Here is a 99,212-nt window from a genome sequence, read left to right as displayed (position 1 = left end):
ACAAAAAGGGCGTTAATGTGCAGATACGGAAGAGAAAAGAGCTAGTATCTGAACAAAGAGGCGATTAATGTGCAGATATGGAAGAGAAAAGAGCTAGTATCTGAACAAAAAGGGTGCTAATGTGCAGATGCGGAAGAAAAAGTAGTCAGTATCTGAACAAAGAGGCGATTAATGTGCAGATACGGAAGAGAAAAGAGCTAGTATCTAAACAAAAAGGGTGCTAATGTGCAGATGTGGAAGAGAAAAGAGCTAGTATCTGAATAAAGAAAAATGTATTGTTCTGCTGGCACTTTGTTCAATTGAATTTTGCTTCTTTACTTGGTGGCTCTTCATTCACTTTGTTCTTGTTCTTTTTAATATTTGTTGTAAGAATGATTTTGAACTAGAGAATCAGCAGTAACCCAACGGGCGAGTTATGCTCCCATGGGACATAGTGGCAGAGCTGAAATCCGCTGGCTGCACCGATTAGCTCAGCGCCACGCGATTGTCTCGGAGCATGATTTTCGGTAGCGGCAATTAACGCTCTGCACATGAGCTTTAGCCAACTTTCATACAAAACAAACACACCATACGCATCGCATAAACATCAAGTATGATTTTGAGTACATGTTACTTGTTTAGTTATCACCAGAAAAGGGAATATTAATGTTAAATTTATCTAATTTTTTGTTGGGAGGTTGGTGGCTGGATGAGAGGTCAGTGGGGAATTATAATCGGTCTTATTGTGGCACTTATTATATCTGTTTTTGCTGTCATTAATGTTGATTCTGTTCGCGTGAATTATTTATTTGGAGAAGCAAATTGGCCGCTGATTTTGATTATTTTAGGTTCCGTCTTAATGGGAGCATTAATAGTTGGAGCATTTGGGATGGTTAAGATTTATCAGTTGCAAACAGAAATTAAGAAGCTTAAAAAATCAGGTGCTAGTATACAAGAAAATATTCAACACCCTAACGTGCATAAGCCACAAATGGATGAGAATAAAGACCATGCACCTAAGCAACAAGAAAACAATATAAATAAGTAAATATCAACATTGTCACCCCTCGAACACTCCTGTATAATGGGTAGGTCGAGGGGTGTTTGCATGTTAAATTCAAAGGCAAGATGGAAAGTGCAAGACCAGGAACAGGCAATGGTAGACCTTTTAGTAACCGAATTACAGGTCGCTCCATTAGTAGCAAAGTTACTCATTAATCGTGGGTTAACAACTCCTGAGATTGCATCAACTTTTTTAAATAAAAACCAAATTCATTATCATGATCCTTATGCTATGCATGGGATGAAAGAAACTGTAGATAGAATTCAATTAGCCGTTGAAAAGAAGGAAAAGATATTAATCTTTGGCGATTATGATGCTGATGGTGTTAGCAGTACATCGGTGATGATATATACGTTGCAAATGCTAGGTGCACAATTTGATTATTATATTCCAAACCGTTTTACGGAAGGTTATGGACCGAACGAGCCGGCATTAAGATGGGCTAAGGAAGAGGGATTTAGTCTCGTTGTTACGGTAGATACAGGGATATCTGCCGTTCATGAAGCTAAAGTGGCAAAAGATATCGGTTTAGATTTTATCGTGACCGATCACCATGAGGCGCCTCCTGTCTTACCTGATGCGTATGCGATTGTTAATCCGAAGCAGCCTGGCTGTTCCTATCCGTTTAAGGGACTTGCTGGTGTCGGTGTAGCTTTTAAAGTGTCACAGGCATTGCTTGGTAGAGTACCTAAAGAATTATTAGACATTGTTGTCATTGGAACGATTGCTGATTTAGTACCGCTAGTGGACGAAAATCGCCTCTTAGCCATGGAAGGTTTACACGCTTTGCAGTCTACCTCAAAGCCAGGTTTAATAGCTATAAAAAAAATCGCAGGCATTGATAAAGAAATGTTGGAAGCCGATCACGTAGGTTTTGCAATTGGACCTCGTATGAATGCAGCTGGCCGACTAGGTTCAGCAAATCCTGCCGTTGAACTATTAACGACAGACAAAAGTGAGGATGCAGGCTTTCTTGCTGAAGAAATTGACCAATTAAACAAAGAGCGCCAACAAATTGTTAGTACGATTGCTAAGGAAGCTGTGGAGCTCGTTGAAACGCAATATCCACCTGATGAACATGCCGTTTTAGTTATAGCTAAGGAAGATTGGAACGCAGGTGTCATTGGTATTGTTGCCTCCCGATTAGTTGAAAAGTTTTATCGTCCTACGATTGTGTTAAGTATTGACCATGAAAAAGGGGTTGCCAAAGGTTCGGCAAGAAGTATCGAAGGATTTGATATGTTTGCTGAGTTGTCAAAAAGTCGTGATATTCTTCCTCACTTTGGTGGACATCCGATGGCAGCGGGATTAACCATTTCATTGGAACATCTAGATGAACTAAGGGATCGTTTGCAAAAGCAAGCGAGTGAAGTACTAAGTGAAGATGATTTCATTCCTGTAAAACAAATTGATCTAGTAGCCTCGGTTGATGAGATTAGCTTAGATATTATTAAGCAAATGAAATCGCTTGCTCCTTTTGGTGTTAGTAACCCAACACCAAAAATTATGCTGGAAAAGGCTCATATTAGTGAAATGAAAAAAATAGGTAGTGAATCTAATCATTTAAAGCTTCAATTTAACCAAAATGGAACTAGCCTGGACGGGATAGGTTTTCATTTTGGTTATGCTTATGATCAGATTTCCGTACAGGACCAAGTTTCTGCTGTGGGTACTTTAAGTATTAATGAGTGGAATGGGCATATTAAACCTCAACTGATGATTGAGGATATTGCTGTGACCGAATGGCAGTTGTTTGACTGGCGCAGCGTACAAATGAATTATTTGCACAAGAAATTGTTACAAATTACAGTGCCTCATCAATATTTAGTTGCATTTCAAGAGGATACACAGGTAAAATTGGGACTGGAGTCTGAAAAAGTCTGGTCATTTGATCAACTTAAAGAAGAAGCGATCTCTTTTGAGCAGGCAGCCGTTATTTTGCTTGATCTGCCAATTAGTGAACAAGATCTCACACATTTGTTTGCTGAAAAAGGCCAACCTAGTCAATTGTATTGTTTGTTCTATCAAGAGGGTGATTCGTTTTTTTCAATGAGTCCAAACAGAGAGTCTTTTAAGTGGTTCTATGCATTTTTACGAAAGCAAAAGCAATTTTCTCTACAACAACAAGGTATGAAGCTTGTAAAATATAAAGGCTGGACAAAGGATACTATATCGTTTATGGTACAAGTGTTTGTGGAACTTGGTTTTATTCGTTATGAAAATGGATGGATTACAGTGGAAGAGAACCCAGAGAAGAAAAGTTTATCAGACTCGATAACGTTCCAAAAGCAGGAGCAACAAAGAAAACTCGAGAATGACTTTGTTTATTCATCATTTGAGCATTTGAAATATTGGTTTAGTCAAGTGTTTGAAAAGGATCAAAGAGAAAGTACAATCAAGGAGACGGTATAGACATGGATTTTAAAGAGCATTTAACGATTGTAGAGGATTACCCAAAAGAAGGAATTCGCTTTATTGATATTACGACTTTAATGCAAAACGGTGAGGCTTATCGTCACGCTGTTGATCAAATGGCGGAGTATGCGAAGAGTAAACAAGCTGATGTAGTCATTGGTCCAGAGGCACGCGGTTTTGTAGTCGGCTGTCCAATTGCTTATTCTTTACAAAAAGGATTTGTACCTGTACGTAAAAAAGGAAAGCTTCCTCGAGAAGTTATTGAGGTTGATTATGGTCTTGAGTATGGGAAGGATTGTTTAACAATTCATAAAGATTCTATCCAAAAGGGTCAACGAGTTTTAATTGCTGATGATCTGCTAGCAACAGGTGGTACGATTGAAGCGACAATTAAAATGGTCGAAGAGCTTGGTGGGGAAGTAGTTGGAATTGCTTTCTTAATTGAACTTGGCTTCTTATCTGGAAGAGAGCGTTTGAAAGGTTATGATATATTTTCACTAACGACCTATGATGAGGAATAAATAAATCGAAGACAAGCGGTGTTAATTGCTGCTTGTCTTTTTTTATATTCTAGCGAAATGAGCGAGCATTTGTATGTAGTTACTCATCTATAAAAAAATCTTTGCCTATCATTATTGTCTGTCGACTATTGTTTACGCGGTTATGTTCGTGCGTGTCAAGTATACAAGTATCCACCTGAATAGAATTTCATTCAGCTGGTAAATATTTTTTTAGTTATTCCGACAAAATTCTTTTCTTTCTCTTTACATAGCTGTTAAACTTAATGATAATAGAAATAATATGAACCTAACAGGTGATTCCATGACAATCGATCAAGTATTACAAAAGGCGAGTCAGTATTTAAATAAAGAGGACGTCGCTTTTTTAGAAAAAGCATATTTGTATGCAGAGAATGCTCATAGTGGCCAATATAGAAAATCAGGTGAACCGTATATTTTACACCCAATTCAAGTGGCGGGTATTATTATTGAGCTTCAACTTGACCCTAATACGGTGGCGGCTGCATTTTTACATGATGTTGTTGAAGATACAGATGTCTCAATTGAAGATATAGAAGAAGCATTTAATCAAGAAGTCGCCATGCTTGTTGATGGTGTAACGAAATTAAAGAAGTTTAAATATAAATCCAAAGAAGAGCAGCAGGCTGAAAATCATCGCAAAATGTTAATCGCCATGGCAAAGGATATTCGTGTCATTATGATTAAATTAGCCGATCGTCTTCATAACATGCGTACTTTAAAGTACATGCCCCCAGAAAAGCAGCGTGTGACTTCTAATGAGACGTTAGAAATATTTGCACCACTTGCTCATCGATTAGGGATTTCCACAATCAAATGGGAACTAGAAGATACCGCCCTTCGTTATCTAGACCCGCAGCAGTATTATCGAATTGTGAACCTAATGAAGAAAAAGCGTGCCGAACGTGAAGAATATTTATCTGATGTGATGGAACGGGTAGATGATGATTTAAAGACGGTCTTTATCGAAGCGGAAATTTCTGGGCGTCCTAAGCATATCTATAGTATTTATCGTAAAATGGTCTTGCAAAACAAACAGTTTAATGAAATCTATGATTTATTAGCAGTCCGTATTATCGTGAAGAACATTAAGGATTGTTATGCCGTTTTAGGGGTTATTCACACGCTTTGGAAACCAATGCCAGGAAGATTTAAAGATTATATTGCGATGCCTAAAGCCAATATGTATCAATCCTTACACACAACGGTTGTTGGACCTCATGGAGATCCTTTAGAAGTGCAAATTCGTACAGAAGATATGCACCGTGTAGCGGAGTTTGGGGTTGCTGCCCATTGGGCTTATAAAGAAGGAAAAGCTAATATTACGACTTCTGGTTCATTTGAGGACAAGCTAAGTTGGTTTAGAGATGTCATTGAGTCACAGAATGAGACAAACGATGCACAAGAATTTATGGAATCACTCAAAATGGACCTTTTTTCTGATATGGTTTTCGTTTTTACACCTAAGGGTGATGTGATTGAACTTCCTCGAGGTTCAGTTCCATTAGATTTTGCTTATCGCATTCATAGTGAAATTGGTAATCGTTGCATTGGTGCAAAAGTGAATGGAAAAATGGTAACATTGGACCATGAGCTGAAAACGGGCGATATTGTGGATGTGATGACATCTAAGCATTCTTATGGACCAAGTCAAGATTGGATAAAAATTGCCCAGTCTTCCCATGCTAAAAATAAAATTAAGCAATGGTTTAAGAAAGAACGTCGTGAGGACAATATCGTCAAAGGAAAAGAGACGATTGAGCGTGAAATAAAAGCAATGGACTTCGAGCCTAAAGAAGTGCTCACACATGAGAATTTAGTAGAAGTAGCCAATAAATTCAGTTTTACTGGTGAAGAGGACATGTATGCAGCTGTAGGTTATGGCGGTATTAGTGCCAAACAAATTGTGAATCGTTTAACAGAGAAATTACGTAAGCAATTAGACCAAGAACAAGAAGAGCAATCTTTGGCGGATGCTTTATCAGATGTTCCTTCGTTTACGCCAAAGAAAAAGACAAACACAGGAGTGCGTGTAAAAGGTGTCGATAATTTATTAATTCGATTATCAAGATGCTGTAATCCGGTTCCTGGGGATGAGATCGTTGGTTATATTACGAAAGGTCGGGGTGTATCTATACATCGGGCCGATTGTTCGAATATGCAAGAAGAAGGGCTTGAGGCTCGTCTACTTCCTGTTGAATGGGAAGGGAATTCTAATCAAGCTAAGTCCTATAATGTCGATATTGAGATTACCGGTTTTGATCGAAATGGCATGCTTAATGAAGTATTACATGCCGTTACAGAATCAAGAACGTCTATTAATGCCGTTTCAGGACGTTCTGATCATCGCAATAAAGTAGCAACAATTCATATGACGATTTTGATTCGCAATGTTGATCACTTACAAAAAGTAGTGGATAAAATCAAACAAATAAAAGATATTTATTCGGTTAGAAGAATCATGCATTAAGTAGAGTTTGTCAGCGTCTCTTATCGAACGCTGACTTTTTTCTTGAAAATTAATAGATAATTGAGGTGTACATAGTGAGAATCGTATTACAACGTGTCAAACAATCATCTGTAACAGTTAATAATGAGGTTGTAGGAGAAATTGGTCATGGTTTCATGCTTTTAGTAGGTATCACCCATGAAGATAGCGAAGCAGATGTAGATTATTTAGCAGAAAAGCTAGTGAATACACGAATCTTTGAAGATGAAGATGGAAAGATGAATTTATCGTTATTACAGGTCGGAGGGGCGATTTTATCCGTTTCGCAATTCACCTTATATGGTGATATCCGTAAAGGAAGACGACCTAATTTTATGGCAGCGGCGAAACCAGACCGTGCCAAGGAACTTTATGAACAATTTAACCGAAAGCTTCGAGAAAAAGGCGTTCAAGTCGAAACAGGAATTTTTGGAGCGATGATGGATGTCTCCCTCATTAACGACGGACCCGTAACCTTAATTCTGGAAAGTCCTATAGAGAACAAGTAAAAATTAAACAGTCAAAAAAAGACCATCAACGAGTATGAAAGAATAATTTTACCTGGTGGATTTACGGTCACTTTAATTTTTATACAAAACCCATGGCTGTGCCCCATTCACTTCGCCACCAACAAATATGAAAGTCATCTATCGCCAACTTAACGATATATTAAGCTTTGTACAGATACTGACTCAAACCTTGGAGTAATTACACGAAAAAGGCTGAACGCGACAGTTACTCGAGTGGAGAGGGTGAGTAACTGCACAAAGAGAGGGTTAATGTGAAGATACGGAGGCAATTCCTTGTAGTAACTGCACAAAGGCCACTCATGGATAGTGACGACTTCTTAACCTGTTGATACGTTTACAACTAGTCCTCTCCAAATATATAAGTAGGGTTTCAATCTTTAACTGGTGGCTTTTCATTCATAAACGGTTTTGAGGATTCTACACTTTGCCGTAGCCCCGCCCATGTAACTTTCATACAAAAACAATTTATTAACGTGTGAAATCCCTCTTTTTTGGTCATGCTATAAAAAAAGCAAAAAAAGGGGAGCTTTTCATGCGGGCAAGTCACAAACAACAAATGCATACACAACAGGTACAGCCAATCTTCCATGTTGATTATCATAACTTTATGGAAAAAGAATCGCTACAAACAAATTTTGAACTAGCACAGGAATTTGGCTTATCATTACGTGAAATAAAAACGCTAAAACAAAAGCTCATGCGCAATTAACCTATTGACAAGAGAATCATTCATTTCGTATGATAGATATCAATATTAACAAATGACCATTCCGGTGAAGAGGAATAGTAATCAAGACTCCAAATTTGTTAGAGAGGAGAGGCCGTGGCTGTAAGCCCTCCAAATTTGCCTTGATGAATGAACACCTTGGAGGAGTTTTTCTGAAAAGTTTCGAACTGAGTAGGAAAAGACGTTTCGTAGGCGTTAACTACTTGAAAAGTGGAGTTTTATTTAAAACTCAATGAGGGTGGCACCACGGGAATATAAATCTCGTCCCTGATGATTTAGGATAATCATCAGAGACGGGATTTTTTTAATTGTCAGATGAAATAAAGGAAAGCATCTCATGTTCATGATGATAAGAAGAATACGCGGGGTGCGAGCAGAAAAAGCAGAAGGAAGCCTGAGCAATTAGAAATACACAATCGAGAAAAAAGAACCGAGCAAGTAGGAGGAAAAGTAATGAACATTCAAATTCCACGTGGGACGCAGGATATTTTGCCAGGAGATGTGGAGATCTGGCAGTACATTGAAGAAACAGCAAAGAAGGTATGTGAGCGCTATAACTATCAAGAAATACGCACGCCTATCTTTGAGCATACAGAATTATTTCAACGTGGTGTTGGTGATACAACGGATATCGTTCAAAAAGAGATGTATACTTTTACGGATCGAGGTGAACGAAGCCTGACACTACGCCCTGAAGGAACGGCTGGTGTCGTTAGGGCATTCGTTGAGCATAAGCTTTTTGGACAACCGAGCCAACCAACGAAATTATTTTATACAGGCCCGATGTTTCGTTATGAAAGACCACAAGCAGGAAGAATGCGTCAGTTCGTTCAATTTGGCGTTGAAGCTTTAGGTAGTGCTGATCCGGCGATTGATGCAGAAGTATTAAGTTTGGTTATGCGGATTTATAAGGAGTTAGGTGTTTCAAACTTGAAGCTTGTCATTAATAGCTTAGGAGATACAGAAAGTCGTACAGCACATCGTGATGCGTTAATGAATCACTTTAAGCCAAGAATTGATGAGTTCTGTACAGATTGCCAAAGTCGTCTAGAGAAGAATCCACTCAGGATTTTAGATTGTAAAAAAGACGCCAAACACCCATTAATGGGAACAGCACCATCAATTCTAGAATATTTAAATGAGGAGTCAAGTCAATATTTTGAGCAAGTGAAAGCTTACTTAGATGCGATTGAATTACCGTACGAAGTAGACCCAACTCTTGTTCGTGGTCTTGATTATTATAATCACACGGCTTTTGAGCTCATGGCTGAAGGTGACGGATTTGGTGCAATTACAACGCTTTGCGGTGGTGGGAGGTACAATGGATTGGTAGAAAGTCTTGGTGGTCCATCAACACCAGGAATTGGTTTTGCTTTTTCAATTGAGCGTCTCATTATGGCACTAAAAGGACAAAATCAATTACCTAATGTAACGAATCAAATTGATTGTTATTTAGTGGCATTAGGAGAGTCTGCTAAACCAAAAACGTTCGCATTACTTGACCAGTTACGTGCTAATGGTCTAAAAGCTGAAAAAGACTATCTAGATAGAAAAATGAAAGCTCAGTTTAAGGCAGCTGACAGGTTGAAGGCTCGTTTTACAGCGATATTAGGTGAAGAAGAGTTAGAAAAAAAAGTGATTAATGTAAAAGATATGGAAACAGGAGAGCAAAAACAAGTAGAACTAGACAGCTTTGTTACTTATATAGAGAATCAGATAAAGGGAGGAAACTAGGATGACTGTACGCACACATTGTGGCACCATCGTGGAAGGAAAAGTAGGAGAGCAAGTATTAATTAGAGGTTGGGTACAAAAGCGCCGTGATTTAGGTCAAGTTATCTTTTTGGATGTTCGTGACCGTTCTGGTATTGTTCAAGTTGTATTTAGCCAAGAAACAAGTCAGGAAGCATTGGCTATTGCAGAAAAGATTCGTAATGAATATGTGTTAGAGATTGAAGGAACGGTTGTTGCTCGAAATGAGCATACGATTAACGAGAAATTAGCTACAGGTAAAATTGAAATTCATGCTAACCGAGTTGAAATTCTTAATGCATCAAAATCACTACCTTTTCAAATTGAGGCAAATACGGATGCTTCCGAAGATATTCGTTTGAAATACCGTTATTTAGACCTTCGACGTCCTGATATGCAAGAAACGTTTAAGCTTCGCCATCAAACAACCAAAACGGTACGTGAGTTTTTAGATAATCAAAGCTTTATGGAAATTGAAACGCCAATGTTAACAAAAAGTACACCTGAAGGCGCCAGAGATTATTTAGTACCAAGTCGAGTTCATCCAGGCGAATTTTATGCATTACCGCAGTCACCACAAATTTTTAAACAGTTATTAATGGTTTCGGGCTTTGAGCGTTATTATCAAATTGTTCGTTGCTTCCGTGATGAGGATTTACGAGCTGACCGTCAGCCAGAATTCACACAAATTGATATAGAGACATCTTTTATGGATAAAGAAGAGCTTTTAGCAATGACAGAACAAATGATGGCAAAGCTCATGAAGGAAGTTCGTGGGATCGAAATCACCGTACCATTTGCTCGCCTAACGTATGATGAAGCTATGAATCGTTATGGGTCAGACAAACCTGATACACGTTTTGGAATGGAGCTTATTGATTTAACTGAGGCTTTACATGATACAGATTTTAAAGTATTTAAATCGGCTTTAACTACAGGTGGTACAGTAAAAGGTTTGAACCTAGAAGGTGGTGCTGATCAATTATCACGTAAAGAAATTGATGCATTAGCTGACTTTGTTAAGCAATACGGTGCCAAAGGACTTGCTTGGTTAAAGGTGGAGGAAGAAGGCCTAAAAGGACCAATCGCCAAATTTTTCACGGATGAGCAGGCGAAGAGACTTATAGAAACCATGTCTGCTAAAACAGGGGATTTATTATTCTTTGCCGCAGATAAAAAACAAGTTGTCTGGGATAGCTTAGGTGCACTTCGCCTGAAATTTGGCAAGCAGTTTGGCTTAATTGATGAATCCAAATATAACTTCCTATGGGTTGTCGACTTCCCGTTAGTTGAATACGATGAAGAGGCGAAACGATTTGTTGCCTTACACCATCCGTTTACAAGCCCATTAAAAGAAGATATGAGCTTACTTGCGACAGATCCTGGAAGTGTTCGTGCAAATGCGTATGACCTTGTTTTAAATGGTTACGAATTAGGTGGAGGCTCACAACGGATTTACCAGCGTGACATTCAAGAGCAAATGTTTGCAGCACTTGGGTTCACACCAGAAGCTGCAAAAGAAGAATTCGGCTTTTTATTAGAGGCATTTGAATATGGTACACCGCCACACGGTGGAATCGCACTAGGGCTGGACCGAATGGTGATGTTATTTGCTGGACGTACGAACTTACGTGATACGATTGCTTTCCCTAAAACAGCAAGTGCAAGTGATTTATTAACCAATGCACCGAGTGACGTAAGTTTAGAGCAACTACTTGATTTAAATTTGTCAGTGATTAGAAAGAAAAGCGAATAAGAGTGTAGAAAACTCCATTGACAAATCTAACAACTTAACGATATAATCTGAATAACTTAAAAATGACATGTGAACTTATCTAGAGTGGTGGAGGGAACTGACCCGTCGAAGCCCGGCAACCTATTTGTTAGCCAAACAAATAAAGGTGCTACGTTCAGCAGAGTAAAGCTCTGAGAGATAAGAAAAGGCAGATGAAACCTTTCCTTATTGGAAAGGTTTTTTTACATAATGAAGCATATAAAGGGGTGCTGTTAAATGAAAGTAGGTTTAATGGGTTTTGGGACGGTCGGTCTAGGTGTTGCAGAGCGATTAGCTACGGTTGCACACACATTGCAAGGCCAGTTTGGGGAGGCCTTGACGATTGAAGGCATATTAATACGCGATAAAGATAAATATCAACAATCATTACAAGGAACAAGTTTTGTATCCGTTATTACGAGTGATTGGAATGAATTTTCGAAAAAGTGCGATTATGATTTGGTATTTGAAGCGATTGGTGGGCTAGAGCCTGCCTACCAATATACAGAATTTTTCTTGGAAAAAGGTACACCCGTTATTACGGCAAATAAAAAGCTAGTGGCCGAGTATGGAGAAACTTTAGAGGACTTAGCTGAACAGAGGCAGACTTATTATGGTTACGAAGCCGCGGTTGCAGGTGGGATTCCGATTATTAATGTGTTGCGTGGGATTATCCCGACGACTGAAATATTTCGGGTAAGTGGCATCTTAAATGGAACAACGAACTATATTTTAACTGAAATGAAGGAAAGGAATCTTTCATTTGATGAAGCTCTAGCACAAGCACAGCAATTAGGGTATGCCGAGAATGATCCGACTGATGATATTGATGGATTTGATGCTTGGTATAAAATTAGGATTTTGACTAAATGTTGTTTCGGAATTTGGCCAAAAAAGGAGCAAGTAACAAGAGAAGGAATTCGGTATGTTGAGGGTTGGCAACTAGAATTAGCCCAACAACTTGGTTTACAGTTGAAGTTAATCGGGACATCTGAGTGTCATCAAGGACAAATCAAGGCCAAGGTAGAGCCTGTGTTTTTAGCAAAAGAGGAGTCATATACAGCCGTTAATGGAGTGACGAATGCGATTCAAATTGAAGGACCAATGATTGGCGAGCTTTTATTTACAGGTCCCGGTGCTGGCAAGGAAGCAACTGCAAATAGTATGGTCGAGGATTTTCTGTTTTTGAGTAGGTTCGGAACGGGTAATTCTTATAATACGTATAAAACGAAAAAACAAGGTGAGGTAAGTAATGGTAAGTGGCAACCAGAAAAAGCTGAAAGGTATTATCTGGCCTTTAGTAAAGCTGCAAGCGTAGATATTCATCATTACCTCCATCCAGAAGCAATCGTTGTTCATAAACAACATGGTCTGGATGGGGACGCTTATTTAGTGAAAGGGGAGTTCAATGACGTAACAACGGGACTTGAGATTTTTTCGATTCAGGGCGAGCTAACTGAAAAGAGCTGGCAAGAATCACTCGTACTCGGTCGTCTCACTTCTTAATTTCTTGAAGACATTAATAAATTCAATCGGATTATGGCGAATATGAAAAGTACGAATACCTTTTGTTGTATGAATATATAAGTAACCTATTGCTTTTTCTTCTTTTAACCGAAAGGATATGTCTAAAATTGATTTAATAGAAAACCGTTCTGTTTTTGCATGTATGTATTCATGATCGATTTTTAAATCAAAAGAGGTTTCGACAATTTTCTTTTCAATTAAACCAATTTCTTGTTTGACTTCTATGCAACGTTGAATGGCTAGTGGTTCCATTTATACACATCCTTTTAAAACTAATAATAGAAATTGCTCGTTCTAATTTGTATATCTAATGTACCATAGTGATAAAAAGGGTGGCAAATAGGATAATAGTCTGAAAATTATAACAAAAGGTTGAAATAGATGGTCAGTCATCGTATAATAACGTTAATTATTAGAAATCCTGTGATGTGCGTTATCATTAAACGTTTTGAGCCAACGTTTTTTGAACGGGAGCCAAAGGTTGCCTTTTGGATTACATGCCTAGTGAGAGCTTGGACTTAAAAAGAAGGGCACGGGGCACCCACCTGCTTGAGCAGGTTCAAAGCTTTAGTCGAACACGGCATTTACGGGATTTCTTCACGTCTTAAATAGGCTAGCTATCTTTATGGATAGTTAGCCTTTATTTTATATGAAAGTTACTTATGGGCGATAGTTTGTGCCGTGAAGTTAGCTGGTCATCTATCTCGCGATCAATGACCTTAGTAGGACAGTGCTCCCAGTTTAGTCAGGCCGACTCCTAATGGTGATCGAGTTGTAAACGCTCCAACAGTTTGAACAGTCGCCACTACTTTCATCTTTGTTGGTGGCGAAGTGAATCGGGCTTCGCCATGTGCGATTGAAATCAGCTTTTAGAACAGGCTATATAAATAGCAATCTGAGTCTGTGGGTGGAGCCGTTTTTCAATGAGGCCATTATACTCTAAATAATCAAGGTGACCAATGACCTCAGACATGACAAGTGGAAATTGGCTTTGATAACGGTGTGCATACATCTCAAGTGCAATTGCATTACCTGTTTGAAAGCCTTGGCGAATTAACTTTAGAATACGCTCTGCTTTTTGATTAATTTGTTCAATTCGTTTTTGAATTAACTCCTGAGGAGAATCGATTACTTGGCCATGACCGGCATACACTCTGGATAAAGGGAGTTTCAAACATTTTTCTAATGAGTGCTTATGTTCAATTAACGTTAAGAGGCGATTCCCTTGTTGGTCTGGTTCAACAAGGGCATTGCTAGAAATGTGCTCAATCAATAAATCTCCTCCAAATAAGATTTGCTGTTCTCTTAAATAAAAACCAACTTGATCCGGTGCGTGTCCCGGGAAAGTGACTACTTCAAAATCTTCATATTGTGTAGGTATTGTTTGTAAGTCTACGTCAATTTTTTGCTTCGCATTATCCATTATCGCTTTCTGTAAATACTTAATTTGCCTCTGTCCAGCTTCATTACAGTCCATTTCCCGATAAAGTTTTTCAAAAAAATCAATACGTGTTTGTAAAAAATCTAGGTCCCTTTTTAAACGGGGGAAGGCGATAGGGTGTACATAGACAGGCAGTGAATGCTGCTTCGTTATGTAGTTAACTAAACCAACATGATCAATATGGTGGTGAGTTAGTAAAATAGCAGTTAGATCATTTAATGAAAAGCCAAATTGTTGTAAAGCGGAATCAAAGGCTTTTTCGTATTTAGGATGGTGATAACCGGCATCAATTAACAAGAGTTTTTGATTCATTTTTACAAGATACATGTTAATTGAATGTAAGCCCGATGTTTCTTCATTAATCATGATTGGAAAAATTTGTTGTTCATCCATTGGTTACCTCCGACCTTAGATAAGGGGCATTTTGAGTATATTACTTTTATTCTAATTGTACAAAAAGAGTAAAGTCTAGTAAAACCGTTGCTCAAGTATGATGTAATGTTGTAAGTAAGAAAGCGAGTGAGGAGTACCCTATATGAACTGTGTTAGGTTTTTTACGTATAGTTACTCACTACATTGTCTTAAATTACTTACAATGGAAAGCCGTTTAATTGTAGTTACTCAGCGACTTGTAAATGTTTTAGACTTTTCTAAGTGGCTATGATATAGTCAAAAACGTACACATATCGATTGTTTGGAAGGGGTTATTGAAAGAATGCTACATCAATTTTCACGAAATGAATTAGCGATCGGACATGATGGTTTGGATCGTTTAAAAAATAGCACCGTAGCAGTACTCGGAATTGGAGGCGTTGGTTCTTTTTCAGCAGAAGCACTAGCACGTTCTGGAGTCGGAAGATTAGTGCTAGTCGATAAAGACGACGTTGATATTACTAATGTTAATCGTCAAATTCATGCTTTAGTTTCAACGGTAGGTCGTCAAAAAGTGGAGCTTATGAAAGAAAGAATCGCCGATATTAACCCTAACTGTGAAGTGATTGCTTTAAAAATGTTTTACACAGAAGACACGTATGAGCAATTTTTCTCTTATGGGTTAGATTATGTTATTGATGCAAGTGATACGATCTCATATAAAATCCATCTCATTAAAGAATGTCTTTCACGAAAAATCCCGATTATTTCTAGTATGGGAGCAGCGAACAAAATGGATCCAACTCGTTTGCGTGTGACGGATATTTCTAAAACAAGTTACGATCCCATTGCTAAAGTCATTCGCACAAAATTACGAAAAGAGGGCATTCATAAAGGTGTCGAAGTTGTCTTTTCAGATGAACGTCCGATCAAAATTCGTGAAGATATACGAAAAGAAATCGTCTCAGAAGCGGCTGAAGAAGGGAAAATTCGTAAAGCCAAAATGCCACCTTCATCGAATGCATTTGTACCTTCCGTTGCTGGACTGATTATGGCTGGCCATGTCATTACAAATTTACTAAACGGAATTGAAATATCAAGAGCATAATGAAGATATCAGCAGCTTTGTCTAGAGTTAAATCTAGATAAAGCTGTTTTTTCTTTGTATCCGTATAGCTCAAGTTGTTCTATTCTAAAAATGATCGGATATTTATAACAGGTAGGTGTAACCTTTGCCTTTGAATTTATAAGAAAACGATAACTTCTGTAGAAGCATTTTATGATAAAAGGTTGAAATATTTTGATTACTTCATTATACTGAGAGCAATTACATGAAGTGATCAGATCACCTTATCAATAATGAGAGAGAGGGAATCAGAATGAAAGTCTCGCTATTTATCACTTGTTTGAGTGATATCTTCTATACAGAAGTAGGAAAGGATGTTGTTGACGTATTAGAACGGCTTGGGTGTGAGATCGATTTCCCTAAGCAACAAACTTGCTGTGGTCAGCCTGCTTATAATAGTGGCTATCAAAAAGAAACAAGGGTTGTTGCTAAAAATATGATTCAAGCATTTGAACATGCTGAATATGTCGTATCACCATCTGGCTCGTGTGCAGCCATGTTTCATGAATACCCCCATCTTTTTAAAGATGATCAGGAGTGGAAAGAAAGAGCGAAAGCGTTAGCTAATAAAACGTTTGAATTCACGCAATTTATTGTTGATGTATTAAAAGTGAAAGATGTGGGAGCAAAGCTTTCAGTAAAGGCTACATATCATACCTCCTGTCATATGACACGTTTATTAGGAGTGAAGGAAGCACCGCTGATTTTATTAGAAAACGTGGAAGGGTTAGAATTTACAAACTTACCTAATAAGGAGAATTGCTGTGGATTTGGCGGAACTTTCTCTGTGAAAATGGTGCCTATTTCTGAACAGATGGTCAACGAAAAAGTTGCCCATGTAGAATCTACCAACGCAGAAGTTCTCATTGGGGCTGACTGTGGTTGCTTAATGAATATTGGTGGAAGGATCGATCGTCAAGGAAAACCGATAAAAACAATGCACATTGCACAAGTCTTAAATTCTAGATAAATAGGGAGCGAATGTAGTATGGCCATGAAGATTGGAAATCAGGATTTTAATCGTCGGGTTGATATAGGTGTTAAAGACACTTTTATGCGGAACGCGGTCGTTTCTGCACAAGAACGTTTAAAGAACGGAAGAATTCATGCAGCTGAAGAGTTAGGGAATTGGGAGGACTGGCGTGATTTGGCAGAAGAGATACGTCAGCATACTTTAGAAAATTTGGATTTTTATTTAGAACAGCTAGCCGAAAATGTGACGAAACAAGGTGGTCATGTCTTTTTTGCGGAAACGGCAGAGGAAGCCAATGAGTATATAAGGCATGTAGCAAAAGAGAAAGAAGCTAAAAAGATTATTAAATCAAAATCAATGGTAACTGAGGAAATTTCGATGAATGAAGCATTAGAAGAACTTGGCTGTGAAGTGATTGAAACAGATCTAGGTGAATACATCTTACAAATTGACGATCATGATCCACCATCACATATTGTCGCACCAGCCCTTCACAAAAATAAGGAGCAAATTCGTGAAACATTTCAAGTGAAAAAGGGCTATACAAAGTCTTCCAAGCCTGAAGAGCTCGCTTTATTTGCCCGTGAACAGTTACGTGGTGAATTTTTAACAGCAGACTTAGGTATCACAGGTTGTAACTTTGCTGTTGCGGAAACGGGGAGTATTTCTCTTGTTACAAATGAAGGAAATGCACGCTTAGCTTCATCATTACCTAAAACGCAAATAACGGTGATGGGGATGGAACGAATTGTTCCCACTTATCAAGAGCTGGATATTTTAGTGAGTATGCTTTGTCGAAGTGCGGTTGGGCAAAAGTTAACCAGTTATGTAACAGGATTAACAGGACCCAAAGGTGACGATGAAGTTGACGGACCGGAAGAATTTCATCTAGTTATCGTCGATAATGGACGATCAAACATTTTAGGGACAGAGTTTCAGTCTGCCTTACAATGTATTCGTTGTGCAGCCTGTATAAATGTATGTCCTATTTATCGTCATATTGGTGGTCATGCCTATGGTTCAATTTATCCTGGACCAATCGGTGCGGTTTTATCACCATTATTAGGTGGATATGATGATTATAAAGAGCTTCCATATGCATCAAGCTTATGTGCCGCCTGTACAGATGCGTGCCCGGTTAAAATCCCTTTACATGATCTCTTAATTCAACATCGTCGTCAAATTGTTGAGGAACAAGGTAGGGCGTCTGTTGGTGAGAAGTTGGCAATGAAAGGGTTTGGTATCGCAGCAAGCTCACCGAAGTTTTTTAGTAGTGCTAGTAAGTTTGCACCAACCGTGATGGGACCATTTTCGAAAGATGGAAAAATTTCAAAAGGGCCAGGTCCTGTGAAGCCTTGGACAGATATTCGTGATTTCCCTGAACCGGCGAAACAATCTTTCCGAAATTGGTTTGAAAAACGAGACAAAAAGGGTGAAAATTCATGACGAAAGGGACTATTTATAATCAGGATACTTTTTTAGCTACTATAGCTTCTCGTTTAGGGAGAGAGCGTAAGCGTGATGGAGTTGTGCGTCCGCAATGGACAAAGGAACCGCAGCGTCAAGTGTTTGCCGATGAAACACCGGTTCAATTAGTGGAACGCCTGCAGGAACAATGTTCAAGAATTCATACGACTTTTGAGCGCGTTACACAAGCTGGTTTAGCCAAGAAATTACATGAGGTTCTATCCCGTTATGATGGAAAAGAAGTCGTTTATTGGGATGATGAGCGTTTTGAAACTTTCGGTGTGAAATCAGCCTTTGCAAGTTATCCGGTTGAGGGAGCCATATTTCATGAATGGGACCCTGCTAAGAGAGAAGAGAATATAAAAATAGCCGAGAGAGCCGACGTCGGGATTACTTTTTCTGATATGACCTTAGCAGAATCAGGGACGGTCGTGTTAATAAGTAATGATAGAAAAGGGCGCTCTGTGAGTTTATTACCGACAAGTTATATCGCTATTATTCCAAAAAGCACAATTGTACCTCGTATGACACAAGCCACGGATATGTTACATGAGCTTGCTCAAGAGAAAGAGCGCTTTCCAAGCTGTGTGAACTTTATTTCTGGACCGAGTAATAGTGCAGATATAGAGATGAATTTAGTTGTGGGTGTGCATGGGCCAATTCGGGCGACGTATATAATCATTGATGATCAGTAAAAACCAAGCAACGTTGCTTGGTTTTTATTATTGGATACTATTTATTTAGCAACTCGTTCAAGGTTACCGTTCTTATCCATCTTAAAAGTTGGATGAGCTGTCTCTTCGTCATCCTCAAGAACAGCCATACGGCGAGCTCGATTCATAATTTGAATAAGAGATTGGTAATCTTCTTCAATAATCGTAGAATCCTGTTTTAATTTTTGTAATTCCTTTTGTAGTTGAGAAACTTCCATTTTTAAACTCTCATTTTCCTTTTCAAGCACATCAGCCTTCACCTGCCACATAGAAGTCGATTGCTTGTTCTGAGCGAGTGATTGTAGATATTGAATAACATTTTGAATATCCATTTCTTCTGCCATTTCCGTTTGTAGTGGAGGTGTAAACTTCTTTGCCCACGTAGGGTTAGCAGGTGGTGCTGCATAATAATAGTTATAGCTGGAAGCTCTTTTACGTTCTTTCCTCTCTTTTTTAGCTTGCTCAATTTGATTTAAATATTTCGCCCGGACGACGGCGTTCCAACGAAATCCACATGCTGCCGAAGTACGGTTAAGTTCATCTCCAACTTCATCAAAAGCCCTTAATTGAGTACTTCCCTCGGTAATATGGCGAAGCACAGTTTCCGCTAATAAAACATCGTCCTCGTGGGACCAAGCATCTTGTCTAACTTTCATTATTTTCATCTCCTTCAGTCTTTCTATCGTTTGTCTTTGATTTATAAGAGTTTTGACAAATTCACGTTTTTTATTTCTACTAGTCTCTACTATGTCCAGATTCAGCTAGGAATATACGAGTCACTTAAAGAATTGTAGAAGTCGGGTAAGGATCATTTGTGATAACATCTCAATGGCCCTTAGTATTCAAAGAATTCAGAAGCAAACAAATTGTATTTTGCTTCTTTTTTTATTGAAGGAGAACGTGTAGAATAAACGAGTAAGGGATAAAATTTGATTCCTTTCGACATTATTCGAGGGGAGATGCGGATGTTTAAATCATTAAGAATGAAATTGCTTTTGTTTTTTATCGGTACAACATTTTTACCGTTACTTTTTATTTCATATATTTCCTTTCAATCTCAAAAGCAAGATATAGAAAATCAACATAAGCAGCTCCTATACACATTAGGTGAAAGTGCTGCTGTTAATTTAGATGATTTTATACAAGAACGATTTAGCGATGTGTATGCATTAAGTGAGAATCCGCTCATTATGGAGCGAGACGCGAATATAGAAGAGATTTCAGCAGAACTAAATAAATTTGTGCAAATTCATTCTCTGTATTATGGGGCCATTTTCCTTAATGAAGAGGGAGTTGTTATCGCTGATACCGATCAGACAATGGTTGGTACAGACCTGTCTTCTAGAGAATGGGTGCAAAATACATTAAATGGTGGTTTTTTCCTTTCAGATATTTATCAATCAGATATGATCCAAGGACCTATTCTTATATTATCTGCATCGGTAGAAGATGAATTAGGGAATGTAATCGGTGCTGTTTCGCCTTCTTTTAATTTAATTGAACTTTGGGAAAGAATTGAATTAATTACGCGACAGCAACAAAGCATTGGTTTAGGTGGCTTTGCTTTTTTAATGAACGGTGATGGGCACTTAATTGCTCACCCGGAGATTGATCGAATGACTGATTTTAATTATTTCCAAGCGAATAACCTCTCTCAAGAACAATTGAACCATATGGTTAGGAACAATTTGTATTTTGAAAATGAAGAGAGAGAGCATCATCAATATTTTGTGCAACTAGATAAAACAAATGGTTTTGAGCATGACTGGTATATAGGAATATCGGTGCCAAAAAGTCATGTGGCAGAGCCGTTACAACAGCTAATCGGTAAGTATATATTTCTCTTTAGCTGTGTATTTGTTATTGTTATTTTTGCGATTGTGAAATTATCCAATTATATTGTTAAGCCATTACAGAAACTAGTCTATGCCACGTCTGACTTTGCCTTTGGAAAAATCGTCGATCCATTATCAACGAACGCTTATCATGAGGTAAACACATTGACTCGTGCATTTAATATGATGACAAGGCGCCTAGTGGAACGTGAGAAGAGCCAACAAAAATCATCACTTATATTAGAGGCTACTAATAACGGCATATTCGCCTTTCAAAGAGATAGCCGCTTAATTACGACGTTTAATAAGACGTGTGAAGAGTTATTTGGAGTAAAAAAAGAAGCGGTCATAGGCTTGAGAATTGATGATTTAATTAAATATAACGAAGGCTTTGCTCAATTCATTTATTGTGCAAAGCTACACGATGCATTAGAAAAAAGGAAATTTAATGATCGTTATGAATTTTATTGTCAGCATAAGGAAGAAGCACGTTATTTCTTCATGAGTGTTCAACCGCTGCCTTCAATGAATAACCAAGATGATTATGAAGGAATTTTGGTCGTATTTGATGATATTACCGATAAAAGAGAAATGGAGATGGAGCTTAATCGTTCTGAAAAACTGCAAATGGTTGGGCAATTGTCGGCAGGATTTGCCCATGAAATTCGAAACCCATTGACAACGATTCGTGGTTTTATGCAGGTTTTCAAAAGATCCGATGTGAACGTGGAGCAGCAAGAACATTATGATTTGATTTTGCAGGAAATTGACCGTGTGAACGATATTATTAGTGAGATGCTCAATATAGCTAATCCCAATGTTATAAGAAGTAAAGAAGAAACGAATATTAACGATGTAATTAAAGGGATTTTTTCTTTATATAAAACCGAGGCTGGTTGGCGTAGAACCCAAGTCATTCTTGAATTAGAGGATTTACCTACCTTATTTATAGAAAAAAATAAACTACACCAAATCATTATGAACCTAGTTAAAAATGGTTTAGAAGCGATCAATGTAGAAGGTGAACTGAAGATTCAAACCTATAAGTCTACAAATGGTGAGCAAGTTCTGATTAAGGTCATTGATAACGGAGAAGGTATGGATGAACGTACACTCGATAAACTGGGCACGCCATTTTTTACAACAAAAGAGTCTGGAACTGGATTAGGAATCATCACATGCTTCCGACTCGTAGAAGATCTTGGTGGGACCTTAAACGTTAAAAGTGAAAAAGAAAAAGGCACCATTTTCACAATTGAACTTCCGAACAAAAGAAGCAGTTAATGTGAAGATACGGAGGCAGGAAGAGTGGGTATCTGTACAAAGAACGTTAAACATATGTTCCTAAATTAAAAGACCATTCATCACCCAATATTAAGGAGCGAGCATCAGGACTGTTCAAACTGTTGGCACGTTTACAACTCGATCAGCATTAGGAGTCGGCCTGAACAAACAGGGAGCACTGTCCTACTAAGGGCATGGATCGCTAGATGGATGACGAGCTAACTTCACGGCACAAACTATCGCCCATAAGCAACTTTTATATAAAAGAGCAACCAGCAGCAATTAACTATTCTGCTAGTTGCTCTTTTTAACGTTTTGAGGCAGACTCTTTGAGTGATTCTAATCGGTGAAATACTTTAGCGAGCATTTTCTCGTGACCACTCTCTTTTGGCTGATAATACACTTTATTAACAAGGGCGTTCGGTAGATATTGCTGGTTGACCCATGAATTTGGATAATCATGTGGGTATTTGTAGCCAACACCTTTTCCTAACTTTGATGCGCCTTGATAGTGGCTATCTTGTAAATGCTCCGGAATTTCTCCTAGCTTTCCAGCACGTACATCGGCTATCGCAGCATCTAGGGCTTTATAAGCACTGTTGGACTTTGGCGATAAACATTGTTCCACGACAACATTAGCTAAAGGGATTCGTGCTTCTGGTAAACCTAAGCGTTCGACCGCATCTACGGCAGAGACGGTATGAACAGCCACATCTGGTGCAGCAAGTGAAATGTCTTCATAAGCAATAACAATTAACCGTCTACAGATGGCGGCTAAATCGCCACCCTCTATTAATCGAGCTAAATAATGCAAGGCAGCTGAGACATCACTACCTCTAATCGACTTTTGTAAGCTGGACAGTAGATTATAATAAATGTCGCTTTGTTTGTCATGGGTGAATCCTTTATTTTCAATACATTCTTCAATTGTGTGCTTGTGAACGATGGTTACACCTGCATCATTAGTTTCAGAAGCTTGAATCACTTCTTCTAGGACGGTTAAAGCCGACCTGGCATCACCACTAATAGATTGAGAAAGAAAAGAAAGTAACTCATTAGAGATTTCAATGTTTTCTTTTCCGAGTCCTCTCTCCTCGTCCTCTAATGCACGATTTAATAATTCTAGAATATCCTCTTGATTTAAAGGCTTTAATTCCTTTATTTGCCCACAGCGGCTTCTGATCGCGGGATTAACCTCATGAAATGGATTTTCTGTTGTTGCTCCGATGAGCGTAATAAGACCTCTTTCGACATGTGGTAATAAAAAGTCCTGTTGCAATTTATTAAAACGGTGAACCTCGTCAATAAATAAAATGAGGTTTCCTTCGGCTTTCGCTAGTTGGACAGCTTCTTCAATATCCTTTTTTCCGGCCGTTGTTGCATTTATAGCTTGGAATGGTTTTTCAACCGTGCCTGCAATGGCCTTAGCAATGGAGGTTTTACCCACACCAGGAGGACCATATAATAGCATGGAAGGAACATAACCCTTTTTTAACATTTTATAAAGCGATGTTTGCGTTCCAATCACATGCTTTTGACCGGCAACTTCGTCAATATTTCTCGGTCGCATGCGATAGGAGAGAGGCTCCGCTACTAGAGAATCAAAAAGCATGTCTTTTGCACCTCTTTCATAATTTGACAATCATACGTTCGTATTCATTCTCGTAATCATAGTGTAGCTTAAAATAAAGAAATTGCCAATGATAGACAAACTTTTGAACAACACATACCATTCCGGTCTCTTTTCATGATATAATGGAAAGGATATAGATGAGTGTGTGTATAAGTATTTTTTAATAGATAATGAGCAAACGAGGTGCTGGACACCTGTCAGGAGGTATTTGATTATGAAGATTTCAACAAAAGGCCGTTATGGTTTAACGATTATGATGGCATTAGCAAAAAAAGCAGGGGAAGGTCCGGTTTCACTTAAATCGATTGCGAAAGAAAATGATTTATCCGAGCACTACTTAGAACAATTAATAGCTCCTTTACGTAATGCGATGCTTGTTAAAAGTGTCCGTGGTGCATACGGAGGTTATATGTTATCTAAAGAAGCAAAGGATATTACAGCAGGAGATATTATTCGAGTGTTAGAGGGGCCTATTAGTCCTGTTGAGGTGATGGATAACGAAGAGCCAGCGAAACGAGATTTGTGGATTAAAATTCGTGATGCCGTCAAAAATGTATTAGATGAAACAACATTAGATGACTTGGCAAATTTTGAATCGGACGGGGAACAAGAGTATTATATGTTTTATATTTAATGATCGATTGATAAAAAATGTACGCCAAGTGAGAGGGACTCCCTTTCACTTCTCTTTTTGCCAAGAAGTGATAAGATAAATGAATTTGAGGTGTCACAGTAATGAAAAGTATTTATTTAGACCATGCGGCAACATCTCCCGTACATCCAGAAGTTGTACAAGAAATGTTTCACATATACGAGCATCAATTTGGGAACCCTTCTAGCATTCATCATGTAGGAAGGAAATCCCGCCAGTTATTGGATGAATCTCGTCGTTCTATTGCGAAACAATTAGGTGTTAACGACCATAGCTTAATTTTTACAAGTGGTGGAACAGAAGCAGATAATTTAGCCATTATTGGTTATGCGTTAGCGAATCGCGATAAAGGTAATCATATTGTTACAACAGCGATTGAGCATCATGCTGTGTTACATGCATGTGAGGAACTCGAAAAACATGGCTTTGAAGTGACGTATTTACCCGTTAATTCATATGGTCAAATTACACCTATGCAAGTAGAGCAAGCACTTAAAGAGGAAACGCTCTTAGTTACCGTTATGTTCGGAAACAATGAGGTGGGTACTTTACAGCCAATCGCAGAAATTGGTAAGTTGCTACAAAATCATCAGGCTGTTTTACACACTGATGCTGTACAGGCTTGCGGGCTCGTTGATATAAATGTGATAGAGCTAGGCGTGGACTTCCTTTCTATAAGTGCCCATAAAATCAATGGACCTAAAGGTGTGGGGCTTCTTTATGCTAAGGAAGGACTAAAGTTGCAACCGGCTTTATTTGGTGGTGAACAAGAACGAAAGAAAAGAGCTGGAACTGAAAATGTAGCAGGAATTGTTGGTTTTGCTAAGGCGCTTGAGCTATCCTATCAAAATCTTACAGAAAAAGTTGAGCAATATAAGAGCTTTTCACAGTGTTTTTTTGATATTCTATTGAAGTCAGGATTAAGCTTTCAATTTAACGGACATCAATCTGAACGCTTACCTCACATTTTTAATATAAGTTTTCCAGGTGTAAATGTTGAATCAATGCTCGTCAATCTTGATATGGAAGGCATTGCTGCATCGAGTGGTTCGGCTTGTACAGCTGGTTCGATTGACCCATCTCATGTGCTTGTGGCGATGTATCCTAAACAAGTGGAAAAATATAGTTCATCCTTACGATTCAGCTTTGGCTTAGGTACTACGTTAGAGGATATTGAGTACGCAGCAAGTAAAACCGTAAAGGTTGTACAACGTTTACAGCAAGATAAACCTTTTATTGTTTAATAAAAAAGTACGTTGATTTGTTTGACCTTCATTCAGACAAAATCACAAATGGTGGTGAATCAAATGAATAAAAGCCCTGAAAACACGAGGGTTGTAGTTGGTATGTCAGGAGGAGTTGATTCTTCTGTGACGGCGTTGCTTTTAAAAGAGCAAGGTTATGATGTAATCGGTATTTTCATGAAAAACTGGGATGATACGGATGAGAATGGATTTTGTACAGCAACAGAGGATTATGAAGATGTGATTCGAGTATGTAATCAAATCGGAATTCCTTATTATGCTGTTAATTTTGAGAAGCAATATTGGGATAAGGTATTTACTTATTTCCTTGAGGAATACAAATCTGGACGCACACCAAATCCAGATGTCATGTGTAATAAAGAGATCAAATTTAAAGCTTTTCTAAATCATGCCTTAACACTTGGGGCTGATTATGTGGCTACAGGACATTATGCTCAAGTGAAGGAAGTGGATGGAGAGTTTCAATTAATTCGTGGGGCGGATGACAATAAAGACCAAACGTATTTTTTGAATGCTTTATCTCAGCAGCAACTTTCAAAGGTGATGTTTCCATTGGGGCATTTACCGAAAAAAGAAGTGCGTGAGCTGGCAAAAAATGCACATTTAGCGACAGCAACAAAAAAAGATAGTACAGGAATTTGTTTTATTGGTGAGCGTAACTTTAAAGAGTTTTTATCGGAGTTTTTACCGGCACAACCTGGAGAAATGCAAACTTTAGAGGGCGTAGTAAAAGGGAAGCATGATGGCTTAATGTATTATACATTAGGACAACGTCAAGGTTTAGGAATTGGTGGAGCTGGTGAACCTTGGTTTGTGATTGATAAAAATGTCAAAGAAAATATCTTATATGTAGGTCAGGGTTATCATCATCAAGGTCTTTATTCCGAAGGGTTAGAAGCGATAGAAATGAATTATATCGCGACAGAGCCTAAACTCGAACCTTTTAATTGCACGGCAAAATTTAGATATCGCCAAACAGATGTAGCTGTGACTGTTTATCCTAAAGCAGATGGAACAGCTCGGATTCAATTTGCAGAACCCGAACGAGCGATTACGCCAGGACAAGCCGTAGTCCTCTACGACGGAGAACGTTGCCTAGGTGGAGGCACGATCGACCATATTATTAAAAAATGGACAGCCGTCAGCTAAACAAGGACCAAAACAAAGACCGAAAAGTCATGATATCTTGAGAAATGAGCCTCACTTATGGAACTTTTTTTATAAAAACAAGCAATTTTCGGGGAAAGTGCCAGTTAGGCGTTTTCCCTTTCCTTATTTTTAGGTACACTATAAGAGAGACTATTAACAAGCAGATAAACTGTGTAATAAACAAAGGGTGATAAGCGATGAATTGGAATGAACAAGGTATAGAAGCCATGAACGAACAAAATTACGAAGAAGCGGCTAAGGCTTTTACAAAAGCAATTGAAGAAGATAAAACGAATCCAATTGGCTATATTAACTTTGGCAATTTATTAGGGGCCGTGGGTGAAATAGAAAAAGCCCTCGTATTTTTTGATAAAGCAATTGAATTTGACGAAAAAGCTGCGACTGCGTATTACGGAGCAGGCACCATCTATTTCAAGCAAGATCAATTTGAACAGTCAGCTAAAATGTTTAAGCAAGCATTGACGCATGGGTTAAACGAGTCAGATGTTTATTTCATGTTAGGCATGAGCTATTATCAACTTGAAAGCTTGCCATATGCACAAGCGAATCTACAGCGGGCGGTTGAGCTAAATCCTGTGGATATTGATGCAAGATTTCAATATGGCTTAACACTTGCACAGTTAGAGTTAATTGATGAGGCGATTGAGCAATTTGAAGAGGTTATCAAACAAAACCCAGAACATGCAGATGCCTATTTTAATTTAGGCGTTGGATATGCGTACCATCAAAACCTCCCTAAGTCGCTCGAGGCTTTTAACAAGGCTTTAGACATTCAACCGACACATGGTTTAGCCGCTAATGGGAAAAGAACGATCGAAATAGCGTTAGAGCAAGGGTGATAATGTGGAAAATGAACAACCAAACAAAGAAGTCGTTCAAGTGAATCAAGATAAAACGATGGAGCAACCTTATATTAAAGGTGAGGTTGTTCATATCGTATTTCACAATGAAGAAAATTATTATACGGTTGCCCTTGTTCACGTGAAAAAAACGAATGAAGATTTAAAAGAAAAGAAAATTACCGTTGTTGGCATTTTGCCACAGCTTGAACCCGGCGAGCTTTATTTCTTTTATGGACAACTGACTCAGCATCCACGCTTTGGAAATCAATATAAAATCGAGACTTTTCAGCGAGCCTTGCCACAATCAAAAAATGGCGTTGTTCAATATCTAGCAAGTAGCCGCTTTCCTGGTATTGGGCAAAAGCGGGCGGAACAGATTGTGGAAGCTTTAGGAGAACGGGCTATTTCAAGAATTGTAGACGACCGCTCGGTTTTAAAACTAGTCCCTAAGCTACCAGATGAAATTGCTGATAAACTTTATCAACAATTAATGGACCAACAAGGTGTCGAACAAGTGTTATTGACTTTATCTAAATATGGATTCGGTGTAGAGCTTTCCATGAAGGTTTATCAAGAGTATAAAACTCAAGCGTTGGATGTCATTCGTACGAACCCTTATCAATTAATTGAAGACGTTGAAGGAATTGGCTTTAGGAGGGCCGACCTTTTAGGTGCTGAAATTGGGGTGACGGGTAATCATCCAGACAGAATCAAAGCAGGTTGTTTATTTCTTTTACAGGAACTATGTCTACAGGAAGGGCATATGTTTTTAAATGAGCAGGCGTTAGTTGAGCAAGTATGTCAGCTTTTATCGGCACCAAATAGTGTCATTACAGAAGAAGAGGTTAAAGAAAGACTCATGATGATGTCTGAAGAAAGTGACATTGTTATGGAAGATGATCGTGTTTATTTAAACTCCTTGTTTTTTGCTGAAAAAGGCATTGTTTCTAATGTGAGGCGTTTACTTAGTAGTGAGGTCGCTGATGAATTTCCAGAAGCAGAATTCTTAAAAGAACTAGGCCATGTGGAAGAAGAGTTTACGATTGAATATGCTCCCTCCCAAAGAGAAGCGATTCAAACGGCACTTTCCAAACCAATGATGATTTTAACGGGTGGCCCAGGTACCGGGAAAACGACAGTTATTAAAGGTATCGTTGAGTTGTATGCACGACTACATGGTATTTCGCTTGATCCAAAAGCTTATACGAGGAGTAATCCATTTCCTATCGTTTTAGTTGCCCCGACAGGTCGAGCTGCTAAACGAATGAGTGAGGCAACGGAGCTACCGGCAACAACGATTCACCGGTTACTTGGTTGGAAAGGGAATGCGGGTAGTTTTGAAAAAGATGAGACCGAACCAATACAAGGTTCACTTCTGATCGTAGACGAGGTGTCGATGGTTGATAGTTGGATTGCCAACCAATTATTGAGGTCTATTCCAAAATCCATGCAGGTGATTTTTGTAGGAGACCAAGATCAATTACCTTCTGTTGGACCAGGGCAAGTGTTAAAGGATTTACTTGATTCTACTGTTATTCCAACCGTTCCTTTAAACGTCATTTATCGACAAGAAGAAGGTTCTTCCATTATCGAATTGGCTCATGCTATCAAAGAAGGTGTTATGCCGCAAACGTTACCAGAGCCAAAAGCAGACAAGCGCTTTTTTCCTTGTAGTACCGATCAAGTGAAGGATGCGGTTTGGCAAATTTGTGATAATGCGAGACGGAAAGGTTTTACGGCAAAAGAAATTCAAGTGCTGGCTCCGATGTATAAAGGTCCCGCGGGTATTACGGAACTTAATGTAATGCTACAAGATTTATTTAATCCCAAAACAGAGCAAAAACGAGAGATTAAATTTGGTGAGGTTGCGTATCGGACTGGTGATGTGGTGTTACAGCTCGTGAATAATGCAGAAGAGAATGTTTATAATGGCGATCGTGGAGAAATCGTAGCGGTTTTTTATGCAAAAGAGAATGAAGAAAAGCAAGATCAACTCGTCATCTCCTTTGATGGTATTGAGGTTGTCTATTTGAAAAAAGACCTGAACCAGATTACACATGCTTATTGCTGCTCGATCCATAAATCACAGGGAAGTGAGTTTCCAATTGTGGTCATGCCGATAGTGAGGAGTTATCATCGCATGTTAAGACGTAATTTAATTTATACGGGGATTACACGGGCCAAGCAATTTTTACTTTTATGTGGAGAATTGCCGGCTATTCATACAGCGATCACAAAAAAAAATGATACGACTCGTCATTCGATGTTAAAAGAAAAGTTACAAGAGCTACTGACATAAGGGTCAGTAGTTTTTTGTATGGAAAACGTTCCTTGTCATAATCATATCCATAAGGAGAAAACTAAAAATGTTCGGAGGGGTGGCGAGTACTTTGCGAACATTTTCACTTCTTGAAGGTTTACCAGTCATTGATCTTGAATCTGGTGAGGATTTTGGGAAGGTCCTTGATTTAATTTGTGATGATGGTAAAGTATCCAGTATTGTCATTGATAAAAAGGGTTGGTTAAACCGCCACTTTCTAATTCCACTTGAAGATATTGATGCAATTGGGCATGAGGGGCTTATGGTGTCAGACTTAGCAAAGCTACACCATTACTCAAGTACAGAGAAAAAGAAACTTCATTTAAAGCATGGTAAACACCAATTTCGAGGAAAGCTACTGTTAAGTGCAGAAGGGGAAAAGTTCGGATTGGTAGAAGATGTATATTTTAATGAGGAATTGGGAACGATTACAGGGTATGAGGTGACAGATGGATTATTATCCGATTTTTTTGAGGGGCGAAAGGTGATCCGTGCTAGTGGGAAACTTGTCGTCGGTAAGGAAAAAGCCATCCTGTCTAGATAAGGGAGGCCCTGTTAATGCGTTGTCCTAATTGCCAAAGCAAAGATATTGGAAAGATAGGAACACATCAATACTATTGCTGGAACTGTTTTGTTGAAATGACTTTATCAAATGGTAAGCTTGCCATGCATCAAGTTGAAGAGGACGGAACCTTAAGTTCATTAGATGATTTGTTCGAGGACTCAGACCTGCAAGTAGGTTCATGATTCTAGTCTAAATCAATGACTAGTCGGTGAAGAAAAATCCAGAAAAGGATGTGACGCACATGCGTACAACAGCGATTAGTTCATTAGTAGCACTCGGTATCGGTGCAGCGGCCTATTCTTATTCAATGTCGAGTAGAAGGAATAAAAAGAAAGTCCAGTCTTTCTTTAAACCGGTAACCGATTTTGACTTTGACCAAATCGTCGACAAGAAATCGTGGAAAAAAGCGAAGAAAAAAGTCGCGAAAATGTTTTAGTCAATCTTTGGCCCTAGAGGATTAATCTCTAGGGCATTTTATGCTGGTTTTTTTGAGGGATAATATGCAAAAGAAGTATGAAAAGAGGGTTCAATGCGACGTAAATGGAAATGCTCGGCAATGAAGTGCTGAAAAGAGCCGTCAATGCGGAGCAAATAGAAATACAGGGCAAAGAAGCGATAAAAAGCGCATACATTGCCGTGCAAACTAGCATATGTAACAAGGGTGTCTTAGAAAAGTACAAGCGAAATAAAAATGAATGAATCCGCCAAAGAGAGAGACACTATCGGTTGAGGTGAGTCTGGTGGAGAAGCAAAGAGTTTCGCAACTATTATTATATGCCTTATTAGCACTTGTTATGTTGGCAATTATCTATGTGTTTATTGCTTTGGCACCTGCTTTTGAGCCTGTCTGGGTCGTGGCTCAAGCTTTATTTTGGCCATTTTTACTAGCGGCTACGATAACCTATTTATTGCATCCGATTGTGGAAGGACTCCATCAATACGGGTTGTCCCGAACTTTAAGTGTGCTTATAGTATTTCTAGTGCTAATTGGAACGATTGTTTTTGCTGCCATTTTAGGGGTGCCTTTTATCATTGAGCAAGTTCAAGAGGCAATGCAACTCCTGCCACAGCAATTTTCTCATTTACAGCAATATATTGAGCAAATCAGCGAGCAGATCGAACGCTTGCCAGCACCACTCTCCACCCATGTCGATGAATGGACAACACAAATTGAAAAGCTAGGAATACGGGCTCTTGATCAAGTTGAAAAAGTGGCTATTTCAATCTTACAATCGGCACTCGCTTTGGCTGTTATTCCATTTTTAGTATTTTATTTTTTGAAAGATTACGATCTAATACAAAAGGTTGCTTGGTATCTGTCCCCTAAAAAATATCGTGCTTCGCTACATCGTTATGCCAAAGATGTCGATCATTCGATTGGGAGTTATATTAGAGGACAAATTCTTGTATCAATTTGTGTCTTTATCCTCGCAACTGTAGGCTTATGGTTACTCGGTGTGCCTTATGCTATTTTACTCGGGTTATTTATAGGTGCTTGTGATATTATTCCTTACTTTGGGCCGATTATAGGAGCAGTTCCAGCAGTTATTGTCGCGTTAATGGACTCCGTGCATACGGGGATTCTCACAGTCGTCATTCTTTTTATTATTCAGCAAATTGAAGGGAATATTTTGTCTCCTATTATTGTCGGAAGAACTTTACATATGCATCCGTTACTTATTATTTTCGCCTTATTAATAGGAGTAGAAATAGGAGGGGTTGTGGGACTACTTTTAGCGGTGCCTATTTTGGCTGTTATTAAAGTTACCTTATTACACTTGCGTTTGCATTTGATGAAACATTGACTTTTGCGTAACGACTTTCTATAATAAAAGGGAAACTAAACCATATACAGGTAAGACGTTGATGGAATGAGTATGTAAGAAAACATAAAGAGAGGGATTCTCTAGGCTGAAAGGAATCCTATGATCACTTTTTACAGAAAGCTACTCCAGAGTGTAGGCAAAACCTACCGTTAGCCGCGTTAAGGCACTTAAGATATGAACAGGTTATTAATTTGTTTATAAATTAGGGTGGTACCGCGTGAGAATATCTCGTCCCTTTCCATAGGGGGCGAGTTTTTTTTATATAAGCTTGTATAGTACTTCGCGTGAGAACCTAATGCTAATCACTGTAATGAAAAGGAGAGTAAAGAGATGAAAAAGCTAACCTCTGCACAAGTAAGACAAATGTTTTTAGATTTCTTTAAAGAAAAAGGTCATGATGTTGAACCGAGTGCGTCGCTTGTACCTCATGAAGATCCGTCTTTATTATGGATTAATAGTGGTGTAGCAACATTAAAGAAATATTTTGATGGTCGTGTTATCCCTGAGAATCCCAGAATTGTAAATGCTCAAAAGTCGATCCGTACGAATGATATTGAGAACGTGGGGAAAACCGCTCGTCACCATACTTTTTTTGAAATGCTTGGAAATTTCTCGATTGGTGAGTATTTTAAAGAAGAAGCGATTGAATGGGCATGGGAGTTTTTGACAGATGAGAAGTGGATTGGTTTTGATCCTGAGAAATTATCTGTAACGGTACACCCTGAAGATCACGAAGCTTATGCATACTGGGAAAATAATATCAAAGTACCAACAGAAAGAATTATTCGTTTAGAAGGTAACTTCTGGGATATTGGAGAAGGTCCAAGTGGTCCGAATACAGAAATCTTCTATGACCGTGGTCCATCTTATGGGGATGATCCAACAAATCCTGAATTATATCCGGGTGGGGAAAATGACCGTTATTTAGAAGTATGGAACCTTGTATTTTCACAATTTAACCATAATCCAGATGGTACGTATACACCGTTACCAAAGAAAAATATTGATACAGGTATGGGGTTAGAGCGTATGGTGTCAGTCATTCAAGATGTTCCTACTAATTTTGATACGGATTTATTCGTCCCAATTATTGAAGCGACTAGCCAATTAACAGCGGTTAATTACGGTGATGCTAAAGAGACGGATGTTTCATTTAAAGTCATTGCTGATCACGTAAGAACCGTTGCTTTTGCGGTAACAGACGGAGCTTTACCATCTAATGAAGGCCGTGGTTATGTTTTACGCCGCTTATTACGTAGAGCTGTTCGTTACGCTAAGTTAATAGGTATCGATCGTCCTTTTATGTATCAACTTGTTCCAGTTGTTGGAGAAGTGATGAAAGACTTTTATCCTGAGGTGCTTGAGAAAAAGGATTTTGTTGCCAAGGTCATGAAAACAGAAGAAGAGCGATTCCACGATACGTTAAGTGAAGGGCTATCTATTTTAGAAAAAGTTATGGATGAAGCGATTAAAGCCAAGCAAAAGCAAATTGCAGGTGTCGATGTTTTCCGTCTTTATGATACGTATGGTTTCCCGGTTGATCTAACGGAAGAATATGTAGAAGAAAAAGGTTTAGAAATCGACCGTTTTGGTTTTGAAGAAGAGATGGAGAAACAGAGAACTCGTGCAAGATTAGCGAGACAAGAGTCTGGTTCAATGCAGGTTCAAGATGAGATATTAGGAGACTTAAAAACGGAAAGTACGTTTGTCGGATATGAGCATGTTCGTGCGGAGGCCGAAGTCAGTGTTATTATCGTCAATAAGATGAAAGTTGATGTGGCCAAGACAGGGGAAGAGGCACAAGTCATTCTTAAAGAAACACCATTTTATGCTGAGAGTGGTGGACAAGTTGCCGATAAAGGCGTGTTAAGAGCACGAGGCTTACTTGTGCGCGTTACCGATGTGAAAAAGGCTCCTAATGGACAGCACTTGCACACAGTTGTAGTTGAAGAAGGTGAACTTTCTTTAGGGCAACCGATTGAAGCAATCGTTGAAGAAACAGAGCGTAACAGTATTGTGAAAAATCATACAGCCACCCATTTATTACATCAAGCATTAAAAGATGTTTTAGGTGCTCATGTTAATCAAGCAGGATCTTTAGTATCTGATGAACGCTTACGTTTTGACTTTTCTCACTTTGGTCAAATGACGCAAGATGAGCTGAAGCAAATTGAAGCAATAGTAAACGAGAAGATTTGGGCTGCGATTGAAGTTCATATTTCTAATAAAACCATTGACGATGCTAAAGCAATGGGAGCTATGGCTTTATTTGGTGAAAAATACGGTGAAATCGTACGTGTTGTTCAAATCGGTGATTACAGCCTAGAGTTATGTGGAGGGTGCCACGTACGCAACTCTGCTGAAATTGGCCTTTTCAAAATTGTCTCAGAGTCAGGAATTGGGGCAGGAGTAAGACGGATTGAGGCTGTCACAGGTCAAGGTGCGTACCAATTCATGAAGGAACAATTAGACTTATTACATGACGCAGCAGAATTAGTGAAAGCGAAAAATGTCAAAGATGTTCCTGCTCGATTAGAGGCGATGCAACAACAAGTTCGTCAATTGCAAAAGGATAATGAATCATTATCTGCAAAATTGGGGAACTTAGAGGCTGGTAACTTAGTCAATGAAGTTATTGAGATTGACGGAGTAGCTGTTCTTGCGAAAAAAGTAGAGGCAAGTGACATGGATGGTTTACGTTCGATTGTCGATCAATTGAAACAAGACCTTAAATCAGGTATTATTGTTCTTGCTGCTGTTAATGGCCAAAAAGTCAATATTGTTGCTGGTGTGACAAAAGACTTAATGGGCCAAGGATATCATGCTGGCCAAATTGTGAAGGAAGTAGCTACACGCTGTGGTGGTGGCGGTGGTGGCCGTCCAGACATGGCTCAAGCTGGTGGTAAAAACCCCGATCAAGTGGAAGCTGCACTTGCATATGTGCCAGATTACGTAAAATCAATTTCCTAAATGAAACCAGATAGTGTACAATGGAATTAAACAAGCTATTTGTATAACAATCAAGCAAATGGTTAATTTAGAAAGAGGTGTTGGTGATGAGCTCTATGGACAAAACGATGCAGTTTAATTTTCCTGATGATTCGGTTGATGTTGATGTCCAAGAGGTTTTACTTTCTGTGTATGAAGCTTTAGAAGAAAAGGGCTATAATCCAATTAACCAAATTGTTGGTTATTTATTGTCAGGTGATCCTGCTTATATCCCAAGACACAAAGAAGCACGTACATTGATTCGTAAGCTTGAAAGAGATGAATTGATTGAGGCATTAGTAAAGTCTTATTTATCACAACATCGTAGGGAGATTGAATGAGAGCTTTAGGATTAGATGTAGGTACGAAAACGATTGGTGTCGCTTTAAGTGATGAGTTAGGGTGGACAGCACAAGGTTTAGTCACTTTGAAACGTGAAGAGGCTGATTTAGCAGCGGATCTTAAAAGCGTTTCAGACCTTGTGTTAGAGCACCAGATTAGTGTGGTCGTGGTTGGTTTACCGAAAAATATGAATGGTACAATTGGTCCTAGTGGCGAGATGTGCCAATCATTTGCAGAGGAATTAAAAGAGCTACATCCTTCTGTTGAGATTAAGCTGTGGGATGAACGACTAACAACCGTGGCTGCTGAGAGAATGCTCATTTCAGCTGATGTCAGTCGCAAGAAAAGAAAAAAAGTGATCGATAAAATGGCTGCTGTACTCATATTGCAGGGTTATCTTGATCATAAATCATAATGAGGTGTAAACATGTCTGAAGAGAAAGATCGCATTGTCATTCCGGATGAAAACGGAGACGAGCATTTATTTGATGAATTATTTAAATTTACCGTAGACGATACAGGTAAATCGTATATCCTTGTCACGCCAGCTGGTGAAGAAGCAGAGGACGAGGAAGTAGAAGTATTTGCATTCCGTTATGAGGATCGTGAAGATGAAGAAAATGATATCGCACTATTCCCTGTAGAAACAGACGAAGAGTGGGAAATCATTGAGGAAATGCTGAACACATTCTCAGAAGAAGGCGAAGAAGAGTAATTTTAGCCACGGGACCCGTAGTCTTGCACTCTGTGTGAGGTTGCGGGTTTGTTTTTTTGTGGATAAAGAACCTAATGAAAAATACATAGATGAGATATATTATAAAGAGGTACGCACAGATGTCATTTGAAACGAGCCTGCAAAGACAATATCATCCAAATTTAGCAACGACTCGACAATTTCATGCAAAAATACTTCTATCATATAGAATGTTTATAGTATAATGGAACGGTGTAAGGAGGAGAACAATGGCCAAATCCAATAATAAACATAAAAATGAACTTTTTGAAGAGCGTGTGGCACAAGCAAAAATCGTTCGTAAAATTGTTTTTGTCACAGTTATTATCCTACTAATCGCAGCAGGGATTGTTGGTTTAATAGGATATAATTACATAACATCAGCACTTAAGCCAATGGATGCGGAAAATCCTGAGGTCGTTGAAGTGGAGATTCCACTCGGTTCAGGTTCATCAACGATTGGTACTATTTTAGAGGAAAACGGCTTAATCCAAAATAGTACGTTTTTCCGATATTATGTCAGATATAAAAATGAATCTGGATTTCAAGCGGGTACTTATCAATTATCAACGGGAATGACAATGGATGATATGATTGAAGAATTAAAAGAGGGTTCCGTGATGGCGGACTACGCTTTATCTTTTACGATTCCAGAAGGTCGCTGGTTAGTTAACGTCGTTGATACGATTGCCGAAGAAACTGACTATGAGACGGATGAAATATTTTCGGTGATTGAAGATGACGATTATTTAAATGAGCTCATAGATCGATATGACATGTTGACCGATGAAATTTTGCAGGAAGATATTAGGTATGCTTTAGAAGGGTACTTATTTCCAGCTCGTTATGATTTTCTAGAAGAGCAACCAGAAGTTTCGACGATTATTGAGGAAATGTTAAATCGTACACAGGCTATTTATGATCGTTTAGCAGGTGAAGTTGAAGCATCTGATTACACCTTCCATGAATTATTAACATTAGCCTCAATTATTGAAAGAGAGGCACAACAGTCAGAAGACCGATACAAAATATCGGGCGTATTATACAATCGACTTGATACAAACATGCGCTTACAAGTTGATCCAACGGTAGCCTATGCGATCGGGGAGCATTTGTATATTACAACTTTTGATGATTTAGAATATGATTCTCCGTATAATACGTACCGTTATGAAGGGATTCCGATAGGACCGATAGCGGCTCCAGGAGAAGATGCAATTATTGCTTCCTTACGACCTGATGATGTCGAGCATCTGTATTTCTTCGCACGTGTCAATGGAGAAGTTATTTATACAGATACGTTTGAGGAGCATCGTGAAGTAGCTAATCAATACCGTCAAGAATGGTATGACTTTCAAAACGAAGTGGATGAATCAGACGAATAAGATGAACGAGTTCATGAAGGTTCAAGACTTTTAATTAATGGAAGTTTCGCTTTATGAGGCTGTTCTCATACTGAATATGAGACAGTCTCTTTGTTTGAATTTGAATGAATCTGGCATACTGAATAGTAGAAGGTGATCATGATGGAAGAAAAAGTAATTCATTATATAGAGAATATCATCCCAGCACGTGGGCAAGCTGTAGAAATGATTGAAGCGTATGCGAAAGAGCATGAAGTACCCATTATGGATTTAGTCGGGATGGAAAGCTTACTGCAACAATTACGGTTATTTCAACCCCGCAGAGTATTAGAAATAGGAACGGCGATTGGTTACTCAGCCATTCGTATGGCTTTAGCATTACCAGAGGCAACGATAGTGACAATTGAACGTGACGAAGTTCGCTATCAGGAAGCTAAAAAAAACATAGGGAAACTAGAACTTGAAGACCGTATTCATCTTTATTATGGTGACGCGCTAGACGTGTATAATCAGCTTGGTAATGAAGGGGAATTTGACGCTCTATTTATTGATGCGGCAAAAGGCCAATATCAGCGCTTTTTTGATTTGTATAGTCAGATGTTAGGGGAGCGGGGTGTCATCTTTTCAGATAACGTTTTATTTAGAGGCCTCGTAGCTGAAAAAGAGGTAGACAATAAACGACTAAGGGGCATGGTCAAAAAACTACAAAAATATAATGCTACCTTAATGAATCACCCTGATTATCAAACATCGATCCTACCAGTTGGTGACGGTCTAGCCATTAGCATAAAAAAAGCTCATATATAAATAGTTTGACAAAAACATAAGCACAGGCAAGTGAACAACACCATTCAGCCAAGCGACAATGGAATATGTACATGATAACTAATTGTTAAAAGTCGTATAACAGGTGAGCATAGGATTAAAGACAACTAGACGAGTGAATGCCTTCCGAGCTAATGAGTGCAATGAAATACGTGGAATACTAGCGGAAAAAGAAGTAGGTAGTCCGAGTAAAGCTTGAATCACGGGGTTGCGGGCTGAAAAAGAAGAAGAAAGCCCGAGCAAACGCTGAATCACGGGGTTGCGAGCCAAAAAAGCGGGAGAAAGCCCGAGTAAAAGCGGAATCACGGGGTTGCGAGCTGAAAAATAGTAAGAAAGCCCGAGCAAACGCTGAATCACGGGGTTGCGGGCGGAAAAAGCGGAAGGAAGCCCGAGCAAACGCTGAATCACGGGGTTGCGGGCTGAAAAAGCGGGAGAAAGCCCGAGCAAACGCTGAATCACGGGGTTGCGGGCGGAAAAAGCGGAAGGAAGCCCGAGTAAAAGCTGAATCACGGGGTTGCGAGCCAAAAAAGCGGGAGAAAGCCCGAGTAAAATCAATTACAAGTTTATGCACTATAATTTCAAGAATGGCAAAGCCAATTTGCTACGCCACCAACAAGAATGAAAGTTTGGTTTTGGCTCTTTGACTGTTGGCTCTTCGTTCATTTCGCCTTTGTTTTTTTCATTTTAATGATAGTAAAATGGTTTTTTGAACTTGAGAATTAGCAATAACCCATCGGGTAGTCATGCGGAGACTCTCATGGGACGTAGTGGCATAGCCGAAATCCACTAGCGAAGCTAGTGGATTTCGGCACCACCCCATAGGACGCGGAGCATGATTTTCAGTAGCGATGAGCAAAACTCCGAACATGAGCATCAGCATGAACTTTCAAATAAAAAATCAATCAAATTTTGTCATTGTAAACATAGAGGTTTACAATCTATTTACATTTTGGTATTATCGTTTGGCAACAACACTATTGTAGACATTATCCATTACTTCATTTAATGGAGTCTAACGAATCTATATAGGATGAGAGAGAGGTTTGCTCATGAGCACTAAACCAATCATCATTGGGGTGGCTGGAGGAACTGGCTCTGGAAAAACAACAGTAGCAAAAGAAATTTTTAGTCAGTTCAATGAAAAATCAATCGTATTAATTGAACAGGATGCATATTATAGAGACCAAAGTCATCTAGATTTTGAGGAACGCCTGCAAACGAACTATGATCATCCACTTGCTTTTGATAACGATTTATTAATTAATCAGCTTGAAATGCTAGTAGAAGGAAAATCGATTCAGAAACCAGTATATGACTATGCCAATCATACAAGATCGGATCAAACAATCTTAATTGAACCTAAAGACGTTATTATTTTAGAAGGTATTTTAATTTTGGAAGATCAGCGGTTACGTGATATGATGGATATTAAATTATTTGTTGATACTGATGCTGATGTTCGAATTTTACGGAGACTAGTCCGTGATATAAATGAGCGAGGTCGTTCCGTTGAGTCAGTTGTAGAGCAATATACAACGATCGTTCGCCCGATGCATTTACAATTTATCGAGCCCACTAAAAGATATGCGGATATTATCGTTCCAGAAGGTGGACAAAATCGAGTCGCTATTGATTTAATGGCAACAAAAATCCGTGCAATTATTGAAGAAAAAGTAATTTTGTAATAGGATAAGAACAGCGAGGTTGGAAATTTTACCAACCTTGCTTCTTTAAAAATGAAGTGTCGTAAAGAAAGAGTTAAGCGGATTCATACTGACAAAAAGTAGAATATGTACGTTTTATATAAATGAGGTCTTCCTAAAGGACAATCACGATTAATAAAATAAAACGACGCTCTTCTTTACACAGCAAGAAAATACAATAGTAAAACAACAAATCGATCATGTAGAAAAAATGAGGAGTGACACAAATGGCTGAAGAAAAAAAGCATTATATGACAGAAGAAGGGAAACGTAAATTAGAAGAGGAGTTAGAATACCTAAAGACAGAGCGTCGTAAAGAAGTCGTTGAGCGAATTAAAATTGCACGTAGCTTTGGTGACCTTTCGGAAAACTCCGAGTATGATTCAGCAAAAGAAGAGCAAGCGTTTGTTGAAGGACGTGTAGCACAGATTGAAAAAATGATCCGTAATGCTGTGATGATTGAGGAAGAAGAAGGCGGCAGCAATATTGTCACTTTAGGTAAAACGGTAAGATTTGTTGAACTTCCAGATGGTGATGAAGAAGTTTATACGATTGTAGGAAGTGCAGAGTCAGACCCGGCTGAAGGCAAAATTTCAAATGATTCACCAATGGCTAAGAGCCTATTAGGTCGTTCTGTTAGCGATCGTGTTGTCGTGAATACACCAGCTGGTGATATGGAACTAGAAATTTTAGAAATTAGCTAATAGATAGCATCTCATATAAAGCAGGCTAGTAGATAAGTTCTATTAGCCTGTTTTACTTTTTGATAATTTTATGCAAGATCCTAAAATTGTTGGACTGCATTTTTAGTTGTAAATCAGCTATAATAGTGTGAACAGGAAAAAGAGAAAGAGCTTTTTAGGAGGAGAACGCGATTATGTACGAATCAAGAAGAGACAGTCGAAAAAAGCAGCGCTTAAATCGTTTGCTTAACATAGCTATTATTATCGTTATTGCACTAATAGGTGTTTTTGCTTATCAAATATTCAAGCCTTCAAATGAAATGACAACAGAGGAAGACAGTCAAGAACAGCTTGAAAATGAACAACTTGACGGAGAGAATGTCGCTACAGAAGATGATGACGCTGATAATGGGGGGACCGAAGAAGGGTTACCAGAAGAAGAAGGAAAAATAGAGGAAGACGAAAATCAGCAAGAACCTGATGAGAATGAAAACGAAAAAGAAGAAGACGCTAGAGAAGAAGAGGACGACTTAGAGCCAGTTGAAGATGGCGAATGGCAACCTATTGGTACAGAGCAATCAGGTGCTTATTCACATGATTTCAATGAAGGCAGTTTAAATTGGCAGGAAAAAGTGAGAGCCTTAAGTTATGCGACGGGCATTCCTCAAGATGAAATGACGGTTTGGTGGCTTGGTAATGGAGGATCGCCTCATCGTGTAAATGGTGTTGTCGCAGGTCCTGATGGACAGAAGTATGAAGTTCTTATGGAGTTTATTGAGGGGGAAGGTTGGTTACCTCTTGAAAAAAGCGAGACCAACTAGTTCTTTTATTGAATATATCATGGTAAAAGCACAGATTTTAGTTCTGTGCTTTTTATCGATTTAAAAAATACAAAAAACTTTGCTTATTTTACAATAAATTCAATTCTAGCTTGTAATTCAAAATTCTCAACGGGTTCAGATGTTTCAACATCGACAATTTGAAATTGAGCAAACCCATCCATGATGTAAGAGCCAATTGGAAACTCTTGATTCATAATGGCACGCATGAAGTTTTGATACTCTCTTGGGTCATCACCGCCATAACCACCTCCACCCGTAAAGGCTTTACGTAAAGGCTGACCCTTAATTAACGTTGAATAAAGTAAAGGTTCATTCATAGCATAGTCAATTTTATAATCTCTTGTTTCTTCTACCATTGGAAAATAAAAAGGTGAAGCCGCATGAGAAATAGTTACTTCATCTAATTCACCTATATACTCAAGCTCTGCATACACATCGACCATGTCATCCTCTGAATACTGTGCTTCTTCACTAACAAGTCGATAAATAAAATCACCTTCTATCACTTCAGCCGTTGTTGTCAAATCTTCTATATTCTTATTTGCAACACCCTCATTTATTTGTTCACTTTTACTACAAGCAATAAGGAAAAATAGCATCATCATACAGAGAATCATCATGCCCATACCTTTTCTCATATCATCACAACCCTTCTCATTTCTTATCTATACATATAACGAAACGAGATACAAAAAAGTAACAAAAAGAGAGAGGTCACGTATCAAGAGTCGTATTCAATACTAACGATGATGGAGTATCAGGAAAACTCTTATACAAAAACAACATGGAGAAGTCCATTTCACTTCGCCACCAATAAAGATAAAAGTCAGCGCCACCCCGCAGGACGCGGAGCATCATTTTCAGGAGCGACGAGTAGTGCTCCATGTTCGCCCTAATTTTCATACAAAACACAACATGATCTTTCCATCAAATATGTGTATACTTGTATAGGTTAATCAATCAACGATAATTAAAAAATAGATCAATACTAAAGGTGGTAATCAACATGACAATTGGAATCATTGGTGCTATGGAAGAAGAAGTAGAATTATTAAAAACAAAATTAGATAATCGCAAGGAAACAACCATTGCTGGCTGCGAATTTCACCAAGGCACAATTAATAATAAAGAAATTGTATTATTAAAATCAGGCATTGGAAAAGTAAATGCAGCTATTGGAACAACTTTACTAATCCAATTATTTAAACCTACTGCAATCATTAATACCGGCTCAGCAGGAGGCTTTAACGAAACGTTAGAAGTTGGGAATATTGTGATTTCAACAGAAGTACGTTATAACGATGTAGACGCAACTGTATTTGGTTACGAGTTTGGACAAGTTCCGCAAATGCCAGCCTCTTATCAACCGAGTGAACATTTGGTACACGTAGCAGAGCGTGCAGCAGAGAAAGTAGGTGTACATTCACTAAAAGGACTTGTATTATCGGGTGACTCCTTTATGAGTGACCCCAATCGTGTATTAGAGCTTAAACAAATGTTTCAATCACCAGCTTGTGCGGAAATGGAAGCTGGAGCCATAGCACAAGTTTGTCACCAGTTCGAAATACCATTTGTTATTATCCGCTCATTATCCGATATTGCAGGTCAAGACGCGAAACTTTCCTATGAGCAATTTTTAAAAACCGCATCGGTGAACTCTGCCAATCAAGTGTTACTCATGGTTCAAGAATTATCAGCATAAGCGACAATAAAAAACCGACGAACGTATTAAAGTAATAAAATGTTAACCGCTAGTTGTGCCCTAAGCCCAGTTAGGCAGTTGTTTATGCAGGACGCATAACATGAATGGCAAAAGTGACCAGTAAAGAGCCGAGATGAACAAAAGTTTTAAAACGCACATAGTGAAGCCCAATTCACCCTTTGCCACTACCAATAAAAAAAGAGAGTAGTTACTCATCAGGATTAGCGTCCAAAAACAAAGTCATAAAGGTCAAATCACCTTGAAAATGAGCATTACTCGTTGAACTTCATACAAAAACCTCCTGATATTACCATCTTAAAATGTGCATATTCCATGTTAAAATGTGCATAGATAGGAGGGGGATTTATGTCAGAGAAAGAAATGAAGGAGCTTGAAGGAAAAGTAGCAGACTTTAATCGGTTTAGATTTATACTTCTTTCATTAAGTACTATCCTTTTCCTTGGCGTTATCGTACCTGTAGATGGAAAGCTAGCGTGGATCCCACCGCTATTAATATCGGGTGTATTTCTTTTAATTGCTAGTGCTTTATATTGTCATTTCGAAACAATGAAAGCAACAAAAAAGCTAATGGAAAAACAAAATTAACTTCTAATAAAATGGAATCATTCATAGTAATAACTAACTTGTCTCTAAGCCAAATTTCTTCTCCAAAAAGGAAAGGAGTTTGGTTTTTTTATGTCAAAAATTGATTTAATAGTAAGATAACCTGTTCATTTGAAATGAAAAATTATAAGATAAGAATAAGAAATCGTACAAGTTACATAATTAAGACAAAAGAAACACAACAGTGCCAGACATAATGTTTGTAAGTTCTACTATTAAACTAAATGTTATTAGGTTTCTTAAACTTGAGAATTTGAGGTTAACCGAAGCAGGCGAGTTAGATGAAGACTTCAATTGGACTTGGACGTAGTGGCGGGCTGAAATCCACTGGAGAAGCTAGTTAGTTCAGCGCCACCCCACAGGACGCCAAGCATAATTTTGGGGAGCGATGAGATAGCTCCGCATATCAGCTTTAAGCAACTTTCAAATAAAACCCACATAGTTGAGCCAAAACTGCCCCACCACGAACAAAGATGAAAGTCCTCTATCGCCACCTTAAGGTTCATAAGGAATTGTGAAGATACGGAGGCCAAACCTCGGAGTATCTGTACAAAGTGGTCATTCATATGTAGTGGCGACTGTTCAATCTGTTGGCCCGTTTACAACTCGATCACCATTAGGAGTCGGCTGAACAAAAAGGGCACATTGTCCTGATAAGGTCATTTATCGTAAGATGGATGACGAGCTAACTTCAAGGCATAACCCATCGCCCAAAAGTAACTTTCATATAAAAGAAACACTATTAGGAGAGAATACATTTGATTAAACAGACAAAAAGACCGTTCATTTTAGCCGCCATTATGTTAGCAATGTTTGTCTCAGCCGTTGAAGCTACCATTGTTGCAACCGTTATGCCAGGTATTGTGGTAGACCTTGGCGGATTTTCATTATTTAGCTGGGTTTTCTCTGCTTATTTATTAATGCAAGTTATGACAATACCGATTTATGGGAAATTAGCAGATATGTATGGCCGAAAAAAGATATTCGCCATCGGTATGTTCTTTTTTCTATTAGGCTCCTTATTATGTGGATTCTCAACATCAATGGAAATGCTTATTTTAAGTAGACTCATTCAAGGAATTGGTGCAGGAGCTGTTCAACCAATGGCGACGACGATCATTGGAGACATTTATACGAAGGAAGAAAGGGCCAATATTCAAGGATATTTATCTAGTGTTTGGGGGATTTCAGCAGTGGCTGGTCCGCTTATTGGTGCGACAATTGTTCAATACTTTCATTGGGCATGGGTATTCTGGGTTAATATCCCGCTTGGCATATTTTCAGTTATTATCATCATTATTTTTCTAAAGGAACCCGTAAATCAAACGAAACAGCAGGTCGACTTTGTTGGAGCGTTCTTACTATTAATAGCCATAGCCTCGGTTATGATTTTATTTTTAGAAACTGGTTTAAGCTGGACATGGCAAGATCCAATATTCTGGGGACTACTAATACTAGCTATGATTTGTTTTGTCTTGTTTATTTACCAAGAGAACAGAGTGAAAGATCCCATTATGACGTTATCACTCTGGCAAAAAAAAGATGTAGCTATCGCTAATATTGCTTCTTTTTCGACGGGAGCTGTCCTTTTAGCCATATCAAGTTTTTTACCAACATATGTGCAAGGAGCATTATCAGCAACGCCACTCATAGCGGGGTTGACCCTCACTGTTATTTCAATTGGTTGGCCACTATCAGCGATGATTGCAGGGAAAATTCTATTAAAGATAGGGTTTAGAAGTACTGCTTTAATTGGAGCAACGAGTCTAGTCATTGGGACGGTTTGTTATAATGTATTACCGTGGCTCTCTACTCCAGCTATTGCAGCAGTAGGTTCCTTTTTTATTGGGATGGGCTTAGGTTTTATGACGACAACCTTTATTGTCTCGATTCAATCAGCTGTTGAATGGAAAGTGAGGGGAGAAGCAACCTCACTAAACTTGTTTATGAGACAACTAGGAGGTAGTGTAGGGGTTGCTTTTTTAGGTGGTTTACTGAATTATCGCATCAAACAAGTTCTAGAAAGCAGTCAGGATCAATTAGGGTTTGAGCCTACTTTAGATGCGGTTAGCTCTATCCTAGAAGGTGAACAAAATCAAATGCTCAGTTCTTTTGAACAAATGGTCATTCAACAGGGCTTACAGGAAGGATATCAAGTTTTATTTATCGCTTTACTAATGCTTGCAGCCATCACCTTTGTAACGGTGATGTTCTTACCAAAGGATCAGATTGAACAAACAAAGCAACAAACGTAAATGGTTTATTTGTCACGTGTTAACTCGAGAAAATGTTTTAAAATGCGGGCTGTTAAACCCCAGATATGATAGTTCTCAAATGTATAGAAATATTCTTCATAGGCAAATTGTCTTTGTAAATAGGCTTCTTTATTAGGAATACGGTCAAATGGGAAGCGTGTATCATCGGCAAGCTTCATCTTTAACATAAAAGGTTCGACATGATAATTAAGTAAATAATGTAATGGCACTGTAAAGGTATGGTCTACCTCATCCTTGTTCACATGTAATGTATGAGCATCGTTAATAAAAGCGACAAACGGGAAGATGATGCCCCGGTTCGGTGTGACCAAATAGTCTAGAGGGGCAATAATCGTGGCATTTTGTGGGAAGATCCCAATTTCTTCTTCCATTTCTCTTAGTGCGGCAGCTTCATTACTTTCATCTGTTGCATCAACACGCCCTCCCGGAAAACAGATTTCACTAGGCTGTGAATGTAAGGAGTGAGCGCGCACTTCAAACAAAACAGAAATACCGTTTTCTGTTTCAAGTAAAGGGATAACGACTGCAGAATGTTTAGGTGATTGCAACCCCATGATATTTGCTTGGCGTCCATTGAGCTTATTTATGATTGCTTCTTTTGAAAAATGTTGCAATGAGTGGCCCCCTTTCTCATTTTGTGATCCGAAGATTTGGGAAAGTTATTTTTACTGTGAGAAGATATTACAAACAAGCAGTTACTTTTCTGAAATTAAGGTACATTAAGTATAGGAAAGGTCAAAGACCTAGCTTCCAAAATGTTCTCTCTACTCTCCCCATTGGAGCGATTCGAAACGTCGAATCGCTCATTTTTTTTACACGGGCAATCAAATTAGTATAAGAGACTTAAAAATTCTTCTTCCGTAATTGCACCAAAATAATGTTTAAGATTTGTATTTGTTAATTCAGCTTTTAAGGCAGTTGGCTCGTAAGAAATGCCAATTAGTAATTGCTCAATATCTTTAACATCACCTACACCAAAAAAGTCGCCATATATTTTGCAGTCAACTATTTTCCCTTTTTTAACATTGATACGTAAATCAATCGTTCCTACTGGGAAACGCTTGGAACGTTGCAAGTCAAAAGCTGGTGATTTACCATAGTTCCAATCCCAATTACGGTAACGTTCTGCAGAAATTTGGTCGATTCCCTTCCAGTCTTCTTCCGTTAAATCTACTTTAGGAATTTCTTCTAGATCGGCAAAGATCGATTGTAAAAGGACTTGCTTCAATTCATTTACCGTCATAGGTTTGTCTAAAAATTCTTCAATATTTGCGACACGGCTACGAATCGATTTAATTCCTTTGGAACGGATTTTTTCATCTTTTACTTTTAGGGCAGAAACGACATTTTCTATTTCTGAAGAGAGCATTAAAGTACCATGACTAAACATTCTACCCTTTGTCGAAAATTGTGCATTTCCAGATATTTTTCTTTCGCCTACTAGTAGGTCATTCCGTCCACTAAGTTCGGCATTTACACCTAAATGATTTAAAGCTTTGACTACAGGTTCTGTAAACTTTTTGAAGTTATGAAAAGATTCACCGTCATCTTTAGTAATAAAGCTAAAATTTAGGTTACCTAAATCGTGATAAACCGCTCCGCCACCAGATAAACGTCGTACGACATGCAGCTCATTTTCTTTTACATAATCTAAATTAATTTCTTCAATCGTATTTTGGTTTTTACCAATAATGATGGAAGGTTCATTTACATAAAAAAGTAAATAAGAATGTTCAGGGTCTAAATGTTTTAACGCATATTCCTCAATCGCTAAATTAATGCGAGGGTCTGTGATATTTGAGTTATCAATAAATTTCATCATGGATATGTTACCTCCTAGCTTTTCTTCTTTAAGTATAATCTTATTTAGGAAGTGAGTCGAGTTATAGATGAGTTTTTAAAAGCGTGTATTCAATCAAGAGATGGAGTGGAAATTTTCAGTTACTTTTACTTGTAAAATGAGTAAATAACGCTACAATTAATAAAAAGAAAGCATACTATATAGAAGGATAGCATTAATGAGTGAATGAGGGGTATTGTTATGGACGGTCAAGAGCGAAGGCAAGAGGTTAAAATGCTTCAACTACTCGAAGAATTAGTGAATATAGATAGTGGTTCGTATGATAAAGAGGGTGTGAATCAAGTTGGCACAAGCTTAAATGCTTATTTTGCAAATTTAGGTTACACGATAGAAATGATACCTGAAAAGGATGTTGGCGATCATTATATAATCTCACACCAGGATGTTCAAAATCCAGAAATTTTACTATTAGGTCATATGGATACAGTCTTTGAAAAAGGAACGGCTAGTGATAGACCGTTTACGATTGAAGGTACAAGAGCCTACGGACCTGGTGTTATTGATATGAAAGCGAGCCTAGTTACAATTATATTTGCCTTAGAGCAGCTAAAAAAGAACCATAGTGAAGCGTATAAGCATGTGAAAATTCTACTTAATAGTGATGAAGAGATAGGTTCCCCTACATCTAGATTATTGATTGAGAAAGAAGCTAAAAAAGTGAAATATGCTTTAGTCATGGAACCAGCAAGAAAAGATGGCTCACTAGTTACGGAGCGAAGAGGACACGGTCATTTTATCATGGAGATACAAGGGAAGGCGGCACATTCTGGTATTGAACCTGAAAAAGGGAGAAGTGCGATACAGGAGCTTGCATGCAAAATAGTGAAACTCCATGCTTTAAATGACTATGAGCACGGAATTTCTGTCAATGTCGGCATGATAGAGGGTGGCGATGCTGTTAATCAAATATCAGCACATGCGATTGGACATATTGATGTACGAGTATCGAAGCCAGAACAAATTGAAGAATTAGAACATAAGATTGAGGAAGTGTGTTCCACTTCAGATGTAGTCGGTACCAAGATCGATTTAACAGGGGATATTAGCCGCCCGCCAATGATAAAAAATAAACAAATCGCGGAATTGTTCGAAATTGTCAAACAGGTTGGAAAAGAGATTAATATGGAGATTAAGGATACTAAAACCGGTGGAGGTTCTGATGCATCCTTTACTGCAGCATTAGGTATACCTACCATTGACGGTCTTGGACCAGTCGGCGGAAATGCTCACAGTGAATACGAATATTTAGAAATTCCATCTTTATTAGAGCGAAAAGAATTACTCGTGAGGCTAATTGAACGTTTGCACCGTGACCAATTAAGTGAAGGTCAAGGGGATTCATATTTGGTTGGTTGATCAAGCTAAGCAGTCTTGCTAATCGGCTAGACTGCTTTTATTCGATAAACGTTCGAATTGGTGGTAACGAGTTCCTTGGAAGGTTAAATGACCAACATCACCTTCTACGATTTGACCAAACTCTTTACTTGACACAACAAATTCCATCCTGTCTCCACTTTCTACTTCAAATGTAGCATAATAGCTTGTCGATGAATGATGGCTGCTGTGATGTACCGTATCTGTATGATGATGAGCTGGACTAGATGAATGTTGACTAACATCGGTTCTTTTTGTAACTAAATGTGCAGGTACAGTTAAAACGGGTTGTTTGTTATTGTAACTCCATTGCTTTATACCTTTAAATACAGTAAATAAAATAACACCTAAGGTAAGAAAAAAGAAAAGAAAAAATACAATAGTGAACCAATCAAAAGGGCTGCCAAAATGGGCTTGCTCAAAAATAGGATCAGACATCATCACACCTCCTTATAAGATATTACGATTATTATGTTAGTAAGGTTTCAAAAGAACTATAGTTATGTCATGATTATACAATACGTCCATGCCAAAGCTCGATTCATTTAGTCACCAACAAACATAATAAGTTGACAACTCATAGCAGTTCAGATATAGTTAGTTTATCAGCAAAACTGAATGAAATTCATTCATTAGAGAGAGCGGTGAGTTAAATTGGAGAAACGTGACAAGATTATTGAAGCAGCTATAAAAGTATTAACAGAAAAAGGAATGGAAAAAACCAAAATATCTGATATTGCGAAAGAGGCTGGGATTGGTCAAGGTACCTTCTATCTTTATTTTTCGACCAAATTAGCGGTTATGCCTGCTATCGCTGAAGTTATGATTTCCAAAATTGAAGCGGGTTTACAAGCACTTACTCTAAAGGAAACAATGAATGAGCAGCTTGAACAAATCGTGGATGTTTTCTTTTCCATAACCCGAGAGGATAAAGAAACTTTTACACTCATTTATGCAGGACTTACACAAACGCAGCATGTGAAAGAGTGGGAGAATATGTATAGCTCCGTCTATTTGTGGTTTGAACAATTCTTAAATCAACACATCTCTATTCAGACGATAGACGTGAAGCATGTAGCAAAGATGTTAGTCGGTTTAATTGAATCAACTGCAGAGCAAGTCTATTTATTTGATGAGCTAGGTACGGAGAATGAAGAGAGTAGAAAGCAATCGTTAATGAAATTTATGGCAGCAGGGTTACAGGTTTAAATAACAATGAATAATAGAGTGAGAGCTAACCGATAAGCATACCAGACACTAATAGAACCGGTATGCTTAAACTTCGGAATAAAAATGAATGAAATTCAGTCATATTTATCTAAATTAATAATAAAGGAGTTTATTTTATGAATAGAGCATGGATTTATGTCGTAATAACATGTGTTTTAGAATTGTTATGGGTTTTTGGGTTTAATGTCGCTCATACGTGGTGGCATTGGGCTTTAGTGATATTGATTATATTAGTTGATTTTTACTTTCTTGCAAAAGCTTGTGAGACTTTACCTACAGGCACTGTTTATGCAATTTTTGCAGCAGCAGGTACAGTTGGAACAGCATTAATGGATATTTTTATATTTAATGGATTTTTAAGCGTATCAAAAGTTGTATTTATTGGCTTACTCGTCGTAGGTGTTATCACGCTAAAGCTTGCTGATAATCACGAAAGTAAGGCAGAAAAAGGAGAGGTGGCGTAGTCATGGGTTGGATTTATGTTTTTGTGTCAGCACTATTTGAAGTGGTTGGAGTAATTGGATTGAAAAAGTTTAGTCAGAAGAAAAATTTTTTGAACCTTCTAATTTTTATTGGTGGTTTTGGACTATCCTTTATTTTACTTTATTTGTCGTTCCAATATATACAAATAAGTATTGCTTATGCCGTTTGGATTGGAATTGGAACAGCCGCCGCGGTACTAGTTAATATGTTGTTTTTTCATGAATCAAAAAGTTCGGCAAGAATTATTAGTTTGATCATTATCGTCATTGGTGTAACGGGATTAAAAGCCGTATCTTAATGAACAATAATCGAAATATAAAAGAAAATAATAGGTACAGACACAGGCGAGCCTAGCTTTTCATACACATGTAGTAATGAAATGTTGGAGGTGAGTCTGTGTCGAGTTTATTAGCTGCTGTTTCATACTTCGTAAAAGAAGTGATTGTGTTTGTCTCTTATGTGAAAAATAATGCCTTTCCACAGCCATTAAAAAAGGATGAAGAAAAAAAATACTTAGCCCTCATGCAGCAAGGAGATGAGGAAGCCAGAAATAAACTAATTGAGCATAATTTACGACTCGTTGCACATATTGTTAAAAAGTTTGAGAATACAAGAGAGGACACGGAAGACTTAATATCTATCGGTACAATTGGATTAATCAAAGCGATAGAAAGCTTTTCTGATGGAAAAGGTACAAAGCTCGCAACCTATGCAGCGAGATGTATCGAAAATGAAATCCTCATGCATTTACGAGCCCTAAAAAAGGTGAAAAAGGATGTCTCTTTACATGATCCAATTGGAACGGATAAAGAAGGCAATGAAATTAGCTTAATCGATGTGTTAAAAGAAGAAAGCGATGATATTGCAGATGTGATTCAAACAAAAATGGAGAAAAAGCAGATCTATGAATTTATCCATGTTTTAGATGGACGGGAAAAAGAGGTCATTGTTGGTCGCTTTGGTCTTGATTTAGAAGAAGAAAGAACCCAAAGAGAAATCGCAAAAGACTTAGGTATATCTAGAAGTTATGTGTCACGGATTGAAAAAAGGGCGTTAATGAAGCTCTTTCATGAGTTTTATAAGAAGAGTCAAGGAATAGGATAGCATGATAAAGTTAAGTAAAAAAAGACCGTGGCTTCCACGGTCTTTTTTTGCCTATTCAAAAGAGCTGCTCAGTGAATTCTTTTTCTTCCTAGCGTTATGTTTTGTTCCCCATTCATGCATGGCTTCTAAAATAGGCTGTAGTGTTTGACCGTATTCGGAGAGGGTATACTCAACTTTAGGTGGAACCTGTGCGTATACTTTCCGCGTAATAATCTCCTCGTCCTCAAGCTCTCTCAGTTGTTTCGTTAACATCCTTTGCGTAATACCAGGTAAATGCTTTTGTAACTCGCTGAAGCGTTGTGTTCCTTCTTTTAATAAATGCAGGAGTATTATAGGCTTCCATTTTCCAACAATAATGTTTAATGCGTCTTCCACTTTACATAAATTAGGTTCTAGTTTCAAAGGATTACCTCCATAGTACCTTTTTGTATACTACCGCACATCAAAGTGCGTACTTAACAAATATACGGGTAGCATTCATACTAATAATAAGCTATTTTAAACAAAAAAGAAGAGAAGTACAACAGAAAAGAAAGGTTGTTTTTCGATGAATGAATTTCGTATTACTCCTGAGAACGGGTTAGAATTCGGACTTTATACTCTAGGAGATCATCTTCCGAACCCGCATACCAATGAACGAGTTTCAGCAAAGCAACGATTAGAAGAAATTATTGAAATGAGTAAGTTAGCTGAGCAAGCTGGAATTGATTTTATTGGTATTGGAGAAAGCCATCAAGAATATTTCGTTACACAGGCTCACTCGGTTGTTTTAGCAGCTATCGCTCAAGCAACGGAAAAGATAAAAATTGCGAGCACTTCAACGATTGTGAGTACATTAGATCCAGTTCGTGTCTATGAAGACTTTGCAACGATTGACCTGATTTCAAATGGGAGGGCAGAAATCGTTGCCGGAAGAGCATCTAGAATCGGTTTATATGAATTATTAGGATATAGTTTGAATAATTACGAGGAGTTATTTGAAGAAAAATTTGAGCTGTTACAAAAGATCAATCGAGAAAGCCGTGTCAATTGGCAAGGAAATTTTCGAGCGCCACTAAAGGGTGCAGAGGTCATTCCCCGTGCCATCAATAATCTATTACCGATTTGGCGTGGTGTAGGTGGAACTCCTGCGAGTGCAATGAAGGCAGGTTATGCCGGAGTACCAATTTTCCTTGCTCATTTAGGTGGAGCGGCAACTTATTTTAAACAAACAATTGATGCATATCGTGAGGCGGCGGCTTCAAGAGGACATAACGTTTCAAAGCTTCCTATATCAACGGCAGGTTTCTTTTATACTGCAGAGACCACACAGCAAGCACAACAGGAATATTATCCTTATATAAATGAAGGAATGAAAAAGACGAATGGTAGAGGTTTTCCAAAGCAGGAATTTGCACAAAGTGCGGACGTGCGTAGTGTTGTTAATGTAGGGAGCCCCCAACAAATAATCGAAAAAATTCTCTATCAACACGAATTATTCGGTAATCAGCGATATATTGGTCAGTTAGACTTTGGTGGAGTTCCGTTTCCACAAATCATGAAAAATATTGATTTAATTGGTTCAGAGATCATTCCTGCGATCAAAAAACATACAGCTAAAAAGTAGGAGAAGGAGAATTGAAATGAAAGCAGTTGGATTAATTGGCTCTACGGTTGGTTCCAAAACAAAAATAGCAATTCAATCTACAATGAGTGAACTAGCAGACAAACATCCCGGGATAGATCAGACGATTATAAACCTTGCCGATTTTTCAATGGCATGGAGTGACGGAAGGAATTTCCTTGATTATCAAGGTGATACACAATTTGTGACTAAAACCATCATGGAGGCTGATATTCTTTTTATCGGAACACCTGTTTTTCAGGCATCTATACCTGGAAGTTTGAAAAATATCTTTGATTTGCTCCCTCAAAAAGCTTTTCAAAATAAAACAGTTAGTATCGTTGTAACAGCAGGATCCTCCAAACATTATTTAGTAGCGGAGCAACAACTTAAGCCGATTTTAAATTACATGAAGGCACATGTGTTACCGAGTTATGTTTTTATAGAAGAAAAAGATTTTATGAATAAAAAAATGATCAATGATGATGTATTCTTTCGATTACGGGATTTAGTCATGGATACGGTATTATTTGCTGAAGCACATGAAAAACTTCGTGAAATAAAAGAAGCCGAGTATGACTTTTAGTTTCATAAGTAATTGTTCGCAACTTTGAGTGGAGGCTGGATATGGTATACCGATTTTAAATTCATGTTTCTTACCTTCCCTTCATAAGAATAAGGCAAGATAGGTAGGAAAGGAAGCTAACGTATGAAATTAGAACGGGAGTTTCATGTGAAGGGTATTGCGACATTGCTGATGGAAAGCCGATTCGATTAAAAGGAAAAAAATGAATATAAAATGGTGGCAAGAGCACCCGTCGGACAAGGTCATCCTTTTTTGTTAGCAATGAGCAACGCAACATGCTCGAGCTTTACATGCTAATTTAGGAATGCCCAAAAACGATTAAACAACCATGTACACTTTTGGGTGGCAAAAGGCGGTACTAAGTTGTAGGAAATGTGAGGGAGTAACAACATAAGCAGAAGTAAAAGCACTTTTTTAGTCCAAATACACTTCTAAAGATTTCACTCCTTGAATCAAGGGAAATAAAAAGGTGATGATAGTCTAAAACCAACCTCAGTTTGTTTTCGTCAAAAAAATAAAGAAAACAAATGAAAAGAGGTTTCCTTATGTACTTATCTGATTTAGTAAGTATATTTATTGTAATCGTCATCCCCGTTTTATTAATTTTTGCTATTGGTTATATGCTTTGGCTAAAGCACAAGCCTTTCAAGTTGAAAGACCTTGATTTATGGAAAGAAGCGAGCAAATTTTTAATGCTTATTTATAGTGTTTATTTACTTTATTACGGGCTTTATAATGGCATTGGTTATGGAGGCTATTTTAGTTATAATCTTGTCCCGTTTCACACGATCTTTTCCTATACGGAAATGCTCATTCATGATCCAATCATGCAAAAAACGGCCTTCTGGAATTTGCTCGGAAATGTCTTATTAACACTACCATTTGGTTTTTTTATCACAATTATGTTCCAAAAAATGAAATGGAAAACGATTGTCGTAAGCAGCGTATTGTTTTCGATTAGTATTGAATCTGGACAATTCATATTACATTTATTACGAATTTCGAGCAGAACCATCGATATTGATGATGTCATCCTTAACACATTAGGTAGTATATTAGGGTATGTAATCGCTAATAAACTGTTGGCGTTACGCCAAAACAACAGTAGAACCAATGAAAGCAAACAAATAGCCTAATAAACCGATCAATAATAGTAAAAGCACGGCAAATAATCCAAATTAGTTAAATTTGAAAGGTTGCTGTAGAAAAAGATTCAGCGTACAGCACAAACAGCAGCCAACAAAGATGAAAGTAGTGGCGACTGTTCAAACTGTTGGCACATTTACAACTCGCTCGCCATTAGGAGTCGGCCTGAACAAACAGGGAGCACTGTCCTACTAAGGTCATTGATCGCAAGATGGATGACGAGCTAACTTCACGGCACAAACTATCGCTCATAAGTAACTTTTATACAAAATAATTCAAGCAGAAAAAAATTCTTTCTGCTTTTTTTGACGTTTTTTTCGATGTGAAAAAGGACATTATAAAGAAATGAGCTTAAAAAAAGCTTAAAAATAAAGGTTATGTGTATATTTTTCCTAATGGCAACTTTCTTTCGCACATTAAATAAGTTTTGTATTGCAAAAAAAGGTTGCTATAGACCCACATGCAAAGCACTTGCTATGATGACATAGGAAGTGAGGAGGTTATGAATTGGTGGAAGAAAAACGCTATCAGGATTTAAAAAAAGGTGAAAAAGGAGCCGTTATTAGTATTGTTGCTTATCTCATACTTGCGGTATTAAAACTGTCAGTTGGATTTTATGCCAATTCTGCTGCTTTAAAAGCAGATGGTTTAAATAATGCAACAGATATCGTCGTTTCCATTGCGGTATTAGTGGGACTCCGCATGTCACAAAAACCACCTGATCATGATCATCCATATGGACATTGGAAAGCAGAAACCGTTGCATCACTCGTTGCCTCCTTAATTATTATGGTTGTGGGTATTCAGGTGTTAATTGGGGCAGTCCCTGCGTTATTCGCAGGAGAGCAAGAAGCACCAGATGTCATTGCTGCATGGGTTGGGGCTTTTAGTTTTGTCGTGATGATTGGTGTATTCTTATATAATCGAAACCTAGGTAAAAAGATAAATTCTCAAGCCGTAACTGCCGCCTCCAAAGATAATTTATCAGACGCACTCGTAAGTATTGGTGCAACGATTGGTATTATTGGGGCACAATTTGGCTTTGCTTGGTTAGATCCTCTTATCGCTGTACTTGTCGGTTTAATTATTTGTAAAACGGCGTGGGAAATTTTTAAAGATGCAACCCATTACTTAACAGATGGTTTTGAGAAAAGTGAATTAGATGAATGTCGAAGAACTGCCTTATTAATTGATGAGGTAGAAGAAGTGAAAGAAGTAAAAGCGAGATATTATGGGAATAGTTCGGTCGTGGATATTGTGATTGAAGTGAACGGAAGCTTAGATGTACGTGACGCTCATGATATTTCTGATAAGGTCGAGGAAATTATTAAAGAAAAACATAGAGCGATAGATGTCCATGTCCATGTTGAACCTAATGAAAATACAGAAACCCCTCCAAAGCTTTAATAGCTGTAGAGGGGTTTATTTTTTTAGTAAAAACCGACATGTTGGTCCTCATTGCCTTCAAACCAGTCGCCCTTTTTACTTTTTTTCTGTTCTTTTTCCATCGATTTTATGATTTCATCGATATGAATGGTTTCTTTTTGATGCCATTCGAGTGCAGAGCTAATAAAGAGTTCTTTAATTTGAGCAAAGGAGAAGCCTTTAGTTTTTTTTGTTAAAGCATTTTGAGCCTCTTTTGAAAGGAAATGATCAAAGCCCAGTCGTTCAATGAATTGTTCTCGCAGTGCTTCATCGGGTAACTTAATTTCATAAGCACGATCAAAGCGACCGGCACGATTCATAAGACCCGGATCAATTTTCTCAGGATAATTAGTCGTACCAATAAGAAAGATACCTTCTTTGGAAGTAGCTCCATCTAACGTATTTAAGAAATAAGAACGAACACCACTTGGCATCGAATCAATGTCTTCAATAACAAGGATCATTGGAGAAAGTCGATTGACTGAATTAAAGACAGTTGTAATAGAATCACTATTGGTGTATTCGGTAATTTGCCAATAAGCAACCGGTGCTTCAATCGTATTAGCAATCGCTTTTACAAGACTCGTCTTGCCGTTTCCCGGCGGTCCATACAGTAAGACACCTCGTTTATAAGGAACATTGTAGGTTTGAAAGAAGCTACGATCTTCATTAAAGAATTGATCAAGTACAGCATAAAGGTCGTTTTTAATCTTTGGATTTAATACGACATCTTCCCGTGTTAATTCTCGATTAATTGGCTTATGATCTTGTTCAATACCATGCATGGTATCTGTAAAAACTAACACCTCATTTTTACTTTTAAGCCATAATCGTTTGCTGATAGATTGCAAGAAAGCTGTTAAGGCTTTGTCGTCAGTAGCTAAGATTGTACTGTAATACATTTGGTGATTGGTCTCATCAAAATAAGGAATTTGTGCAAAAGCAACACCGCTATCACGATAAGCATAAACTTGATTTTGTGAGGAATGGATCACGCGAAAGTGAGAAAGGTCCTCTTCATTTTCGAATTCAAAGGTTTTACCTTCAAGCTTTTCAAAAACTTGTGCAATATGGACAAGCTCATCACTTTCTGATTTGACATCTTCCTGTAAAATCGACCATAATTCATAATGGCCTATGTTTAAGCTATAAACGTGAAAATTTTCATGAAAATGCTCGTATAAAGCATGTTGAATATTCGTAATGATCCTTGCAATAGCAGGATACCCCTTCATATCATCGTTTTCAGTTGGCTTTACTTGATAAATAAATGGTAAGGTCAAACGTGTTCCTTCTTTCTTTTCAGTATTTTCTTAATTCTATCATAAAAATAGGAAATTGAATATTGAGGTAAAGTCTGCCCATTTCCCGAAGTGCTTTAAAAAGGTGAGAACCATCGCCCTTAGTATAATTTCATATAAACCCCGTAAAAATGCTAATCTAGGAATGCCCAAAAACAATTAAATAACAATGTACACTTTGGAGCTGGTAAAAAGAAACACTATCTTGTAGGAAAAGCCGGGAAGTAACGACATATGTTTTATGAACTTGAGAAGTAGCAGCGAGCAACGCTCCATGTTCGCACTAGTAGATAAAACAAAAAGCCCCCAAGAGGACCATTTGAATTAAAGTGGATCTGTATAAATAATACGTGGCTTTATTTCGATGTATTGAATATGACGACCATTACTTTCATGTACGGTGAAGTCATAGCCAGTTTCATGAACAGAAGAACCAACGGCAGGATTTAAATTTCTCGTTAAAAACCAACCGCCAATCGTATCAACCTCTGGATGGTTAATCGAGATAGGTAGCAACATATTAATATCCTCAAGGAGTAATCGACCATTGACAATGAAATGCCCCTCGTTAATCATCCTAATTTCAGAAACTTCATCATGGTCAAATTCATCACGAATTTCGCCAACAATTTCCTCAACAATATCTTCTACCGTAACGAGTCCTGAAGTTCCACCATACTCGTTAAATAAAATAGCGATATGAATATGTTCTTTTTGCATTCTTACGAGTAAATCGTCAATACGGATCGATTCAATGACTTGAATAATCGGTTTGACATATTGATGAATATCAAAAGGAAGATTTTGGTCATCAAGGCGACTCGTTAAAAATTCCTTCACGTTCAGAAATCCAATAATATGATCTTTATCTTCAGCAGTGACAGGGTAGCGTGTATAACGACCGGTTTTAATTGTCGTTAAAATTTCTTCAATGGAGTCATGAATAGAAATACTTATGACATCTGGTCGAGGTACCATGATTTCCTTGGCCACTCGCTCATCAAATTCGAAGATATTATTGACGAATTTAAATTCATTTTTGTTAATTTCACCGCTCTTGTAACTTTCAGTCATAAGCTGACGTAATTCTTTTTCTGTATGAGCAACATCTTTGGTTAGGGAAGGCTTTAGAGAAAACAGACCTTCAAGACGCCTGCGTATTCGAGCAAAGGCTACAATGAAAATAATCTTAAGCCTTGCTAATAATTTTGTACGCCACAAAAAGAAGACCATGAGCAAAATGAGCAAAGTGACAAGAAGTATTTTCAAACTGGTCAATAGATGGTCTTACTTTTTCGGTAAGACCTACACCCCCTTCAGAGTACCTTCAATGTGACGAGCTCGGTACATATCATGAGTCTACACTTTATTTGACAAGTGTGATTAATGACTGAATTAATGAGAAGCTGTCTTTGGAAATATTATTTTTTAACTCCTGTTGGTCTAAATGACTCATTTTACCAAGAACCTTAGAAACATCTTGTTCAAGGTTTTGGATTTTTAGTCGTAGTTCTTGAATGTCGACTTCTTCTGAATGCCTAGTGATGATATTTTTCTTTATGGCTTCTAATGACATTCCTTTTGCTTTACAATTTTCAATATAATGAAGGCGCTCAACCTGTGATTCATCATAATAACGATAGTTAGAAGAAGACCGTTCCACTTTTAATAAGCCTAAATTTGTATAGTAGTCGATCGTACGTTTTGTTACATGCGATTTTTCTGCTAATTCACCAATTTTTAATTTCGTATTCCCAAGTGATAAACCTCCAAACTGTAACGTGATCGTTAAATGTACTACTATTATACTGTTTTTTTGCAAATAGATAAATAGTATTTACAGTGTTTTACAGCTTTTAAGAATAAAAGATTAAAGAAATAGGCAACTTTTTTTATCAAAGATGTCTCTTACATAGTAGAGATAAGAAAAGGAGGGAAGTATTTGGGAGTATGGCAGATTTTTTTAACCGTCTAGAGAGAGCATTTTAGAGGTGTTATAAGTGTAAGTGAGTGGGTAGTAAAAAAGCAAACCAATGCGAGAAAATGTCTTGGAGTTAAGCCTGAAAGTAACAACACCAAAGCACAAAAAGGGCTCTAGTGTTGTAAGGCAAAGTAGTATGCTCATTGATAGAAGCAAGTTTAACACAGCCTAACAGCAATGGCCCTAACTTCTTTTTCAAATTCAACATAGCGAATCCCGATTCACTCCGTCACTAAAAAAAGCTCGCTCCATAAAATAGGAGCGAGCTTTTTTCATTAGCTAATGATCATATAAACAAAGAATCCGATAATGAGTATGAGCGGAAGAATAAGAATATAAATGATCGACATGTTCTTAAAGCTTTTTTGGCTAGAATAATTTGTATCATCCGCATTTAAGCCAGCCATGATCGTAATGACAAGACCAATGACACTAGCAATGGCCGCAAAGATTATAAGATAAATCATAAAACGGAACTCCTTTAAATGAAAGACTATTACTTAAAGCTTAACATATTTCCTCTTTAAAGAGCTTGCTTGATGGCCTATATTTAGACACCGGAGGCCAAATGCTTCTCAGCCCTTCGCTGAACAATCATCAAACGGACAAAGAAACCAATGGCTGCACAGGTGAGACCGATCGTAATGCCAACCCAAAAGCCTTTTGGACCAAGCTCAGTAAAAGCGGCCAATGAATACCCGACTGGAATACCAATAATCCAATAGGAAGTAAAGGCAATAATGAACGGTAATTTGACATCTTTAAAGCCCCTTAATACACCTTGTAAACTAGATTGCAAGGCATCGGATATTTGATAAAAAATCGCAATAATAAAGAACTGACCTGCTAATATAATTACGTCTCTTTCCGTTGAATAGATGCTAGCAATATCTTCACGGAAGATAAAGAGGAAAATCGAGGCAATGGCTAAAATACCGACACCGCCGCCAACACCTACATACGTATACTGTTTGGCTGCATCTAACTTTTTTCCACCAACCGAATAACCAACGAGAATCGTTAAGGCCATCGATATACTTAAAGGAATCATAAAGATAAGTGAGGTGAAATTTAAAGCAATTTGATTGGCTGCTATCGTAACGGTAGAAAACATCATCCCGATCAGTAATGTCATCACCGCAAAGATACTCGCTTCAAAAAAGATGGATAAACCAATAGGAACGCCAATACTTAGCTGCTCCTTCCAAGCCTTTAAAGATGGTTTAAACCAGTTGACAAAAATTTTGTAGGGACGCATAGGACTAAGCTTAAAAGTCATATATGCTCCTAGAAATAAAATAATCCAATACGTAATTCCCGTCGCATAACCAGCCCCGATACCGCCTAAAGCAGGTAAGCCAAAATTTCCAAAGATTAATCCGTAGTTTAACAGAGCACTAATGGGAACCGCAATAATGGTAATAAACATCGTAATCCTCGTAAAACCTTGTGCATCAAAGAAATTCCGAATAACCGTAAATAAAAATAAAGGTAAAATTCCAGTAGATAAACCGACTAAATAATGAAATGCAATATGATGGACATTCGGATCAAGATTCATAATGGCTAGTAATGGGTCCAAAAAAAGAGCCCCTGCTATAAACACAAGAACAGCTAGACCGATTGCTAAATAAATAAATTGTGTAATCGTAAAGCTAATTTTATGTCTTTGACCAGATCCCATGTATTGAGCGACTATCGGCGTGACGGCTAATAAAATACCATTAATACCTGTAAAAACAGGCATCCAGATGCTTGAGCCTATCGCCACCCCGGCAAGATCATCAGTACCGGCTCTTCCACTCATCATCGTATCGACTAATGAAATGGCATGTAAGCCGAGTTGTGTGACCATAATGGGCCATAATATCGTTAAAAAGAGAGAGAATTTCTCTTTAAATGTTGTAGCATGATACATGCTCTCACCTCTTTCTGTTTCATTTAGCTTTTTGTGAGCCCGGACCAGTAAACGTGCCACGATGCTTCTAGTTTTCTTTTTGTACGATCTAATCCACCGTAAACGAGTTCTAGACAAATGGAATCGATTAAAGCAGAGAAAGAAAGAGTAGCCGTTTTGGCATCAACTTGAATAATTTGGTTTCGTTCTGCTTGTTCAAATTGTTGAAAATATAAAGCATCAACGGCATCAATATAGTCATAAACGGCATTCATAACTTGTTCATATAAATGAATAGATGGAAAAAATGAGATACGGAGCGAAAACTTTAGACGGTAATCGTCTTGGTAGCGCTCCATATAACTGCTTAATGCATCAAGCAGACAGTCATACAAAGGCTGTTTGGCTTTTAATTCAAGAGAGTGACGAATTCTACGCAATTCGATGTCAAAAGTCTCTTCCACAAGCTGTAAATAGAGTTCGTCTTTATTTTTGAAATGGGAGTAGATGGATTGTTTTTTGATACCGACTTTATCAGCAATTTGTGACAATGATGTTCCTTCGTATCCTTGTGTGGCAAAAAGCTCTAGAGCAGCCTTTTTAATCGCGTCATAACTCATAGGATCTCCTTCTTGTATTAAGTCTTTATCTAACTGACGACCGTTCGTCAAGTCATTTTAACAAAGAACAATGGGGTTGGCAATGTGTTTTCTTTAGGAATTTAATGGGCAATACTTATTTCTCTTAACGAATAGATGTGTCTCGCACATACATGGGTACTACTCCAGTTAAAAACACCATGCCTGGGACAATGTAATCAAGACTCCGTGAGCAAAAACTAGAATTCGTGCATATGAGTTAAGGATCTTGCTGATTCGCTTCATTTTTTAACCTAATGAAAAAATATTCAAATAGGTATTTGATTGTTGACAAATCATGTAGAGATTCATAGAATGGAATTAATCAAATGAATGTTTGAATGAGGTGGTTGGAAATGGTAAAATCAGAAAAACTTACAAAACAAACAGATATGTGCGAAGTATTTTGTTACGATGAGAAAATCGTGGAGACAGTAAAGGGGAAAATGGAGCAAGTTGAATTAAGTCCAGTAGCCGCTATTTTTAAAGCTCTTGCTGATCCAACGAGATTAAAAATAACCTATTCATTAACCCAAGAAGAGGAGTTATGTGTTTGTGATGTTGCCAATATTATTGGAGCCACAACAGCGACAACTTCTCACCATTTACGTATGCTTAAAAATCTTGGCATTACAAAAAGTAGAAAAGAAGGTAAGCTTGTTTTTTATTCTATTGATGATAAGCACATTGAAGAGCTCGTCATGACGGCACTTGTACATGCGGGGGAAGGCAAAGGAAGTGATTAAATGGCTAAGCATCAAGAGGAAGTTTATCGTCTTACTGGGTTGTCATGTGCTAGCTGTGCTGTGACCTTTGAAAAAAATGTGCGTAATCTAAATGGAGTGTCAGAAGCTAAGGTGAATTTCGGAGCTTCCAAAATTACGATAACTGGAGCTGCAACTGTTGCTGACATTGAAAAAGCCGGTGCATTTGATGGTATCAAAATTGTTGAAAACAACCAATCGGAAACATTTCAAAAGAAGCGACTATGGCAAGGGAACTTACACGTTATCATTTCCGCATTACTTATTTTAGCGGGCTTAATTTTGCAAGCCAATTTAGGGTCTGGTCATCCTATTGTCACGAGTGCATTTCTAGCAGCAATGGTGATCGGTGGTTATTCCCTTTTTATGACGGGACTCAATAATTTACTTAGACTACGCTTTGATATGAAAACATTAATGACCATAGCTGTTATTGGTGCAGCGATTATTGGTGAATGGGTTGAAGGGTCTATTGTCGTCATTTTATTTGCGATAAGTGAGGCACTTGAACGCTATTCAATGGATAAGGCCAGACAATCGATTCAATCGTTAATGAATATTGCTCCAAAAGAAGCTCTTATTCGTCGCGATGGGATTGAACAAATGCTCCATGTCGATCAAATTAACATTGGTGATACGATGATTGTGAAGCCGGGACAAAAGCTCGCCATGGATGGTCAAGTCCTTCAAGGAAGGTCAGCTATTAATGAAGCGGCGATAACCGGTGAGTCTATACCACAAGAGAAACAATCAGGAGACTTCGTTTATGCAGGTACATTAAATGAAGAAGGTATTTTAGAAGTAGAGGTGACGAAATACGTTCAAGATACGACGATAGCAAAAATTGTACATCTTGTTGAAGAAGCTCAGGCCCAGCGTGCTCCAGCACAAGCCTTTGTTGATAAATTTGCTAAATATTATACGCCTGCCATCGTCTTATTAGGTGCACTGGTTGCGATTGTGCCACCAGCTTTCTTTGGACAAATATGGTCTGATTGGATCTATCTTGGTCTTGCGGTTTTAGTTGTTGGTTGCCCGTGCGCTTTGGTTATTTCAACACCTGTTGCGATCGTGACAGCAATTGGAAATCTAGCTAAAAACGGTGTTTTAATTAAGGGCGGTGTTTATTTAGAAGAAGCGGCCGCTCTAAAGGCGATTGCTTTTGATAAAACGGGTACATTAACTTACGGGAAACCGGTAGTAACTGAGTTTTTACCAAACGAGAAATATCATGATCAAGAAAATTTATTAGCCATAATTGGTGCTTTAGAAAGCCAATCTCTTCACCCATTAGCCTCAGCAATTGTAGAAAAAGCAAAGCTAGAAGGGTTTGATTATGAAGGATTAAATGTTCAGAATTTCCGCTCGATTACAGGTAAAGGAATCGAGGGAGAAATTGATGGTACGTTTTATGTCATCGGAAAGCCAGAATATATGAAAGGAATCGTGACAACGGAGGATTACCGACAATTTGAAGGACATGTACTTCGTTTACAGGAACAAGGAAAAACCGTCATGTTGGTTGGTGCGGAGGATCAATTACTGGCACTGATTGCCGTAGCAGATCAAGTTCGTTCGATTAGTAAAAACACAATGAAGCAATTAGCTTTATCAGGCGTACAAAATACGGTCATGCTTACCGGTGATAATCAAAGAACGGCAGCAGCAGTTGGAAAAGAGGTTGGAGTTACTGATGTTCGGGCCGAGCTATTACCGGAAGATAAATTAAAGGTAGTTAAACAATTAAGGGAAAAGCATCAACACGTAGCCATGGTTGGTGATGGTGTCAATGATGCTCCGGCGTTAGCGGCGGCGAGTGTTGGAATTGCGATGGGTGGTGCCGGTACGGATACGGCCTTGGAAACAGCAGATATTGCTTTAATGAGTGACGATTTGAGGAAATTACCTTTTACAATAAAGGTTAGTCGTAAAGCTCTAACGATTATTAAGCAAAATATTATCTTCGCACTAAGTATCAAAGCGATTGCCTTATTACTCGTTATTCCAGAATGGTTAACGCTATGGATGGCAATACTTGCAGATGTTGGAGCGACACTTTTGGTCACATTAAATGGTATGCGTCTCGTTCGAATGAAGGATGAAGATGAAGCTCACCACAATTAAAAGGAGAACAGTTAATGGAATTTACTATGAATGAACATAGCTTTTCAACGAAATTACCTTTCGGAGAGTTAGAAGTTTCCGGAAATGAAGAGTATGGTTTTCGACCATATCAACTACTTGTCTCAGCCGTGACTGTTTGTAGTGGCGGGGTACTTCGTAAGATATTAAATAAACAAAGGCTCACTTTTGAGGATATTAAATTAAGAGCTGATGTCACAAGAAATGAGGCAAGCGTCAACGAAATCACAGATATTCATATTCATTTCACGATTATTGGTAGTCAAATAAGTGATGAAAAGCTTGAAAAGGCGTTAGCTTTAACAAGGAAAAATTGTCCAATTGTCCAATCGGTAAAAGATAGCATACGTATAACCGAAACATTTGAACAAACGAAAATGTAAAGAAACTCTCCGTTTTATGTACGATGAATCGTTACATAAACGGAGAGTTTTTTGTTAGGGTGTGTATCTAGAAGGATGAGGACCTTCATGTGCAGAGCATGGAGAGATACGAGAGATAACACCTTCCAAAAAAGCAATTAAAATCTTACGTGTAGATATGCAGAGAAGTAAGAGCAAAATGTCCAGATATCACTACATGAAATATTACATTCCTGAGACTAGATGAAATCTTTTTGTTATATAGCCGTTCTTTTCCTAGAGGAAGTTTGTCAATTTACCATCATTTTATTGAAAGAATAGGACGATAGAAAGATATCTTGAAAAAGCATTTAGTTATTATTACTTGTTTTAACAATAAGTGGTTTACAAGTAATTGCCTATTCATTTATGATCATTTCATCAATAAAATTAACAAAAGAATCAGAATTTTTTTTCGCCGAAAGTGATTTCAGCTATGTGAAGTGGGGGCATTACCAACTTAGGGAGGTGATGCAAATAAGAGCATAAGTAAGAATGATGTGATCACAAATGTTATCTTCTGAACCGAGGAATCTATATTTGGATAACAAAGGGAGGAATGAGATGTGAATCAAGGATGGAAAAAACTTCTCACAATGACAGCGGTTGTTTTATTATTTTCATTAACAAGTATGACAGTATTGGCAGATGAAGAGAAAAAGACCTATTTAATCGGGTTCCATAATCAGCTAGATGTCAACGAATTTATTGAGGAGGATGTAACGAATACAAATGGCGTGCAATTATATACGTCAGAGGATAAGTCTGCACAGGTACAATTAGAGGTCTTACATGAATTTGAGCAAATCCCAGTTGTTGCTGTTGAGCTGAGTCCAGCTGATATCAAGGCATTAGAGGCAGAGTCAGGTATTGCCTATATTGAAGAAGACTTTGACGTTACGATTGCGAACCAAACCGTACCGTGGGGAATCGCTCAGGTACAAGCTCCACAAGCGCATGAATTAGGCCACAGTGGGTCAGGAACAAAAGTAGCGGTACTTGATACTGGTATTGCTGAGCATGCTGATTTATTCATTCATGGAGGAGCAAGCTTTGTTGCAGGTGAGCCAGATTATCATGATTTAAATGGGCACGGAACTCACGTAGCAGGAACAATCGCTGCACTTAATGATGGAGCCGGAGTAATCGGTGTTGCACCAGACGCAGAATTATATGCGGTCAAAGTATTAGGGGCAAGTGGTAGTGGTTCGGTAAGTTCAATTGCACAAGGTTTAGAATGGGCTGGTGATAATGGTATGGACGTAGCCAATCTAAGCTTAGGTAGCCCGGTTGGTAGTGATACGTTAGAGCAAGCAGTTAATTACGCAACGGATTCAGGGGTTCTTGTTGTGGCTGCTTCTGGTAATAGTGGGTCAGGGACTGTTTCTTACCCAGCTCGATATGATAACGCATTTGCTGTTGGTGCAACAGACCAAGTGAATAACCGTGCAAGCTTTTCACAATATGGAACGGGGTTAGATATTGTCGCACCTGGTGTTGAAGTTGAAAGTACGTACTTAAATGGTGAGTATGCGAGCTTGAGTGGTACTTCCATGGCGACACCACATGTCGCGGGGGTCGCGGCGTTAATAAAAGCTAAAAATCCAATGTTATCTAATGAAGAGATTCGTCAGCAATTAGTTCAGACAGCTACACCGTTAGGAAGTGCTGATATGTATGGAAGTGGTTTAGTTAATGCAGAGGTGGCTGTACAATAAGAGAATATAAAAATTTTACTTAAAAATCCAAAAGTCGATGGCCTTATACATGAAAGGTCATCGACTTTTTTGTGAATAAAAGGTCTAAGCGTACTCATTGATTTTGATCGGTACTCTCGACTTCTTCTTGCATCGGAAGTGGGAGTGTAGGCATTAATCCATTCGAATTGCCACTATAAAACTGCGGTACTTCACCAGGAATAAAAGCAAAGCCTACAGGAATCGTGGTGCTAACTGGGTCCTCATAAGTGGCGAAAGGGATAATAATTTTTGCATTCACTTCAAAATCGATCGCCATGCGTAAAAACGTATTGTTAATGCCGAGCTGCTCGGCCCGTTCATTTAAATCAACGTCGATATCGGCAAGGGCAATGAATTCAATGGGAACTTTGGGCCCTAAGCTTGCAAGTAAGCTACTGCCCGTCGCATGACCAAGCGGTATATTATATAATAAACGAATTTCATTCCCATCATTTTCAGCATTTGTTGAAGATACAGCTTCTATATCTTCAATCAGAGTCCCCTTCTCTAATAGATGGATATACTCTTGAGAATTGGCGATTAATGACGTCAGCATATTTTTATAAATCTCTGTATCAAAGTAATAATAGATTAAGTTGCCATTTGGGTCTAATTCGTATTTTAAAGTTTCATTGAGGTTGACCGTTTCTTCTGAACGACTGACTGCATATTCAATAATACTTGTTCCTATTTTTTGCGTTTCCATTTGGGCGATATTTGAAATGGCTGGCCGTATTTGTTTTTCAACAATTAAAAAGCCAATCAATGTCATCAATACAAATAAAATAAAAGAAATGACAAGACGCTGTCCAAAGCTAATTTCCGTTTTATTTTTATTGAGATAATATTTCTTACGTGAACGATTAAGCATAAGATCCTCCTTAAGCTTAAGACATAGATGTCGTTATTTTAATCTATATGCACAAATGTGCGAGACTTGAACAAGATCTTTTCTAAGAGGAAAACACAAAAGTATGAGTAAAATTGCAGCGACAAACAACGTGAATTAAAATAAGACTATAAAGGGGGAGAATATCATGAAAATTATTGTTATTGGTGCAGGTGCACTAGGTGCTTATTTTGGTGGAAGATTAGAGGAAACGGGTCAGGAAGTACGTTATGTCGTTCGTTCGAAAAGAAAAGCAGAAATTGAAGAAAAAGGTCTATATATACATAGTTCAGCAGGAGATTATGCAATAAGAGAACCGCAATTAGTAACCGAATTAACAGAAGTGAATGACGTTGATCTTGTTCTATTAGCGGTAAAAGGTCAGCATCTCCAAGGGACAATTCCGACACTCAAAGAGTTAGTTCAAAAAGGAGCAAAAGTCCTGCCATTATTAAATGGAATCGAGCATATTTCAGTATTACAAAAAGAATTAGGGGAAGAGGTTGTGGTAGGTGGGCTATCATTCATCATAGCTACTCTTAACGAGGATGGACATGTTGTACATTCAAGTGCTTTCCATGACTTAATTTTTGGACCTTTACATGAATCACAGAAAGAATTTTGTACAGAGTTACATTCAATTATGGAAAAGGCAAATTTCACTCAACAGCTGGCAACGGATATTTACGTAAAAATGTGGGAGAAATATATGTTTATTTCAGCGTTTTCAGGAATTACGACAGCTACAAATTTATCGATCGGCCCTGTCAGAGAAGAAAAGGAAACATTACATGTTACGAAGATGTTACTCGTAGAGCTAAAGGAACTAGCCAACAGTTATGGAGCAAACTTAACGGATATACAAGTTGAACAAGCATTGGAAAAGGTGATGCAATTAAATGAAGAGGCAACATCCTCCATGCACCAAGACCGAAGAAAGGGCTTAACCTTAGAAGTTGACCATTTACATGGTGGGGCGGTACGTTTGGCTAAAGCAAAGGGTGTAGCAATTCCGTATACTGAAACAATTTTAGGAATGATTAAGCCATTTGAGAATCGCTAAAGGGTGTTTAGGGGGAAGTGCCAATGATAGATAGTGCGACATTAAAAGTATGGGAAGAACGTTTGTTCAAGGATTTTGACGTATTTTTCTTTGAAAATAAAGAGGAGGCCAGTGAATTACTACCAAGGGAAGGTCTAGTGATGACCAAAGAAGAATTTAAGCAAGACGGTTCTTTTTATTCCATGGATGTTAACAATAACTTAACGCTTTGGAACTTAAAAAAAGCTGCCAATTATGTAGGTGTACTACCTGCTGGTTTATTTGCACAAATCCCTCTTCAACAACAAATGAGAATCTTACAGGAACAAGTACGCTTAGGAAGAGGGTTTGTCTGGACTGATATACATATAGAGGAGCTTTTTCGAACATCAGCACGAGAAAAAAAGGTGGAAATAAAGTCTTTGTTACAAGAACATTTCCTTTATGAAGCAGAAGGATTGGCTGTCTATTTTATCGATCAAATAAATTGGTCAGGTTTGTCAGGGCAGAAGAAGGTGTTTTTTATTCAAACGATGGCGGATTTATTTATTGACCCAGCACCAGCATGGGAGCAACTACCTCTTTCCGTACAAAATAAGATAAGAGACCAATATGACCATTTAATGGACTACATCAATCATTTCCCACTAATAAATGGGGCGAACTGCTTTTCTGCTGCATTGGCGATGGCGACAGAAGATAAAGAGTTAGCTGTGTGGATCATCAAGCAATGGGTGCAACCACAAGCTTTACTGTTTGGGCTTGAGCAAAGGAACTATGAACGTGTCGAAATTCATAGCGGAAATATTCTTACACATCTGCTAGAAGACGATATTTTGCTTTGGAAAAAAGACGGTGCACTCATACATGCTTGTTATTATCTTGGAGAAAACTATGCTTTTAATAAGAATGGCCAAATGATATTTAATCCTTGGCAAATTGTTACTGTAGAAGGGCTTTTACAAAGTTGGGAAGGAAATGTAGAAATTTATCGAAAAAAATTAAGATAATAGGTTTCATAACTAAAAAATCGGGGTATAGGTGAACGTTTGTAAATATTGAAGAAATCCAAAAGAATGTGGACCAATTGGTGTGGTTGTGTAAATGGATGAAAGGAGCGGAGTGTTTATAAAATTTGTTGAGGATGTCGTTTTTTTCGTTGCAAAGATTACTGTTGTATAAACTGTTATTGAGAAGATATTGTAAAGGGGTAGCAAATGATGAAATCAATCTATCAATTTCTAAAAGAGAGAACATGGGATTTAACCGAAGAATGGTATCAATCCTTAGACAAAACACAGGATGGCGTATATAGTTCAACGAATCCTCAACAAATCCAAAAGCTAAAGGAACAAAATCATCAGTTCCATTTGAACTTTATCGAATTATTTAATAAAGATTCCGATGATATGAGTGCGGCATTTGATCGTTGGGTTGATAAGATTGCTAAGGACCAAGGGCACTTAAATACGCCACTTGACCAAACAATTGGTGAATTTTTTAAAGTTCAAGCCCAGTATATTGACCTTGTACAAGTGTATATAGATGGCCTTGATGAGAAGCCATCACATAAAGATGTCAATGAGTGGAATCAAATCATTACAAAATCACTTAATAATGTGATTCAAGAATATAGCAAAAAAAATATTATCGAATCAGAAAAGTTATTACGCTCACAACAAGAAATGATTTTAGAGCTTAGCTCACCGGTTATTGCGATTCGAAATGATATTGCGATACTGCCACTAGTTGGTGATATTGATACACATCGTGCACAAGTCATTTTTGATAAAACATTATCACAATGTAATGAATTACAAGTACAAAATTTAGTGATTGATTTATCAGGAGTTGCGATTGTAGACACGATGGTAGCAAGTAAGATTTTCCAAGTCATTGAAGGCTTAAAACTAATCGGAACGACAGCGAGTCTTTCAGGCATTCGCCCTGAAATCGCCCAAACAGCCATTCAGTTAGGTATCAACTTTAAATCCGTTGATACTTACTCGTCCCTTGCCCAAGCACTAACCGCCTATAACGCTTTCCATTAATATAAAATTAAGAAAACAGCCCTTTGCACATTGATAATGTGGAAGCGGCTGTTTTTAGGTTGAGATATATAGTGACGGGAACGAGAGTTGCTACAAAATAGGTTATAGACAACAGGAGTGTGCTATTCGAAGTGATTAGTGGTGAATAAAAGGGATTATAAACAACAGGTGGCACTCTTGGTAGTGAGTAGTGGTAAATAAAACAGTTGAAAAACAACAGGTAACCACCATCCACTATGGTGAGTGGTCAATAAACAAAAGGGACAAAGTATGCCTCATCAGTTTCAACAAATTTGCAGGTGTTATTTGACACTTTTATTGGTAGGTTTGCAAATATTTAAGTAGATTTGCCCTTACCTGGATGACCAGCTAACTTCAAGGTACAAATTACCATTTCTAAGTCCACTTTCATACAAAAGTACCAAAACTCACACTAAAATGGTATCATAAAACAAATTCATAGTATTAGCAAAAATTTCAGTGCTATGAAAAGTAGGAGGAAGTCATGGAGGTAAAAAAGGCCATTACACTCATCCAATATTGGGACTTAGAATTAAAAACGGCACGCCCGTTATCAGAACGTGCCATACTCATTACAGCAACGAATAAACAACACTATGTACTTAAGAAAAAGAACGACATCCTCATCGCCGAAAATGAAGAAAAGCTACTTCAAAGGATTAACCAAATAGGCTTTAAAGTACAGGAAGTGCTACTAACTGTAGAAAATCGTTCCTATCAAGAATTTGAAAACGACACTTATTGTTTATATCGCTATATTGAGGGGGACACGTTTACGGCGGATGAGTGTTTACATAATGCAATTGTCCCTACCGTTATAGGTGAAACGATTGCCAATCTTCATCAAGCGATGGCGACTTCTGAATTAGATGAAGCATTCCCACAATCTGATTTGGTCGTAACATTAAATCAATTTGTTTATCCTACACTTAATGAAAGAGGGTTCATGCAGGAATTTGAACCTATTAGAAGCGTCATAGATACCTCTGTAGAAGCAACCCTTAATCAGTTACCTAAGCAGCTTATTCATCGAGATATGCATATATTTAATCTTATCTATCAAGGTGGACAGTTAGCAGAAGTTATAGACTTTGATTTAGTGCAGGTTAATGTTCGAATTTTTGACCTTGCTTATTGTTCAACCAGTATTTTAAACGAAGTGTTTGAAAATCAAGAGAAGCGTGAGCGGTGGTTTGAATTTGTTTCACTTTTATGCGATAGTTATTCCGATCATAATAGGTTGTCAAAAGAAGAAAAATCGATGTTTTTTTATGTACTCATCGCTATCCAACTTATCTTTATAGGTTTTTTTCATCAAGAACAAGCCTTGTATCAGAAAAATAAGGAAATGCTTGATTGGATCTTACAGCAAAAGGAGCGAATTGAGGCGGGGATGCAATAATGAGTCAAGACTTTGGACTATCTATCAAAAAAATATGGGAAGATGATTTTCTCTATGAATTAAAAGGTAATTTTAAAAACCAATTGATTCAAGTCGAAGTTCATTTTTACAGTGATGATCAATCGATAAAAGAACTAATAGAAGGGCTGACTAATTTTATTGAGATAAATGGAAAAGAAAAATCGATCTGGGGCTCTGATGACCAGGTAGTAAAAATGGTTTTTTTACGACAAAATCAAGCAGGCCGTATAATAGTGGAGCTTGAATTGCAAAATCAATTAGAAGGACCTGAACAAGTGAATGCCGCGTTTAGTATACAAACAGAATTTCTTGATTTGGAGCGGTTAGTGAACAAATTAAAGCTTTTTTTAGAGAAGAACAATACGGAGTTTCGAGCATTCCCTTTTCAACGAGATGAATAGGGGAAGAAGGAGGGGAGTTAATGTATCAAGAAATTAACGGTGTTCGTGTTTGGGGGACGCCGATGGAGAATGCAGTAGAACAAGCTGTAAACTGTGGGAAGTACGGTCAAGTAGAACAGGTTCTGCTTATGGCTGATCATCATTATGGCTATAGCCAGCCGGTTGGTGGTGTAGTGGTTTATAATAATCAAATTTCACCATCCGGTGTTGGCTATGATATTGCTTGTGGCAATAAAGCCGTTCGGACAAATATAAAGTATGATCAAGTAAAAAAGGATATAGGGACAATTATGGACCAAGTAGCCAAACAAATATCCTTTGGTGTAGGTAGAAAAAATCAAAAAAGAGTCGACCATGCTTTGTTTGACCATGATGATTGGCGTGTTTTTGACCAGATTGAGCCACACTTACACGACTCTTTAAAAAAGCTAGCGAGGGGCCAATTAGGGACAGTCGGAAGCGGGAATCATTTCGTTGATTTATTTGTAGAAGAGGCAACAGGAGATATTTGGATTGCTAATCATTTCGGTAGTCGTGGCTTTGGCCACAAAGTTGCGAGTGGCTTTTTGAATTTGGCAAAAGAGCAACCTTTTTCAGCCGCAATAAGAGGGGAAAAAATGGAAGCAGCCCCAACTTTGTTTGATCTCGATTCAGAGTTGGGAGATTTATACTTTCGAGCGATGGGTTTAGCGGGCCAATATGCTTATGCAGGGCGGGATTATGTAATAGATAAGGTGCTTCATATGTTAGGGGCCGAGGCTACATTTAGTGTCCACAATCATCATAATTTTGCTTGGAAAGAAATACATCAAGGCAAAGAATATATCGTTGTTAGAAAAGGAGCAACGCCATCAGCACCTGGTCAACTCGGATTTATTGGTGGAAGTATGGGTGATTATTCAGTTATTGTACAAGGCAAGGATTCACTAGAAAACCAAGAAGCTTATTATAGTACGGTTCATGGGGCAGGGCGAGTGATGAGTCGCACCAAAGCGGCGGGGAAAATGGATTGGAAAAAGAAGAAACGAATGGGGGGAGAGATATCACCTGAGCGCATGGATCGAGCTGTCCGAGAATTCGGTGTTGAATTACGTGGAGCAGGTACTGATGAAAGTCCATTTGTTTATAAAAAATTAGAGCAAGTCATTCAGGCACATCAAGATACATTAGATGTTATTCATCGCTTAAAGCCAATTGGTGTTTGTATGGCCGGAGATGGTGAGATCGATCCATATAAAGATTAACTTATCCTGTATCTGTAAAATCGTGGCACTCCCTTTTGGGGGTGTTTTTTCTATGTTGTCTTAGGAAAATCGACATAATATCGGTACGAACTTTGAGATAGAGAAGGATTTAATGAGCCTTAGCGATTCGAGGGAATGTAGCCGATAAAGAAAGTGTTCAACATTTAGGTCAAGCAAACATTGGAGCATTTTGGAAAGTTTAGAAGGGCTCATTAATAATTCGGGAATTACTGCCGATGCGATGTTATATAAGTTAGAGGAGGAAGATTGGCAAAAAGATATCGACGTCAATTTGAAGGGTGTTTTTTTATGTGCACAAGCCGTAGTACCGTGTATGGTTGAGCGAGGTTAAACTATCTTTTTTTATTCGCAAAAAAGAGTATGAATTCAGAAAATAAGGACTTGATAATATTGGAACAATCCTGTATATTTATATTTAGATGATTATCTAAATGTCTAAATAGAGGTGCGATACGTGTGAATGATGTCTTTAAAGTATTGTCAGATCCTACTAGAAGAGAAATTTTGCAGTTGTTAAAAGAATCAGATTTAACAGCGGGTGAAATTTCCGATAACTTCAAGATAAGTAAACCAAGTATTTCTCACCATTTGAGCCTTCTAAAAAACGCAGGGTTAGTTGAAGCGAATCGTGAAGGACAGCATATTTACTATTCGTTAAACACAAGTGTATTTGAAGATCTCATCCACTGGTTCATGAACTTTAAATAAAAGGAGATGAATAAGAATGAATGCTAAGGTTCTACAAGTGATTTTACCGTTTGTTGCTTTAATTATTGGATTATTGGTTTATCCATCCTTACCCGGAAATATTCCTGTCAATTGGATTCAAGGAGAGGTCCTACTGCTTGACAAGATATATGGTTTATTTCTGATTCCTGCTTTCATGTTTGTGATGCTAGTAACTAGGCTTGTCTACCAGAGTAAAAAAGGGAAACAGAACAGGAAGTTGCTAGATTATGGTCATACTATTGGATTATTTACATTATTAACTATGCAACTTTTTGTTATTGCTGTCTCAACAGGACTTAATTTTGAGGTGAATGTATTAAATGGCTTGATCGTCGGTCTTGTATGTATATTATTAGGAAACCCGATGCCAAAACTCAAGCCAAATGGACTGTACGGAGTAAGAACGCCTTGGACGCTAAAGGACGAGAGGGTTTGGCGGAAATCCAATCGATTAGGAGGGCATCTTCTCGTTTTATCAGGGATAATCATTATTTCAATGACTTTTGTATTACCAGAGCTGATAATCGCTATCATTTTAACGGTCATTTTAACTGTACTACTAATTGCTGTAACATACTCCTATGTGATTTATAAACGAATAGTTTGATTTTACTAGGGTTAAACCACTTTCTTTATTCAAAAAAGTGATTTAATTTTCTGGATTTGGTTTGATTAGTAGATAATGAAATGCAGTGAATCGCTGCATTTCTATTTTTACTCCAGCGAAGAGTAATCAGGAAATTTCTTTGGCAATCTGTAAGAAATTCATCCGATGATTATGTAAACACAGGAATAAAGGGAATGACCTTTTTATTCCTTTTTTGTGTTAAAATACGTATATTCAGGTGTTTTAGTAGAGAAAGCCGATATGAATATATAAATAAAATGGTAACTTCTCTTGACGGGTAAAGGTGCTTAGTGGAAGGATAGAAGAATCATTTTTACTTTTAGAAAAATGCAAATGTAAGGCTGCTTGCATTTAGGTGAGAAAGCTAAATTTCTAAAGTTCGTTAGGATTGGAGGGGAATATGTCAAGTATTAATAAGCAAATCAGTATAGAACAAGCTGCTTTAGAAGGTGTTTCCATTGATTTTGAGCAAATGAATAATGGAGAAAAAAGATTTCGCTTACTCCATTCAGAAGGCAGTTCGTATTGTTTAACGATTGCTAGTAAAGATGGGGCTTGGCAAAATAGTCATTATCATAAAAATGCATTAGAAGTATATGTTGTCGATCAAGGGTGGGTTGTCTATGCTTCTTTACAAGGTGGCAATTTGGATATGAAAATCGTAAAAGAAGGCGAGCATATTTTGGTACCACAAGGTGTACATCATAATATTTACATGTCGGAACATTCAAAAATCCATACCATTAAGTTAGGACAAAAAAGTGATGAAATCGATTGGTACGGCTCCGAACAATTGGACCTTTTGACAAAAAACGTAAGCGAAATAGAAATCAAACGTTGGATAAATAATGTGAAAACATAGAAATCAAACGTTTGATAAATAAAGTGTGAACATAGAAGAATCCCTTATTCAATGGTTTGATGCTCAGAAGTTTATCTATCCATCCTTTTAAAGTTATGAGTCAACTTGATGGACTTTTGTAAACTAGTAAAAGGAAGGTGTTGATCTTGTGATTCTAAAGAACGGAACAATTACTTTGAGAGAATTGGTTTGGCAAGATTGGCAGGGTGTACATAGTTATGCACAAAAAGAAATCGTATGTCGTTATCAGCCCTGGGGACCGAATTCTCAAAATGAGTCACAGACATTTGTTCAGCAAGCGTTAAATGATTCGAATCAAAGACCACAGACCCGGTATGTTTTTGCTGTCATGTATGAGCAAGAAATGATCGGAGCAGCAGAGTTTAATAGGAGGGATCTTAATAACCTGACAGGAGAGATTAGTTATATTATCCATCCTGATTACTGGGAAAGGGGAATAGCTACAACGGTAGCGAAGTTATTAATCCAATATGGCTTTTTACATCATCACCTTCATCGGATTTTTGCGACATGTGACCCTCGAAATATTGGCTCCACACGTGTTCTTGAAAAAAGTGGCATGCTTCGTGAAGGCAGAATACGTGAACATATGAAGCTACATGACGGATGGAGAGATTCTTATTTATATAGTGTACTGGAACAAGAATGGGAAGGGTAAGCGTATGGAGGGATATGTGAAATGATGGAGCTTATTTTTAGATGGAAAATAACAACAAGCAGAGTATGTTGAGTGAATTATGACTTTTTGAATGGAGTGGATATATGTCAAGAGCATAACTTAAAGGGAAATTCCATAGTTAATGAACTATCATGTCTACAGAATCTCCCTTTTGTTAATACTCTTCAAAACGAGCACTAATGAGGTAAACAAAGTCATATTTTGATAATAGTTCCAAGTCATCTGGATCGGTAACATCAAAATCTGCATGGAGATGTTCGATATGGGTTCCAGATGTGAATATGTAATAACCTAAGACTTGTTTCTGCTCTGAAATAGTTAAAGGACCATAGTGCGTTTTAAAGCTTGAGCTTGTTGTTTCTGAGTCAAAGTTAGTCTCTTCTAAATAAACCCAAGTTGCTGCACCTTTACCATTTTGTGTACCAAGTATAAACATAAGCTCTTCATTAGGAGGCTTTGTACTCATATGTAACCAAATTTCACCAGGCTCTTCATGATCGATGACGAGTTCAAGCTCTGATACATCAGATTGGTCCTCGATCAAGTTACCGAACTCATAACGATCAAGATGTACATAAACCTTGTTAAAGCGATCGTCGACTGAAAATTCGTAAGCATGGCTAGAATCACTTAACATATTCGCCATAAATCGTTCCCGCTCTGTGAATTCAATCGTTTGGATTGTATTTGTCGTGGGGCCTGAACATGAAATAAGAAATAGCCATAAAAATAGAACAAAGAGTAACCGGTATTTAATTTGAATCACCCTCCTTATGAGTCGTTAAGTCAGAATTGCATGCACGAAATAGCGGTAGAATGGAATACATCGTCTGAAAGGAACCAAATCGTTGTAACTTACACAACTCTTTCATGCCTAAGCTTTCTAATAATCGACAAGAGGCTAGATTAGCGGTTTGTGTTTCAGCAACTAATCTCGTTATCTTTTTGTCTGAGAAAGCAAACTGAATGAGGACAGGTAACGTTTCTTTTGCAAAGCCTTGCCCCCACCAATTAGGTAAAAATTGATAGGAAATCTCGAGGTCGACTTGATTATGGTGAGTATCCAACGAGATCATGCCTATAAAATCATTAGATTTCTTTTCGAACACGACCCAGTCATTTTGGTTGCTCAACCGTTCTGAAAATGCCTTCTGCACAGACTCCTCTTTCATTGTCCCGCCTAAATAACGTCGAACCTCTTCACTTGAATAAAGCTTTAAAACTCCTTGTAAATCCTTATTTTCAAGCTGTCTAATTAAACAGCGAGTTGTTTCGAACATCTTTTCCCCTCCCTATATATTCCACTTTTATCATACATGAATAAAATGAAAATTCATATAACTGAAATTGGGTAATTCAACACGGACGAAATGATTAAATGTTTGTATAATGATAGATGTATTTTACTTTTGTTTGAATTCACAATTAATGTATGATAATCTGTTTGTATATAAGTAAACAAAATGAGATTTTGTTTATGTTTTGAGTTGAGGGTGGTGAGGGTATGAATAAGTCTTTATTTGAAGAAGCGTCTGTAGAGGAATTAGCTGATGGCTATACGTATATGGCTAGGACTGAAGCATTTCATTGCCTATTTTGCGAAGCGTTATTTGAAGAAGGTGTCATTTATCAAGAGGATGGAAAGCTGTTAGAAGCTAAGAAAGCAGTAAAGGCTCACATCCAAGAGATACATGGTTCAAGCATGGATGCGTTGTTGAAGCTTGAGAAAAAACAAACAGGTATAAGTGACCAACAAAAAGAATTAATCACAGCATTCTCCAAAAATCTAACAGATAAGGAAGTCGCACATCGATTAGGAATTAGTGTTTCTACAGTTAGAAATCACCGTTTTAAACTCCGAGAAAAGGAAAAGCAAGCTAAAGTTTTTCTAGCGATGATGTTACGACTTCAAGCGAAAGAAGAAGACAATATAGTGAATATTCATGAGGGGGCGAAAATGGTGGATGAACGTTACGTAACAACAGAGGCAGAAAAAGAGAAGATTTTAAATACGTATTTTAAAGAAGGGATAGATGGACGATTATCTGTATTTCCAAGTAAAGAAAAGCGGAAAATCATTGTATTGCAACAGTTATTAATTCATTTTGAAAAAGAGAAGAAGTACACCGAGCAAGAAGTGAGTGAGATTTTGAAAAATTTATATGATGACTTTGCAACACTGCGTCGTTACTTCATTGAATACGGATTTATGGCTCGAAGTAAAGATGGTTTACAGTATTGGCTCAAATAACGAGGAAGGGGGAGAGTTATGCCAAAGTACGATAAATTAGTACGTGATCTAATACCAAGCCTGATTGAAAAGTCTGGATCAAAAGCGGTTGTAAAAAGAATAGAGAATGCTGAACTCGAGCAGCATCTTTTAGTTAAACTTCAAGAGGAGATTTCAGAGTATAATGCGACGACCACCGAACAACAAGCCAAAGAGGAGCTAGCAGATGTCATGGAGGTTATTTTTGCATTAGCTAAGCTAAAAGGAATAACGGGTGAGGAACTTGAAACCTTTCGATTGGAAAAATGTGGAAAAAGAGGGGGGTTTGAACAAGGAATATTTTTAGTAGAAGTGCATGAATAATAGACTAGGGGGAATTTGGTAGTGGATGGTAATTTTTATGTGGGGTGGGGGACACTGGCACTCATTAATGCAGGTATTGCTCAAGGAAAAAATCGAACAGGATTAAATTGGTTCTTATTGTCGCTTTTTCTCGGGCCACTCGCTACCTTTATTTTGCTCATTGTGGAGAAACGGAGAGATGAGGAAATTTAGACTTTACATATAGCTTAAATTTTGCTAAAATTCATTCAATATATAAATCGATGATTGGAAATAGTAGGAAGGGATATGTGAAGAGAGTTGCTGGATGGTGAAAAGCAATCTTAGAACTTCTGAACTCGTCCAGGAGATAGTAGACTGAATGATAAGTAAGTTTACTCGGTAGCTGCCGTTAAAGCATAAGTGGGTTTTTAACCAAACTGAGTGGTACCGCGGAGTCTAACTTCGTCTCAATATTTGAGGCGGGGTTTTTTATTTAGGGGGATGAGAACAATGAAAATCCGTAAAGCAAATATGGAAGATGCCATGGCGATAGCAAAAGTACATGTCGCTAGTTGGAAAACAACGTACGAGGGTATTATCAAAAAGGAAATTTTGGAGCAAGTAACCATCGAAAAAAGAACACAGCTTTGGCAGAAAAATTTAAGTTTAAAAGAGAATCCATATATTTCTTTGGTCATGGAAAATGACGAGGGTTCAGTCATTGGCTTTGCAACAGGAGCGGCGGTTGCCTTGCAAGAATATCCATATGACGGTGATGTGACTTCCATTTATTTTTATGAGAATTATCAAGGTCAAGGCTTAGGAAAACGATTGCTAGCTGCCCTTTTTTCTGAATTTAATAAAGAAGGGTACCAAAATGCGATTGTCAAAGTATTAGCATCGAATAACGCCAAGCATTTTTATGAAAAAATGGGAGCGAAAGAAATTCATCGCTATGATGTACCAGATTACGGAGAAGGGAATGTGTTGGTTGTTTATGCGTGGGAGAAGCTATAAGGATAAGCACTTGGAGTATTTCAATCTATAGTGAAAATAAATCTCAGAGTAGTTTGATAATTAGTTATAATTGAAATAAGCGATACATGTACTTTTCTCAATCAAAGGTGGTCAGCTCACTCCTGATAGAAAGGGGGTGGTGCTCTATGACAGTTTTTGAAGAGTTGATGTTTGCACTTGCTTTTGCAAGCTTCATGGTCGCAATCCTGTCATTTAACGAAAAGAAATAATCCACCTTTGAGTTAGGAGCTCGGTGGATTATTTGAACCAATTCGCTGACCACCCTGATAAGGAAGCCATGTATAGCCTGGCTGTTGGTGTTCCTGCACCAACAGCCTTTATTATTCTTATGTTTCTTACTATTTATTATACAGGATTGGAGAGTGTGTGTAAATGTAAGTATATTCTGTTATTGGTACGGTTTCTGATTATACACCGCCATTCCAGCAGGTATTTTTGAGCTATTAGGTGTCATGTGTGTGAAATGCCTTTAAACAGAACGCAAATGAGTATAGTGGAAGGTGATTGGCGTCTAATCGATATTAAAATTACTACTTGTTATTTGTGTACTGAGTATTTAGTAATGTTCTTAGAAAGCTGTTTCATTTATGGGAAAAAAATATTCGGAATGAAAGGGTGAATGGTTTGAAACTTCATTATTTTATCGTTATTTTATTGGTTGTTATGTTTGTTCCGGGCTGTGTGAATGATGGGACCTTTAGAGGTAATGAAGTCATAGAAGATCATACTCAACAAAATAAAAGTAATGATCGGGAACCTTCAAACAGTAATAGCGAGATAAAAAAAAGCCTTAGTTATGAAGAGTTTGAAACGTTATTTCATGAAATTAAAGATCATTTAAAAGTTGAAGGATATGAGGTGAAATCTTCTACTACCGGTATAGATTTAACAGTGGTGGATAAAGATTTAACTTTTGGTTCTCGGGATTGGCTTACAGTTGATGGTGAGTTTCATATGGATAATGGTTCACAATCGACACAGAATAGTATATTTCTTGAAAATGAACAATCTTCTAAATTAATATCAGTAGTTATTGCCTATACAGAATCATATATGGGTGAGGATATGGTGTATTATCTAATAGATAATGATTATCCTATTAATCAAAATTTAGCTCAAACAACCGACCTAGTAACAATCAGTTACAAAAATCTGATTATAACTGTTTTACAAACTGCTGATAGTCAAGCAGAGAATGAAGAAACTCAAAAGATATTAAGGGGAGTTTTGGAATTTTTAGAATAGTCAACTCTTATACGTGGGCGCAAACAATAACTGCTGTTTTTAGTGATGTAAAAAATTTAGGACATTCGGAGGATTTAAGTGCAGAGTAATAAACGCATAGTCATCATAGCAACAATTACTATTATTAGTTTGTTCGTATTAATTATTTTGTTTTATGGTATTCCTAAGGAAATTTCGAAAAATTTTATAGCATATGAATTTATACCAAATGAGACAAATAGTGGTGAAGAGGTCAATGTACAAATGGAAGGCGTATATAGAAACCCGGTAGTTGGTAATGCCATATTTACAGGTAACATGGTTATAAATAAGTATGATTTAACGGAATCATATGAAATGTTGGATTTAAATTTTGATAGTGTTTTCTATGAAAATATGGCGACACTCACCTATATATCTGTCATAGATGGTAAGCCTAAGCTGGAGCTCTATGGTAGTGTCTGGTTAGTGGATCGTGATTTTGTACATTTAATTATTACTCTGAATGAAAATGCTAAATTAGGAATAAAAGACGGAACTAAGGTGGTTATTCCAGCTAAAGATTACAACGAAGCTTTTGATTTATACAATAATTTAATTGCTGAATAAGGAGAGGTAACCTACATATTTAGGCTACCTTACTTACCTTTCCATTGGCATCTACAACGGGGCGTGTACATGTAAGTAAACGGATGAACAGGATGGTTTCTTTGAATCTAATCAACTTCTATGAGTCTTAGTTGTACAAGTGTGCCTGTAGAAGGTTCTATATCTGTTAAAACACCATCGACGACCCAGGCTTCAACAGACTGACCAACTTCTAATTGATCAAAGTCTATTGGATTGTCATTCGGATCTGAAAATGAGCTTTCTGAATGGATAAGCGACTTAGCAAAAAAGTCTTTCGTATATAAAGGCTGAGTATAAGTGATCAATATACTCTCAGTAGTAATCTCGACAATCTCTCCGCTAACGTCTACGTGTCGTTCTTCTGTCACATTATGGTTTGCTGAACAACCAAATAATAGAAGTACTAACATCCATATCATACTCTTTTTCATGATTATACACCTCCATTCTAGCCGGTATTTTGGGGTTTTTAGGAGTCATGTGTGGAAATGCCTTTTAACTGAACGCGCATGAGCATAATGAATGTTATATAGTTGTATGAGTGAAATTCTAAGGGGTTTGGTTTTGAGGAGGGCTCGTTTTCATTGTTTTTATATGAACTGATTTTTAGGAAGTCTTAATTAGGTAAATCTAAGTGGTTAATTTGGTTATAAGTAAGAATTCTCCATGTACCGTTTTGTTTATGGGTATTACTAATACAAACATTAGATAATTTTGTAATATCGGATCCGATTTGGCCATTAGATATAAACGTAATATCGTATTTATGACACTGCCGTGAGAAACAATGTTGACATCTTTCCCTTGATAATGTTGGTAGACTTTATCTAGTCCCTTGCTTGATTCTTTGAGCATTAAGGAATATCCGTTCCCCTTGCCATTTTCCTTGTTTGTTCCAATCTGTTCCTCCGTGCCTCACCAAATAGATATTTGCCATAATCAACATCCTTAACTAGTTAATGCTTCTCACTCTTTAGTTTATACCAAAATCTAGTATAATAGTTAGTAGTTACAAACTGTTTGATTATACGTGGTTTAACTTCAAACTACAGGTTGTTCAAGTCGATCTTGTCTTGAAAATATCTAATTTTCTGATGATTTTTGGTGGGGCAAGTGTTTTATATTAAATGTTCTTTAAAAAGTAAAATTGACGGGAGGTTTTTATGGTGTTGCCTTTTCAACCAATGGTCACAAAATTTGAAACAGAGAGACTTTTTTTAAGAATGTGGGAGGAAACAGACGCCCATTGGTATAGCGATTTAATGCATGAGCGTGGGCTTCCTAAACCAGCGATTGATTTTACGCACAATAAGATTAGTACATTTCATCAAGATTTCTTGAAAAATGGACTCAGTTTACTTGTCATTGAAAGAAAACTAGAAGCTGATTGTATCGGTTATTGTGGGCTTGTTATTGGTCGAACTACATTAGAAGAGCCTGAGATTGCTTATGAGTTGTTCCAGCACGCTCATGGGAACGGTTATGCAACAGAGGCGGCACAAGCCATTATGAAAATAGCAAAAGCAACGGGTCGGAAAAGACTTTGGTCGACTGTGCGCGCTTGGAATACAGCGTCACTTCGAGTACTTGAGAAGCTAGATTTTGAAGTACAGCACCGAACATCTGATGAACAAGGCGAGATTGTCTGGAATACATTTGACTTTTAACTAAAAAGTGTTAGGTTTAGAAGTAAAAATAAAGCATGAGGTGAACCATACATGTCGCTCCAATTAGAACCAGTTCATAAAAAGGATAAGCCAATTCTACACAATTTATATGCTCTATTTCTCCATGATATTTCCAAGTATACGAACAACCTACAAATTAATGAAAATGGTTTCTTTGATTATGAGGACATTCATTGCTTTTGGGATACGGAAGGGATTTCTCCATATTTTATCAAAATCGATCAAACGCTCATTGGCTTTCTTTTATTAGTGGAAAGGCCTTTCTTGAAGAAACAAAATGACTATGGCATCAATGATTTATTTATCCTAAATCAATACAAAGGTAAGGGTTATGGTCGGATGGCCGTTGAGAAGCTTTTTGATGAGAAGAAAGGTCAATACTTTGTCATTCAAGTAGAAAATAATAAGCCTGCCGTTGTCTTCTGGAGAAAAGTACTTCAAACAAGTTCACTAGATTTGAACGAAGAAAAACGGGAAATCGATGGCGAGCAGTGCTTAATTCAGACGTTTACGATTCAATAACAAGTTTGTTACATGTATATGGAGTGGAGGTAATTTAGTTAGTATGGGTTTCATAGAAAATTAAAAAGGAGTTGAAGAAATGTTATACACCCATTCTTTGGACGGGGTATCGCCGAATATGTTGAAAGGCTTTTTTGTTGATTGGCCTAATCCGCCAAATTCAGATACTCACCTAAAGTTATTAGAAAATAGTAGTAAAGTTATTTTAGCCGTCGATGAGGAAAAAAATCAAGTCATTGGATTCATTACCGCTATGAGCGATGGTGTTCTCTCTGCCTACATACCGTTTCTTGAAGTATTGCAACCATATAAAAACCAAGGCATTGGTAAGGAATTAGTTAAGAGGATGTTAAAAGATTTAGAGAATCTTTATATGGTCGACTTATGTTGTGACGATGATTTAGTGGCTTATTATGAAAAGTTTGATATGTTCAAAGCCAATGCGATGCTAAAAAGAAACTATCATCGGCAAGCTGGAGCGTGTTCGAATTAATACCATTTCATGTAAATCTCAGCCCTATCTGGTTAATTTAATCAGTTGGGGCTAATTATATGTTGTATAGTTTTATAATTATTGAATTTATAATTCGAATAATATAGAATTATGACTATAACAAAAAAGGAGTGATGATATGGACCTTATCCAAGCAACGAGTCGAAAAAGAGAAACGTATCAAGTGGAGTTCGCGTATTCATCTTTATGGGAGTGTGCCTTAGGGATTGCAGCTGTGACCAATACAAGGCTCTTACATACATTAGAGCAGCCATTACCCTATTGGCAGGAACTAAAGGACGCCTTGCCTTCCACTCTTTTAAAAGAGTTAGATGAAGTAGAGGCCAATAATACATGGAAGGCTTTACTACAGTTATTACATACATATTCGGCCACAGATTTAGAGGACTTTTTAACGAAAATCGCACACATATCTGACCAAGATTTTAAATATCATTGTTTACCTTTTGTAGGAGAGTCATTTCAAAAACTTCGAAAGCAGGCTGCCGCTGGTGAAAAAAAAGCTGTTGAACAATTACAAGAGCATACCATCGATAACCCATTCTTTCCAGAGTATATAGCTTTTATTAGCTCGGTTGATGCCACTCAGTTGAAAAAGCACCTACAAGCAGTGATGAAAGGCTGGTATGAGCATGTTGTTGCACCAAAACATGCAGAAATCAAGCAATTTTTAGAAAGAGATATCCAAGCAAAAATTAAGATGCAAGCTCAATTATCGACAGAAGAATTGGTGCAATGGGCTACAAATGGTGTTCAATATCAACCAGAGCCCAGTGTTTTTAAGGTGTTACTCATTCCCCAATTGGTCTACCGGCCTTGGACAATTGAGGCCGATTTAGAAGGAACGAAGGTTTTCTATTACCCGATTGCTGATGAAAGTTTACACCCGCATGATCGCTATATGCCACCACATTTACTGATTCAAAAACATAAGGCGTTAGGGGATGAGATTCGATTACGAATGGTTAAGTTGTTGGCGGAGAACGATCGGACTTTACAAGAAATCACATCAAGGCTTGATTTAGGTAAATCAACCGTGCATCATCATCTCAAGTTATTAAGGGCAGCTAAGCTAGTAGAAATTCATGAAATGAAGTATCGGCTTCGAATAGATGAGCTTAAAACGCTCCATGTCGAGCTTGAACAATTTTTAGAACGGTGAAAAAATGAAAGAGCAAAATACGTTGTTTAGAAATCGTTCCTTCCTTTCCTCATGGATTGGAAATGGTATTTCAGAGCTTGGTGGAGCATTTGGTACATTTTGTAACTCAATTTTAGTTTTTCAAATGACGGGCTCTACACTTGCTCTTGGAAGTATGTGGTTACTGTATTTTTTGCCCTCGCTCATTTTGCAATTATTTATTGGCCCTTTTATTGACCGTTGGAGTCGGAAATGGACGATGGTTTTAGTGCAATGGATACGCGCGTGCATTTATCTCATTCCCCTTTTTGCCTTATCTGTGGGTCATCTAGAAGTGTGGCATATTTATGCGGTGCAAATGATTGTTGGTCTTGTTTCACCATTATATGTCCCTGCTAACCACGCACTTACGCCAACCATTGTTATGAAAAGTCAATTAAAAGCAGCTAACGCTTATTTGGACAGTACAGCTAGGTTGATGACATTTTTATCTCCACTTATCGCAGGCTTGATTATTGAATGGATTGGTGTAACCTTCACTTTATCATTTGTTTGTTTGCTTTTGTTAGGCAGTGGGGTAACGTTGTTAACGATTCAGGAGAAGCGTGCAACAATTAAGGAAAGGAAAACATGGTTGAGCGAATTTAGAGAAGGCATGACGTTTTTCTTTCATCAAAAGGTGATTGTATGGTTAGGGATCTTTTTGGCTTTCGTGCAGTTTGGAGTCGGGGTGACGATGGTGACAACCTTACCGTATGTGACAGAGGAATTAGGTGGAAGTTACGCACAGTACGGTTATTTTATGGCGGGCTTTCCAGTTGGCTTTATATTAGGTGCCATGCTCGTTTCAAAAATCACATGTTCAAGCAGACGTTTACTCATGTTAGGCTCACTATGTATCGGAGGTTTCACCTTTTCAGCTCTCTGCTTTATTACTTATTTACCCCTTGCGATTTTCACTGAAATGATCGGTGGCATCGTGATGGCGATTTTTAGTATTCATAATACAACGATTTGTCAGCAAGTCATTCCTAATCAACTGATGGGGAAAATATTCTCCGTTCGTTTATTTATAATTAGAGTTAGCATGCCTCTTGGTATCGTATTAGGTGGGGTAGGGAGCGAGTGGCTTGGAGTTAGACCGTTATATTTACTAATTGGAATCGTTATTATGATCGTTTCACTTTTAGGCATGTTATTACCTTACTTTACGTTTCTGGACCGATTTCAGAATCGTGAGAACAAGGTTTCTGGATGAGATGTAAGTTTGATTTTACATACAAGGGGGCAAATTTAAGATGGATATAAACAAGGCAACAGAAGTGGAATTAGCTGAGGTATTATCGTTATCACAACAAGCGATTTATGAAGGAATGTTAGGGGAGGCACGACTAGGTAAGGAAAAAGTGAAACAGTTAGTAGAACCATTGTTAAAAAAAGGCTGTTACTATGTATTAGCGAAAGAAGAAGAACAACTTATGGGCTGGGTTTTTCTTGGAGCATCCAAAGATCAGTTCACCGATCAAGAAAATGGATTTATTTATGAGCTTTTCGTTTTAGAAAACTACAGAGGAAGAGGAATCGCCAAAAAACTAATGCACACAGCCATTGAACATTTAAAAGACAAAGGATATGAAGAAATTCGTTTAAGTGTGATGGCAAAAAATGAGGCTAAAGAGCTTTATAGAGAACTTGGTTTTCAGGAGAGGACCATAACGATGAGTTTGAAGGTTTGAGGTCATAAGTGGTTGTATAGATTGAAAATAAGCCCCTAAGCGTGATAGTGGCTTATTTGCTATGCTTAAGTAAGTTATTTTCCATTTGAAGGCAACTTGTTTGAAAGAAGAAACAATGATAAACAGCAATAAAGAAATAGATACTTTACTCATAATAAATCCCCTCACTAAAATTATTCCATAGATTCTTTTAATCTCTTTTCAAATAATTTCTTGTCAAAAACTTGAAATTGGTCATATTCATCAAATGATTGTATAAAACTCTGTACTTGTTTGTTTTCCAGATAATCGGTTTGGATATCTGCGAAGTTGCCATCATATGTGTATTTGACAATGTCATCACCATGAATCGCATAAATCGCTGTTTGTTCACCTAGTAAATAATAAAAGTCGTCTTCCTCTGAATAGCCCATAAACAAAATATAATCTTCGCCGACCTTCATTTGGGGGCTTGCTTCATAAATCTTAGTACTTGTCCCGAATTGAGTTACTTGGATATGGTCTTTTTTAGAGACGGAATTTCCTTTGAATACCTGATTAACGGAAACATTAAAAAGCGTATGAGCAGGGACAGTTAATTCTTCCTCAATAGAATCAATCGTAATCTAAGCAATTAAATCTGCCTCATCAAGACCTTCATTAAAGGTAAACGGTTTAATGGTTGCGGTTAAATAAGAGACATCCTCTTTCACTTCTGGCGCATTCCCTTGTTGATTAGATGTGTCAGATCTGCTTTTCTCTGACGTCTGTGCACAGCCTAAGGGAATGAAAAGCAAAGCAATAAATAAACTACATAACATTTTGTTTTTCATAGATTAACCTCCATAAGATTATAATGATATGATGTTACAACATTATAATATTAATAATTATCTGAAAAGCCAATATATTTTAGTTTGGTAAAGGGGCAAGATTTTAATATGAAATGCGGAGCTTTGCTTGCGCTACCGAAAATCATGCTTCGATATAAATGCTAATCTAAGAATGTCCAAAGATGATTAAATAACAGTGTACACTTTTGGATGGTAATAAAAGCGACTATGTGGTAGGAAAAGTGAAAAAGCGCCATATAACCCCGAGCAAAAGCGGAATCGCGGGGTTGCGAGTTGAAAAAGCTGGAGAAAGCCCGAGCAAAAGCGGAATCGCGGGGTTGCGAGCGAAAAAAGCTGGAGAAAGCCCGAGCAAAAGCGGAATCGCGGGGTTACGAGCGGAAAAAGCTGGAGAAAGCCCGAGCAAACGTGGAATCGCGGGGGTGCGAGTTGAAAAAGGGAGAGAAAGCCCGAACAAACGTGGAATCGCGGGGGTGCGAGCGGAAAAAGGGAGAGAAAGCCCGAACAAACGTGGAATCGCGGGGGTGCGAGCGGAAAAAGCTGGAGAAAGCCCGAGCAAACGTGGAATCGCGGGGTTGCGAGTTGAAAAAGGGAGAGAAAGCCCGAACAAACGTGGAATCGCGGGGGTGCGAGCAGAAAAAGCGCTGAGCTAATCGGCTACGCCGCTGGATCTCAGCCCGTCACTACGTCCCCCTGGAGTTTACGCATGTTTTCGTCCGCTGGGTTCGTGATGAGTTGCTTGGCAAGTCATCATGGAAGTTTTATGTATGAGTTAAAAAGGTTGTATTATAAATTTCATGTACCGTATTTTTGAGAGTTTTCGAGATTACGTACTAAGTCACTTAATGAAGGAGGACATTATATAAAAGTCGAGAATCATTATAGTTTGTGGTAATTTCATATGTCGTTATAATAGTAAACAACAAGTTACGAGAGGGGAATAATTCGATGAAAGCAAACGCAGAGTTAGTTCTTGATGCAAAAGCTTCTTTAGGTGAGGGGCCACATTGGGATGAAGAGATGCAAATGTTATTTTGGATTGATATTAATTTGAAAAAAGTCCATACATATTATCCTCAAATAGACGGGGCTCATGCTATCCAACTTGAGCAACTAATTGGAGCAATAGTTCCCAAGAATGAGAAAGAGGCTATTGTTGCTTTGGAGAAAGGATTTCATTTATTAAATCTTCAAACAGGGGACTGCAGGTACGTTCACGATCCGGAGAGTGAACGGCTTGAAAATCGATTTAACGATGGCAAATGTGATGCGAAAGGACGATTCTGGGCAGGGACGATGAGAAAAGATGCTGCTGGGAAAGAGGCAGGCTCCTTATATTGTTTAGAGACAACTGGACAGGTCGAGAAGAAAGTGAGTCAAGTGGGCTTATCGAATGGAATTGCTTGGTCATTGGATAACCAGAAAATGTATCATATTGATACGGCTCAAAAACAGGTGCAAGCTTTTGATTTTGAACTAGAAACAGGAGAGCTTAAAAATCCTGAGGTCATTATCACTTTTGAACAAGAACAAGGTGCCCCTGATGGAATGACGATTGATGAAGAAGGTATGCTGTGGATTGCTCATTGGGGTGGTGCAAAGGTTTCGAGATGGAATCCACATGCAGGGGAAAAGTTACAGGAGGTTGCGATACCCGCCTTACAAGTGACATCGTGTACGTTTGGGGGAAGTGAGTTAAATGAGTTGTATGTGACAACGGCTAGAACTGGTATGAATGAAAAGCAGTTAGAACAATACCCACTAGCAGGTGGATTATTTAAGGTGAAGCTCGATGTGAAAGGTATGCCTGCCAATCGTTTCAAAGGCTAAAGAATGTGTTTATCATCTGATAAAGTATTAGTCTATCACAGGATTAATTAGGAAGTGCAACGGACTAAAAAAGTACCAGCCTGAGGAAATGTCCTCTTGCTGGTACTCACTGAAAAAAAACTATACATTCATGCTGATGGTAAAGCGGATTGAATCACGCTCTCAACTTGCTCATTTAAATCAGAAAGGGATGAGAAATCAGTTGTATCAATGGCTTTATGTACAACAATTTTTACTGTGGTCGGTTGGAATTTCCCATCTAGTTCTTCCATAATTCTGTATGAACCATCAATAGTAATCGGTAAAATTTTGACACCTGATTTTTTGGCAATACGTGAGCCAGAGTTACCGAAGTCCCCCATCTTGTCCCCTTTACTGCGGTGCCCTTCTGGAAATATGGAAACAGGTTTTCCGTTTTGAACCATTTCCCCTGCTTGAGCCAATTGTCGAACCGCCTGTCTTGGATTTTCACGATTAATAAAAATACACATTTTGTGCGTCATCCATAAACCAAATAAAGGAACCTTTTGTAAGGATTCTTTGGCAATAAATGATAAATCTCGATTCACATGTGCTAAAAGTAAGGGAATATCAAAATTACCTTGGTGATTGGAAATATACAAATAATGTTCATTCTCTTTAATATTGTCTAAACCGTCAACTTCTACTTTTGTTCCCGCAAGCTTTAACGTCTTGCTCGCAATTTTCTCCGCTAATTGATTGGTTTTTTTGTAACGAATTTCAGGGTCCTTCGTTTTTAACCAAAGCATAATCGGGATAATTGCAATGAAGAAAAGGACGGCGTGACCATATACGATGAAATTACGCATCATGTCACTCCTCTATACTGCTATTCGTAAGTCCAAAGTCTACTATACTAATGTTCGACAATAAAATCAAAATAAAACTCAAGTTTCGTATAAATCTTCACCCCTATAATTGTTACGCAATTCTAAATAGAGCGGTCATTTGCAAGCTATATTATGGTAAAATAAACAATCATATGGCACTATTTTGAGGGAGGGAATGAATGATAAATGAAAACGATAGCGGTTATTTGCGGTAGTCTACGGAAAGGTTCTTATAATAAGAAACTCGTTCAAAGAATGAAGGATTCTGCTTCTGAACAACTGAAGTTAGTGGAGGTTCGTATTGAGCAAATTCCCCTCTATAATTTTGACGTTGAAGTAGAAGGTATTCCTGATAGCAATGGATTGAGTTATTGAAAAAGAAATGAATTGAAGGAGCTAAGTGCATGAGTACGTTGAAATTTGAAAGGTTACAAGATGAGATTGAAGACTTAATTCATTTATATACACATACAAGCTGGGATTTTCACGCCGATCCGAAACGGGAGGAAAAGGAAGTACGTAAGTTGTTTCAAAGTGGCTGGTTCACAGAGGATAAAGAAACATATTGGGTAATAGATGAAGGAGAAAGAATTGGACTTTTGGTCCTTGGTGATATAAGTGATACAATGCCTCTTTTCCAAGATATACGATTACATAAGAAGGTGAGAGGAAAAGGATATGGGCAGCTATGTGTCGAATGGGCGATCGATTACATATTCTCAAGTTCCAAGGAGAAATTACGAATGGAAGCTTATACTAGAGCAGATAACCAAGCGATGAGACGTGTATTCGAGAAAACACTTTTCCAGAAGGAGGGTTATTTAAGATCCTCATGGGAGCAAGTTAACGGAAAAGTCTATGATTCTATCCTATTTGCGGTTATTCGTGCCGATTGGGAAAAAGCGAATAGCCTTTAAGTAGCTTTTAGAAAATGATAGATAGGAGAATCTCATGACCATTATCGCTGATTCATGGTTTGTATTTACACTAGATAAACTCGTTATCGTCGGAATTATAACGATTATTGTCGGACTTTTAACATTAATTCAAAAAGTGATCCCTTTTGAGCTTCCAAAATGGGGTTTCTATCTATTACTGGCCCTTTTTGCTTTACCTTCTTATTTTTATATTCAAGAAACATTTGTGACCAATACAGTTGTGTATGAGGGCGATGTTATTGTAAAGGGTAATGAAGAAACGATTATAGTGGATGAAGACAAGTGGGTATGGTCCTTTGACCCCAATATGACCGTCTTTATCAATCGTGAATTTTGGGATTTATATGAGTGGCGCTTTTTAACGAAAGAGGATGTATGGATGAAGCTAGAATTGGATATATTCTTTCCGACAACAGACATACAAGAAGTGAAAAATAGAGCATCGACGCTACGAGCGTTAAATTTTAAGTCTGAATCGGATTGGGTTTATCATAGTGATTTTTTCGATGTCAATATTCGAGCAACTTATAGAAATGAGTTAAGAGATACGTTTAAGCAGTATGAATTTCAAGATATGAGTTTCGTATTAGTTGAACAAATACTAGATGAAGCCCGGGGGGCTTTACCACAAGAGTGGACAAATGTTTTTACCGTTGATTTAAAGCTAATTGAGAAGGAAGAGTAGGTGATTAAATGAAATTTTATATCGCATCAAGCTTTTCAAATATGAATAAAGTCCGAGAGCTAAGTAGTAGATTAAAAGAGATAGGTTATGAGCAAACCTATGATTGGACACAAAATAATCGGGCGAGCTCATTAGAGGCTTTACAAAAAATTGGCTTACTCGAGAAAAAGGCTGTCATTGAAGCTGATTTTCTAATCGTGCTTACGCCAGCAGGCAAAGGTAGTCATATTGAGTTAGGTATGGCGATTGGAGCAGAAATTCCTGTTTATTTATATAGTGAAGATGGAAGAATTAATAACTTCCATGAAACAAGTACGTTTTACCATTTACCTGAAGTGAATCAAGTAATTGGCGACTTTGAAAAAATTATTGATAAGGTCCAAGTTGACTTTCCTCATAAGATAAAGAATTAAAAGTAGTAATTTTCAGAAAAAAGAACATTTGTTCGTGTTTTTGTGTTATCATAACTTTAGAGGTGATGATCACATGAACAATCGAATCAATATAAGTATGGAAAAACATGGCGTCGTCGGAGCGAGTTTAGCTGTATTAGAACAGGCAGACGTTAAGATTTATCATCTAGGCAAGCAATCTTCAACTCAAGAGAAATTAGTTAATGATGAGACGCTTTTTAATGCGTGCTCCATGAGTAAGTTTGTTACAGCCTTTTTGGTGTTGATTTTAACGCGGGAAGATAAGGTATCTCTGGATGAGGATGTAAGTGAGATAGTCAATGCCTCAGGAATACCTAAGCAAGGTCAAGTAACATCTTTAACGTTGAGAGACTTATTAAGGCACCAAGCGGGGATTATAGACGCTGATAATCGGTTTTTACCTTTAAATGAAGTGGAAGAAATTCCGAAGTTCCAAGAGCGATTATCTGGAGCAGATACAATGGCTCACTTGGATACTACTAAAACAGGTGAGTTCATTTATTCGGATGGCAGTTACTGTTTAATTGAATATATAGTAGAGCAAAAGATGGAAGATTCCTTTCAAAATATAGTGGAACAGTATCTTTTTAAACCATTAAAGATGACGAGGAGTACATATGATTGGCTAGCCCTTGAAGGACAACTTAATCGTACAGCAGGTCATTCAAAAGATGGGCGTGCTTTATCGTTAGCTGAAACGATTTACCCATATGCGGCCGCTTCAGGGTTATGGACCACCGCAGTGGATTTATCGAAACTGCTGCATGAGTGGTATCAGATTTCACAGGGAAAAGGACTTGGATTATCAACGACTGATATGACAAATCTGATAACGGGTAGCCATAAACATCCTTATGCTGGTTTAGGGTTGTTCATAGAGAACAGAGATAAGGGTATTGAGATTAACTCACTTGGGTGGGGCGTTGGGTTTCAGTCGATGCTCATCTATCAACCTAATTCTAGTAAGGGATTGATTATTTTGACCAACACAGATCTAGGTAAGCATCAATTAAAAGGCTTTATTGGTGACATCTATCAGCAGTTTAATGGATAGTGTAAGCATGAGGAGGGGTATTGATCGTGAGTCAAGATAAGGAAACACCAGTTGAAAGGCAAGAGCGTTTAAGACAAGAGGAATTAAAGAAAAGTCCTTTAGGTAACTTAGGGGATTCCTATCATCGAGCACAGCATGGTGATTTAGCTGGATTGAGTGGACGATTAGGCTGGAAAGGCTTATTAATCACCATCGTTATTTTAATTGCGATATTAGTCGTATTAGCGATATTATAGAGTCAATGTAATGAGTATTTGTATGGGATTGGAGTACAACTATGGCTAACTACGTGAAAGATTTGAGAGAAATCGTTGGAACAAGACCGCTGATTTTGCCTGGAGCTCTTGTCCTTATTCTGAATGAAAAACAAGAAATCCTTCTCCAAAAAAGACCTAATGGAGTTTGGGGGCTACCAGGTGGTTTAATGGAGCTTGGTGAAAGTTTAGAGGAAACGGGAAGAAGAGAAGTGAAGGAAGAAACTGGTTTAGAGGTTGGGGAACTAAGGCTTGTTCACGTTTTTTCAGGTGAGGATTTTCATATTCAAGTGGCTAATGGTGATGAATTTTACGCGGTGACAGCGGTTTATGTTTCAACCGATTATCGCGGACAACTCACGCTCAATTCCACTGAAACATTGGAGCTTCGCTTCTTTGCTCTTGATCAAATTCCTCAGCGATTTGTAAGAAGCTATCGAATTATTTTAGACTTTTTTATGAAACATCAGGATAGATGGCTATAAAGAAAAGGGGTGAGCAAGTACTTGATACGGCTCACTCCTCTTTTAGCATTACTTTTTTGCCATTAAATACAACTGTAATTCGCTCTTTGGGGCTTGATTTAACCATTGTTAAGAATTCGATTTGATTATGATAAAAGCTTTTTTGTGGTTGAAAGCCTAACTTTCTGTAGAGTTTAATCGCTCGTTGATTAAAGCTTGCGACCGTCAATCGCAAAAGCGGACAATCTTGTTGAACTCGTACTTTCGCAAAAATAAATGAGCAAAAGCCTGCTCCAAAACCTCTTCCTGTCCAAGCAGGCTTCAAGCCGAAGCCAATATCAATAGCTGGCTCATCATAAGCACGAACAAATTGACCAGAAGGTACTTGGGCAGACTGACCCGTGCAATAAAAGCCGATCATTTCATTTTCATCTGAGAATACTGCAAAGTAATGGTCCTCAGTAAGCTCTTTGAACGCATCTTCACTGTAGTTTAAATTATAAAAATCAAATGGTGGGGGGTAGCGCCACGAGAAAATTTCGTAGGCATGCTCCTTGGTAAATCGAACTTGATGCATGTGCTCACCTGCTTTCATGAAACCCTTACTTTAGATAATATGAAAGGGAAATTGTGAGTAGAATAAAAAAACAGCGACTGAAAAATGAGTCGCTGTAAGGGGATTATTAAGCACGATTCATCTGGTTAATATCTTTTGGTGTTAATCGTTCATTATTTCGAATGACAAAGATAAAGATCGGTGCTAAAAATCCGAATGAAATGAAAGATAAGACTAAAAATAATACCGCTTGTGAACTATAGCGCTCAAATATGAGATAGAGGATGTAGCCATAAACGACAGGAGTTGCGATAAAGATAAGTTCACCAATCAATGGAAGAAATCCTAAAACAAATGAAGCAGCCACAATGCCTGGAAGTGCCCAAGGTACGTACTCTTTCCAAGATGCTTTTGATTGCTTTTGGGCTATTGCTCCCATGATATATAAGTTGGCTAAAGGGACAAAGCCTAACCATCCATTAGGAATCCCTTCTCTTTCTGCTAGATGTAAAAGGGCAAATCCAAGTAAAATATGGAGGATGATGCCAATTCCTAATAAAAAGATCGCGATAAAAATAAACGCAGTGAATAAAACGGCAATTGCTTCAAACATTAAAATCCCTCACTTTCCGTTATTTGATAACGTTTAGTATATGGTCATTGTCAGATTATGTCAAATAAAAAGAGGTAATATTTTGAAGATACGAAAAAAGTCATCTTTTCAATCGTCTTACTTTGAAGCTAGTTCTATTATTAGGTATTTAGGCTAGAAGGAGGGATTCGTATGATTCATCTACAGTCGATAAAAAAAGTGAATAGGCAAGTTCATAATCCGAAGTTCCCATTCGATACACCAATCATTGAGCATTTTCGTGAATTGCAATTAACAAATCCGGTAACGATTCTGGTTGGGGAAAACGGTTCAGGAAAGTCGACGTTATTAGAGACGATTGCTATGAATAGTGGGAGTATATGGGTAGGGAGTGACCGTGAGAATTCTAGTTTAAGTCAGGAAGTAGAAGGGTTATTAAAGATGAGCTGGAAGGTGAAAACGCAAAGAGGTTTTTATTTTCGGGCTTCCGATTTTAATTTATTTATTCATAAGCTAAAAGAAGAAAAGCGGTTTTCATTAGAAATGATCGAGGAGATAAAACGTGAAGGGCGAAATCAATTAGAAACGATGCCATATGCTAGGACTTTAGCTGATTTACAGCGCTTATACGGAGCGGGGCTTGAGCATCGCTCGCATGGAGAGAGTTTTCTTGATTTATTTCAAGCTCGGTTTAAGGAAAATAGCTTTTATATTCTCGATGAGCCAGAGGCACCTTTATCCCCACAAAAACAGCTTAGCTTCTTATCACTACTGAAACAAATGGTTTCCGAAAACGGTCAGTTTCTTATTGCAACCCATTCACCGATGATTATGGCTTTTCCTGGTGCAACGATATATCAAGTGGAGGGTGGTCAGCTTGTTCAAACTTCGTATGAGGAATTAGAGCACGTAACGATTACGAGAGATTTCCTTCAAGCACCTGAACGTTTTTTTCGTTATTTATAATCCTTGATGGCTGAGGTTTGGACAAGGAGAAAAATGGGAATTGTATCGATAAGACAGCCGTGGTTGAAGGAGGGTTATTTAATGAAAATGGATGAAGTGAAGCTATTTCGACGTGACTTGTTTTTTCTAGAAAAGTTAAAAGAAAAAGAAGCACGTAAAGACCCAAACCATCCAAAGATAAAAACAATAAATGAACAAATACTTTTATTAAAAGACGCATTGGATATTATATACATGAAACATTATTCCTCGTATTCAATGAGGTTCATCTAATAAAAGCGTGTGATAACATCAGGGTTAAAGCAAAGCAGCGGCCCTGGTGTTTTTTTTGTATGGAAGTTGAATGGGTGATACACTGAATCTCGTCAAGCTCACTTCTAGTATGACAGTTTAAGAGTAATCATCAAGCTCAAGCGCTCATTGTGACATCTTTCCCCTTCAGTAACTGACACGTTCAGACGTTTTCGTGTAGTTACGCACGCCACCCCTCCAGTAACTGACACGTTCAGGCGTTTTCGTGTAGTTACTCACGCCACCCCTCCAGTAACTGACACGTTCAGGCGTTTTCGTGTAGTTACTCACCTACTTCCCTCCAGTAACTGACACGTTCAGGCGTTTTCGTGTAGTTACTCACGCCACCCCTCCAGTAACTGACACGTTCAGGC

Annotated in this window: 109 protein-coding genes, 1 other RNA gene, 1 riboswitch and 3 other annotated features; of the genes, 82 read left to right on the top strand and 28 right to left on the bottom strand. The window is 37.9% G+C overall.

Annotation, left to right across the window (positions count from 1 at the left end):
* The first annotated feature begins 688 nt into the window (after positions 1 to 688).
* From PQ479_RS05885 to PQ479_RS05845, 9 genes are all read left to right on the top strand, one after another.
* Complete coding sequence (locus PQ479_RS05885) at positions 689 to 1,027, top strand: LapA family protein (protein ID WP_047988598.1); 339 nt, start codon at positions 689 to 691, stop codon at positions 1,025 to 1,027.
* A 60-nt stretch (positions 1,028 to 1,087) separates the two neighbouring features.
* Entirely contained in the window at positions 1,088 to 3,454 is a 2,367-nt protein-coding gene (gene recJ / locus PQ479_RS05880; RefSeq protein WP_047988599.1) for a single-stranded-DNA-specific exonuclease RecJ, read from the top strand.
* A 2-nt stretch (positions 3,455 to 3,456) separates the two neighbouring features.
* Positions 3,457 to 3,978: an adenine phosphoribosyltransferase gene (locus PQ479_RS05875; protein ID WP_047988600.1), complete on the top strand. Its 522-nt coding sequence runs from the start codon at positions 3,457 to 3,459 to the stop codon at positions 3,976 to 3,978.
* Positions 3,979 to 4,279: 301 nt separating this feature from the next.
* Positions 4,280 to 6,466: a RelA/SpoT family protein gene (locus PQ479_RS05870; RefSeq protein ID WP_047988601.1), complete on the top strand. Its 2,187-nt coding sequence runs from the start codon at positions 4,280 to 4,282 to the stop codon at positions 6,464 to 6,466.
* A gap of 74 nt (positions 6,467 to 6,540) precedes the next feature.
* Positions 6,541 to 6,993, top strand: coding sequence for a D-aminoacyl-tRNA deacylase (gene dtd, locus PQ479_RS05865; protein WP_047988602.1), 453 nt, complete (start codon positions 6,541 to 6,543; stop codon positions 6,991 to 6,993).
* A gap of 553 nt (positions 6,994 to 7,546) precedes the next feature.
* Positions 7,547 to 7,723, top strand: a complete 177-nt coding sequence (locus PQ479_RS05860; RefSeq protein WP_273716824.1) for a hypothetical protein — start codon at positions 7,547 to 7,549, stop codon at positions 7,721 to 7,723.
* A 55-nt stretch (positions 7,724 to 7,778) separates the two neighbouring features.
* Positions 7,779 to 8,013: a binding site (T-box leader), on the top strand.
* A gap of 181 nt (positions 8,014 to 8,194) precedes the next feature.
* On the top strand, positions 8,195 to 9,475 hold the full coding sequence (hisS, locus tag PQ479_RS05855) for a histidine--tRNA ligase (RefSeq protein ID WP_047988603.1): 1,281 nt from the start codon (positions 8,195 to 8,197) through the stop codon (positions 9,473 to 9,475).
* Between the two features lies 1 nt (position 9,476).
* Positions 9,477 to 11,249 (top strand): aspartate--tRNA ligase, encoded by a 1,773-nt coding sequence (aspS, locus tag PQ479_RS05850; RefSeq protein WP_047988604.1) that lies wholly within the window; start codon positions 9,477 to 9,479, stop codon positions 11,247 to 11,249.
* Positions 11,250 to 11,321: 72 nt separating this feature from the next.
* A riboswitch (SAM riboswitch) is annotated at positions 11,322 to 11,433 on the top strand.
* Positions 11,434 to 11,504: 71 nt separating this feature from the next.
* Positions 11,505 to 12,773, top strand: coding sequence for a homoserine dehydrogenase (locus tag PQ479_RS05845; protein WP_047988605.1), 1,269 nt, complete (start codon positions 11,505 to 11,507; stop codon positions 12,771 to 12,773).
* On the opposite strand, the gene PQ479_RS05840 is transcribed toward PQ479_RS05845, so the two are convergent.
* Complete coding sequence (locus tag PQ479_RS05840) at positions 12,744 to 13,046, bottom strand: hypothetical protein (RefSeq protein ID WP_047988606.1); 303 nt, start codon at positions 13,044 to 13,046, stop codon at positions 12,744 to 12,746. The genes PQ479_RS05845 and PQ479_RS05840 overlap by 30 nt on opposite strands.
* A 163-nt stretch (positions 13,047 to 13,209) precedes the next feature.
* On the opposite strand from PQ479_RS05840, the gene ssrS reads away from it, so the two are divergent.
* Positions 13,210 to 13,391: non-coding RNA, 6S RNA (ssrS, locus tag PQ479_RS05835), on the top strand.
* A 265-nt stretch (positions 13,392 to 13,656) separates the two neighbouring features.
* Here ssrS and PQ479_RS05830 read toward each other — a convergent pair.
* Entirely contained in the window at positions 13,657 to 14,628 is a 972-nt protein-coding gene (locus PQ479_RS05830) for an MBL fold metallo-hydrolase (RefSeq protein ID WP_047988607.1), read from the bottom strand.
* Positions 14,629 to 14,950: 322 nt separating this feature from the next.
* On the opposite strand from PQ479_RS05830, the gene PQ479_RS05825 reads away from it, so the two are divergent.
* From PQ479_RS05825 to PQ479_RS05810, 4 genes are all read left to right on the top strand, one after another.
* Positions 14,951 to 15,715 (top strand): tRNA threonylcarbamoyladenosine dehydratase, encoded by a 765-nt coding sequence (locus tag PQ479_RS05825; RefSeq protein WP_047988608.1) that lies wholly within the window; start codon positions 14,951 to 14,953, stop codon positions 15,713 to 15,715.
* 271 nt (positions 15,716 to 15,986) lie between these two features.
* A complete protein-coding gene (locus PQ479_RS05820) occupies positions 15,987 to 16,703 on the top strand; it encodes a (Fe-S)-binding protein (protein ID WP_047988609.1) in 717 nt (238 codons plus the stop codon).
* Positions 16,704 to 16,721: 18 nt separating this feature from the next.
* The gene (locus tag PQ479_RS05815) at positions 16,722 to 18,152 is read left to right on the top strand and encodes a LutB/LldF family L-lactate oxidation iron-sulfur protein (protein WP_047988610.1); all 1,431 of its coding nucleotides are present in this window, start codon (positions 16,722 to 16,724) and stop codon (positions 18,150 to 18,152) included.
* The gene (locus tag PQ479_RS05810; protein ID WP_047988611.1) at positions 18,149 to 18,868 is read left to right on the top strand and encodes a LutC/YkgG family protein; all 720 of its coding nucleotides are present in this window, start codon (positions 18,149 to 18,151) and stop codon (positions 18,866 to 18,868) included. The genes PQ479_RS05815 and PQ479_RS05810 overlap by 4 nt, the downstream gene beginning before the upstream one ends.
* 41 nt (positions 18,869 to 18,909) lie before the next feature.
* Here the strand turns inward: PQ479_RS05810 and PQ479_RS05805 are convergent, their stop codons facing one another.
* A complete protein-coding gene (locus PQ479_RS05805) occupies positions 18,910 to 19,542 on the bottom strand; it encodes an RsfA family transcriptional regulator (protein WP_047988612.1) in 633 nt (210 codons plus the stop codon).
* Between the two features lie 309 nt (positions 19,543 to 19,851).
* Here PQ479_RS05805 and PQ479_RS05800 point away from each other — a divergent pair, with 309 nt between their 5' ends.
* A complete protein-coding gene (locus tag PQ479_RS05800) occupies positions 19,852 to 22,005 on the top strand; it encodes a sensor histidine kinase (RefSeq protein ID WP_047988613.1) in 2,154 nt (717 codons plus the stop codon).
* A 307-nt stretch (positions 22,006 to 22,312) separates the two neighbouring features.
* Here PQ479_RS05800 and PQ479_RS05795 read toward each other — a convergent pair whose 3' ends face one another.
* Positions 22,313 to 23,617 (bottom strand): replication-associated recombination protein A, encoded by a 1,305-nt coding sequence (locus PQ479_RS05795; protein WP_047988614.1) that lies wholly within the window; start codon positions 23,615 to 23,617, stop codon positions 22,313 to 22,315.
* A 235-nt stretch (positions 23,618 to 23,852) separates the two neighbouring features.
* On the opposite strand from PQ479_RS05795, the gene cymR reads away from it, so the two are divergent.
* The 15 genes from cymR to PQ479_RS05720 all read left to right on the top strand — a co-directional run bounded on the left by cymR (position 23,853) and on the right by PQ479_RS05720 (position 38,512).
* Positions 23,853 to 24,272, top strand: coding sequence for a cysteine metabolism transcriptional regulator CymR (gene cymR, locus PQ479_RS05790; protein WP_047988615.1), 420 nt, complete (start codon positions 23,853 to 23,855; stop codon positions 24,270 to 24,272).
* 101 nt (positions 24,273 to 24,373) lie between these two features.
* Positions 24,374 to 25,534 (top strand): cysteine desulfurase family protein, encoded by a 1,161-nt coding sequence (locus PQ479_RS05785; RefSeq protein ID WP_047988616.1) that lies wholly within the window; start codon positions 24,374 to 24,376, stop codon positions 25,532 to 25,534.
* Between the two features lie 48 nt (positions 25,535 to 25,582).
* Positions 25,583 to 26,704, top strand: a complete 1,122-nt coding sequence (mnmA, locus tag PQ479_RS05780) for a tRNA 2-thiouridine(34) synthase MnmA (RefSeq protein WP_083991290.1) — start codon at positions 25,583 to 25,585, stop codon at positions 26,702 to 26,704.
* Positions 26,705 to 26,901: 197 nt separating this feature from the next.
* On the top strand, positions 26,902 to 27,564 hold the full coding sequence (locus tag PQ479_RS05775; RefSeq protein WP_047988618.1) for a tetratricopeptide repeat protein: 663 nt from the start codon (positions 26,902 to 26,904) through the stop codon (positions 27,562 to 27,564).
* A gap of 58 nt (positions 27,565 to 27,622) precedes the next feature.
* Positions 27,623 to 29,866, top strand: a complete 2,244-nt coding sequence (gene recD2, locus PQ479_RS05770) for an SF1B family DNA helicase RecD2 (protein ID WP_047989524.1) — start codon at positions 27,623 to 27,625, stop codon at positions 29,864 to 29,866.
* A 67-nt stretch (positions 29,867 to 29,933) separates the two neighbouring features.
* Positions 29,934 to 30,431 carry a PRC-barrel domain-containing protein gene (locus PQ479_RS05765; protein ID WP_273716820.1) on the top strand — a complete coding sequence of 166 codons (498 nt, stop codon included), beginning with the start codon at positions 29,934 to 29,936 and terminating at the stop codon, positions 30,429 to 30,431.
* Positions 30,432 to 30,445: 14 nt separating this feature from the next.
* Positions 30,446 to 30,634, top strand: a complete 189-nt coding sequence (locus PQ479_RS05760; protein WP_047988619.1) for a hypothetical protein — start codon at positions 30,446 to 30,448, stop codon at positions 30,632 to 30,634.
* Positions 30,635 to 30,693: 59 nt separating this feature from the next.
* Entirely contained in the window at positions 30,694 to 30,888 is a 195-nt protein-coding gene (locus tag PQ479_RS05755) for a DUF3918 family protein (RefSeq protein WP_047988620.1), read from the top strand.
* Between the two features lie 304 nt (positions 30,889 to 31,192).
* Positions 31,193 to 32,257 (top strand): AI-2E family transporter, encoded by a 1,065-nt coding sequence (locus tag PQ479_RS05750; protein WP_053070385.1) that lies wholly within the window; start codon positions 31,193 to 31,195, stop codon positions 32,255 to 32,257.
* Positions 32,258 to 32,306: 49 nt separating this feature from the next.
* Positions 32,307 to 32,517: a binding site (T-box leader), on the top strand.
* A 91-nt stretch (positions 32,518 to 32,608) separates the two neighbouring features.
* A complete protein-coding gene (gene alaS, locus PQ479_RS05745) occupies positions 32,609 to 35,248 on the top strand; it encodes an alanine--tRNA ligase (protein ID WP_047988621.1) in 2,640 nt (879 codons plus the stop codon).
* Between the two features lie 86 nt (positions 35,249 to 35,334).
* Positions 35,335 to 35,607 carry an IreB family regulatory phosphoprotein gene (locus tag PQ479_RS05740; protein WP_047988622.1) on the top strand — a complete coding sequence of 91 codons (273 nt, stop codon included), beginning with the start codon at positions 35,335 to 35,337 and terminating at the stop codon, positions 35,605 to 35,607.
* The gene (ruvX, locus tag PQ479_RS05735) at positions 35,604 to 36,023 is read left to right on the top strand and encodes a Holliday junction resolvase RuvX (protein ID WP_047988623.1); all 420 of its coding nucleotides are present in this window, start codon (positions 35,604 to 35,606) and stop codon (positions 36,021 to 36,023) included. Before PQ479_RS05740 ends, ruvX begins: the two co-directional genes overlap by 4 nt.
* 12 nt (positions 36,024 to 36,035) lie before the next feature.
* On the top strand, positions 36,036 to 36,323 hold the full coding sequence (locus tag PQ479_RS05730; RefSeq protein ID WP_047988624.1) for a DUF1292 domain-containing protein: 288 nt from the start codon (positions 36,036 to 36,038) through the stop codon (positions 36,321 to 36,323).
* A 248-nt stretch (positions 36,324 to 36,571) separates the two neighbouring features.
* Positions 36,572 to 37,726, top strand: coding sequence for an endolytic transglycosylase MltG (gene mltG, locus PQ479_RS05725; protein ID WP_047988625.1), 1,155 nt, complete (start codon positions 36,572 to 36,574; stop codon positions 37,724 to 37,726).
* 138 nt (positions 37,727 to 37,864) lie between these two features.
* The gene (locus tag PQ479_RS05720; RefSeq protein ID WP_047988626.1) at positions 37,865 to 38,512 is read left to right on the top strand and encodes an O-methyltransferase; all 648 of its coding nucleotides are present in this window, start codon (positions 37,865 to 37,867) and stop codon (positions 38,510 to 38,512) included.
* Positions 38,513 to 38,590: 78 nt separating this feature from the next.
* On the opposite strand, the gene PQ479_RS05715 is transcribed toward PQ479_RS05720, so the two are convergent.
* Positions 38,591 to 39,085 (bottom strand): hypothetical protein, encoded by a 495-nt coding sequence (locus PQ479_RS05715; protein WP_273716818.1) that lies wholly within the window; start codon positions 39,083 to 39,085, stop codon positions 38,591 to 38,593.
* A gap of 494 nt (positions 39,086 to 39,579) precedes the next feature.
* Here PQ479_RS05715 and udk point away from each other — a divergent pair, with 494 nt between their 5' ends.
* From udk to PQ479_RS05700, 3 genes are all read left to right on the top strand, one after another.
* The gene (udk, locus tag PQ479_RS05710) at positions 39,580 to 40,215 is read left to right on the top strand and encodes a uridine kinase (protein WP_047988627.1); all 636 of its coding nucleotides are present in this window, start codon (positions 39,580 to 39,582) and stop codon (positions 40,213 to 40,215) included.
* Positions 40,216 to 40,460: 245 nt separating this feature from the next.
* Positions 40,461 to 40,937: a transcription elongation factor GreA gene (greA, locus tag PQ479_RS05705; protein ID WP_047988628.1), complete on the top strand. Its 477-nt coding sequence runs from the start codon at positions 40,461 to 40,463 to the stop codon at positions 40,935 to 40,937.
* Positions 40,938 to 41,110: 173 nt separating this feature from the next.
* Positions 41,111 to 41,737, top strand: a complete 627-nt coding sequence (locus tag PQ479_RS05700; protein WP_047988629.1) for a YrrS family protein — start codon at positions 41,111 to 41,113, stop codon at positions 41,735 to 41,737.
* 83 nt (positions 41,738 to 41,820) lie between these two features.
* Here the strand turns inward: PQ479_RS05700 and PQ479_RS05695 are convergent, their stop codons facing one another.
* A complete protein-coding gene (locus PQ479_RS05695) occupies positions 41,821 to 42,396 on the bottom strand; it encodes a hypothetical protein (RefSeq protein WP_047988630.1) in 576 nt (191 codons plus the stop codon).
* 368 nt (positions 42,397 to 42,764) lie between these two features.
* Between PQ479_RS05695 and mtnN the strand changes: the two genes are divergently transcribed.
* The 3 genes from mtnN (at position 42,765) to PQ479_RS05680 (ending at position 46,339) form a co-directional block, all read left to right on the top strand.
* Positions 42,765 to 43,460, top strand: a complete 696-nt coding sequence (gene mtnN, locus PQ479_RS05690) for a 5'-methylthioadenosine/S-adenosylhomocysteine nucleosidase (RefSeq protein WP_047988631.1) — start codon at positions 42,765 to 42,767, stop codon at positions 43,458 to 43,460.
* A gap of 366 nt (positions 43,461 to 43,826) precedes the next feature.
* A complete protein-coding gene (locus PQ479_RS05685) occupies positions 43,827 to 44,066 on the top strand; it encodes a YrhC family protein (RefSeq protein WP_047988632.1) in 240 nt (79 codons plus the stop codon).
* Between the two features lie 776 nt (positions 44,067 to 44,842).
* Positions 44,843 to 46,339, top strand: a complete 1,497-nt coding sequence (locus PQ479_RS05680; RefSeq protein WP_047988633.1) for an MDR family MFS transporter — start codon at positions 44,843 to 44,845, stop codon at positions 46,337 to 46,339.
* A 5-nt stretch (positions 46,340 to 46,344) separates the two neighbouring features.
* Here PQ479_RS05680 and PQ479_RS05675 read toward each other — a convergent pair whose 3' ends face one another.
* Together PQ479_RS05675 and PQ479_RS05670 are read right to left on the bottom strand one after the other, a co-directional pair.
* Positions 46,345 to 46,974, bottom strand: a complete 630-nt coding sequence (locus tag PQ479_RS05675) for an NUDIX hydrolase (RefSeq protein ID WP_273716816.1) — start codon at positions 46,972 to 46,974, stop codon at positions 46,345 to 46,347.
* Positions 46,975 to 47,189: 215 nt separating this feature from the next.
* Entirely contained in the window at positions 47,190 to 48,179 is a 990-nt protein-coding gene (locus tag PQ479_RS05670; protein WP_047989528.1) for a lipoate--protein ligase, read from the bottom strand.
* Between the two features lie 222 nt (positions 48,180 to 48,401).
* Here PQ479_RS05670 and PQ479_RS05665 point away from each other — a divergent pair, with 222 nt between their 5' ends.
* A complete protein-coding gene (locus PQ479_RS05665; RefSeq protein WP_047988634.1) occupies positions 48,402 to 49,577 on the top strand; it encodes a M20 family metallopeptidase in 1,176 nt (391 codons plus the stop codon).
* 18 nt (positions 49,578 to 49,595) lie between these two features.
* Here the strand turns inward: PQ479_RS05665 and PQ479_RS05660 are convergent, their stop codons facing one another.
* On the bottom strand, positions 49,596 to 50,033 hold the full coding sequence (locus tag PQ479_RS05660; RefSeq protein WP_047988635.1) for a DUF2500 domain-containing protein: 438 nt from the start codon (positions 50,031 to 50,033) through the stop codon (positions 49,596 to 49,598).
* A gap of 216 nt (positions 50,034 to 50,249) precedes the next feature.
* Here PQ479_RS05660 and PQ479_RS05655 point away from each other — a divergent pair, with 216 nt between their 5' ends.
* The 4 genes from PQ479_RS05655 to sigK all read left to right on the top strand — a co-directional run bounded on the left by PQ479_RS05655 (position 50,250) and on the right by sigK (position 52,412).
* Positions 50,250 to 50,804 (top strand): TetR/AcrR family transcriptional regulator, encoded by a 555-nt coding sequence (locus tag PQ479_RS05655; RefSeq protein ID WP_047988636.1) that lies wholly within the window; start codon positions 50,250 to 50,252, stop codon positions 50,802 to 50,804.
* A gap of 137 nt (positions 50,805 to 50,941) precedes the next feature.
* A complete protein-coding gene (locus PQ479_RS05650; RefSeq protein WP_047988637.1) occupies positions 50,942 to 51,289 on the top strand; it encodes a DMT family transporter in 348 nt (115 codons plus the stop codon).
* A gap of 2 nt (positions 51,290 to 51,291) precedes the next feature.
* Entirely contained in the window at positions 51,292 to 51,606 is a 315-nt protein-coding gene (locus PQ479_RS05645) for a DMT family transporter (RefSeq protein WP_047988638.1), read from the top strand.
* A gap of 98 nt (positions 51,607 to 51,704) precedes the next feature.
* Positions 51,705 to 52,412, top strand: coding sequence for an RNA polymerase sporulation sigma factor SigK (gene sigK, locus PQ479_RS05640; protein WP_047988639.1), 708 nt, complete (start codon positions 51,705 to 51,707; stop codon positions 52,410 to 52,412).
* Between the two features lie 51 nt (positions 52,413 to 52,463).
* Here sigK and PQ479_RS05635 read toward each other — a convergent pair whose 3' ends face one another.
* On the bottom strand, positions 52,464 to 52,814 hold the full coding sequence (locus tag PQ479_RS05635) for a winged helix-turn-helix transcriptional regulator (protein ID WP_047988640.1): 351 nt from the start codon (positions 52,812 to 52,814) through the stop codon (positions 52,464 to 52,466).
* Between the two features lie 145 nt (positions 52,815 to 52,959).
* On the opposite strand from PQ479_RS05635, the gene PQ479_RS05630 reads away from it, so the two are divergent.
* The 4 genes from PQ479_RS05630 (at position 52,960) to PQ479_RS05615 (ending at position 57,154) form a co-directional block, all read left to right on the top strand.
* Entirely contained in the window at positions 52,960 to 54,018 is a 1,059-nt protein-coding gene (locus tag PQ479_RS05630; RefSeq protein WP_047988641.1) for an LLM class flavin-dependent oxidoreductase, read from the top strand.
* Positions 54,019 to 54,034: 16 nt separating this feature from the next.
* Positions 54,035 to 54,601 carry an NADPH-dependent FMN reductase gene (locus tag PQ479_RS05625; RefSeq protein WP_047988642.1) on the top strand — a complete coding sequence of 189 codons (567 nt, stop codon included), beginning with the start codon at positions 54,035 to 54,037 and terminating at the stop codon, positions 54,599 to 54,601.
* 545 nt (positions 54,602 to 55,146) lie between these two features.
* Entirely contained in the window at positions 55,147 to 55,737 is a 591-nt protein-coding gene (locus PQ479_RS05620; protein ID WP_053070386.1) for a VanZ family protein, read from the top strand.
* A 520-nt stretch (positions 55,738 to 56,257) separates the two neighbouring features.
* Entirely contained in the window at positions 56,258 to 57,154 is an 897-nt protein-coding gene (locus PQ479_RS05615; protein WP_047989530.1) for a cation diffusion facilitator family transporter, read from the top strand.
* A gap of 23 nt (positions 57,155 to 57,177) precedes the next feature.
* Here the strand turns inward: PQ479_RS05615 and PQ479_RS05610 are convergent, their stop codons facing one another.
* The 6 genes from PQ479_RS05610 to PQ479_RS05585 all read right to left on the bottom strand — a co-directional run bounded on the left by PQ479_RS05610 (position 57,178) and on the right by PQ479_RS05585 (position 62,971).
* Positions 57,178 to 58,407 carry an ATP-binding protein gene (locus PQ479_RS05610; protein ID WP_047989531.1) on the bottom strand — a complete coding sequence of 410 codons (1,230 nt, stop codon included), beginning with the start codon at positions 58,405 to 58,407 and terminating at the stop codon, positions 57,178 to 57,180.
* 390 nt (positions 58,408 to 58,797) lie between these two features.
* Positions 58,798 to 59,751, bottom strand: a complete 954-nt coding sequence (locus tag PQ479_RS05605; RefSeq protein ID WP_273716814.1) for a hemolysin family protein — start codon at positions 59,749 to 59,751, stop codon at positions 58,798 to 58,800.
* A gap of 88 nt (positions 59,752 to 59,839) precedes the next feature.
* Positions 59,840 to 60,295, bottom strand: coding sequence for a MerR family transcriptional regulator (locus tag PQ479_RS05600; RefSeq protein ID WP_273716812.1), 456 nt, complete (start codon positions 60,293 to 60,295; stop codon positions 59,840 to 59,842).
* Between the two features lie 434 nt (positions 60,296 to 60,729).
* A complete protein-coding gene (locus tag PQ479_RS05595; protein ID WP_047988643.1) occupies positions 60,730 to 60,921 on the bottom strand; it encodes a hypothetical protein in 192 nt (63 codons plus the stop codon).
* A gap of 83 nt (positions 60,922 to 61,004) precedes the next feature.
* Positions 61,005 to 62,372, bottom strand: a complete 1,368-nt coding sequence (locus tag PQ479_RS05590) for an MATE family efflux transporter (RefSeq protein ID WP_047988644.1) — start codon at positions 62,370 to 62,372, stop codon at positions 61,005 to 61,007.
* 23 nt (positions 62,373 to 62,395) lie between these two features.
* Complete coding sequence (locus tag PQ479_RS05585) at positions 62,396 to 62,971, bottom strand: TetR/AcrR family transcriptional regulator (protein ID WP_047988645.1); 576 nt, start codon at positions 62,969 to 62,971, stop codon at positions 62,396 to 62,398.
* Between the two features lie 374 nt (positions 62,972 to 63,345).
* Here PQ479_RS05585 and PQ479_RS05580 point away from each other — a divergent pair, with 374 nt between their 5' ends.
* The 4 genes from PQ479_RS05580 (at position 63,346) to PQ479_RS05565 (ending at position 68,014) form a co-directional block, all read left to right on the top strand.
* Entirely contained in the window at positions 63,346 to 63,735 is a 390-nt protein-coding gene (locus PQ479_RS05580; RefSeq protein WP_047988646.1) for an ArsR/SmtB family transcription factor, read from the top strand.
* Positions 63,736 to 65,877: a heavy metal translocating P-type ATPase gene (locus PQ479_RS05575; RefSeq protein ID WP_047988647.1), complete on the top strand. Its 2,142-nt coding sequence runs from the start codon at positions 63,736 to 63,738 to the stop codon at positions 65,875 to 65,877.
* 14 nt (positions 65,878 to 65,891) lie between these two features.
* Positions 65,892 to 66,278: an OsmC family protein gene (locus PQ479_RS05570; protein WP_047988648.1), complete on the top strand. Its 387-nt coding sequence runs from the start codon at positions 65,892 to 65,894 to the stop codon at positions 66,276 to 66,278.
* Positions 66,279 to 66,862: 584 nt separating this feature from the next.
* Positions 66,863 to 68,014, top strand: a complete 1,152-nt coding sequence (locus PQ479_RS05565; protein WP_273716811.1) for a S8 family peptidase — start codon at positions 66,863 to 66,865, stop codon at positions 68,012 to 68,014.
* 94 nt (positions 68,015 to 68,108) lie between these two features.
* On the opposite strand, the gene yunB is transcribed toward PQ479_RS05565, so the two are convergent.
* Positions 68,109 to 68,906 (bottom strand): sporulation protein YunB, encoded by a 798-nt coding sequence (gene yunB / locus PQ479_RS05560; protein WP_047988649.1) that lies wholly within the window; start codon positions 68,904 to 68,906, stop codon positions 68,109 to 68,111.
* A 166-nt stretch (positions 68,907 to 69,072) separates the two neighbouring features.
* Here yunB and PQ479_RS05555 point away from each other — a divergent pair, with 166 nt between their 5' ends.
* The 11 genes from PQ479_RS05555 to PQ479_RS05505 all read left to right on the top strand — a co-directional run bounded on the left by PQ479_RS05555 (position 69,073) and on the right by PQ479_RS05505 (position 78,025).
* The gene (locus tag PQ479_RS05555) at positions 69,073 to 69,987 is read left to right on the top strand and encodes a ketopantoate reductase family protein (RefSeq protein WP_047988650.1); all 915 of its coding nucleotides are present in this window, start codon (positions 69,073 to 69,075) and stop codon (positions 69,985 to 69,987) included.
* A gap of 23 nt (positions 69,988 to 70,010) precedes the next feature.
* Positions 70,011 to 70,976, top strand: coding sequence for a hypothetical protein (locus PQ479_RS05550; protein ID WP_047988651.1), 966 nt, complete (start codon positions 70,011 to 70,013; stop codon positions 70,974 to 70,976).
* A gap of 210 nt (positions 70,977 to 71,186) precedes the next feature.
* Positions 71,187 to 72,017, top strand: coding sequence for an STAS domain-containing protein (locus tag PQ479_RS05545; protein WP_053070387.1), 831 nt, complete (start codon positions 71,187 to 71,189; stop codon positions 72,015 to 72,017).
* Positions 72,018 to 72,522: 505 nt separating this feature from the next.
* Positions 72,523 to 73,440 carry a phosphotransferase enzyme family protein gene (locus PQ479_RS05540; RefSeq protein WP_047988653.1) on the top strand — a complete coding sequence of 306 codons (918 nt, stop codon included), beginning with the start codon at positions 72,523 to 72,525 and terminating at the stop codon, positions 73,438 to 73,440.
* A complete protein-coding gene (locus PQ479_RS05535; RefSeq protein WP_047988654.1) occupies positions 73,440 to 73,862 on the top strand; it encodes a hypothetical protein in 423 nt (140 codons plus the stop codon). Before PQ479_RS05540 ends, PQ479_RS05535 begins: the two co-directional genes overlap by 1 nt.
* 20 nt (positions 73,863 to 73,882) lie before the next feature.
* Positions 73,883 to 75,106 (top strand): RtcB family protein, encoded by a 1,224-nt coding sequence (locus PQ479_RS05530; RefSeq protein ID WP_047988655.1) that lies wholly within the window; start codon positions 73,883 to 73,885, stop codon positions 75,104 to 75,106.
* Positions 75,107 to 75,296: 190 nt separating this feature from the next.
* Positions 75,297 to 75,458 (top strand): SDR family NAD(P)-dependent oxidoreductase, encoded by a 162-nt coding sequence (locus tag PQ479_RS05525; RefSeq protein ID WP_273716810.1) that lies wholly within the window; start codon positions 75,297 to 75,299, stop codon positions 75,456 to 75,458.
* A gap of 119 nt (positions 75,459 to 75,577) precedes the next feature.
* A complete protein-coding gene (locus tag PQ479_RS05520) occupies positions 75,578 to 75,835 on the top strand; it encodes an autorepressor SdpR family transcription factor (RefSeq protein WP_047988656.1) in 258 nt (85 codons plus the stop codon).
* A gap of 16 nt (positions 75,836 to 75,851) precedes the next feature.
* Complete coding sequence (locus tag PQ479_RS05515; RefSeq protein ID WP_047988657.1) at positions 75,852 to 76,463, top strand: SdpI family protein; 612 nt, start codon at positions 75,852 to 75,854, stop codon at positions 76,461 to 76,463.
* Positions 76,464 to 76,884: 421 nt separating this feature from the next.
* Positions 76,885 to 77,346 (top strand): cupin domain-containing protein, encoded by a 462-nt coding sequence (locus tag PQ479_RS05510; protein WP_047988658.1) that lies wholly within the window; start codon positions 76,885 to 76,887, stop codon positions 77,344 to 77,346.
* Positions 77,347 to 77,494: 148 nt separating this feature from the next.
* A complete protein-coding gene (locus PQ479_RS05505) occupies positions 77,495 to 78,025 on the top strand; it encodes a GNAT family N-acetyltransferase (protein WP_047988659.1) in 531 nt (176 codons plus the stop codon).
* 175 nt (positions 78,026 to 78,200) lie between these two features.
* Here the strand turns inward: PQ479_RS05505 and PQ479_RS05500 are convergent, their stop codons facing one another.
* Positions 78,201 to 78,812, bottom strand: a complete 612-nt coding sequence (locus PQ479_RS05500) for a hypothetical protein (protein ID WP_047988660.1) — start codon at positions 78,810 to 78,812, stop codon at positions 78,201 to 78,203.
* Positions 78,799 to 79,326, bottom strand: coding sequence for a GNAT family N-acetyltransferase (locus PQ479_RS05495; RefSeq protein WP_047988661.1), 528 nt, complete (start codon positions 79,324 to 79,326; stop codon positions 78,799 to 78,801). Before PQ479_RS05495 ends, PQ479_RS05500 begins: the two co-directional genes overlap by 14 nt.
* 224 nt (positions 79,327 to 79,550) lie before the next feature.
* Between PQ479_RS05495 and PQ479_RS05490 the strand changes: the two genes are divergently transcribed.
* The 6 genes from PQ479_RS05490 to PQ479_RS05465 all read left to right on the top strand — a co-directional run bounded on the left by PQ479_RS05490 (position 79,551) and on the right by PQ479_RS05465 (position 83,471).
* Positions 79,551 to 80,297: a DUF2087 domain-containing protein gene (locus tag PQ479_RS05490; protein WP_047988662.1), complete on the top strand. Its 747-nt coding sequence runs from the start codon at positions 79,551 to 79,553 to the stop codon at positions 80,295 to 80,297.
* An 18-nt stretch (positions 80,298 to 80,315) separates the two neighbouring features.
* The gene (locus PQ479_RS05485) at positions 80,316 to 80,639 is read left to right on the top strand and encodes a nucleoside triphosphate pyrophosphohydrolase (RefSeq protein WP_047988663.1); all 324 of its coding nucleotides are present in this window, start codon (positions 80,316 to 80,318) and stop codon (positions 80,637 to 80,639) included.
* A gap of 21 nt (positions 80,640 to 80,660) precedes the next feature.
* Positions 80,661 to 80,831 carry a hypothetical protein gene (locus PQ479_RS05480; RefSeq protein ID WP_273716807.1) on the top strand — a complete coding sequence of 57 codons (171 nt, stop codon included), beginning with the start codon at positions 80,661 to 80,663 and terminating at the stop codon, positions 80,829 to 80,831.
* A gap of 41 nt (positions 80,832 to 80,872) precedes the next feature.
* Positions 80,873 to 81,073 (top strand) — a binding site (T-box leader).
* 37 nt (positions 81,074 to 81,110) lie between these two features.
* Positions 81,111 to 81,617 carry a GNAT family N-acetyltransferase gene (locus PQ479_RS05475; protein ID WP_047988664.1) on the top strand — a complete coding sequence of 169 codons (507 nt, stop codon included), beginning with the start codon at positions 81,111 to 81,113 and terminating at the stop codon, positions 81,615 to 81,617.
* 645 nt (positions 81,618 to 82,262) lie between these two features.
* Positions 82,263 to 82,883: a hypothetical protein gene (locus PQ479_RS05470; protein ID WP_047988665.1), complete on the top strand. Its 621-nt coding sequence runs from the start codon at positions 82,263 to 82,265 to the stop codon at positions 82,881 to 82,883.
* A gap of 78 nt (positions 82,884 to 82,961) precedes the next feature.
* Complete coding sequence (locus tag PQ479_RS05465) at positions 82,962 to 83,471, top strand: hypothetical protein (protein ID WP_047988666.1); 510 nt, start codon at positions 82,962 to 82,964, stop codon at positions 83,469 to 83,471.
* Positions 83,472 to 83,578: 107 nt separating this feature from the next.
* Here the strand turns inward: PQ479_RS05465 and PQ479_RS05460 are convergent, their stop codons facing one another.
* Together PQ479_RS05460 and PQ479_RS05455 are read right to left on the bottom strand one after the other, a co-directional pair.
* Positions 83,579 to 83,923, bottom strand: coding sequence for a hypothetical protein (locus PQ479_RS05460; RefSeq protein ID WP_047988667.1), 345 nt, complete (start codon positions 83,921 to 83,923; stop codon positions 83,579 to 83,581).
* A gap of 392 nt (positions 83,924 to 84,315) precedes the next feature.
* Complete coding sequence (locus PQ479_RS05455) at positions 84,316 to 84,429, bottom strand: histidine phosphatase family protein (protein WP_273716805.1); 114 nt, start codon at positions 84,427 to 84,429, stop codon at positions 84,316 to 84,318.
* Between the two features lie 226 nt (positions 84,430 to 84,655).
* On the opposite strand from PQ479_RS05455, the gene PQ479_RS05450 reads away from it, so the two are divergent.
* The 6 genes from PQ479_RS05450 (at position 84,656) to PQ479_RS05425 (ending at position 89,093) form a co-directional block, all read left to right on the top strand.
* The gene (locus PQ479_RS05450; protein ID WP_047988668.1) at positions 84,656 to 85,159 is read left to right on the top strand and encodes a GNAT family N-acetyltransferase; all 504 of its coding nucleotides are present in this window, start codon (positions 84,656 to 84,658) and stop codon (positions 85,157 to 85,159) included.
* A gap of 51 nt (positions 85,160 to 85,210) precedes the next feature.
* Positions 85,211 to 85,702 (top strand): GNAT family N-acetyltransferase, encoded by a 492-nt coding sequence (locus tag PQ479_RS05445; protein ID WP_047988669.1) that lies wholly within the window; start codon positions 85,211 to 85,213, stop codon positions 85,700 to 85,702.
* A gap of 79 nt (positions 85,703 to 85,781) precedes the next feature.
* Positions 85,782 to 86,195: a GNAT family N-acetyltransferase gene (locus tag PQ479_RS05440; RefSeq protein WP_047988670.1), complete on the top strand. Its 414-nt coding sequence runs from the start codon at positions 85,782 to 85,784 to the stop codon at positions 86,193 to 86,195.
* Between the two features lie 139 nt (positions 86,196 to 86,334).
* On the top strand, positions 86,335 to 87,378 hold the full coding sequence (locus tag PQ479_RS05435; RefSeq protein WP_047988671.1) for an ArsR/SmtB family transcription factor: 1,044 nt from the start codon (positions 86,335 to 86,337) through the stop codon (positions 87,376 to 87,378).
* Positions 87,379 to 87,382: 4 nt separating this feature from the next.
* A complete protein-coding gene (locus tag PQ479_RS05430; RefSeq protein ID WP_047988672.1) occupies positions 87,383 to 88,615 on the top strand; it encodes an MFS transporter in 1,233 nt (410 codons plus the stop codon).
* Between the two features lie 40 nt (positions 88,616 to 88,655).
* Positions 88,656 to 89,093 (top strand): GNAT family N-acetyltransferase, encoded by a 438-nt coding sequence (locus PQ479_RS05425; protein ID WP_047988673.1) that lies wholly within the window; start codon positions 88,656 to 88,658, stop codon positions 89,091 to 89,093.
* Positions 89,094 to 89,266: 173 nt separating this feature from the next.
* On the opposite strand, the gene PQ479_RS05420 is transcribed toward PQ479_RS05425, so the two are convergent.
* The 3 genes from PQ479_RS05420 to PQ479_RS05410 form a co-directional block, all read right to left on the bottom strand.
* Complete coding sequence (locus PQ479_RS05420) at positions 89,267 to 89,536, bottom strand: hypothetical protein (protein ID WP_047988674.1); 270 nt, start codon at positions 89,534 to 89,536, stop codon at positions 89,267 to 89,269.
* Positions 89,537 to 89,698: 162 nt separating this feature from the next.
* The gene (locus PQ479_RS05415; RefSeq protein ID WP_047988675.1) at positions 89,699 to 89,905 is read right to left on the bottom strand and encodes a hypothetical protein; all 207 of its coding nucleotides are present in this window, start codon (positions 89,903 to 89,905) and stop codon (positions 89,699 to 89,701) included.
* 226 nt (positions 89,906 to 90,131) lie between these two features.
* Positions 90,132 to 90,533 (bottom strand): hypothetical protein, encoded by a 402-nt coding sequence (locus PQ479_RS05410; protein ID WP_273716803.1) that lies wholly within the window; start codon positions 90,531 to 90,533, stop codon positions 90,132 to 90,134.
* Positions 90,534 to 90,871: 338 nt separating this feature from the next.
* On the opposite strand from PQ479_RS05410, the gene PQ479_RS05405 reads away from it, so the two are divergent.
* Positions 90,872 to 91,753, top strand: coding sequence for an SMP-30/gluconolactonase/LRE family protein (locus PQ479_RS05405; protein ID WP_047988677.1), 882 nt, complete (start codon positions 90,872 to 90,874; stop codon positions 91,751 to 91,753).
* 128 nt (positions 91,754 to 91,881) lie between these two features.
* Here PQ479_RS05405 and PQ479_RS05400 read toward each other — a convergent pair whose 3' ends face one another.
* Positions 91,882 to 92,583: a lysophospholipid acyltransferase family protein gene (locus PQ479_RS05400; RefSeq protein ID WP_053070388.1), complete on the bottom strand. Its 702-nt coding sequence runs from the start codon at positions 92,581 to 92,583 to the stop codon at positions 91,882 to 91,884.
* Between the two features lie 207 nt (positions 92,584 to 92,790).
* Here PQ479_RS05400 and PQ479_RS05395 point away from each other — a divergent pair, with 207 nt between their 5' ends.
* The 7 genes from PQ479_RS05395 to PQ479_RS05365 all read left to right on the top strand — a co-directional run bounded on the left by PQ479_RS05395 (position 92,791) and on the right by PQ479_RS05365 (position 96,454).
* Positions 92,791 to 92,979, top strand: coding sequence for an NADPH-dependent FMN reductase (locus PQ479_RS05395; protein ID WP_047988679.1), 189 nt, complete (start codon positions 92,791 to 92,793; stop codon positions 92,977 to 92,979).
* Between the two features lie 29 nt (positions 92,980 to 93,008).
* Positions 93,009 to 93,521 (top strand): GNAT family N-acetyltransferase, encoded by a 513-nt coding sequence (locus tag PQ479_RS05390; protein WP_053070389.1) that lies wholly within the window; start codon positions 93,009 to 93,011, stop codon positions 93,519 to 93,521.
* A gap of 34 nt (positions 93,522 to 93,555) precedes the next feature.
* A complete protein-coding gene (locus PQ479_RS05385) occupies positions 93,556 to 94,227 on the top strand; it encodes a hypothetical protein (protein ID WP_047988680.1) in 672 nt (223 codons plus the stop codon).
* Between the two features lie 8 nt (positions 94,228 to 94,235).
* On the top strand, positions 94,236 to 94,640 hold the full coding sequence (locus tag PQ479_RS05380; protein ID WP_047988681.1) for a TIR domain-containing protein: 405 nt from the start codon (positions 94,236 to 94,238) through the stop codon (positions 94,638 to 94,640).
* A gap of 73 nt (positions 94,641 to 94,713) precedes the next feature.
* Positions 94,714 to 95,715 (top strand): serine hydrolase domain-containing protein, encoded by a 1,002-nt coding sequence (locus tag PQ479_RS05375; RefSeq protein WP_047988682.1) that lies wholly within the window; start codon positions 94,714 to 94,716, stop codon positions 95,713 to 95,715.
* 26 nt (positions 95,716 to 95,741) lie between these two features.
* On the top strand, positions 95,742 to 95,951 hold the full coding sequence (locus PQ479_RS05370) for a DUF6366 family protein (protein WP_047988683.1): 210 nt from the start codon (positions 95,742 to 95,744) through the stop codon (positions 95,949 to 95,951).
* A gap of 41 nt (positions 95,952 to 95,992) precedes the next feature.
* Positions 95,993 to 96,454, top strand: a complete 462-nt coding sequence (locus PQ479_RS05365) for an NUDIX hydrolase (protein WP_047988684.1) — start codon at positions 95,993 to 95,995, stop codon at positions 96,452 to 96,454.
* A 31-nt stretch (positions 96,455 to 96,485) separates the two neighbouring features.
* Here the strand turns inward: PQ479_RS05365 and PQ479_RS05360 are convergent, their stop codons facing one another.
* Positions 96,486 to 97,010: a GNAT family N-acetyltransferase gene (locus PQ479_RS05360; protein WP_047988685.1), complete on the bottom strand. Its 525-nt coding sequence runs from the start codon at positions 97,008 to 97,010 to the stop codon at positions 96,486 to 96,488.
* 106 nt (positions 97,011 to 97,116) lie between these two features.
* The gene (locus tag PQ479_RS05355; RefSeq protein ID WP_047988686.1) at positions 97,117 to 97,602 is read right to left on the bottom strand and encodes a hypothetical protein; all 486 of its coding nucleotides are present in this window, start codon (positions 97,600 to 97,602) and stop codon (positions 97,117 to 97,119) included.
* Between the two features lie 171 nt (positions 97,603 to 97,773).
* Here PQ479_RS05355 and PQ479_RS05350 point away from each other — a divergent pair, with 171 nt between their 5' ends.
* Positions 97,774 to 98,547, top strand: a complete 774-nt coding sequence (locus PQ479_RS05350; protein ID WP_047988687.1) for an AAA family ATPase — start codon at positions 97,774 to 97,776, stop codon at positions 98,545 to 98,547.
* Positions 98,548 to 98,628: 81 nt separating this feature from the next.
* Positions 98,629 to 98,820 (top strand): hypothetical protein, encoded by a 192-nt coding sequence (locus PQ479_RS05345; RefSeq protein ID WP_047988688.1) that lies wholly within the window; start codon positions 98,629 to 98,631, stop codon positions 98,818 to 98,820.
* Positions 98,821 to 98,985: 165 nt separating this feature from the next.
* Here PQ479_RS05345 and PQ479_RS05340 read toward each other — a convergent pair whose 3' ends face one another.
* Positions 98,986 to 99,129: a hypothetical protein gene (locus tag PQ479_RS05340; RefSeq protein ID WP_273716802.1), complete on the bottom strand. Its 144-nt coding sequence runs from the start codon at positions 99,127 to 99,129 to the stop codon at positions 98,986 to 98,988.
* Between the last annotated feature and the right edge of the window lie 83 nt (positions 99,130 to 99,212).

The organism is Alkalihalobacillus pseudalcaliphilus (genome assembly GCF_028610675.1).
GTDB lineage: Bacteria > Bacillota > Bacilli > Bacillales > Bacillaceae_D > Alkalihalobacillus > Alkalihalobacillus pseudalcaliphilus.
This window is presented reverse-complemented; position numbering and strand designations above follow the sequence as displayed.

Excerpts from the sequence above, each read along its gene's own strand:
- PQ479_RS05420 (WP_047988674.1), bottom strand. The coding sequence starts at position 89,536 with ATGAAGGTCGGCGAAGATTATATTTTGTTTATGGGCTATTCAGAGGAA.
- PQ479_RS05495 (WP_047988661.1), bottom strand. The coding sequence starts at position 79,326 with ATGTTCGAAACAACTCGCTGTTTAATTAGACAGCTTGAAAATAAGGAT.
- PQ479_RS05375 (WP_047988682.1), top strand. The coding sequence starts at position 94,714 with ATGAACAATCGAATCAATATAAGTATGGAAAAACATGGCGTCGTCGGA.
- PQ479_RS05870 (WP_047988601.1), top strand. The coding sequence starts at position 4,280 with ATGACAATCGATCAAGTATTACAAAAGGCGAGTCAGTATTTAAATAAA.
- mnmA (WP_083991290.1), top strand. The coding sequence starts at position 25,583 with ATGGTGGTGAATCAAATGAATAAAAGCCCTGAAAACACGAGGGTTGTA.
- PQ479_RS05765 (WP_273716820.1), top strand. The coding sequence starts at position 29,934 with ATGTTCGGAGGGGTGGCGAGTACTTTGCGAACATTTTCACTTCTTGAA.
- PQ479_RS05630 (WP_047988641.1), top strand. The coding sequence starts at position 52,960 with ATGAATGAATTTCGTATTACTCCTGAGAACGGGTTAGAATTCGGACTT.
- PQ479_RS05450 (WP_047988668.1), top strand. The coding sequence starts at position 84,656 with ATGGTGTTGCCTTTTCAACCAATGGTCACAAAATTTGAAACAGAGAGA.
- recD2 (WP_047989524.1), top strand. The coding sequence starts at position 27,623 with ATGGAGCAACCTTATATTAAAGGTGAGGTTGTTCATATCGTATTTCAC.
- PQ479_RS05805 (WP_047988612.1), bottom strand. The coding sequence starts at position 19,542 with ATGAAAGTTAGACAAGATGCTTGGTCCCACGAGGACGATGTTTTATTA.
- PQ479_RS05365 (WP_047988684.1), top strand. The coding sequence starts at position 95,993 with ATGGCTAACTACGTGAAAGATTTGAGAGAAATCGTTGGAACAAGACCG.
- PQ479_RS05510 (WP_047988658.1), top strand. The coding sequence starts at position 76,885 with ATGTCAAGTATTAATAAGCAAATCAGTATAGAACAAGCTGCTTTAGAA.
- PQ479_RS05390 (WP_053070389.1), top strand. The coding sequence starts at position 93,009 with ATGAGTACGTTGAAATTTGAAAGGTTACAAGATGAGATTGAAGACTTA.
- aspS (WP_047988604.1), top strand. The coding sequence starts at position 9,477 with ATGACTGTACGCACACATTGTGGCACCATCGTGGAAGGAAAAGTAGGA.
- PQ479_RS05695 (WP_047988630.1), bottom strand. The coding sequence starts at position 42,396 with ATGAGAAAAGGTATGGGCATGATGATTCTCTGTATGATGATGCTATTT.
- hisS (WP_047988603.1), top strand. The coding sequence starts at position 8,195 with ATGAACATTCAAATTCCACGTGGGACGCAGGATATTTTGCCAGGAGAT.
- PQ479_RS05875 (WP_047988600.1), top strand. The coding sequence starts at position 3,457 with ATGGATTTTAAAGAGCATTTAACGATTGTAGAGGATTACCCAAAAGAA.
- PQ479_RS05700 (WP_047988629.1), top strand. The coding sequence starts at position 41,111 with ATGTACGAATCAAGAAGAGACAGTCGAAAAAAGCAGCGCTTAAATCGT.
- PQ479_RS05540 (WP_047988653.1), top strand. The coding sequence starts at position 72,523 with ATGGAGGTAAAAAAGGCCATTACACTCATCCAATATTGGGACTTAGAA.
- PQ479_RS05570 (WP_047988648.1), top strand. The coding sequence starts at position 65,892 with ATGGAATTTACTATGAATGAACATAGCTTTTCAACGAAATTACCTTTC.
- PQ479_RS05555 (WP_047988650.1), top strand. The coding sequence starts at position 69,073 with ATGAAAATTATTGTTATTGGTGCAGGTGCACTAGGTGCTTATTTTGGT.
- greA (WP_047988628.1), top strand. The coding sequence starts at position 40,461 with ATGGCTGAAGAAAAAAAGCATTATATGACAGAAGAAGGGAAACGTAAA.
- PQ479_RS05610 (WP_047989531.1), bottom strand. The coding sequence starts at position 58,407 with ATGAAGGGGTATCCTGCTATTGCAAGGATCATTACGAATATTCAACAT.
- PQ479_RS05660 (WP_047988635.1), bottom strand. The coding sequence starts at position 50,033 with ATGTCTGATCCTATTTTTGAGCAAGCCCATTTTGGCAGCCCTTTTGAT.
- PQ479_RS05670 (WP_047989528.1), bottom strand. The coding sequence starts at position 48,179 with ATGAAATTTATTGATAACTCAAATATCACAGACCCTCGCATTAATTTA.
- yunB (WP_047988649.1), bottom strand. The coding sequence starts at position 68,906 with ATGCTTAATCGTTCACGTAAGAAATATTATCTCAATAAAAATAAAACG.
- PQ479_RS05860 (WP_273716824.1), top strand. The coding sequence starts at position 7,547 with ATGCGGGCAAGTCACAAACAACAAATGCATACACAACAGGTACAGCCA.
- PQ479_RS05430 (WP_047988672.1), top strand. The coding sequence starts at position 87,383 with ATGAAAGAGCAAAATACGTTGTTTAGAAATCGTTCCTTCCTTTCCTCA.
- PQ479_RS05360 (WP_047988685.1), bottom strand. The coding sequence starts at position 97,010 with ATGCATCAAGTTCGATTTACCAAGGAGCATGCCTACGAAATTTTCTCG.
- PQ479_RS05590 (WP_047988644.1), bottom strand. The coding sequence starts at position 62,372 with ATGTATCATGCTACAACATTTAAAGAGAAATTCTCTCTCTTTTTAACG.
- ruvX (WP_047988623.1), top strand. The coding sequence starts at position 35,604 with ATGAGAGCTTTAGGATTAGATGTAGGTACGAAAACGATTGGTGTCGCT.
- PQ479_RS05740 (WP_047988622.1), top strand. The coding sequence starts at position 35,335 with ATGAGCTCTATGGACAAAACGATGCAGTTTAATTTTCCTGATGATTCG.
- PQ479_RS05400 (WP_053070388.1), bottom strand. The coding sequence starts at position 92,583 with ATGCGTAATTTCATCGTATATGGTCACGCCGTCCTTTTCTTCATTGCA.
- PQ479_RS05445 (WP_047988669.1), top strand. The coding sequence starts at position 85,211 with ATGTCGCTCCAATTAGAACCAGTTCATAAAAAGGATAAGCCAATTCTA.
- PQ479_RS05815 (WP_047988610.1), top strand. The coding sequence starts at position 16,722 with ATGGCCATGAAGATTGGAAATCAGGATTTTAATCGTCGGGTTGATATA.
- PQ479_RS05620 (WP_053070386.1), top strand. The coding sequence starts at position 55,147 with ATGTACTTATCTGATTTAGTAAGTATATTTATTGTAATCGTCATCCCC.
- PQ479_RS05645 (WP_047988638.1), top strand. The coding sequence starts at position 51,292 with ATGGGTTGGATTTATGTTTTTGTGTCAGCACTATTTGAAGTGGTTGGA.
- PQ479_RS05755 (WP_047988620.1), top strand. The coding sequence starts at position 30,694 with ATGCGTACAACAGCGATTAGTTCATTAGTAGCACTCGGTATCGGTGCA.
- recJ (WP_047988599.1), top strand. The coding sequence starts at position 1,088 with ATGTTAAATTCAAAGGCAAGATGGAAAGTGCAAGACCAGGAACAGGCA.
- PQ479_RS05760 (WP_047988619.1), top strand. The coding sequence starts at position 30,446 with ATGCGTTGTCCTAATTGCCAAAGCAAAGATATTGGAAAGATAGGAACA.
- PQ479_RS05350 (WP_047988687.1), top strand. The coding sequence starts at position 97,774 with ATGATTCATCTACAGTCGATAAAAAAAGTGAATAGGCAAGTTCATAAT.
- PQ479_RS05405 (WP_047988677.1), top strand. The coding sequence starts at position 90,872 with ATGAAAGCAAACGCAGAGTTAGTTCTTGATGCAAAAGCTTCTTTAGGT.
- PQ479_RS05380 (WP_047988681.1), top strand. The coding sequence starts at position 94,236 with ATGAAATTTTATATCGCATCAAGCTTTTCAAATATGAATAAAGTCCGA.
- PQ479_RS05440 (WP_047988670.1), top strand. The coding sequence starts at position 85,782 with ATGTTATACACCCATTCTTTGGACGGGGTATCGCCGAATATGTTGAAA.
- PQ479_RS05395 (WP_047988679.1), top strand. The coding sequence starts at position 92,791 with ATGAAAACGATAGCGGTTATTTGCGGTAGTCTACGGAAAGGTTCTTAT.
- mltG (WP_047988625.1), top strand. The coding sequence starts at position 36,572 with ATGGCCAAATCCAATAATAAACATAAAAATGAACTTTTTGAAGAGCGT.
- cymR (WP_047988615.1), top strand. The coding sequence starts at position 23,853 with ATGAAGATTTCAACAAAAGGCCGTTATGGTTTAACGATTATGATGGCA.
- alaS (WP_047988621.1), top strand. The coding sequence starts at position 32,609 with ATGAAAAAGCTAACCTCTGCACAAGTAAGACAAATGTTTTTAGATTTC.
- PQ479_RS05840 (WP_047988606.1), bottom strand. The coding sequence starts at position 13,046 with ATGGAACCACTAGCCATTCAACGTTGCATAGAAGTCAAACAAGAAATT.
- PQ479_RS05830 (WP_047988607.1), bottom strand. The coding sequence starts at position 14,628 with ATGGATGAACAACAAATTTTTCCAATCATGATTAATGAAGAAACATCG.
- udk (WP_047988627.1), top strand. The coding sequence starts at position 39,580 with ATGAGCACTAAACCAATCATCATTGGGGTGGCTGGAGGAACTGGCTCT.
- PQ479_RS05665 (WP_047988634.1), top strand. The coding sequence starts at position 48,402 with ATGGACGGTCAAGAGCGAAGGCAAGAGGTTAAAATGCTTCAACTACTC.
- PQ479_RS05585 (WP_047988645.1), bottom strand. The coding sequence starts at position 62,971 with ATGAGTTATGACGCGATTAAAAAGGCTGCTCTAGAGCTTTTTGCCACA.
- PQ479_RS05885 (WP_047988598.1), top strand. The coding sequence starts at position 689 with ATGAGAGGTCAGTGGGGAATTATAATCGGTCTTATTGTGGCACTTATT.
- PQ479_RS05775 (WP_047988618.1), top strand. The coding sequence starts at position 26,902 with ATGAATTGGAATGAACAAGGTATAGAAGCCATGAACGAACAAAATTAC.
- PQ479_RS05530 (WP_047988655.1), top strand. The coding sequence starts at position 73,883 with ATGTATCAAGAAATTAACGGTGTTCGTGTTTGGGGGACGCCGATGGAG.
- PQ479_RS05355 (WP_047988686.1), bottom strand. The coding sequence starts at position 97,602 with ATGTTTGAAGCAATTGCCGTTTTATTCACTGCGTTTATTTTTATCGCG.
- PQ479_RS05820 (WP_047988609.1), top strand. The coding sequence starts at position 15,987 with ATGAAAGTCTCGCTATTTATCACTTGTTTGAGTGATATCTTCTATACA.
- PQ479_RS05625 (WP_047988642.1), top strand. The coding sequence starts at position 54,035 with ATGAAAGCAGTTGGATTAATTGGCTCTACGGTTGGTTCCAAAACAAAA.
- PQ479_RS05800 (WP_047988613.1), top strand. The coding sequence starts at position 19,852 with ATGTTTAAATCATTAAGAATGAAATTGCTTTTGTTTTTTATCGGTACA.
- PQ479_RS05535 (WP_047988654.1), top strand. The coding sequence starts at position 73,440 with ATGAGTCAAGACTTTGGACTATCTATCAAAAAAATATGGGAAGATGAT.
- PQ479_RS05650 (WP_047988637.1), top strand. The coding sequence starts at position 50,942 with ATGAATAGAGCATGGATTTATGTCGTAATAACATGTGTTTTAGAATTG.
- PQ479_RS05455 (WP_273716805.1), bottom strand. The coding sequence starts at position 84,429 with ATGGCAAATATCTATTTGGTGAGGCACGGAGGAACAGATTGGAACAAA.
- PQ479_RS05580 (WP_047988646.1), top strand. The coding sequence starts at position 63,346 with ATGGTAAAATCAGAAAAACTTACAAAACAAACAGATATGTGCGAAGTA.
- PQ479_RS05425 (WP_047988673.1), top strand. The coding sequence starts at position 88,656 with ATGGATATAAACAAGGCAACAGAAGTGGAATTAGCTGAGGTATTATCG.
- PQ479_RS05795 (WP_047988614.1), bottom strand. The coding sequence starts at position 23,617 with ATGCTTTTTGATTCTCTAGTAGCGGAGCCTCTCTCCTATCGCATGCGA.
- PQ479_RS05485 (WP_047988663.1), top strand. The coding sequence starts at position 80,316 with ATGCCAAAGTACGATAAATTAGTACGTGATCTAATACCAAGCCTGATT.
- PQ479_RS05845 (WP_047988605.1), top strand. The coding sequence starts at position 11,505 with ATGAAAGTAGGTTTAATGGGTTTTGGGACGGTCGGTCTAGGTGTTGCA.
- PQ479_RS05550 (WP_047988651.1), top strand. The coding sequence starts at position 70,011 with ATGATAGATAGTGCGACATTAAAAGTATGGGAAGAACGTTTGTTCAAG.
- PQ479_RS05490 (WP_047988662.1), top strand. The coding sequence starts at position 79,551 with ATGAATAAGTCTTTATTTGAAGAAGCGTCTGTAGAGGAATTAGCTGAT.
- PQ479_RS05545 (WP_053070387.1), top strand. The coding sequence starts at position 71,187 with ATGAAATCAATCTATCAATTTCTAAAAGAGAGAACATGGGATTTAACC.
- PQ479_RS05685 (WP_047988632.1), top strand. The coding sequence starts at position 43,827 with ATGTCAGAGAAAGAAATGAAGGAGCTTGAAGGAAAAGTAGCAGACTTT.
- PQ479_RS05460 (WP_047988667.1), bottom strand. The coding sequence starts at position 83,923 with ATGAAAAAGAGTATGATATGGATGTTAGTACTTCTATTATTTGGTTGT.
- PQ479_RS05595 (WP_047988643.1), bottom strand. The coding sequence starts at position 60,921 with ATGATTTATCTTATAATCTTTGCGGCCATTGCTAGTGTCATTGGTCTT.
- PQ479_RS05515 (WP_047988657.1), top strand. The coding sequence starts at position 75,852 with ATGAATGCTAAGGTTCTACAAGTGATTTTACCGTTTGTTGCTTTAATT.
- PQ479_RS05825 (WP_047988608.1), top strand. The coding sequence starts at position 14,951 with ATGCTACATCAATTTTCACGAAATGAATTAGCGATCGGACATGATGGT.
- PQ479_RS05435 (WP_047988671.1), top strand. The coding sequence starts at position 86,335 with ATGGACCTTATCCAAGCAACGAGTCGAAAAAGAGAAACGTATCAAGTG.
- PQ479_RS05415 (WP_047988675.1), bottom strand. The coding sequence starts at position 89,905 with ATGAAAAACAAAATGTTATGTAGTTTATTTATTGCTTTGCTTTTCATT.
- PQ479_RS05575 (WP_047988647.1), top strand. The coding sequence starts at position 63,736 with ATGGCTAAGCATCAAGAGGAAGTTTATCGTCTTACTGGGTTGTCATGT.
- PQ479_RS05730 (WP_047988624.1), top strand. The coding sequence starts at position 36,036 with ATGTCTGAAGAGAAAGATCGCATTGTCATTCCGGATGAAAACGGAGAC.
- PQ479_RS05475 (WP_047988664.1), top strand. The coding sequence starts at position 81,111 with ATGAAAATCCGTAAAGCAAATATGGAAGATGCCATGGCGATAGCAAAA.
- mtnN (WP_047988631.1), top strand. The coding sequence starts at position 42,765 with ATGACAATTGGAATCATTGGTGCTATGGAAGAAGAAGTAGAATTATTA.
- PQ479_RS05345 (WP_047988688.1), top strand. The coding sequence starts at position 98,629 with ATGAAAATGGATGAAGTGAAGCTATTTCGACGTGACTTGTTTTTTCTA.
- PQ479_RS05810 (WP_047988611.1), top strand. The coding sequence starts at position 18,149 with ATGACGAAAGGGACTATTTATAATCAGGATACTTTTTTAGCTACTATA.
- PQ479_RS05385 (WP_047988680.1), top strand. The coding sequence starts at position 93,556 with ATGACCATTATCGCTGATTCATGGTTTGTATTTACACTAGATAAACTC.
- PQ479_RS05720 (WP_047988626.1), top strand. The coding sequence starts at position 37,865 with ATGATGGAAGAAAAAGTAATTCATTATATAGAGAATATCATCCCAGCA.
- PQ479_RS05785 (WP_047988616.1), top strand. The coding sequence starts at position 24,374 with ATGAAAAGTATTTATTTAGACCATGCGGCAACATCTCCCGTACATCCA.